Annotated in this window: 100 protein-coding genes and 3 pseudogenes (1 of these 103 running past the window's edge); 44 read left to right on the top strand and 59 right to left on the bottom strand. The window is 47.7% G+C overall.

Annotation, left to right across the window (positions count from 1 at the left end):
* Positions 1-403: 403 nt before the first annotated feature.
* Both DVO77_RS06380 and DVO77_RS06375 read left to right on the top strand, forming a co-directional pair.
* A complete protein-coding gene (locus tag DVO77_RS06380; protein ID WP_110457402.1) occupies positions 404-1,024 on the top strand; it encodes a 5-formyltetrahydrofolate cyclo-ligase in 621 nt (206 codons plus the stop codon).
* A 94-nt stretch (positions 1,025-1,118) separates the two neighbouring features.
* A complete protein-coding gene (locus DVO77_RS06375; RefSeq protein WP_110457401.1) occupies positions 1,119-1,565 on the top strand; it encodes a copper resistance protein NlpE in 447 nt (148 codons plus the stop codon).
* A 175-nt stretch (positions 1,566-1,740) separates the two neighbouring features.
* Here DVO77_RS06375 and DVO77_RS06370 read toward each other — a convergent pair whose 3' ends face one another.
* Both DVO77_RS06370 and ung read right to left on the bottom strand, forming a co-directional pair.
* Positions 1,741-2,328, bottom strand: coding sequence for a cold-shock protein (locus DVO77_RS06370; RefSeq protein ID WP_162599188.1), 588 nt, complete (start codon positions 2,326-2,328; stop codon positions 1,741-1,743).
* Between the two features lie 394 nt (positions 2,329-2,722).
* Positions 2,723-3,391 (bottom strand): uracil-DNA glycosylase, encoded by a 669-nt coding sequence (ung, locus tag DVO77_RS06365; RefSeq protein WP_119977738.1) that lies wholly within the window; start codon positions 3,389-3,391, stop codon positions 2,723-2,725.
* Between the two features lie 136 nt (positions 3,392-3,527).
* On the opposite strand from ung, the gene DVO77_RS06360 reads away from it, so the two are divergent.
* Together DVO77_RS06360 and DVO77_RS06355 are read left to right on the top strand one after the other, a co-directional pair.
* The gene (locus DVO77_RS06360; protein WP_110457398.1) at positions 3,528-4,067 is read left to right on the top strand and encodes a prepilin-type N-terminal cleavage/methylation domain-containing protein; all 540 of its coding nucleotides are present in this window, start codon (positions 3,528-3,530) and stop codon (positions 4,065-4,067) included.
* 156 nt (positions 4,068-4,223) lie between these two features.
* Positions 4,224-4,541 (top strand): DUF3144 domain-containing protein, encoded by a 318-nt coding sequence (locus tag DVO77_RS06355; protein ID WP_119977737.1) that lies wholly within the window; start codon positions 4,224-4,226, stop codon positions 4,539-4,541.
* Positions 4,542-4,735: 194 nt separating this feature from the next.
* Here DVO77_RS06355 and DVO77_RS06350 read toward each other — a convergent pair whose 3' ends face one another.
* A complete protein-coding gene (locus DVO77_RS06350) occupies positions 4,736-5,350 on the bottom strand; it encodes a LysE family translocator (RefSeq protein ID WP_119977736.1) in 615 nt (204 codons plus the stop codon).
* A 217-nt stretch (positions 5,351-5,567) separates the two neighbouring features.
* Between DVO77_RS06350 and DVO77_RS06345 the strand changes: the two genes are divergently transcribed.
* The 4 genes from DVO77_RS06345 (at position 5,568) to DVO77_RS06330 (ending at position 11,119) form a co-directional block, all read left to right on the top strand.
* Positions 5,568-6,104, top strand: a complete 537-nt coding sequence (locus DVO77_RS06345) for a thioredoxin family protein (RefSeq protein ID WP_119977735.1) — start codon at positions 5,568-5,570, stop codon at positions 6,102-6,104.
* A gap of 112 nt (positions 6,105-6,216) precedes the next feature.
* Positions 6,217-7,668, top strand: a complete 1,452-nt coding sequence (locus DVO77_RS06340) for a sigma-54 interaction domain-containing protein (RefSeq protein ID WP_119977758.1) — start codon at positions 6,217-6,219, stop codon at positions 7,666-7,668.
* 178 nt (positions 7,669-7,846) lie between these two features.
* Positions 7,847-9,301: a cytochrome c oxidase accessory protein CcoG gene (gene ccoG, locus DVO77_RS06335; protein WP_119977734.1), complete on the top strand. Its 1,455-nt coding sequence runs from the start codon at positions 7,847-7,849 to the stop codon at positions 9,299-9,301.
* A 219-nt stretch (positions 9,302-9,520) separates the two neighbouring features.
* Positions 9,521-11,119 (top strand): AMP-binding protein, encoded by a 1,599-nt coding sequence (locus DVO77_RS06330; RefSeq protein WP_119977733.1) that lies wholly within the window; start codon positions 9,521-9,523, stop codon positions 11,117-11,119.
* 91 nt (positions 11,120-11,210) lie between these two features.
* Here DVO77_RS06330 and DVO77_RS06325 read toward each other — a convergent pair whose 3' ends face one another.
* The 5 genes from DVO77_RS06325 to DVO77_RS06305 form a co-directional block, all read right to left on the bottom strand.
* Entirely contained in the window at positions 11,211-11,732 is a 522-nt protein-coding gene (locus DVO77_RS06325; RefSeq protein WP_119977732.1) for a lipocalin family protein, read from the bottom strand.
* Positions 11,733-11,810: 78 nt separating this feature from the next.
* Positions 11,811-13,670 (bottom strand): ABC transporter transmembrane domain-containing protein, encoded by a 1,860-nt coding sequence (locus tag DVO77_RS06320; protein WP_119977757.1) that lies wholly within the window; start codon positions 13,668-13,670, stop codon positions 11,811-11,813.
* Positions 13,671-14,000: 330 nt separating this feature from the next.
* Positions 14,001-14,555, bottom strand: coding sequence for a heme utilization protein HutZ (gene hutZ, locus DVO77_RS06315; protein WP_110457390.1), 555 nt, complete (start codon positions 14,553-14,555; stop codon positions 14,001-14,003).
* A gap of 37 nt (positions 14,556-14,592) precedes the next feature.
* A complete protein-coding gene (hutX, locus tag DVO77_RS06310) occupies positions 14,593-15,159 on the bottom strand; it encodes a heme utilization cystosolic carrier protein HutX (protein ID WP_119977756.1) in 567 nt (188 codons plus the stop codon).
* A gap of 116 nt (positions 15,160-15,275) precedes the next feature.
* Entirely contained in the window at positions 15,276-17,285 is a 2,010-nt protein-coding gene (locus tag DVO77_RS06305) for a TonB-dependent hemoglobin/transferrin/lactoferrin family receptor (protein ID WP_373317392.1), read from the bottom strand.
* Positions 17,286-17,624: 339 nt separating this feature from the next.
* Between DVO77_RS06305 and DVO77_RS06300 the strand changes: the two genes are divergently transcribed.
* From DVO77_RS06300 to DVO77_RS06270, 7 genes are all read left to right on the top strand, one after another.
* Positions 17,625-18,362: an energy transducer TonB gene (locus tag DVO77_RS06300; protein ID WP_110457388.1), complete on the top strand. Its 738-nt coding sequence runs from the start codon at positions 17,625-17,627 to the stop codon at positions 18,360-18,362.
* A 140-nt stretch (positions 18,363-18,502) separates the two neighbouring features.
* A complete protein-coding gene (locus tag DVO77_RS06295; RefSeq protein WP_119977730.1) occupies positions 18,503-19,216 on the top strand; it encodes a MotA/TolQ/ExbB proton channel family protein in 714 nt (237 codons plus the stop codon).
* The gene (locus DVO77_RS06290) at positions 19,213-19,626 is read left to right on the top strand and encodes an ExbD/TolR family protein (protein ID WP_110457386.1); all 414 of its coding nucleotides are present in this window, start codon (positions 19,213-19,215) and stop codon (positions 19,624-19,626) included. Before DVO77_RS06295 ends, DVO77_RS06290 begins: the two co-directional genes overlap by 4 nt.
* Before the next feature lie 111 nt (positions 19,627-19,737).
* Positions 19,738-20,634 (top strand): heme/hemin ABC transporter substrate-binding protein, encoded by an 897-nt coding sequence (locus DVO77_RS06285; RefSeq protein WP_119977729.1) that lies wholly within the window; start codon positions 19,738-19,740, stop codon positions 20,632-20,634.
* A gap of 36 nt (positions 20,635-20,670) precedes the next feature.
* Positions 20,671-21,687: a FecCD family ABC transporter permease gene (locus tag DVO77_RS06280; protein WP_119977728.1), complete on the top strand. Its 1,017-nt coding sequence runs from the start codon at positions 20,671-20,673 to the stop codon at positions 21,685-21,687.
* A 2-nt stretch (positions 21,688-21,689) separates the two neighbouring features.
* Positions 21,690-22,499 carry a heme ABC transporter ATP-binding protein gene (locus tag DVO77_RS06275; RefSeq protein WP_211328776.1) on the top strand — a complete coding sequence of 270 codons (810 nt, stop codon included), beginning with the start codon at positions 21,690-21,692 and terminating at the stop codon, positions 22,497-22,499.
* A gap of 99 nt (positions 22,500-22,598) precedes the next feature.
* Complete coding sequence (locus DVO77_RS06270) at positions 22,599-22,919, top strand: DUF2956 domain-containing protein (RefSeq protein ID WP_119977727.1); 321 nt, start codon at positions 22,599-22,601, stop codon at positions 22,917-22,919.
* Positions 22,920-23,015: 96 nt separating this feature from the next.
* Here DVO77_RS06270 and DVO77_RS06265 read toward each other — a convergent pair whose 3' ends face one another.
* Entirely contained in the window at positions 23,016-23,318 is a 303-nt protein-coding gene (locus tag DVO77_RS06265; RefSeq protein ID WP_373317391.1) for a winged helix-turn-helix domain-containing protein, read from the bottom strand.
* A gap of 150 nt (positions 23,319-23,468) precedes the next feature.
* On the opposite strand from DVO77_RS06265, the gene DVO77_RS06260 reads away from it, so the two are divergent.
* The 6 genes from DVO77_RS06260 (at position 23,469) to DVO77_RS06235 (ending at position 30,783) form a co-directional block, all read left to right on the top strand.
* The gene (locus DVO77_RS06260) at positions 23,469-24,128 is read left to right on the top strand and encodes a PH domain-containing protein (protein ID WP_119977725.1); all 660 of its coding nucleotides are present in this window, start codon (positions 23,469-23,471) and stop codon (positions 24,126-24,128) included.
* A complete protein-coding gene (locus DVO77_RS06255; RefSeq protein WP_119977724.1) occupies positions 24,121-25,638 on the top strand; it encodes a PH domain-containing protein in 1,518 nt (505 codons plus the stop codon). Before DVO77_RS06260 ends, DVO77_RS06255 begins: the two co-directional genes overlap by 8 nt.
* Positions 25,639-25,648: 10 nt before the next feature.
* Positions 25,649-26,203, top strand: a complete 555-nt coding sequence (locus tag DVO77_RS06250; RefSeq protein ID WP_119977723.1) for a DUF924 family protein — start codon at positions 25,649-25,651, stop codon at positions 26,201-26,203.
* Between the two features lie 39 nt (positions 26,204-26,242).
* Entirely contained in the window at positions 26,243-27,004 is a 762-nt protein-coding gene (locus tag DVO77_RS06245) for a sulfite exporter TauE/SafE family protein (protein ID WP_119977722.1), read from the top strand.
* Positions 27,005-27,412: 408 nt separating this feature from the next.
* Complete coding sequence (locus DVO77_RS06240; protein ID WP_428842887.1) at positions 27,413-29,587, top strand: TonB-dependent siderophore receptor; 2,175 nt, start codon at positions 27,413-27,415, stop codon at positions 29,585-29,587.
* Positions 29,588-29,673: 86 nt separating this feature from the next.
* Entirely contained in the window at positions 29,674-30,783 is a 1,110-nt protein-coding gene (locus tag DVO77_RS06235; RefSeq protein WP_110457377.1) for a PepSY-associated TM helix domain-containing protein, read from the top strand.
* A 114-nt stretch (positions 30,784-30,897) separates the two neighbouring features.
* Here DVO77_RS06235 and DVO77_RS06230 read toward each other — a convergent pair whose 3' ends face one another.
* The 3 genes from DVO77_RS06230 to DVO77_RS06220 all read right to left on the bottom strand — a co-directional run bounded on the left by DVO77_RS06230 (position 30,898) and on the right by DVO77_RS06220 (position 32,501).
* Entirely contained in the window at positions 30,898-31,341 is a 444-nt protein-coding gene (locus DVO77_RS06230; RefSeq protein ID WP_119977721.1) for a universal stress protein, read from the bottom strand.
* Positions 31,342-31,401: 60 nt separating this feature from the next.
* Positions 31,402-31,833 (bottom strand): universal stress protein, encoded by a 432-nt coding sequence (locus DVO77_RS06225; protein ID WP_119977720.1) that lies wholly within the window; start codon positions 31,831-31,833, stop codon positions 31,402-31,404.
* A 290-nt stretch (positions 31,834-32,123) separates the two neighbouring features.
* Complete coding sequence (locus DVO77_RS06220; RefSeq protein WP_110457374.1) at positions 32,124-32,501, bottom strand: SpoIIAA family protein; 378 nt, start codon at positions 32,499-32,501, stop codon at positions 32,124-32,126.
* A 264-nt stretch (positions 32,502-32,765) separates the two neighbouring features.
* On the opposite strand from DVO77_RS06220, the gene DVO77_RS06215 reads away from it, so the two are divergent.
* From DVO77_RS06215 to tnpC, 3 genes are all read left to right on the top strand, one after another.
* On the top strand, positions 32,766-34,190 hold the full coding sequence (locus DVO77_RS06215; RefSeq protein ID WP_119977719.1) for a coniferyl aldehyde dehydrogenase: 1,425 nt from the start codon (positions 32,766-32,768) through the stop codon (positions 34,188-34,190).
* 91 nt (positions 34,191-34,281) lie between these two features.
* Positions 34,282-34,860, top strand: a complete 579-nt coding sequence (locus DVO77_RS06210; protein ID WP_119977718.1) for a TetR/AcrR family transcriptional regulator — start codon at positions 34,282-34,284, stop codon at positions 34,858-34,860.
* Entirely contained in the window at positions 34,754-35,608 is an 855-nt protein-coding gene (gene tnpC / locus DVO77_RS06205; protein WP_308444043.1) for an IS66 family transposase, read from the top strand. The genes DVO77_RS06210 and tnpC overlap by 107 nt, the downstream gene beginning before the upstream one ends.
* Before the next feature lie 213 nt (positions 35,609-35,821).
* Here tnpC and DVO77_RS06200 read toward each other — a convergent pair whose 3' ends face one another.
* From DVO77_RS06200 to brnQ, 20 genes and pseudogenes are all read right to left on the bottom strand, one after another.
* Positions 35,822-37,075, bottom strand: a complete 1,254-nt coding sequence (locus tag DVO77_RS06200; protein ID WP_119977716.1) for a tetratricopeptide repeat protein — start codon at positions 37,073-37,075, stop codon at positions 35,822-35,824.
* 2 nt (positions 37,076-37,077) lie between these two features.
* Positions 37,078-37,719, bottom strand: coding sequence for an energy transducer TonB (locus tag DVO77_RS06195; protein WP_119977715.1), 642 nt, complete (start codon positions 37,717-37,719; stop codon positions 37,078-37,080).
* Positions 37,719-38,120 (bottom strand): ExbD/TolR family protein, encoded by a 402-nt coding sequence (locus tag DVO77_RS06190; protein ID WP_119977714.1) that lies wholly within the window; start codon positions 38,118-38,120, stop codon positions 37,719-37,721. The genes DVO77_RS06195 and DVO77_RS06190 overlap by 1 nt, the downstream gene beginning before the upstream one ends.
* Positions 38,113-38,628, bottom strand: a complete 516-nt coding sequence (locus DVO77_RS06185; RefSeq protein ID WP_110457367.1) for a MotA/TolQ/ExbB proton channel family protein — start codon at positions 38,626-38,628, stop codon at positions 38,113-38,115. Before DVO77_RS06185 ends, DVO77_RS06190 begins: the two co-directional genes overlap by 8 nt.
* Complete coding sequence (locus tag DVO77_RS06180) at positions 38,615-40,024, bottom strand: MotA/TolQ/ExbB proton channel family protein (RefSeq protein WP_119977713.1); 1,410 nt, start codon at positions 40,022-40,024, stop codon at positions 38,615-38,617. The genes DVO77_RS06185 and DVO77_RS06180 overlap by 14 nt, the downstream gene beginning before the upstream one ends.
* Positions 40,021-40,806: a DUF3450 family protein gene (locus DVO77_RS06175; protein WP_119977712.1), complete on the bottom strand. Its 786-nt coding sequence runs from the start codon at positions 40,804-40,806 to the stop codon at positions 40,021-40,023. Before DVO77_RS06175 ends, DVO77_RS06180 begins: the two co-directional genes overlap by 4 nt.
* Complete coding sequence (locus DVO77_RS06170) at positions 40,800-41,603, bottom strand: hypothetical protein (RefSeq protein ID WP_249038117.1); 804 nt, start codon at positions 41,601-41,603, stop codon at positions 40,800-40,802. The genes DVO77_RS06175 and DVO77_RS06170 overlap by 7 nt, the downstream gene beginning before the upstream one ends.
* 20 nt (positions 41,604-41,623) lie before the next feature.
* Positions 41,624-42,316, bottom strand: a complete 693-nt coding sequence (locus DVO77_RS06165; protein ID WP_119977710.1) for a hypothetical protein — start codon at positions 42,314-42,316, stop codon at positions 41,624-41,626.
* On the bottom strand, positions 42,316-43,647 hold the full coding sequence (locus DVO77_RS06160) for an ATP-binding cassette domain-containing protein (protein WP_119977709.1): 1,332 nt from the start codon (positions 43,645-43,647) through the stop codon (positions 42,316-42,318). Before DVO77_RS06160 ends, DVO77_RS06165 begins: the two co-directional genes overlap by 1 nt.
* Positions 43,647-44,693: a FecCD family ABC transporter permease gene (locus DVO77_RS06155; protein WP_119977708.1), complete on the bottom strand. Its 1,047-nt coding sequence runs from the start codon at positions 44,691-44,693 to the stop codon at positions 43,647-43,649. The genes DVO77_RS06160 and DVO77_RS06155 overlap by 1 nt, the downstream gene beginning before the upstream one ends.
* Positions 44,684-45,682, bottom strand: coding sequence for an ABC transporter substrate-binding protein (locus DVO77_RS06150; RefSeq protein WP_119977707.1), 999 nt, complete (start codon positions 45,680-45,682; stop codon positions 44,684-44,686). Before DVO77_RS06150 ends, DVO77_RS06155 begins: the two co-directional genes overlap by 10 nt.
* A gap of 9 nt (positions 45,683-45,691) precedes the next feature.
* Entirely contained in the window at positions 45,692-47,728 is a 2,037-nt protein-coding gene (locus DVO77_RS06145) for a TonB-dependent receptor plug domain-containing protein (RefSeq protein WP_119977706.1), read from the bottom strand.
* Positions 47,729-48,093: 365 nt separating this feature from the next.
* Positions 48,094-48,730 (bottom strand): annotated as a pseudogene (locus DVO77_RS06140) (transposase); the annotation flags it as partial.
* 70 nt (positions 48,731-48,800) lie between these two features.
* Positions 48,801-49,487, bottom strand: coding sequence for a hypothetical protein (locus tag DVO77_RS06135; RefSeq protein ID WP_119977705.1), 687 nt, complete (start codon positions 49,485-49,487; stop codon positions 48,801-48,803).
* A gap of 275 nt (positions 49,488-49,762) precedes the next feature.
* Positions 49,763-50,980, bottom strand: a pseudogene (locus tag DVO77_RS06130) (IS4 family transposase).
* 564 nt (positions 50,981-51,544) lie between these two features.
* Positions 51,545-52,070: pseudogene (locus tag DVO77_RS06125) on the bottom strand (transposase); the annotation flags it as partial.
* Positions 52,071-53,592: 1,522 nt separating this feature from the next.
* The gene (gene recJ / locus DVO77_RS06115; RefSeq protein WP_119977753.1) at positions 53,593-55,317 is read right to left on the bottom strand and encodes a single-stranded-DNA-specific exonuclease RecJ; all 1,725 of its coding nucleotides are present in this window, start codon (positions 55,315-55,317) and stop codon (positions 53,593-53,595) included.
* A gap of 198 nt (positions 55,318-55,515) precedes the next feature.
* Positions 55,516-56,244 (bottom strand): bifunctional protein-disulfide isomerase/oxidoreductase DsbC, encoded by a 729-nt coding sequence (gene dsbC, locus DVO77_RS06110; protein ID WP_119977703.1) that lies wholly within the window; start codon positions 56,242-56,244, stop codon positions 55,516-55,518.
* A 207-nt stretch (positions 56,245-56,451) separates the two neighbouring features.
* Positions 56,452-57,294 carry a site-specific tyrosine recombinase XerD gene (xerD, locus tag DVO77_RS06105; RefSeq protein WP_249038121.1) on the bottom strand — a complete coding sequence of 281 codons (843 nt, stop codon included), beginning with the start codon at positions 57,292-57,294 and terminating at the stop codon, positions 56,452-56,454.
* Positions 57,295-57,568: 274 nt separating this feature from the next.
* Positions 57,569-58,900: a branched-chain amino acid transport system II carrier protein gene (gene brnQ / locus DVO77_RS06100; protein ID WP_249038116.1), complete on the bottom strand. Its 1,332-nt coding sequence runs from the start codon at positions 58,898-58,900 to the stop codon at positions 57,569-57,571.
* A gap of 449 nt (positions 58,901-59,349) precedes the next feature.
* On the opposite strand from brnQ, the gene DVO77_RS06095 reads away from it, so the two are divergent.
* From DVO77_RS06095 to DVO77_RS06070, 6 genes are all read left to right on the top strand, one after another.
* The gene (locus DVO77_RS06095) at positions 59,350-60,069 is read left to right on the top strand and encodes a tRNA1(Val) (adenine(37)-N6)-methyltransferase (protein ID WP_110457354.1); all 720 of its coding nucleotides are present in this window, start codon (positions 59,350-59,352) and stop codon (positions 60,067-60,069) included.
* 159 nt (positions 60,070-60,228) lie between these two features.
* The gene (gene srmB, locus DVO77_RS06090) at positions 60,229-61,458 is read left to right on the top strand and encodes an ATP-dependent RNA helicase SrmB (protein ID WP_110457353.1); all 1,230 of its coding nucleotides are present in this window, start codon (positions 60,229-60,231) and stop codon (positions 61,456-61,458) included.
* Positions 61,459-61,671: 213 nt separating this feature from the next.
* A complete protein-coding gene (locus DVO77_RS06085) occupies positions 61,672-62,892 on the top strand; it encodes an efflux RND transporter periplasmic adaptor subunit (RefSeq protein ID WP_119977700.1) in 1,221 nt (406 codons plus the stop codon).
* A complete protein-coding gene (locus tag DVO77_RS06080; protein WP_119977699.1) occupies positions 62,892-66,029 on the top strand; it encodes an efflux RND transporter permease subunit in 3,138 nt (1,045 codons plus the stop codon). The genes DVO77_RS06085 and DVO77_RS06080 overlap by 1 nt, the downstream gene beginning before the upstream one ends.
* Before the next feature lie 114 nt (positions 66,030-66,143).
* Entirely contained in the window at positions 66,144-66,746 is a 603-nt protein-coding gene (locus DVO77_RS06075) for a TatD family nuclease-associated radical SAM protein (protein WP_119977698.1), read from the top strand.
* A 177-nt stretch (positions 66,747-66,923) separates the two neighbouring features.
* Positions 66,924-69,155 carry a PAS domain-containing protein gene (locus tag DVO77_RS06070; protein ID WP_119977697.1) on the top strand — a complete coding sequence of 744 codons (2,232 nt, stop codon included), beginning with the start codon at positions 66,924-66,926 and terminating at the stop codon, positions 69,153-69,155.
* A 12-nt stretch (positions 69,156-69,167) separates the two neighbouring features.
* On the opposite strand, the gene DVO77_RS19215 is transcribed toward DVO77_RS06070, so the two are convergent.
* From DVO77_RS19215 to DVO77_RS06060, 3 genes are read right to left on the bottom strand one after another with little or no spacing between them, the layout of a single operon-like run.
* Positions 69,168-69,332, bottom strand: coding sequence for a hypothetical protein (locus DVO77_RS19215; protein ID WP_249038115.1), 165 nt, complete (start codon positions 69,330-69,332; stop codon positions 69,168-69,170).
* On the bottom strand, positions 69,313-70,122 hold the full coding sequence (locus DVO77_RS06065; protein ID WP_249038114.1) for a LysR family transcriptional regulator: 810 nt from the start codon (positions 70,120-70,122) through the stop codon (positions 69,313-69,315). Before DVO77_RS06065 ends, DVO77_RS19215 begins: the two co-directional genes overlap by 20 nt.
* A complete protein-coding gene (locus DVO77_RS06060) occupies positions 70,109-71,086 on the bottom strand; it encodes a LysR family transcriptional regulator (RefSeq protein ID WP_119977696.1) in 978 nt (325 codons plus the stop codon). The genes DVO77_RS06065 and DVO77_RS06060 overlap by 14 nt, the downstream gene beginning before the upstream one ends.
* A 538-nt stretch (positions 71,087-71,624) precedes the next feature.
* On the opposite strand from DVO77_RS06060, the gene DVO77_RS06055 reads away from it, so the two are divergent.
* From DVO77_RS06055 to DVO77_RS06045, 3 genes are all read left to right on the top strand, one after another.
* Complete coding sequence (locus DVO77_RS06055; protein WP_119977695.1) at positions 71,625-73,802, top strand: OmcA/MtrC family decaheme c-type cytochrome; 2,178 nt, start codon at positions 71,625-71,627, stop codon at positions 73,800-73,802.
* 1,164 nt (positions 73,803-74,966) lie between these two features.
* Complete coding sequence (locus DVO77_RS06050) at positions 74,967-75,512, top strand: GNAT family N-acetyltransferase (protein WP_119977694.1); 546 nt, start codon at positions 74,967-74,969, stop codon at positions 75,510-75,512.
* Between the two features lie 89 nt (positions 75,513-75,601).
* Entirely contained in the window at positions 75,602-76,027 is a 426-nt protein-coding gene (locus DVO77_RS06045; RefSeq protein WP_119977693.1) for an N-acetyltransferase, read from the top strand.
* A gap of 311 nt (positions 76,028-76,338) precedes the next feature.
* On the opposite strand, the gene DVO77_RS06040 is transcribed toward DVO77_RS06045, so the two are convergent.
* The 3 genes from DVO77_RS06040 to DVO77_RS06030 form a co-directional block, all read right to left on the bottom strand.
* Complete coding sequence (locus DVO77_RS06040) at positions 76,339-77,745, bottom strand: hypothetical protein (protein WP_110457343.1); 1,407 nt, start codon at positions 77,743-77,745, stop codon at positions 76,339-76,341.
* Positions 77,746-77,811: 66 nt separating this feature from the next.
* The gene (locus DVO77_RS06035; protein WP_119977692.1) at positions 77,812-78,330 is read right to left on the bottom strand and encodes a hypothetical protein; all 519 of its coding nucleotides are present in this window, start codon (positions 78,328-78,330) and stop codon (positions 77,812-77,814) included.
* Positions 78,323-79,102, bottom strand: a complete 780-nt coding sequence (locus DVO77_RS06030; RefSeq protein WP_119977691.1) for a winged helix-turn-helix domain-containing protein — start codon at positions 79,100-79,102, stop codon at positions 78,323-78,325. Before DVO77_RS06030 ends, DVO77_RS06035 begins: the two co-directional genes overlap by 8 nt.
* Before the next feature lie 641 nt (positions 79,103-79,743).
* On the opposite strand from DVO77_RS06030, the gene DVO77_RS06025 reads away from it, so the two are divergent.
* Together DVO77_RS06025 and DVO77_RS06020 are read left to right on the top strand one after the other, a co-directional pair.
* The gene (locus DVO77_RS06025; protein WP_162599186.1) at positions 79,744-80,565 is read left to right on the top strand and encodes a cytochrome c3 family protein; all 822 of its coding nucleotides are present in this window, start codon (positions 79,744-79,746) and stop codon (positions 80,563-80,565) included.
* Between the two features lie 11 nt (positions 80,566-80,576).
* Positions 80,577-81,110, top strand: coding sequence for a hypothetical protein (locus tag DVO77_RS06020; protein ID WP_119977690.1), 534 nt, complete (start codon positions 80,577-80,579; stop codon positions 81,108-81,110).
* A 391-nt stretch (positions 81,111-81,501) separates the two neighbouring features.
* Here the strand turns inward: DVO77_RS06020 and DVO77_RS06015 are convergent, their stop codons facing one another.
* The 6 genes from DVO77_RS06015 to tkt all read right to left on the bottom strand — a co-directional run bounded on the left by DVO77_RS06015 (position 81,502) and on the right by tkt (position 88,834).
* A complete protein-coding gene (locus tag DVO77_RS06015; protein ID WP_119977689.1) occupies positions 81,502-81,933 on the bottom strand; it encodes a winged helix-turn-helix domain-containing protein in 432 nt (143 codons plus the stop codon).
* A gap of 269 nt (positions 81,934-82,202) precedes the next feature.
* Positions 82,203-82,943, bottom strand: a complete 741-nt coding sequence (locus DVO77_RS06010) for a DUF481 domain-containing protein (protein WP_119977688.1) — start codon at positions 82,941-82,943, stop codon at positions 82,203-82,205.
* A gap of 198 nt (positions 82,944-83,141) precedes the next feature.
* Positions 83,142-84,206, bottom strand: coding sequence for a class II fructose-bisphosphate aldolase (gene fba, locus DVO77_RS06005; RefSeq protein ID WP_110457336.1), 1,065 nt, complete (start codon positions 84,204-84,206; stop codon positions 83,142-83,144).
* A 177-nt stretch (positions 84,207-84,383) separates the two neighbouring features.
* Complete coding sequence (locus DVO77_RS06000; RefSeq protein WP_119977687.1) at positions 84,384-85,559, bottom strand: phosphoglycerate kinase; 1,176 nt, start codon at positions 85,557-85,559, stop codon at positions 84,384-84,386.
* A 123-nt stretch (positions 85,560-85,682) separates the two neighbouring features.
* Positions 85,683-86,702 carry an erythrose-4-phosphate dehydrogenase gene (epd, locus tag DVO77_RS05995; protein WP_110457334.1) on the bottom strand — a complete coding sequence of 340 codons (1,020 nt, stop codon included), beginning with the start codon at positions 86,700-86,702 and terminating at the stop codon, positions 85,683-85,685.
* A 137-nt stretch (positions 86,703-86,839) separates the two neighbouring features.
* Complete coding sequence (gene tkt / locus DVO77_RS05990) at positions 86,840-88,834, bottom strand: transketolase (protein WP_119977686.1); 1,995 nt, start codon at positions 88,832-88,834, stop codon at positions 86,840-86,842.
* A gap of 563 nt (positions 88,835-89,397) precedes the next feature.
* On the opposite strand from tkt, the gene metK reads away from it, so the two are divergent.
* Entirely contained in the window at positions 89,398-90,552 is a 1,155-nt protein-coding gene (metK, locus tag DVO77_RS05985; RefSeq protein WP_119977685.1) for a methionine adenosyltransferase, read from the top strand.
* A gap of 100 nt (positions 90,553-90,652) precedes the next feature.
* Here the strand turns inward: metK and DVO77_RS05980 are convergent, their stop codons facing one another.
* The 6 genes from DVO77_RS05980 to DVO77_RS05955 form a co-directional block, all read right to left on the bottom strand.
* Entirely contained in the window at positions 90,653-91,285 is a 633-nt protein-coding gene (locus tag DVO77_RS05980) for a flavin reductase family protein (protein WP_119977684.1), read from the bottom strand.
* Between the two features lie 164 nt (positions 91,286-91,449).
* Positions 91,450-92,292, bottom strand: a complete 843-nt coding sequence (locus tag DVO77_RS05975; RefSeq protein ID WP_249038113.1) for an SDR family NAD(P)-dependent oxidoreductase — start codon at positions 92,290-92,292, stop codon at positions 91,450-91,452.
* Positions 92,289-92,678 carry a thiol-disulfide oxidoreductase DCC family protein gene (locus tag DVO77_RS05970; protein ID WP_119977683.1) on the bottom strand — a complete coding sequence of 130 codons (390 nt, stop codon included), beginning with the start codon at positions 92,676-92,678 and terminating at the stop codon, positions 92,289-92,291. The genes DVO77_RS05975 and DVO77_RS05970 overlap by 4 nt, the downstream gene beginning before the upstream one ends.
* Positions 92,679-93,110, bottom strand: coding sequence for a DUF3429 domain-containing protein (locus DVO77_RS05965; protein ID WP_110457329.1), 432 nt, complete (start codon positions 93,108-93,110; stop codon positions 92,679-92,681).
* Positions 93,111-93,348: 238 nt separating this feature from the next.
* On the bottom strand, positions 93,349-93,714 hold the full coding sequence (locus DVO77_RS05960) for a hypothetical protein (RefSeq protein WP_119977682.1): 366 nt from the start codon (positions 93,712-93,714) through the stop codon (positions 93,349-93,351).
* 68 nt (positions 93,715-93,782) lie between these two features.
* A complete protein-coding gene (locus tag DVO77_RS05955) occupies positions 93,783-94,340 on the bottom strand; it encodes a GNAT family N-acetyltransferase (RefSeq protein WP_119977681.1) in 558 nt (185 codons plus the stop codon).
* Between the two features lie 120 nt (positions 94,341-94,460).
* Between DVO77_RS05955 and DVO77_RS05950 the strand changes: the two genes are divergently transcribed.
* Positions 94,461-95,438, top strand: coding sequence for a GGDEF domain-containing protein (locus DVO77_RS05950; RefSeq protein WP_119977680.1), 978 nt, complete (start codon positions 94,461-94,463; stop codon positions 95,436-95,438).
* A 16-nt stretch (positions 95,439-95,454) separates the two neighbouring features.
* Here DVO77_RS05950 and DVO77_RS05945 read toward each other — a convergent pair whose 3' ends face one another.
* The gene (locus tag DVO77_RS05945; protein ID WP_110457325.1) at positions 95,455-95,661 is read right to left on the bottom strand and encodes a hypothetical protein; all 207 of its coding nucleotides are present in this window, start codon (positions 95,659-95,661) and stop codon (positions 95,455-95,457) included.
* Positions 95,662-95,818: 157 nt separating this feature from the next.
* On the opposite strand from DVO77_RS05945, the gene DVO77_RS05940 reads away from it, so the two are divergent.
* Positions 95,819-96,232 carry an META domain-containing protein gene (locus tag DVO77_RS05940; protein ID WP_119977679.1) on the top strand — a complete coding sequence of 138 codons (414 nt, stop codon included), beginning with the start codon at positions 95,819-95,821 and terminating at the stop codon, positions 96,230-96,232.
* 125 nt (positions 96,233-96,357) lie between these two features.
* Here the strand turns inward: DVO77_RS05940 and DVO77_RS05935 are convergent, their stop codons facing one another.
* Together DVO77_RS05935 and DVO77_RS05930 are read right to left on the bottom strand one after the other, a co-directional pair.
* Positions 96,358-97,677, bottom strand: coding sequence for a dicarboxylate/amino acid:cation symporter (locus tag DVO77_RS05935; protein WP_110457323.1), 1,320 nt, complete (start codon positions 97,675-97,677; stop codon positions 96,358-96,360).
* A 147-nt stretch (positions 97,678-97,824) separates the two neighbouring features.
* Positions 97,825-98,163, bottom strand: a complete 339-nt coding sequence (locus tag DVO77_RS05930) for a hypothetical protein (protein ID WP_249038112.1) — start codon at positions 98,161-98,163, stop codon at positions 97,825-97,827.
* A 143-nt stretch (positions 98,164-98,306) separates the two neighbouring features.
* On the opposite strand from DVO77_RS05930, the gene DVO77_RS05925 reads away from it, so the two are divergent.
* On the top strand, positions 98,307-98,750 hold the full coding sequence (locus DVO77_RS05925) for a GNAT family N-acetyltransferase (RefSeq protein ID WP_110457322.1): 444 nt from the start codon (positions 98,307-98,309) through the stop codon (positions 98,748-98,750).
* Positions 98,751-98,833: 83 nt separating this feature from the next.
* Here the strand turns inward: DVO77_RS05925 and DVO77_RS05920 are convergent, their stop codons facing one another.
* From DVO77_RS05920 to DVO77_RS19005, 3 genes are all read right to left on the bottom strand, one after another.
* On the bottom strand, positions 98,834-100,201 hold the full coding sequence (locus DVO77_RS05920; RefSeq protein WP_119977678.1) for an L-serine ammonia-lyase: 1,368 nt from the start codon (positions 100,199-100,201) through the stop codon (positions 98,834-98,836).
* A 63-nt stretch (positions 100,202-100,264) separates the two neighbouring features.
* Positions 100,265-101,536, bottom strand: a complete 1,272-nt coding sequence (locus DVO77_RS05915; RefSeq protein ID WP_119977677.1) for a serine/threonine transporter — start codon at positions 101,534-101,536, stop codon at positions 100,265-100,267.
* Between the two features lie 31 nt (positions 101,537-101,567).
* Entirely contained in the window at positions 101,568-101,738 is a 171-nt protein-coding gene (locus tag DVO77_RS19005; RefSeq protein WP_162599185.1) for a hypothetical protein, read from the bottom strand.
* Positions 101,739-102,051: 313 nt separating this feature from the next.
* Here DVO77_RS19005 and yjjX point away from each other — a divergent pair, with 313 nt between their 5' ends.
* The 5 genes from yjjX to DVO77_RS05890 all read left to right on the top strand — a co-directional run bounded on the left by yjjX (position 102,052) and on the right by DVO77_RS05890 (position 106,928).
* Positions 102,052-102,621, top strand: coding sequence for an inosine/xanthosine triphosphatase (yjjX, locus tag DVO77_RS05910; protein WP_110457319.1), 570 nt, complete (start codon positions 102,052-102,054; stop codon positions 102,619-102,621).
* 193 nt (positions 102,622-102,814) lie between these two features.
* Entirely contained in the window at positions 102,815-103,783 is a 969-nt protein-coding gene (locus DVO77_RS05905; protein ID WP_119977676.1) for a bifunctional helix-turn-helix transcriptional regulator/GNAT family N-acetyltransferase, read from the top strand.
* Positions 103,784-104,110: 327 nt separating this feature from the next.
* Complete coding sequence (locus tag DVO77_RS05900; RefSeq protein ID WP_119977675.1) at positions 104,111-105,151, top strand: NADP(H)-dependent aldo-keto reductase; 1,041 nt, start codon at positions 104,111-104,113, stop codon at positions 105,149-105,151.
* A gap of 89 nt (positions 105,152-105,240) precedes the next feature.
* Positions 105,241-106,452, top strand: coding sequence for an aminotransferase class V-fold PLP-dependent enzyme (locus DVO77_RS05895; RefSeq protein WP_119977674.1), 1,212 nt, complete (start codon positions 105,241-105,243; stop codon positions 106,450-106,452).
* A gap of 32 nt (positions 106,453-106,484) precedes the next feature.
* Positions 106,485-106,928 carry a SufE family protein gene (locus tag DVO77_RS05890; RefSeq protein ID WP_110457315.1) on the top strand — a complete coding sequence of 148 codons (444 nt, stop codon included), beginning with the start codon at positions 106,485-106,487 and terminating at the stop codon, positions 106,926-106,928.
* Positions 106,929-107,020: 92 nt separating this feature from the next.
* Here DVO77_RS05890 and DVO77_RS05885 read toward each other — a convergent pair whose 3' ends face one another.
* The 3 genes from DVO77_RS05885 to DVO77_RS05875 form a co-directional block, all read right to left on the bottom strand.
* A complete protein-coding gene (locus DVO77_RS05885) occupies positions 107,021-107,362 on the bottom strand; it encodes an FKBP-type peptidyl-prolyl cis-trans isomerase (RefSeq protein ID WP_119977673.1) in 342 nt (113 codons plus the stop codon).
* A 76-nt stretch (positions 107,363-107,438) separates the two neighbouring features.
* Complete coding sequence (locus DVO77_RS05880; RefSeq protein ID WP_119977672.1) at positions 107,439-107,903, bottom strand: YeeE/YedE family protein; 465 nt, start codon at positions 107,901-107,903, stop codon at positions 107,439-107,441.
* A gap of 9 nt (positions 107,904-107,912) precedes the next feature.
* Positions 107,913-108,083 carry the end of a YeeE/YedE family protein gene (locus tag DVO77_RS05875; protein ID WP_119977671.1) on the bottom strand. The gene runs 273 nt beyond the window's last position, so the window shows 171 of its 444 coding nt (coding positions 274-444); its start codon lies off the right edge, out of view; its stop codon occupies positions 107,913-107,915.

Here is a 108,083-nt window from a genome sequence, read left to right as displayed (position 1 = left end):
CCAGCAAATTACCCATCTTGAAACGCTTATGGGTTCAAGGGCTACACAGGTAACAACTCCTTGGGGAGCAATTTAAATAATTAAGCCATCGCCTTAACCTGCGGTGGCTTTTTTACACCTGTTGCATCACAAACTAAGGCACTCAGCAAATTACCCACCTTGAAGCGCTTATGGGTTCAAGGGCTACACAGGTAACAACGCCTTGGGGAGCAATTTAAATAGTTAAGCCATCGCCTTAACCTGCGGTGGCTTTTTTACACCTGCAAGTTACCCACCTTGAAGCGCTTATGGTTTGAGAATACTTTATCCATTGAATCGATAGCCTGCCTGACGCTACACTGAGCGCTCAGCCTAACGGCCACACTTTACAGAGCAGCGGTTAACCAGACATTTTACAGGAAGTATGCCATTGAGACCCCTATTGTCATCCACTACACCTATGCTTATCTCACGCCAAACGCTGCGCGCTCAAGTGCGAGCAGCCCGTAAAGCCCTTTCCATTGAGCAGCAGAACCAGTTTGCCAACCAAGCGTGCCAACGAGCCATACAGTTGATCACCGAGCGCGGCGTAAAAAGGTTGGCACTGTATTTGGCAAATGATGGTGAACTCGATACCCAGCCCTTAATTGACGCCCTGTGGCAACGAGGAATTGAGGTGTATCTACCTAGATTGCATCCCTTTTCGCCAGGCAACCTTATCTTTCTCGCCTATCGAGTCGACTCCCCATTAATCAAAAACCGCCTCGGTATACTCGAACCCAAGCTGGCGATCACTCAGATGCGTCTGCCCCATCAACTGGATATGGTGATCACCCCACTAGTGGCCTTTGATGCCAATGGTAATCGTATGGGCATGGGCGGAGGGTACTATGACCGTACCCTTGCCTATTGGCCGCTCATGGGCAAACCATTACCTGTAGGTTATGCCCATGACTGCCAGCAAGTCAGCCACTTACCTTGTGAGCATTGGGACGTGCCCTTGCCTATGATTATTACCCCAACGCGCATAGTGAATGGTGCGTAACTAGCATTAAAGCAGAGAGCAAGCATCTCTTGAATTTGATAAATACCGAACAAATATAATGTATTACATCGTCATTGACCTTTAAGGAGTTTTTATGAAGCCACAGCTGATCTTATTCGGCGCGCTAACTCTCGCCGCTTGCAACCCAGAATCCCCCGCTCCGGCAGCACCTACAGCGTCAGAGATCACCAGCGAGTCTGCGGTATCCATCGGCGACAATAGCCAAAATGCCTTAGATTGGCCGGGAGAATACTCGGGCGTACTGCCTTGCGCCAGTTGTGGCGGGATAGAGACGCACTTAGTGCTCAATGCCGATCTTAGTTATCGTTTAACGCAGCGTTATCTAGGAGAGTCTGACGAGCCGATTATCGAGGAGGGTAACTTTACTTGGAACGAACGAGGCAGCGCGATTAGCCTAACTAACGATGCAACTCCTATGCAGTTTCAAGTCGGCGAGAACCAATTATTTATGCTAGATCAAGACGGCAAACGGATCACTGGAGCCTTAGCCGAGCATTACCGCCTAGCAAAAAACCAATAATAAGGTAAAGATGGCGAGCGCATACTATGATGGGCACTGAATACGGGTGCTGAAGCGACAGAATGCAATTGTCACAACGTAAGGCGCTAAGGTATTACCTTTGCGCCTTTAATCTTAAATCAAACCTTAACCTATCGAATAAAAGGATGTAATCAAACCAATCGTTCACAGCAACTTACATCTTACACCAGAGTTTTTCACAGGGCATTTCACCAACCATTTTTTCAAAACCTGGGCAGTGCTGCACAAAATATTGTGCTTCTTGGCACGAGGTCATCTGTAAACATTGCTTACGGGTATCACAACTAAAATTGGCGTTGGGCAGTATTTGCTTGCCAATGTAGTGCTCAGAACCTGCCGGAAATAATCCTGCTGGCGGTTGAGTCCCGTCGGCACTAAGCTCGTAATTGATCATCAATAGATAAAGTAAACTGGCTAACACCAGCGCACATACCACCAGTCCAACCTTAAGCTGCCAACTTATGGTATCTATGCCAATCGAGTTAATAGGATTATCGAAAGGTGAGGTGAGTTTGATGGGATGACCTAAGTCTATCTCTCCCTTGATCACCTTGATGCCGCGAAGTCTATCTTTCCACTGGCGATAAACAACGGCCTGCCCTTCTTGAGGTGTATGCTCATAAGGTAGTAAATTAGCGCCGAGTATGCGCAGTTCATCTGACCCATCGTCTGGGGCGATAAAACCCACTCTTTGTTCATTATTCCAACGAACAAGCGTTCCTCGCTTCGTCCTGATATCCATATTCACGCCCATCTAAGCCATCTTAGCTTATTAATAAAACCCTAGGGTTAAACTTATTGGCAGTGGTTAACTTGTCATTACGAGCAAATTAAGTCACTGGCCTATCGATTAATACCCAATGGTGAGTTTTAACAGGTTCATATATTAAGTGAATTAAAGTCGCTACAACATCACAGCCAATAGCGTAGCACAGGCTCCACTGTCACTCACTATTTCCAGCATCAACCATTGATTAACCGCAGTAATTTAACCCGATAATTCGCTACTTGAAATTGATTCAAACCCTCACCAAGCGTTAAACATCCTTTGCCTAACTCATGATGACAATACAGATAAATATAATGACCTATTAGCCTAACGGCAAGTAGGAATTATCTCAGATGAGGTTAACGCGTTAGACTTGCCAGTCGATAACGGGTTGCCCGTGCTGCAAAAGTAACTCATTGATTTTAGAGAAATGAGCACAACCGAAAAAACCACGATACGCCGATAACGGCGAAGGGTGCGGGCCTGTCAGCTTTTGGTGATGTCCTTGAGTGATCCACTTCGCTTTTTTAATCGCATGGGCTCCCCACAACACAAATATGATTGGTTGTGGCTGGGCATTAAGCAGTGCTAAGGCATTATCGGTAAAGGTTTCCCAGCCCGCTTTCGCATGAGAATGCGCTTTACCCTGCTCAACCGTTAATACCGTATTTAACATCAATACGCCTTGGGCAGCCCACTGGCGTAAATCACCATGATTAGGCAGGCTAAATCCGGGAATGTCCGTCGCTAGTTCTTTGTAGATATTAACTAATGAAGGTGGCGTCTTAATGCCTGGCTTTACCGAAAAGCATAAACCGTGGGCTTGCCCTGCACCATGGTAAGGGTCCTGCCCAATCAACACCACGCTCACCTTGTCCAGTGGTGTTAAGTTAAAGGCATTAAATACCTCATCATCACTAGGATAAATGGCTTTACCCGCAGCGCGCTCGGTCGCGACAAAATCTTGCAGCTGAATAAAATAGTCCAATTGTGACTGCTGCTGAATAAAGTCATCCCAGTTTGCGATATGATCCATACTCTTCTCTTTAAGTTAAAAAACGATTAAAATTAATTACTAATGTATCATTTGCCATAACGCACTATAGCTGCAAACGTTTAAAGCGCTATGAATGGCCCGCCTGCAACTTTATTTTTATTAGGACGTATCCACCATGAAATCTCAAAAGCAACAGCCTGGTTTTACCTTAATTGAGCTCGTCGTGGTGATTATCGTGTTAGGGGTACTGGCGATCACCGCCCTACCTAAATTTTTAAATGTCTCTCAAGACGCTCAAATTGCCAGCGTAAAAGCCACAGGCGGTGCATTTAAAGCGGGAATTAACCTTGCTCATGCCGTTTGGGCCACCCGTGTAGGCTCAGGCCCAGCTGAAAACCTGCCCACTTTTGGAGAGGCTGAATCGGGCCAGATGGATTTTAATGCCGCGGGATGGCCTGCTCAACACTATTTCACCGATAACGAGTCCTCTCCCTCACTCGATAATGTCGAAGATTGTATTTCCGTATGGCAAACCCTTTACCAAGGCGATGAGCCTAGCGTGTCGAGCTTCGATAGCAGTGAGAAGACAGATTACAAAGCCAATTATATTGCCATTAATCAGTGCCGTTATGAGTTTAATAACAATAAAGACTTAAGCATCTATTACGACTCTCGCAATGGCCAAGTGGTCGTCGACAGCGATCCGAACAACTAATACACCTTAACTTGGAGGAATAGTGAAGAATTGAGACAAGCGATCAATCACGGCAATTTGCCAATTTGATCTCATAAAGCCACATTCAATGATTCACTGTTGGCTAATTTAAGTTAATATCCGCCTATTACATTCACTCAATCGTGAGCCAACAGCATGTCAGAACAGCAAAAAGAAACCACTATTTTTGAATTAGCCGATCAATTTATTGCCCTTGCTAACGAGCTTAGCGGCCAAGAGCAAGATGTCGGTAAAGTCGGCACGGCGCTGCGTTTCGCGGCCGCTCGTTTTAATGCATTTGAAGCATCAATCAAATCATCTGATTTAGCAGCTGAAAAAAACAATGCGCTAGAGTGGTTTAGCAAAGAATACCGCGATATGTTAAATGACAATCTCGATGACCACATTAATACTCAGTCACCCGCCCAGAGCGAGCCTGTGAAAGATGAAGCGGTGCAAGTCTTTAAAGGCTAATCACCCGATGTAACCTTGTATGCCATCGCCTTGCTGCTCAGGTAAGCGGTGGCATAGTTAATCGGGTTAAGTTAACTCATGATTAAGTTTACGGCTTCTCCGCCATAACCCCCACAACGATATCCCCCTAGCACTTTGCCCATTTCTCACTATTTATACAATGTGCGCTTGCAAAGCAAACGGTTTCAGGGAGCTTAAATCGTAACGAGTACCCTGATAGCCAATAAAATCAGCACGACACCAGAGAGCCTATCTATGGTGCGCGCATTCGCCCGTAACTTGGGTAACACTGACCGATGCGACAGCAGTAATGCAATTAAGGTATACCAGAGCCCATCGACCACCAATGGCGTTAACACGATTAAAGATTGCCCCCAGAGGTTATCGGCCGCTAACACAAATTGACTAAACAGCGCCAAAAAAAACAGCATAATCTTAGGGTTAAACAGTGAAATAGCCAGCCCGTCACGCGCGGCGGTAAGGGTGCTAGTGGCTTTGCCTGCCGCGAGCTTGTCCGACATCCCCCCTTTAGAACGCAACGCCTGCACGCCGATATAGGCTAAATAGAGCGCGCCTAAAATGGCAATGCCATTAAACACCAGCGGCGCTTGCTTAAGTAACACCCCAAGGCCAAGCAAAGTGACCAAGGCATACACCCCAATGCCAATAGAGTGCGCCCACGCGCAGACAATCCCCTTAGTACGGCCGCCACCTAAGGTATGCCGCACCACCATAGCTAAACTTGGCCCGGGCGACATGGCGCCCAAACAACAGATGGCCAGCAAACCTAGCCAAGCACTCACACTCATCCCGCTTCCTCTATTAAAGCTCGATTATTGATTTAATATCATTTGGTTAATTCGATAGCCCTTAGTAACACTTACCAGTTTATCTGCCTTGGCATCGCAAGCTGGCAGCTTACAAACATTCAGCCATAGGTGCAAAAGATCTGTGATGTACTGATTATTTCAATTCAGGCGTTGATGTTTGCTAGACTAGCCTCATCAATCACTTTCACTGGTTATCATGCACACCATCCTCACTATCAGCGCGCTCACACTAAGCTTGCTTATTGGCTTGATTATTTTTCTTAGCGTTAAAAAAGCACGCGGCACCCAGATCCCAACAGCGGTACTGCTATTACTGCTATGTTTTACCGCGATCAACGCCGCCGTGACCTATTTTATTTACCCACGCGAAGACATTAACGCCTATAAACAATTGATATGGCAACCCTTAGTCGCAAAAGAGATACCCGCGCTGGTTAAGCAGGGCAATTCGGTATTTGTCGATGTCAGCGCCGATTGGTGCATCATCTGCAAAGGCAATAAAGACCGCGTGCTGCATCGTGAGGCAGTGGTCAAGTTACTCAAGCGCGATAATATGGTATTGATGCTGGGCGACTTAACCCGAAGCAACCCCGTGATTGAGGCTTTTTTAGCTCAGCATAATGCCTATGGTATCCCCTTTACGATACTCTTTAGCCCTCAATATCCCCAAGGCATAGCGTTATCGCGCGTACTCGATTACCACGAGGTACTGAGCCTATTACGGGCGCATTGATACGGGGCGACTAATTAATGGTAAAATAACAGTCTTGCAAGATAAAAAGTCGCGATATGTCGTGAGCTAAAGTACACTGTTGTTCAAGTTGATTTCTGCTGCGAGTATCTTTATGTGTTCATCCCCTTTAGCGCCCACTAGCGAAGCTCATGTGGACTTTCTACCCGAAAACAAATTATTGCTAAATGCCGTGGGCGAAGGGATCTACGGCTTTGATTTAGCAGGCAATGCGGTATTTATCAATCCTGCAGCCGAGCGCATGACCGGCTGGACAGCACAAGAGCTGCTGGGTAAAAATATTCACAACCACCATCATCACAGCCATGCCGATGGTAGCCATTATCCTCAAGAAGATTGCCCCATCTACAACACCATGCACGACGGTATTGCACGGGAGATCAGTCATGAACTGTTTTGGCGTAAAGATGGCAGCAGTTTTCCGGTGCATTACACCACAACCCCAGTGTATAAGCAGCAACAGCTGATCGGTGTAGTCGCGATATTTCGCGACATTAGCATGCAGAAACAAACCGAAGACTCACTGCGCCAAGCATTAGAGCAGGTGCAGGCCTTATCGGAAAAGTTGGCCAACGAAAACGATTACCTGCAAATGGAATTGGCTAGCCACACGGGCGATGTGAGTATCTCTGGTGAAAGCGAACCGATTTTACGCCTTATTCAACAAATTAAGCTGGTCGCCAATACCAATAGTACAGTGCTAATCAGCGGCGAAAATGGCACAGGTAAAGAGCTGGTCGCACGCAATATTCATAAACTCAGCGAACGCAGTGATAAGCCTCTGGTGAGCGTCAACTGCGCCGCATTTTCACCCACCTTGCTGGAAAGTGAACTGTTTGGCCATGAAAAAGGCGCGTTTACCGGGGCAACGACTCGGCGTAAGGGGCGATTCGAATTGGCTCACCAAGGCACCTTGTTTCTCGATGAGGTTGCCGAATTGTCCCTCGAGGCCCAATCTAAGCTGTTAAGAGTATTGCAAGAGCAAGAGTTTGAGCGAGTCGGCAGTAGCACGACCATTAAGGTGGATATTCGCCTAGTGACTGCGACCCACCACGACTTACTTAAACGTGTGCAGCAGGGGCTATTTCGGATGGATCTCTATTATCGCCTTAATGTGTTTCCGCTGCATGTGCCGCCATTGCGTGAGCGTTTACAGGATATCCCCACCTTAGTGAGCCATATCGTCGCCAACCTCAATAAAAAACTCGGCAAAAAAATTAAAGGGGTCAGTAATAAAGGCTTGAGCCACCTGATGACCTACAGTTGGCCGGGGAATGTAAGGGAGCTGCAAAATGTGATAGAGCGCCAGAGTATTTTGTCTCAGGGACAGGTATTACAAATTCCCGCCCTGCAAGTCGATACCGCCAATGCGGTGTCGACACACGGACAAACCTTAGAGCAAGTGGAAGCCGCCCATATTCGCCGCACCCTACAACAGTTAGGTTGGCGTATTTCCGGGGCGCAGGGTGCCGCTCAAGTGCTGGGATTACCGGCCAGTACCCTACGCTCGCGTATGAAAAAGCTCAATATTCACCGACCAAGTTAAGGTTAACGCCTGCCTCTTTTTTCGCGATATATCGACAAAGCGCGATATATCGCAACGTGAGTCAATTCAAATTAAAAAAAACAATTTACTATCAATATGTTAAATAATGTGTAAATTGGTGCTGAACTTGCAAATACCGCGATACTTTTTCCAATATGTATAGCGCGGAACCTTAATCATGACACAAAGTGTGAACTCACGGTCCACCTCAACCCCGGCCAATTCGGCCACTGCATCAAATGGCGAACCGATAGCGGTGACCTTTATCCCCAGCGAAAAGGGCAAGATCCATATCAAAGAGCAAAAAGGTGACTTTCAACGACTGCGAACCGGCCTTAACAGCCTGCTGATCTTATGTTTCTTCTTAGTGCCTTTCATTCGTTACCAAGGCCAGCAAGCTATTTTATTTGATGTAGAAAACCAGCAGTTTAATTTTTTTGGCACGACACTATGGCCACAAGATTTTACCCTAATGGCGTGGGTATTTATTATTGCCGCATTTTTACTGTTTTTTATTACCGTATTTTGGGGGCGGGTATGGTGTGGCTATTTGTGCCCGCAAACCAGTTGGAGCTTTATGTTTGTCTGGGTGGAAAAGCAGATAGAGGGCAACAGCAATAAACGTTACGCCTTAGATAAAGCCCCCTGGAGTCTCAATAAGCTCACCAAGCGGGTTAGCAAACACCTAATATGGGGCTTAATGGCACTGCTTACTGGCTGTGGATTTATCGCCTATTTCGTGCCCGCAAGCAGCTTATATCCACAAATTTTTACTCTCAATGGCAGTTTTTGGGTAACGGCCTGGGTATGGTTTTTTGCCCTGTGTACCTATATCAACGCCGGTTTTATGCGCGAATTGATGTGCTTACATTGTTGCCCCTACTCACGCTTTCAATCGGCCATGTTCGACAGTAATACCTTGACTGTGACCTATAATGCCCAACGTGGTGAGTCTCGCGGCCCCAGAAAACGCAAACAAACCACCCAACTTGGCGATTGTGTCGATTGCAATTTATGCGTCGATGTGTGCCCAACGGGAATCGATATTCGTAATGGCTTACAGTATGAATGCATTAACTGCGGTGCCTGTGTTGACGCCTGCAATCAAACCATGGATAAGTTCGGCTATGAGCGTAACTTGATAAGCTATAGCAGTGAAAATGAGCTAAAAGGCTTGCCCGTACAGCGTCTCAACTCTTGGCGGTTTATTGGTTATGGTACGGCGGTGGCGATTATGTTGAGCGTATTTGCCTTTGATCTGTACCAGCGCGACGCGATCCAACTCAATGTGATAAGAGACAGACAAAATCTGTATCGCATCGCCCCCGATAACCGTATCGAAAATAGCTATACACTCAAGATACGTAATAAAACTCAGCACTCACAACAATACTTAATTTATCTAGAAAGCAAACAAGGTCACTTTATCAATAAAGAGGTCGAGGTAGAAATTACCGTTCAACCCGGAGAACAGCTCAGTTACCCGTTGACTGTGTATCAACAACGCAGCAAAGATGCCCCAATCGATGGCGCATTACGTCAGCAGCCCATTACCTTTAAAGTGATGAATCTGGCCGATCCGCTCGACAGTGTGACTCAACAAAGCCAGTTTTTTACCCTGACTTCAGCGTAATCACTCCCCCAGACTTTATCGCGTCTGCCTGCAACAGTCGCGATAAAGGTCTGACCAGCATTACATCCCCACTTAATCGTAAAACACTATATATACATCAACTTAAAAAGTTTAAGTCTCAAAGTTCATCGGCTATTTCCGGTTGACCTTAGCGCGCTTTTAGCACAATCTAAACACCTGTTTAATTTTTAGCAAACTAATAACAATTAGAGGCTCGCTATGGCATATGATGTTGATACCCACGTCAACCTTACCCAGTACCAATCGTTAAGTGATCTGATTGAAAAATCGGCCCAGCGCTATAGCGATAACACCGCCTACGTCTGTTTAGGTAAGTCGAGTAGCTTTGCCGATATCGAACGTGACTCACGCTACTTTGCCGCCTACCTGCAACACCATACCTCGCTCAATGTTGGCGATCGTGTCGCTATTCAGCTGCCTAACATTACCCAATTTGTTATTGCTGCCTATGGGGCATTGCGTGCAGGTTTAGTGTTAGTCAATACCAATCCGCTATACACAGAGCGTGAACTCATTCATCAGTATAATGATTCGGGTGCTAAGGCCTTAGTCGTGCTGAGCGACCTACTACCTACACTGTCCAACGTCATCGCTAACACCGCCATTGAAACGGTTATCGCAACCCACGCATTAGATTTAATTGCCGAGCAGCCACAACCTGCCGCCCCCTTTGCCACCACCTCCTTTAATGATGTGTTGGCCCAAGGCAGTCAGCTTAGTTTCACCCCAGTGAAGACCACATTAAGCGACCTAGCCGCGCTGCAATACACTGGCGGCACGACTGGGCTTTCTAAAGGCGCCATGTTGAGCCACGGCAACCTTATCGCCAATGCGATGCAGGTTAAATCTCGCCTTGGCAGTAAACTCATTGCAGGCGAAGAGATATTTGTCGCACCGCTGCCTATCTATCATATCTACGCCTTTATGGTGAATCTGGTGGTCTATTTTGAGCGCGGTGGTTGCTCGGTGCTTATCCCAAACCCTAGAGATATTTCATCGTTAATCAAAACCTTGAGTGAACATTCTTTTACTGGATTTGCCGGGATCAACACCTTATTTGTCGGCCTTTGCCACCAGCCTGAGTTTAAAGCCCTCGATTTTAGCCACCTAAAAGTCACTATCTCCGGCGGCACGGCGCTCACCCAAGCCGCCGCCGCGGCTTGGCAATCCACCACGGGCTGCACCATATCAGAAGGCTATGGCCTGTCAGAAACCTCACCGGTTGTCTCACTTAACGCACCAGGATTGGAGCAACTAGGCAGCATAGGTAAGCCGGTTATCGACACCCAAGTGAAGATCCTCGACCTCAATGATAACGAGGTGCCCTTGGGTGCCACTGGGGAGCTGGCGGTAAAAGGCCCACAAGTGATGAGCGGCTATTGGCAGATGCCAGCGGAAACCGCCAAGGTGATGACAAGTGACGGCTTCTTTAAGACGGGGGATATTGCCCTTGCGATTGACTTAGGAATGCATAAAATTGTCGACCGTAAAAAAGATATGATCATCGTCTCAGGCTTTAACGTTTACCCCAATGAGGTTGAAGAGGTGCTGAGCGCCCATGAAGCCGTACTCGAATGCGCCGTGATTGGCGTAGAGGATGCGCGCAGTGGTGAGGCGGTAAAGGCAGCAATTGTGCTAAGTACCCCAAGCGATGATATCACGGCGACCCAAGCGAGTATCCTTGCCCATTGCCGCGAACAACTGACGGCTTATAAAGTGCCTAAAATCGTTGAGTTTATGAGCGCGCTGCCAAAGTCCACCGTAGGGAAAATATTGCGCCGCGAGCTGCGTAAATAACCAAGGGCTGCGATTCATAAAAAGGGGGGCTCATGGCCTCCCCAGCTTGCTTGTATGCATTTGGCAGTGAAGCACAAATATTGTCATGCCATTATTGCTGCACCCAAATAATCTCATCGACCGCAAATCCCAGCTGCTTGGCCTGCGTCACAAACTGCTGTTTTAACGCATCGCTCACCTTGGGTGTACGCGATAAAAACCATAAATAGTCGCGCTTATAGCTGGTGATAAAGGCATATTGATAATCGGTTTTATCCAGTTCATAAACCACATAAGCGCCGTAGAAGGGGCCAAAAAAGGAGACCTTAAGGTGGCCAATATCGGGGCTTTCGACAAAATAGGCTTTACCTTCGGCGTCATCCCAGCTTTGCTCCGCCACTGAAAAACCACGATTAATCACTCGAACTCCACCATCGGCTTGCATACTGTAGGTGGCAGTGACTTGCGTTAAGCCGCGCTCAAAGCTGTGATCTAATCTGGCGACCTCATACCAGGTTCCTAAATAACGTGGCAGTTCAAACTGCTCAACAGGCTTAATACCACTGGGCACACTGGTGCAAGCAGATAGAAACAGCACACTGATTAACGTACTTAATAATAGATAAAATCGCATCGACTTAGCTCCGTCATGGGTTATCACACTCATATTCCATTCTTGCTCTACTATGTGCCTAATACGCTGACTTTACGATTAAGGTTCATCTGTTAATAACTGCAAACTGGCAAATTCTCGATACAGCTCGCAGCTTTGCATCAATTGTGAATGGGTGCCACTGGCTACTAACTCCCCTTTTTGCATCACTAAGATGCGATCGGCATTAAGCACTGTGGCTAATCGATGGGCAATGATCAATGTGGTGCGCCCCTGCATTAAGGTATCTAATGCCAGCTTAACCTTATGTTCGCTAACGGCATCCAGCGCACTGGTGGCCTCATCGAGCAGCAAAATGGGCCGCTCGGCTAATATGGCACGCGCAATGGCGATGCGCTGCTTTTGTCCGCCAGAGAGTCGCACCCCGCGCTCACCTAAATAGGTGTGATATCCCATAGGGAAATCGACAATAAACTCATTGGCATGGGCGGCAATGCAGGCATCAATCACTTGCTGCTCGCTAGCATCGGGCCGGCCATAGCGCACATTTTCTAGCACGCTGGTGGCAAAGATCACCGACTCTTGCGGCACCAGCGCAAACTGCTGCCTAAGGGCTTGCGGCATCAGGTTAGCGATATCGATACCGTCTAATAGGATACTGCCGCTGTTAAGGGGATAAAAGCGCTGTAATAATTCAAATAAAGTACTCTTGCCGGCACCACTTTCGCCCACCAGCGCCACCCGTTCACCGCTGTGGATCTGCAGGCTAAGGTTACGGATAACCCATTGATTATCTTGCGGGTCATCGCACTGGGCATCGCTACCATTTTCGCTACTATTATCGGTGTTCGGATACGCAAAACAGACCTGGTTGAGTTGCAGGTCGCCGCGCACCTTAGTCGGCAGCATTTGTGGATGCTGAGGTAGCGGAATATCGATGGGGGTTTCTGCCAACTCGATAAGGCGCTCGGTGGCGCCAGCGGCGCGCTGGATCTCACCAATCACCTCACTAATGGTTGCCACCGAGCCTGCCACCATCACCGCATAAAACATAAAGGCCGACAGTTCACCGGCGGTGATAACCCCCTGCATCACATCATGGGCGCCGACCCAAGTGACCAGCGCGATGGCTAAAATACTTAAAAACATCACCAGCGAAATTAATATCGAGCGATATTTTATCCGCCCCTTGGCAGCATCCATGACCGCTTCGACACGCTCATTAAATAGCTCGCGATCTCTGTTCTCATGACAATAGGCTTGCACCGTATGGATTTCGTGAAGAGTTTCATCCACATAGGCACCAAGATCGCCGACTCTGTCTTGGCTCTTGCGTGATAAATCGCGCACCTTACGACCAAAGAAAAAGATAGGTCCTAGCACCATAGGCACGGCAAGCAGCACTAAAGCGGTCATCTTCAGGCTAGTGATCGTCATCATCACTATGCCGCCAATCACGGTAACACTGGCCCTAAGGGCCATAGAGAGGCTCGAACCCACCACAGATTGCAACAGGGTCGAGTCGGCGGTAAAACGCGAGATCACTTCACCGGTTCTGAGTTTGGCGTAAAAGCCCGGCGACAGCTTAAGCAGATGATCGTACACCTTAAGGCGAATATCGGCGCTGACTCGCTCGCCGAGCCAAGTCATTAGGTAAAAACGACAAAAAATCGCCGAGCTACTGAGCGCGGTAATGCCAATCACCAAGAGGATGATCTCGTTGAGTCGCTCGCTGTTATCTTGCAAAAACCCTTCATCCACCATCAGGCGAACGCCTTGTCCTAATGACAGCCAGGCCAAGGAGCCAATAAACAAAAATACGATAGCGGCGATGACTCGAGCGCGATAAGGTTTTAAAAAGGCACCAATCCAGGGCAATACCGCCCGGCGATGGGCCGAAGAGCGACCTGATGAGTCCACCGGGGGAATACGATTTTCTCTCGATTCATCTACAGGCATTTGACTCGCTTCCTTAGACGCTAAGCGCACATCTTGACTCAAAGTAATGTCCTTAATCTATGATGGTTAAATGTCATTCCCCCTCAACTTAACCTTGGCTCGGTTTATTGATGAACAAGAGTGGCTTAACTGCAGGCAAAAAGTTGAGATAACCATTTATATTAATTATACGTTATCCTGCCATTGCAGCGTATTACTCAGCAGAGAATAACCCAGTAATCAATACGATAAAGATAGTAGCATGAACACAACAAAACCCGCTCGAGAGCGGGCCATGCTGCGTCACTAACCGCCTTGCAAAGGCTTAGCTAATTGGCGATTGAGAAAAACCTAACCGACCACTTCCGTTAGTGCGACTCCCGCATTAGGTTGACCGTGATGGCCATCGCGTTTCCAGTCAACATCCAATAGTTCAGCTCCCGAGAGGCTAAACGCCTGACCGAACCCTTTCACGTATAGTCCTTGGTGTGGCGTTAATTTATACAGATTAAAATCGTTAAGCTCAGCCAAATTGTCAATCATCTCACCGAAACGGGCAGACAGAGCAGCGACCCCTTTGCTAAAGCTGTCGCTACCCCTCGCCACAGATTCTGCCGTGGCATCGAAGGTTAGCCGTTTACGGGCAAAGACACTTTTGGCTTCGGCTTCATCCTCAAGTAACATCACAGATAATAACTTAGAGGCTTTAAGGTTAGTACCGTGGCGCGCTAGCTCACTGACCAAAATATAAAAACCATCGTCGGCTAACGCAAATGGAGCATAACTGGCGTTGGGCACTCCGTGTTGATCTTGCGTGGCTAATTGCAATGTTGAACGCTCGGCTTTGAAGGCTTCGATTTCGGGTAATAGTTTGTCACGCAGCCTTTGTTCTTTATCGATTGTCATCGGGTATCTCTCTACTCGTTACTCACTAAATGGTTCACTACAGCTCAGCCGCCATTCGCGAACTTTTTAAGGCTGTAAAACGCTCAAGCTGTGATGCGTTCAACACTCGCTGCTTATCCCGCCCCAAGTACACTTTAAAAATCACTTCACCTTGAGCCCCAAAAAAATTGATGGAGTGACTCTCACTGCCTCTAAACGGTTTACTCACCAGAGCTATTGCACTGATATTATTTAGTTTTAAATGACCATGCAATCCCTCACCTTTAGTGATGAGGTTATAGTAACCGTGGGCATATTTGCCACGTGGGAAGTGGCCTTTAAACTCAAAAATACTGCCCGATACCGCTATGATGGTGGTCATTGGCCCCCAGTCGGGCAGTGAAGCAAGCAACGCATCTTGTTGTGATAATGCCAATAACGTCACCTGCTCTGATGGTAACGTGGAGACCACATCAAACTCGCTGACATTGAGATCGGCTGCCACCTGACTCGGCATGGCGCTAGGGTTGTTTTGTAAATAGGTGCGAATAAGCGCGGTGGTTTTGATATCCCTGTCGCTTGGTGTGCTGGTGTTGTTAGTGCTCATATCGATAATCGCTGACATGCTCTGCTCTCCCCCATAAATCATAAAAACTCTCGAGTTGACTCAATAGCGAAGCGCCTCATTGAGTCAACTCGAGGATAAAGCATGAGATTAACGCTCACTCTTTATCGTGAACCTTAGAAGTTATAACGTGCCGACAACTTAACATTGCGCCCTTGGTCATACAGGGTTTGCCAGGCTTGGCGATATTCTTCATCGCCAATATTCTCAATGGCAAAATCCACTCTTAGCCCCTCTAAGTTGGCACGAGTTGGCTCCCATGCAAGGTATACATCCCATAACTTATATGCGTCATATTGATTGTTATTGTTGGCTGGAAGCTGATCTTGATCGGCAACATAAGTAAAGCGAGTACCTAGTTTTATATCGCCTTGCATAATGGCTTGCGACAGATCGATAGCGAGCTTCTTAGCAGGAATGTTCGCTAAATAGTCGCCATTATCTTTATCCTTACCTTCTGTCTGCCCATAGTTTATGCTGACTCGAGCCTGCTTATAACGATAGCGTGTCGACAGTTCAAAACCCGTGAGTTTAGCGGCATCGACATTATTCCACGACGTGGTTTGCTCGAAACCAGGGATCCCCATCAGAGGGTTAGAAACGCTTTGCTCGATAAAGTCATCGACATCGTTTCTAAACACGTTGAAGGTGATGGCTAGCTCATCATCCCCTGCTAGCTGCGCAAAACGAAGATCGGCCTTGATCTCTTTATTCTTCGCTTCCTCAGCTTTTAGATCGGGGTTAATTTCGAAGGTGTTACATAAGCCATTGGGTAAGAAGTTACCTAAAGGCGGGATACAATAGTGGCTTCCCGTTGAAAACATCTCCTCAACACTTGGTGCACGAAATGCGTGGTCGTAGCGCATGCTGAGGGTTAACCAATCAGTGGTATTCCATACCACGCCTAAAGAGGGCGAAAACGCGCTATTATCGGCTGAGGTATTGAGGTTATTACTCTGATTGTTAAAGCTGTCATAACGCACTGCGGCATCGACAGCCCAGCGTTCATTGATAGCAACATCGACGCGGGTAAAGGCGCCCCATACGCTGGTTTCACCATCGATATTTTCGGGACGCTGCCCCTGTTGCCCGTTGTCATCACGCACAGTTTTAATTGAATCTTTATAGCCATCAACACCATAAAGCAAGGTGGTATTGCCAAGCTGGGAACTATTATTGATACTAAAACCCAGCGTTTGATATTCGGTACTGTCGATCTGCTGCTTAGTCACCCTATCTTCATCGTAATCTGTGTCATTCCAATAAAGGGTGGCATTTAGGTCGAGTAAAGGGTTATCCGTTGGATTTAAGCTGTAATCTAATGTGACATTACTGTCTTGGGTTTTACGCTTAACTAAGGGAACAGAGTTCCCTACGGCAACAGCCGGATTACTCGGAACCCGCTCATCGATTTTCGACTGTCGAGCCGATACCTGTATACGTTGACCATCGCTTGGCTCCCAGCCCAATTTTGCTAAACCACTACCACCATCGGATGCGCTATTGGCTAAGATTTGATCGTTACCAATCTTAATATTGTTACTATCAAAAACGCTGCCATTGAATAACCAATCGACACGGCCTAGCTCCGCTAACTCACCTATGCCATAAAGCGCTCCACTGGTCTTAGTTCTATCACCATTAGTTTCATAACCCTGCTTAACATAACCCCCGAAGGTGTCACCTGTTGCTAAGAAGTCAGCCGCAGATTTAGTATTTTGTGCCACTACACCACCGATGGCACCGCTGCCCCACAAGCTACTCGAAGGGCCACGAAGTACTTCGGCAGAATGGAGTAACTCGGGATCCATAAAATAGGTTCCACGATGCCCAGAGCTGGTGTTTTGTCTCGCACCATCAATAGTTTGCAGGACTCGCGGACCGCTTAGTCCACGTATTTCGACCCCTTGCGAGGACGCGCGCGGTCCATTGGTGACACTGATGTTGGCTTGATTTTTTAACGCTTGAGCGACAGAAGCAGGTTGCGACTCTTGTAGTTTTTGCTCATCAACCACGGCAACGCTTCGGCTAGTTTGTGACACTTTCTCGTTGACTCGGGTCGCGGTAACCACAACTTCGTCAAATTCGGTTACTTGCTGAGCATGAGCACTCGATCCCATCACCATAGCTATGGCGATGACGACTGGCTTCTTCGTCATTATTCAATCCTTTAGGTAAGTATGAAACGCTTTTCTTCCAAGGCGTACGGTTTAACCAAGGCATGAGTTAGTTCCTCTGCTTGGTGATTTTAGGCACTCTACCCGAGACAGAAAAATAAATCAAATGAGAATCATTATCATTTGCATTCTCATGTGCGTCACGTTATCTTATGCCGTAACATCAAAACACTTTACGGCTAAGCAACTGTAAACAATCTAAATTACAAGTTTTTTTGCAGAGTGATTGGTTGCATTAAATAAATGCACTCGTGCCTTATGCCTCTAATTTGAGTAAGAGTTTTAGCCATGACACCTAGACGCTATTTTGCTTTCGGTTGTTTAACCTTGTTAATCCAAGGAGGCGTGCTGGCCTCACAAAACCGTCCCCCCCCTAGCCAACTCAATGCAGGAAGTGCGATGGGAACCACTCAATCGATCAACCTTTCGCTTGCGATGCAGGCGAGCCGTGCACAAGCCAGCTCGCCCCAGATAACAAACAGCGCATCTAAACAGCAAATGACGCCACCGGCCACTAAGCCTGCTGCGCGCACGCGTTCCCCCTTGGCACCTGCGAAAAAGCCCAAAAAAGCAGTACGGACTAAGGCTGTCGAAGCGCAAATATCCCCCAAGCAAGCAGCCAGTTCACCCGCACCTAACCATCAACCAACGCCAGAGCACGATAGCGCTAAACCCGATACTCGTCAGGCCGAACAAACACATCAACAGCCGCAGATGACAGCCAAGCAAGGAATCACTCATGTAAGCGAAAACCTCAGTCAGCCAACATTTTCGACACCGCCCCAGCCACCGAATTACCCTAAAATAGCGCGTAAACGCGGCCAACAGGGAAGCGCCATGATTGAGGTAAAATTTAATCAGTTAGGTGAGCAGCTGCAGTTAACCCTGATTGAAAGCTCGGGTTACCACCTATTAGATAAGGCCGCCCTCAGTGCCGTTAAGCAGTGGCAATTTGCCGCGCCAATACCACACACCGCACAGGCCTATACGGTGAGAGTCCCGGTGACCTTTGCACTTAATAACTGATGCAGCCCGAAATAAGCCACGAGCTCGTCGCCCACTATGGCTTGTCGTCAGCGACCCGAGGCGATAAGCCGTTTCTTATAACACAGGTATTAGTCCTGCTATCGTCACATGAGTAAGCGGTTTATCGCTGAGGAAAATGAATGTCACACCCCCTATATCACCAACTGTCGGAACAACTGGGATACTTAACTTGGCCATTATTTATCTGTGCTTTTTTGAGTTCGCTCATCGTAGTAGAACGCTTGGCGCTATTGCTGTTCGAACTGCCTAAACGCGACACTTGGCTGACTCAATTACGTCGCCAACCCAAGAGTGCAACCCCGCAAGAGAAACAGCAGTTAATGACCCAAATAAGTCGGGGCAGTAGCATGCTATCGAAAGGAACGGCGCTGCTGTTGGCTCATAGCGATCACCCCCGCGCCATGCGCGAAGAAATAGCGACACTCTGGCTCGTAAAACAAAAGCGTCAGCTGTTATCTGGCTTAAAAATTTTGCAAGTCATCGGCATCATCACTCCGCTACTGGGCTTGTTAGGGACAGTGTTAGGCTTAATTGAGATGTTTAATCAGCTCGGAGTGTCAGAAGGCCCAGTCACCCCCGCGCAACTAGCCTCAGGTCTAGGGTTAGCCATGAACACCACAGCTGCCGGACTTATCATTGCAGTGCCCGCCATCACATTCGCTCACCTGTTGACCCTGTGGGCCGAGCAGCGTTGCAATAAAATGAGCCACATTTTGAATCTCCTCAATCTGTGGCTAGAGGGATTCGACAAGGCATTAAGCCTAGATAATGATACTAGCGCACCACAGGGGACAACTCTGGCGCATTCGACCGCAACGAGCAGCAGCCCATGATAGCCTTACCGCATAATGAGGACCCGCAAGCGCTGGGACTCGATCTAACCCCGCTTATCGACATCATCTTTATTGTGCTGGTGTTTTTATTATTAACTGCCAATACCCAGCTATTGAGTTTACCGATTGAGGTTCCGACAGCGACCGATGCCAAGTTAAGTGAGTTATCTCAAGAAAAACACATCACAGTCAATGTGCTGGTCACTGCGCCCTATTGGGCATTAGATGGCAAAACCTTTAGCCAATTTAGTGACTTTGAAGCCGCATTTATTGCGGCCTTTAATGCCAACCCATCTGCCAAGGTGGTAATTGCCGCAGATAAGAGCGCACCGGTACAACCTTTAATGACGTTACTGGCCGCCTTGCAGCGACAACAAATCACCAATACCCAGATCATCATGGAACCCTGATCTTTAGCCCAGCGCCTGACCGCTCATGCTCAATACGGCAGGCGTAATGCAATACATACTGCAGAACGATTAACCCGTTCGGCCAACAATATCGATTAATGTGGAGTTTTTATGTTTAAGTTTATACCTGCCATTAACGGCGCAGCGATCGCCGCGCTCTTGTCCACGCTGACATTCAGCCCGCTGGCGTCGGCCAATGCCCCCTCACACCAAACCAGCGCTAACCGGGTGATCAGCGCAGGCGCTGGCATCACCGAACTCTTATTGGCACTTGAAGCCGGTGATGAGTTAGTGGGTGTCGATGCCACCAGCCAAATTCCACCTCACTATACTGGCGTGGCGCAGCTAGGTTATCACCGTATGTTGAGCGCCGAAGGGATATTGGCACTGTCACCTAGCCTAGTGCTAGGGTCTGAAGCCATGGGCCCCCAAACCACCCTCGATCTGTTACGCAAGGCCAATGTCGATGTTGTGCAGCTACCCAATGCCCACACCCAGCAGCAGCTACTGGCCAATATTGACGCGATGGGAAAACACCTCAACCGGCAGAAACAGGCCAGTAAGCTGCAAATCGATGTCCAACACTCACTAGCCAACATAGTAGAAAAAAAGCAAAAAATTAACGCACTCGGCGTCGCTCCTAGGGTGGTGTTTTTGCTCCTACAAGCGGATCGCCCCGCCCGTGTTGGCGGCGATGATACCGCTGCCGATATCATCATAACCTTGGCTGGAGGCAACAATATTGCCGGGTTTAGTGGCTATAAGAGTCTCTCGCAAGAGGGCATTTTATCGCTGCAACCTGATGTTATCTTACTCGCCAGCCGCTCAGAAGCAGGCACCAACCTCGACGAATTTCTGCAACGCATGCCGCTACTCATCCATACTCCAGCTGGAAAACATAAGCAGTTATATGTACTTGAACCACAAGCACTAATAGGGGGCTTGGGCCTAAGTGCCATCGCCAGCGCCGACACTTTGGCAGACCGTTTTATCACCATTAGCCGCTAACAGTCACTGGCTTGATAATAATAGCAAGGAAATACAATGGATAAGCATCGTTGGCTTTGGCCCAGCCTACTGGCCACCTTAGTGGTAACGGCACTGATGTCAGTCAGCATAGGGCCGTTACACATCAGCCCATCGGTGAGCTTTAACGCCGTGATGCATTGGGCGACCAGCATAGAGCTGGGCATTGTGGCGCCACACGAACAACTGGTGATCGACAACGTTCGCTTACCACGCACCTTATTGGCGCTTTCGGTGGGGGCTATCTTGGCCCAGTGCGGCGCTGTCATGCAGGGGTTATTTCGTAATCCCTTGGCCGATCCTGGCATCATCGGCGTATCATCGGGGGCAGCGCTGGGTGCCGCATGTTGTATCGTGCTACTCCCCCAAGGCGGTGAATATAGCGTGGCCTTGTGCGCCTTTATCGGCGGACTGCTCACCACCCTGACAGTATATCGCCTTGCCAGTAGCCCAACGGGCACCTCTATCGTATTACTGCTACTTTCAGGGGTGGCGATTGCCGCCTTAGCCGGTGCAGGGATAGGCTTACTAACTTATATGGCAGATGATCTCGCATTACGCGATTTAACCCTGTGGCAAATGGGCTCGATAGCTGGCGCGCAGTGGCACTATGTCTTGCTCAGTTTACTGACATTAGCCCTGCTCGGCTGGCAGTTTAATCGCAGTACTAAAGCCCTTAACGCCTTACTGTTAGGCGAGGCCGAAGCGCGCCACTTAGGGTTAGATGTCGATAAACTGAAAGTGAAACTTATTCTACTGTGCGCCATCGGAGTCGGCATCGCCGTTGCCGCCACTGGCATCATAGGGTTTATTGGGTTAGTCGTCCCTCATTTAGTGCGCATGATGGTGGGTCCCGACCATAAACAACTACTGCCCTTGAGCGCCATGCTAGGGGCAGCCTTACTTGCCCTTGCCGACATCGGCGCTCGTTCAATGGTGGCACCATCTGAGTTGCCCGTCGGGTTAGTGACCGCCCTATTAGGCGCTCCCTTCTTTATTATTTTACTTTTAAAACAACGCAGCAGGTTAATATAGCCATGTTCAAGCAACTCATGCCCCCAAAGGCCGCTCACCAAGATGATCTTCTCGAAGTGCGCCAACTTTCCGTGCAGATTGACCAGCAAACCGTTTTATCTGATATTAATTTAACGATTCGCTCCGGCGAGGTCACCGCACTGCTAGGGCCAAATGGCGCGGGGAAATCGACCTTGTTAAAAAGCCTATGTCACGAGGTGACACCCACCTGTGGTGACATTCAAATTTATGGCAAACCATTAACACTGTGGGATCGACAACAATTGGCTCAGTCCCTTGGGGTATTGCCGCAACACGCCTCACTGACCTTCCCCTTCACCGCTGAGGAAGTGGTAGCCATGGGACTTTACCCCTTAAGCCTAAGTCACCAGCAGGGACAAGCCATAGTCGAGCAGCAATTAAACCATCTGGCACTGCAACACCTGAAGCAGCGTCGCTACCCGAGCCTTTCTGGCGGCGAAAAGCAACGAGTGCAATTGGCTAGAGTATTAACCCAGCTGGCACAATCCCCTAGGCCGCCCATTTTATTGCTCGATGAACCCACATCGGCACTCGATTTAGCACAGCAACATCGAGTGTTATCGATCGCAAAAGCGTTGGCCCACCAACAAGGCTACGCAGTGATAGTGGTATTGCATGATCTTAACCAAGCGTCGCGTTATGCCGACCGACTCGTGATATTAGAACAAGGCCACATTGTCCGCGATGGTGCGCCTCGTGACACCTTAACCGCAGCAACCGTGAGGCAAGTCTGGCATTATGATCCGCTCATAGTGCAATCGCCCGACCATTCCACTACGTTGCTGTTTTAAACAATTAATATTCAAAGTTATCAGGCCAAGCGCCCTTGCTGCAGCCGAGCTTAAGAGCTGATATAGTGCGCTTAATGTTAATAATGGATACCATGACTGATGTCGAATCCTATCTCAAATGAAACCAAAAATGAGGCGCTAAGAGTCGCTAAAGCAACCCAAAAACCGGGGCAAACCAAAGAACAAACCAAACTGATTGCGCTGGGGATTGAGAAAGGCATTGCTGAATATAAAAAGCAGCAAAAGAGTAAGGCGCGTGAGAAAGATAAAGCCCGCAAGCAGGCACTAAAAACGAAAAAAACCTCTGCAGAGCAAACCGATGAGGTTCAAGCCAGCGACTCAAACAACGCCGCTAAGTTGCCTTGGGCGCTACTACTGCTCAGCTGGATCGGATTTGCCGCTTACCTGTTAACACGTTAACGGCTTCAAACTGCGCATCGAGGACTAGGTCTTTAATCTGAAGTCTCGGTTCAAGACACGAAGCGAGGCCGAGAATGTGTTGCAGTGAATAACTCATTATGATTGCAACTGAGCTAGCAAACCATTGAGGTGCTCCTTAATCCATAACGGATTAATCGGTCCCCAACAACGCAGTTGGTAATAACCCGCATTATGGCGCGCACCATCTTGCACAAACTCACACTCGATACCCACATCGCCCATTGAAACGATGGCATCTTGCAAGGTCCGCCGAGGCATGGCCGTAAGCTTACTCAGCGACAACAAGTTATGACGTTCGTTATCGATAAGATGGGCTAAATAGAGTTTTCTAATAAAGGCCTTTTTCTGTTTTGATATTTGATTGTCGGTTACGCCCACAGCGCACTCCATGATGAGGTTAATTTTAGCTCTTTTGTAACCATAACAGATAATGACAAATTAGTGCTATGGCGCACTCTGGTTAAATTGGGCATGATGCTGATATAGTCTAAATAAACCACAACACGACAACCTTGCTTAGGATATCCAATGGCAGACGATCTGAAGGGCCCAACACTTAGCCTAGGCGCACGACAGCGGCAGCCCCCCCATGAGTGGCTCAGCTTCGACCAAGAGCCCCTCACTCAGGTGGAAGCCACTTATATTCAGCAAGTTAAGCTCGAAAACCTACTGCTGTTTGTGCCGCTCATTATTGTCATTGCGGTTATCGGCATATTGGTCAATCTGCCCAGCTTAGGGCTATTAGGCATGGTGACGACAGCACTATTGCTTGCAGGGCTCATCAGTTACGGCCGACATAAGGTTGCCCAGTCGCTAGCTTATGGGGTATTTGACCATGAGTTTGTTATGCAACAAGGAGTTATTTGGCAGCAAAAAATCGCCTTGCCCTACAGCCGCTTGCAACATGTTAGCTTGTCGCAGGGACCGCTAGAGCGCCGTTTTGGTCAGCATACCTTAAAGTGTTTTAGCGCTGGCAGTGGCAGCGCCGAAATAACCCTACCAGGGCTGAGTAGTTCGGTCGCTGAATCCCTTAGGCAACACTTGTTGGCCAAAGCGGCGCTCGTTCGCCAAGCCAGCTCGGCGCCATCCGACATCGAAGCGCACGATAATCTCACCGACACGACAGAACTCGCCTCTCAACCTAACGCGCCCAGTGATCCCGCAACGTCGAGCGATAAACATGAGTAGTCGCTTTACTCAATGGGCGAGCCTATCGCCATGGTCTATCATCAGTTTTAGCTTACATGCGCTCAAAATGATGCTCAGTAGCGGTTATGCGCTGATACCTGTGATCTACACCGGCTGGCAACAGGGTTTTAGCTCGCCTTGGGTGATATTGGTCATTGGCGCGATAATCTTAGCCATCACCACCTTCGCCATTGTGCAGTGGAGCCAATATCGCTTTCGCGTACAAGACCATAAGTTGGGCATCAAACAGGGATTGTTATTTAAACGCACTCACGAAATTCCACTGAATAAAATTCAAAATGTGCGCCTCGAACAGCCGCTCTATTTCCGCCCATTGGGGCTATTTAGTTTAGTGGTGGAAACGGCGGGTTCTAAGCAAGATGAAGCTGTGCTGTCGGCGGTCAACTACCGCCAAGCCATGCAGCTTAAACAGCGATTATTTATCCATGCGCCCACTCAAGCGGTAAGCGAGCAAACGGAAACGGCGCCTGTCGATGGCGCGGCAACAGCCCCTTCAGCAAGCAGCATTGTGGTGCAAAAACAGCTTAAGGATCTGCTCATCTTTGGTTTATATCAAAATAACCTCTTTTGGTTATCCATCATCTTTGGCTCGATATTGGGGCAACTCAATTGGGACAAAATAGGTGATAACGTGTTTGCCCAAGCGTTGTGGCAATGGTATCAAACCACTATCGCCACCAGTTTGATGAGTGAACTACTATTTGCACTGTCGGTGTTACTCTTACTGTCCCTGTTATTGGCACTTATCTCTATCGCATCGGCTGTCTTAAAATACCACCCTTATAAGTTGAGTCTACGGAATAACACCTTGCACCGCACCGGCGGTTTACTGGCCAAGCAACACGATGTATTGGCATTAAGCAGAGTGCAATTAATTCGCTTTAATCAGCCTATTTTAGGTCGGCTGTTTAAGCGTTGGACCGCAAACTTCAAGCAAGTAAAGGGGACTGAGATCGAACAGCACGCCAAACGTCATATGCTGATCCCAAGCATGACACCTGCCGAGATAACGTCCGTATTCTTTAAGCTTACCGGACTCAAGAGCCGCGCCACCGAGCTGCCCAGTCATTACCAAGGGATTGATATTGGCTGGTTTTGGCGCCGAGCTTATTGGCCACCGTTAGTGCCTTTACTCGCTGTCGCTCTCCAGGGGCTGAACGGCTTCACCCAGCTAATGTGGCTCGCTGCGACCCTTGTGGTGATCGCGCTCTACCTAAGATATCGCCAATGGGGTTATCGACTGCAAGGCCATGATCTGTGGATCCATACCGGAATGCTTGGACACAGCTGGCAGTTGCTGTCGCTAACCAAGGTGCAGCATGTCTGCATAAGCCAAACGTCTGGGCAGCGACGCAAACACTTAGCCACATTGCATTTAGGCATGGCCAGCGGCGAGCAAACTATACCTTACCTTAGTATCACTGACGCCAGACTGATAGCCGAAACGGCGCTAAGCTTAACCAAGTATGACCATAATAACTGGATATAAGGAGCCCTAGATGCCAAACACCCAGCATAGCCCAGATGATATTATCCATTTCTGGTTTAACGAGATTGACCCCAAAGCTTGGTTCGATAACGACAGCGAATTTGACGCGCTGATTAAGCAGCGTTTTGAGCCGTTATTGATCCAGGCTAAACAGGGCGAACTTTATCATTGGCGCATTACGCCACAAGGGCGCTTGGCAGAAATCATCATCCTCGACCAATTTAGCCGCAACATTTATCGTGATACTCCGCAGGCCTTTGCCGCCGATCCCATGGCGCTAGCCTTAGCCCAAGAAGCTGTTGCGGCGGGGGCCGATCAGCAGCTGAATGTTAGCTATGTGTCCTTCCTCTACATGCCTTACATGCACAGCGAGTCGCGTGCTATCCATGAGGTGGCACTGATCCTCTTTAGCCGTGAGGCCGTGACGGCCAACTTACCGTTCGAGCAGCGTCATAAGGCGATCATCGACCGATTTGGCCGCTACCCTCATCGCAATCACATCTTAGGCCGCCGGTCGACGCCCGAAGAGGTCGCCTTTTTACAACAGCCGGGATCGCGGTTCTAACGCCCTACTTCATTCAACAACATCGACCAAGGACAAAAAATGGATGTCACCCTTACCCACGGCCTATTGCTATTATTCACCGGATTTCTTGCAGGGATCATTAACACCTTAGCCGGTGGCGGATCTAATTTAACTTTACCGGCCTTAATGGTGATGGGGATGCCTGCAGAAGTCGCTAATGCCACCAATCGCGTAGGCGTAGTGGTCCAGTCCTTAACGGCTGTAGTGGGATTTAAACGGCACGGTAAATTAGACGGCGGTGATACAGGCCCCATTTTATTGCCCACCATTATCGGCGGATTCATTGGCGCGGCAGGTGCAGCCTACGCGCCATCGGATATCATTAAACCCTTGCTGTTAGGCACCATGTTGACGATGGCACTGATCATCTTAGTGAAACCGGCCATGATTTCACCCGCACTGGGCACAGAAGTGAAGAAAGTCAGCCAAACGCCGAGCTCCTGGGTATGGTTAACGATCGCCGGTATTTATGGCGGCTTTGTTCAGGCAGGGGTTGGCTTTGTCCTATTGGCGGCACTGGCTGGCAGCTTACGTTATGACTTAGTCAGAGCTAACGCCTTAAAAGTGTTATGCTCTTTAGTCTTTACCTTAGCCTCGTTAATTGTGTTTATCGCCGAAGATCTGATCCTCTGGCTGCCCGGTGTCATCTTAGCCGCCGGAACCGTGGTCGGCGCTCATATCGCCGTCAAAATGGCGATAAAAGTCAGCCCTAACGCATTAAAGTGGTTCCTGTTTATCATGACATTGTGTGGCAGCGCCGCAGCGATGCTCAGCGAATAAAGCACCATCCTCGATTGACGCCGCATCGCGTGCGGTGTCAACCAACAATGCACCAGCTCACATATCTGCACACTGACATATGGCTCCCATAACACTGGTTCCTATGGCTTATCTGAACATACCAGTATTGACCCCTGTCATACTGTGAATGTTAATTTTCATTAAATAACATATGGTTAACCCATAGCGCATAAAGAGTTATCACTTTTGTGACTTAGCCAACTCAAGCCTAATATCCTTTTATTTGCGTAAATTTACAAATACCCAAACTGTAAACGATAATAATTATCATTTATATTTTACCGGTTTTTCGATAGCCTTAGCCCAATAATCACGCGGCTGCGGCGCAAATATAGCCTAACAATGATAAGTCCAGCCTATAATTTTCCATACAGTTAAGATGAATCAATGATGAAACAAACACCCATTAGTCTCGCCGTTTATTGTGCTCTTTGTATTATTCCAACCACCCTCAGTGCAACGCCTCTTGCCGATGAGCAAGCACAGCAAAACACCGAACAATCAAGCATTCAAAATATTGAGAAAATTGAGGTTACTGGTCGGTATATCGAGGGCTACAATGCCCACTCGGTCAGTGGTGCCTCTCGCCTCGACTTAGCCATTAGCGATATTCCACAGTCAGTTTCTGTGATAACCGATGCCCAATTGCGCGACTTTCAACTCAACGACATTAACGCCGCACTCGATAGTGCCACCGGCATCAATGTCGAACGTATCGAAACCGACCGCACCTACTACACCGCCCGTGGTTTCGATGTGACTAACTTTCAGGTCGATGGTGTCGGTTTACCCCTCACCAATGGCAATAACCACTCCGATGAAGACACCGCAATTTATGATCGTATCGAAGTGATCCGCGGCGCCAACGGCTTAATGACAGGTGTAGGTAATCCCTCTGCCACGGTCAACTTTATTCGTAAACGCCCGACAGCGAATAACCAACTCAATTTAAGTGCCAGCTATGGCAGTTGGAACAATATCCGACTCGAGGCCGACGGCAGCGCACGACTCAACGACACTTTTTCTGGCCGTATCGTGGCGGTAAATCAGACCAAGGACTCCTACTTAGACCGTTATCAGAGTGATAAGAGTGTGCTTTATGCCTTTATCGAGGCCAATCTCAGCGATGACACTAGCCTCTCGGTGAGCCACAGCTATATTCACAACGATGCTAGCGGCAATAACTGGGGGGCCTTACCACTATTTTACACCGACGGCAGCGCAACCGATTATGCCCGCTCGACCAATACCTCGGCCAACTGGTCAAACTGGCTGGTAGAAAAGCAGAACACTGTGGTCGAACTCAGTCATTACTTCAGTAACGATTGGCGTTTACGTGCGACCTACTCTTATAAAACCAGAGACGAAGATACCGAACTATTTTATGTGTATGGCACGCCAGATAAAAACACCGAGCTTGGGCTTACAGGTTACGGTAGCGAGTACGATCTGGATGAGAAACATCACCTGTTCGATCTCTACGTCAATGGCGATATCGAACTGTTTGGCCGCGAGCATCAACTGGTCGCGGGGATAAACTATGCCAAGGCCGACTACACCGATATCTCGCTCTATGACTACTCGACAGGCAATGGCTTTCCTGACATGCCCGATCTCAATACATGGGATGGTAATACTCCCAAGCCCATCTTCAAAGACAAGCCCAGTGGCAGCGATGTTAGCGCCGAGCAGCGAGCCGCCTATTTTACCGGGCGCTTTAATCTATTTGAAGATTTTCACTTAATCGCTGGGGGGCGCTTTAACCAATGGCAGTCTGAGGGCATCTCTTATGGCAAGGTACAAGATGCCGATGATAGTCAGTTTATTCCCTATTTAGGCATGGTGTATCGCCTGATACCTGAAGTCGTCGCCTATGCCAGTTATACCGAAACCTTTGTGGCGCAGACCGAGCTAGACATCAATGATCAAACCTTGGCACCCGTGACTGGCGAAAGTAAAGAGCTGGGTATTAAGGGGGAGTTCTTTAATGGACGCCTTCTAACCAGCATCGCCTACTTCGATATTCAGCAGGTCAACCTAGCAGTAGCAGACCCCAACACAGCGGACTTGCCGCCAACGCTGCCGCTGCAACGCTATATTGGCGCCGATGGCATCGACAGCCAAGGCTATGAACTTGAGGTCGCAGGTGAGGTGTTTGATGGCTTCAATGTCAGCTTAGGCTATACCGACTTCGATATTGATGGCAATGAACAAGTCGCCGCGTACACCCCAAGCAAATTGCTCAAACTGGCCGCCACTTATGATGTTAGTGCTATCGATGGCTTAACTATCGGCATGAATATGCGCTGGCAAGACGATATTCATCGTAACCAAGGCGAGGTAGGCAGTGGATTTGCTAATGCAGGCCAAACCATTATTACCCGCCAAGACGCATACGCGATTGTTGATCTTATGGCGCGTTACCAAATTACCGATCGCCTAGGGTTGAGCCTTAACGCCAACAATGTGACCGATGAGAAATACCTCACCAGTCTTTATTGGGCACAAGGCTATTACGGCGCACCGGCGAACTACAGCGCCACCCTAAGTTGGGCAATGTAGCTCACAACATCAAGTATCAAGTTAAACCGTCATGAATAACTTCATGGCGGTTTAGTTGTTTAACTCACTAATGGTAACCCTAAGCGATGAGAAAAAATCTGTTTAAGTGGCACTCTCTAGCGGCGCTGATCGCGATGCTACCTCTGCTTATTATATCGGTGACTGGCAGTATTTTAGTCTTCAAAGTCGAGATAGATAGTTGGCTGAGGCCAGCACATATGCAGGTAGATGCCACGCCAGACACCCAGCGCGTCAGTTTAGATAACTTAATGCACACAGTGTTGAGCAACAATCCAGAATATGAGTTAGGTGGCTGGGAAATATTCGATGATAAACAACGCTCTGATACCAGCTATCTGATTAAACGCCACACCGACGAGTGGGCAAAGGTGTATGTCGACCAATATCACGATAAGGTGTTATCGACGCCACAATCGATGACGCATTACATCACCGACTGGTTGCTTGAACTGCATTACGCCTTCCTATTGCATGAGACTGGCGCCGTTATCGGCTTTGTTATCGCCTTAGTTATGCTATTTCTGGGGATCAGCGGCATAGTGCTGTATCGCCGCTTTTGGGCCAAATTTTTTACCTTACGCCTTAGCGCCGCCAAACGTATCTTCTTTAGCGATCTGCATAAAATGATTGGCATTAGCAGCTCGCCAGTATTGATAGTGCTGGCGATCACTGGCGGATATTGGAACCTTACAGGTCTACTGCATGAGCTTATCGAGCATGCTGGCGACGAACACGTCTACATCAGTGGCCCACGCCATAGCCCAGATATCTCCTTCGAAGCGCTGCGCTTACAAGCGCGTACTGAAATTGACAGCTTTAATGGCGGATACCTCGCCATGCCACACGAGCCCGGACGTAACATCACTTTTTACGGTGAGGTCGATAGCGATAACCCCTTGACGAGCGAATATGCTAGCCAAGTCAGTTTCGACAAAACCAGCGGCGAGCTACTATCAAAGAGTGATATTCGCCAAGCGAGTGGCTTAGCGGTGTTTGTCGACAGTTTTCGCAAACTGCACTTTGGTTATTTTGGCGGCCTGACTACCCGTATACTGTGGGCGGTGTTAGGCCTGAGCCCTTTATGGCTAGGGATAACTGGGCTATACCTCTATTGGCAACGACGCGGTTATCGGCGTAAACCCAAGCGAACGCCGCAGCAATTAAACCCAGCATAACTATCGAGCACGGCAGTCATGGCGATAAACGGTCGGCATAGCATCCCCCGTCGCCTTGCTGCCGAAAGGCTATTTGACCACTACTTATAAGCAACCACTATTTATAAGCAACCATTATTTGACCACTAACACTGGGCATTTGGCTTTATTGACCAATGACTCGGCAATATTGGGGTTAAGCAGATGTGATAACCCTTGATGACCGTGACTGGCAATCACCAACATGCCAATGTCGTGTTCTTCCACTTCCGCCAGCAGTTGCCCCAGTACATCACCGGCCCTAATGTTACTGTAAACCGTGAGTCCCTCGGGCATCTCTAGCTGAGCTTCTCGCACTATTTGCCCTAATTTGCCACTGGCATAGGCATGCAAATGCTGCTCTAGCTCTTCATTACTGCCGATCATAATACCGTAATTATGGGCACCATAAGGCTGACTTACTACGTGCACTATTCGTAAATCCACACCGTAAAGTGATGCCATTTCAATAGCATAACCCAAAGCATGAGACGCCGTATCAGAAAAGTCGGTTGGGCATAGAATCTGATGAGTACGCATCACTCACCTCCTCAATAATGGTGTCAGCGAGGAGCATCCCTGTCTCTGCAACTCACACCTTTATTTAACCACCAATACCGGACACTTAGCCCCATTGGCTACGGCCTCGGCGACATTGGTGTGTAAAAAATGGGAGAAACCCGTGCGGCCATGACTGGCTATCACGATCATACCTGCAGCACTCTCCTCGGCTTCGGCTAAGATCTCGGTCACCGCATCACCACGACGGATCATGGTTTCAACCGCTAAATTACTGTCCAGCTTGGCTAATAATGATTTCATTTTTTCAGCGGCAGCATCTTCCATCGACTTAGCTAATTCGTCGGGAGTGATAGCCAAGATCTGGTAATTTTCATCACCAACAGGCTGCTCAACAACATGCAATAATCGAAAGCCCACCTGATATAGGTTGGCCATTTCAATAGCATAAGACAGCGCATGAGACGCCGTTTCGGAAAAGTCGGTTGGGCATAAAATTTGACCTTTTCTCATCGTGAACTCCTTAGCGGTAATGCGAGATGTGAGCGGTAGTATCATTGAGCCGTTTAGCGCAAGACTTGATATACCATTCACAGGTTACAGTAATTAAGCTTAGCGGATAACCCAACAACCGTTAAGCTTAGATGACTAGACTCCACGGCCTAATCGCACGCCAAATGGCATTGCTAAGTGTGACGACCATAGCCTCTATTCGTGCTCGACACTTAAGGTTCATCAACTTAAGGTTCATCAACTTAAGGCGCATTAAGCATTAACCAGCTGAAGCTCTATGACCACTGACATCACAGCAACCATGCTCTTGCCTTAGCTCGACTATCAAAAAATTTAAATTCACCTGGGCTAAACCAGCCGGCAATGCGACTCATCCACTGCTGGAAATCGCCACGCCCGACAATCGCCACCTTGTGAAACGCTTTACCGTGTTTAAGCCCCAGTTGCAGATCGTCCCACGCAGCATGCAGTGAGATCCCCTCTAATTGGGTAATATCCACCAACGCGACAATTTCAGGCTGATCGAGTCCCGCCAACGCCGACTCTAAAATAGGGGTCATCAACTCATAATCGGCGTGGGTTAAAGTGCCGATGGCCGTCAGCATTAAATAGATATTGTCGCCACTTCGTTCGATACCGATAGAAATACCATGCTGTAAATCACTCATATGCCCTCCAATGACTCAAAAAAACCTACACATCCAGCTTTAAGTGTAGTTTTTGATACCATAAACACAGTTGATCTAGATCACACTTTATTGTGAATCATGATGCTTATTTGACCGCAGAGTCAATGTCGCCTACTATCAGACCGACTAATCAGTCGGTTATTTTTTGAATGATATCGCCATGCAAGATACATGGCTTACTTTAAGGCGAATAAGTTCGAGCGGTAACCACTCATCACGCGCTAGCGAATAAGGACAGGTGTAATGAATATGCCACTGCAAACCGATATTGCCACTCAACTGTTACAGCAATTAAACGCGCAAAAATCCGCTTATCAGCGCCAACCGGCTCCGGATCTCGATGCGCGAAAAGCACAGCTCAAGGCCTTAAAAAAAGCCTTACTCACGCAGCAAAACAGCATTATTGAGGCTCTGTCGCAAGACTATGGCCACCGCTCGGCTGACGATAGCCTTATTTCCGACATCATGCCCTGCATTAACAATATCAATTACACCCTCAAACATTTAAAAAGTTGGATGAAGCCCAGCCGCCGCCATGCCGGTATGCTGCTGGCCCCAGCAAACATTACCGTACATTATCAACCTGTTGGCGTGGTTGGCATCATAGTGCCGTGGAACTTCCCGGTGATGTTATCTGTCGGGCCATTAATTACCGCACTGGCTGCGGGTAACCGCGCCATGATCAAGCTGTCTGAATTCACCCCGCACACCAATACCGTATTAAAAAAGATGCTCGCTGAGCTATTTGATGACACTGTGGTCGCCGTCGTTGAAGGAGAGGCCGATGTCGCGGCCGCTTTTTCGGCGCAGCCTTTCGATCATCTATTGTTTACTGGCTCAACCACAGTCGGGCGTCACGTGATGCGCGCCGCCGCCGACAATCTCACTCCGGTCACCTTAGAGCTAGGGGGTAAATCGCCGGTGATCATTGCCGATGATATGCCACTTGAGACAGCGGTCGAGAGGATGATCTACGGTAAATGCTTAAATGCCGGACAAATCTGTGTCGCCCCCGATTATGTGTTACTGCCCAAGGGAAAAACCGACGCCTTTAAGCAAGCGTTCGCGCACAAGTTTAATGCCATGTATGGTCAAATCGCCAACAACCCAGATTATGGCGCCATCATTAATCAACGTCAGTTTGACAGGATAGTCGCCGTGCTCGACGATGCGCGCAGTAAAGGCGCACTCATCACCTCGGCCAATGGTGAAGCTATCGACAGCAAGACGCGTAAGATCCCCACCCAGCTGCTAAGCCAAGTCAATGATGAGATGCTGGTGATGCAAGAGGAGATCTTTGGCCCGCTGCTGCCTATCATAGAATATGATGATCTAGCTCAAGCCATAAACTACATCAATGATCGCCCACGACCGTTAGCCTTATATATCATGAGTTTCGATAGCGCAGCACAGCAACGTATTTTAAGCCACACCCACTCTGGCGGTGTGTGTATTAACGAAACCGTATTTCATGTAGCGGCCGATGACGCGCCCTTTGGCGGAATTGGCCCCTCGGGCATGGGGCATTATCATGGTAAAGAGGGCTTTTTAACCATGAGCCACGCTAAAACTGTGCTCAGTCGCGGCAAATTGAATACCGGTAAGTTAGTCCATCCCCCTTATGGTGGCCTAATACAAAAGCTACTGATGAAAGTGTTTTTACGCTAACGGCCACGACGAGGTTGCACGCGATAAATTGCAGTTATCGCACGCCGCGGCGGGCCTGTGTCCGCAGCCATATGATGCAGTAAGGAACACCATGAGCATTACCGACAAAAAACAAGCCATCTTGGACACAGCCCTCCGCCTGTTTGTCGCCCAGGGCTTTCATGCCACCACTACCGCAGCGATAGCCCGCCAAGCTGGCGTGGCCACAGGCACCTTGTTTCACCACTTCCCCTCTAAAGATGCGCTAATGCAGCACCTTTTTTTATCGATTAAGCAAGAGTTTGCCGATGCGATTATCGCTAGCGCTCAGCCCTCGGGGGAGCTTAAGCAAGATGCTAAACACCTCTGGTTTAGCGCACTCGATTGGGCGATCGACAATCCGCTCAAGCAGGCCTTTTTTCAGCAATACTCTATGTCACCAACGGTTGAGCAAGCGGTACGTATGCAGGCGATGAACACCATTTTAGGCTTTATTGGTGACTTAATTGAACAAGGCCAAACGCTAGGTGTTATCGCCCCCTATCCGGTGGCACTGATGCAAGACAATTGCCACGGCCAATTCCTTGCCGCCACCCGCTATTTTATTGATAACCCTGACACATGGCAGCAGGCCAGCCACAAAGAAGCCAGCTTCAACCTGTTTTGGCAGGCCATGGCAAGCCCAAGGTGAGTTGTTTAATGAAGCAGAAACGCTGGCTGAAGACGACACTTTAGCCGTCGATACCACACCAGAGTCAGAAACCACTCCGCCAAAGAAAAAAGAAAAAACTAAGCGAAAACCGTTACCGGAGCACTTGCCACAAGCTCAAGTGTTCCATGACATTGGTGAAGCGGACAAGGAGTGTGATTGTTGCGGTCATCAGCTTCAAAAGATGGGCGAAGGTATCAGTGAAAAACTGGCGTTCATTCCCGCTAAAGTCAGAGTCATAGAAAATATTCGCTTGAAGTACAGCTGCCAGCATTGTGAAAAGCACGGTACCCAGAGCATCATCAAACAAGCGCCGGTGCCGAGTAGCCCCATACCAAAGGACTACGCCACTCCCAGCTTGCTCAGCCAAATCATCACCAGTAAATATCAGTACGCCTTACCGCTTTATCGACAAGACCCCCTATTCAAGCAACACGGTATTGAAATTAATCGGCGAACCCTGTCGGACTGGATGATGAAGTGCGGCACCTTGTTTAAGCCCTTGGATCAACGGTTGAGAGAAATATTGCTCTCACAACCCGTCATACAGGCAGATGAAACAACAATCAAAGTCATCAATGATGAACGAGCGGAATCGTATATTTGGGTGTACTGCTCAGGTGCAGACTCGCCAGCGTTAACAGCAAAAGACATTAATGATAAAGCATTGATGTATAATGTGGTGCTGTTTGACTATCATGTACTAGTTCAGCGGACGTTTACCGCTTAACCACAATATCTTGTCCAAGCTGCTGAAAATACTGCACCAAATTGAAGATGAAAAAGTCGTAATTGTCGATCATTAAGATCCGAGAAGCTATGTTGCTGGTTTTATTTTTTCTACCTAAGAGACCAATTGCCATAGTAGAGCAATAAAACTAAATATGGATGATTTGGGCGCAGATGCTGCTACCACAGCCACCCGCTTTGACCATCTGAGTTTCTATTCAAACAATACTAAGGCAGTTAACCTTTGACTAAAAGCTGCCGCTATCGTTTCAAATCCCGGTGTTTGCGCAAGCTTCCTGTAACTCGCCTCAGCCTCAGGCCATAGTCCCTCTAGCCAGTAACTTTGCCCTATTAATAATAGAGCCTGCCCTTGTAATTCATTGCGGCGTTGTCGAGCATGTTTTATTTCAGACGCACTGCCGGTAGGCAATGATTGTAAACCGACTTTAATCCATGCATTGCGCGCCTTATCGCCTTGCTTTAGCGCTGCAAATAGTTGGCCTTGCAGTACATAAAAGTCATCATGCAGCTGATTTTGTTTGCTCATATCAAACTGCATTAATATATTTAATGCAGTTTGATAGCGCCCCGATATCCACGCATATTGCGCGCAGCTAAAATCCGCAGATGCAAACGCTGCGCTATCAGTTTTGGAATTAATAAACTGCGTGCAACTAGCTGCCAAATTATAGGCTTTAATCTGACCAAACAGCCCAATACTGTCGCGAGCTACGCCCTTGTTTCTATCGGTGTGTAAGTTAGCAGCAATATCGCTTGCGACCGCGGCCTCAACAGGATGATCTAGCCCGAGCTCACTGCGGGTTAAGACCTGCCATGCGCTGCGGTTAATTGGCTCAAGTGCTAGCCAACTCTCAGCGCTATCTTTTGCTGCTTGCCATTGCTCTAACGCCAGCTGGCTGTAACTAATCAATGGCCACCAATGCAGCTTCACATCATGGCTAAGCAGCTCAGTTAACACCGCTTGATATTGCCCCTGTTGGTAGTGCGCGTAGCCGCGCATATAACGAACTTGAGCTGAAATGGGCTCATCTAAAGTTGAAAAATCCAAGCCGCTTAAGCTAGCAAGCGCCGCCTTATAATGTTCAAACTGAAGCTGAGCATGAGCTAAGTTAATCGCAATATTCGCCTTCTGAGGATATAGCTTATAACCTCGCTGCCAACAACTTAACGCCTTAATTTCATCACCTGTATCGGCAATGGTCTTACATGCATATTGAAATACCGTTGGATGTGGAGCATTTTGCTCAAGTAATGGCTGCATCATGACTAGCGCTGCATCAAAATCGTTGCGTTCTATCAAAGAGCTAGCTTTATTAAGCAGGTTAGACTCAAACCGATTTAACGAGTGTCCTTGGTCTGTCTTTTCCCCTTGCTGCCCATGGCTGTAAAAACTGATCAAAGACCCACTAAATACAAATGAAAATGCAAGTTGTTGAATACGCTTCATCACTAACTCACCTTAAAATTAATCGGTACATCAACAAACACCTTAACCGCTTCGCCCGATAACACCGCAGGCTTAAAACGCCATTTACGCGCTGCTTCAATCGCTGATTGGTCAAACACTTGTTTGGGCTCTGCTTCTAATACCTCTGCGTGACTCACTATGCCATCAGCCTCCACAATAAGCCGCAGCAGAACTTTGCCACCTTGCTTAAACTTACGACCTGCGATCGGCATTTTAGGCTGAATAAAGCGTAATAATTCAGGCGCTTTATCAACATCTTTTATACCCGCAATCACAGGAGCAATGCTGGGTAACCCCAAGCCATTCAATGTCGGTGTAGCCATGATAGGAACTTGCAACGGCATATCTGCAACAGCAGGCATAATCGGCATACTGGTTGATATCGGCGTTACCACGCTCGCCGTTATCGGTTTAGATTGAACTTTTTTGGGCTCCACTTGGCGCGGCTTCTCAACAGGTAATAATGGCAGTTCTTGCAGCTTAACTTGCTGGGTTAATGGCCCTTTATCCTGGCTTTGATTGAGACTATTTGGCAAATAGTAACAAAGCAAAATAGTTACCATTACCGATAAGATAAACCTGACACTATTGACCCAAAAGGCTTTAACTTGCTGTTTGATCATTAATGGATCTCTGACGCGACAGAACTAAAGCTGATCCCAGCCTGTTTGGCGATATCTAACACTTTAATCGTGACCCCGGTTGGGCAGTTAGTGTCGGCCACCACCAGCAATTTTGCTTTCGGCGTTTGACTAGCAATCTGCTGTAATTTTCCCGGCAGATAGTAAATATCGATCTCTTTCGACTCAAAGTAGACCCGACCAGTTGTGTCGAGCGTTATCACAATTGGGCTGCCGTCAACACTGGTCGCAGTGCTGGCTTGCGGGCGCTTGATCTCAACAGATGATTGCTGCACAAAGTTGGTCGACACAATAAAGAAGATCAGCAAAATAAAAACCACATCTAGCATCGGTGTCATATTGATCTCGGGATCTTTATCTTGCCTAAAACGATCGCTAAGCATGTGCGCCTCCAACGAATAAATCGGTATCTAAACGATTAAGCTTTCGCTGCCAAAAAAAGGCCAATATCACCCCTGTTAAGCCGACAAACAAACCTGTTTGCGTGGTCACCATCGCCATAGAAATCCCTGCAGAAATTACAGCTGGATCATGAAAGCCATAATTGGCTCCCGCATCAAACATGGCGATCATTCCGCTCACTGTGCCGAGCAAGCCTAATAACGGCGCAACCATAGCAAGTAACCTAACCCCTTGAAGATCGCCATACTGCTGAGCCTGTGCCTGCCTTAATGCCAACAAGCGCAAACGTTGATTAAGCCAGTCACACTCGGTTGTTACACCACTCAGTGCTTCTAAGCTTTGCTCTTTAAATAAGGCACGACTGACTAACCACAACATCCATAAACAACAGATAAATAGCGGCCACATCACTATGCCGCCTAGCTCAATAAAGCCTAAAACAGCATGAACAAATTGCTCTAATGACTGCATCGAACTACTTGGAGCCATGGCCTTCCCCTTGCTCAAGGTTGAGCGCTAGTAACAAGGCTGATTGCTGCTCCATATTCAAACTTAGAGCTTGGGCGCGGCGCTTTAACGGGTAATGCAGCAGTAGCAATGGCAATGCTACCAGTAAGCCAGCTTGAGTGGTGATCAGTGCCTTACTGATCCCTTGCGACAACAACTTAGGGTCACTATTGCCAAACTCTGTGAGTGATTGGAAAGTTTCAATCATGCCGGAAACCGTTCCCAGCAAACCTAGCATTGGCGCCATGGCAGCGAGTAACGCAATAAAGCCAAGACCTCGTTCAAACTGCGCTATCTGTTTCAGCATTAACTGCTTAAGCCGCTGATCCATTGCTTCAACACCGCTCCCTTCAACAATGGCATTAGCTAGCACTTTCGCTGCCGGCACTCGAGACATACTCTGTAGCTGCTGCTTAATCGTTAGCAGATCTGCTTTAGCGCTATCATCGTTTTGAAGCTGGGCTAATGGACGCCAATATAGCAAGAATACCGCGCGCCAAAGGGCGATCAGTAAGCCAAGTGCAGCTAAAATAAGAATTGGCCACAACACTTCACCACCATCTTTGACCCATTGGCCAACGCTTTGCTTTTGCGCCAAGCTTGGCAGCATTCTGCCTTGACTCAAATCCATTGCCAACAGCTGACTTTCACCATCTAACCATGCTCTTAGCCGCTGACTGACATCGATATCAACAGGCCTAATTGCGGTAGGTAGTTTGTCAGTAAAGGCAATAAAATTAGGTAAATCCGTATCGGTTACAGCCATTAGCCCACCAAATACTCGTAGCTCTTGTGTGCTAACACTGCCATCAGCTTGGCTTATTGGCGCAGAAGTACTAGCGACTTGAGCCGTCATCTGCATATCGTCGATGACGTAAGTCATCAACTCATTGAGTTGTGACAAACGTGGAAAACCAGAGCTAGCCTTAGCAGCCGTTAAACTTAGCTCTCGCTGCGGCTCAATTAAGCTGGTAGGACTTTGCTGCCATTGCTGCGATAAGCTACTCAACGCTTTTTGATAGGCGCCTTGCACCAGCTGCATATCATCAACAGCGAGTTGATATCTGCTAGTCAATTGCTGCTTTTGCAGATTAAGCGCGACAAGTTGCTCGTTTAATACAGCGAGTTGTGCGCGTTTACTGACTAACCTTGCGCTTAACGCTTGTTGGTTAGATTTAACCTCATCGATCTCTTGCTTTAATTGATGCTCCCAAGCACTATTTTCCTGACGGATATCAGCCACTCTCTTATCGATTTGCGCCTTTTGCTGCTGATAATTACCAGCAGTTTTATTCACTGTAGTGTTTGCAACAACTGGGCCTTGAGCAAAAACCTGAGCAGAAGCACTAAAAAGTAAAATGGCAATCACAGCTCTCATTGTTCTTGCCCTCCTAGTGGAAGATTCACTATCTGTGCCACCTGCTTATTAGCAGTAATTGCCATGGCTACTTTAATGTCACCTTGTTGATCAACAGGTAAGGGCCGCCACTGGCGAGACTGATTATCAAACCAACCTAAATGCTGCTCGTCAGGGGTGATATAAAACCAAGATAAACGCCCTAAACGCAGTAAGTTCACCTGCACTGGCTGTTCATCAATAGCGATAATCTCCTGAGTCAGCTTTTGACCATAGCCATAAGCAACCTCTATGGTCATCACATCGAGTAAACGCCTAAAACGCTCGGCTAATGGTAGATCATTGCTATCCATAGCTTTACGTAAAAATGCTAAGCGACGCTTACGCTCATCAAAGTCAAACGGAAGATCGCTGCTCACTTGACGCTCTAACATGGCATACCAGATCTCAAGCTGCGGCTCTAACTCCTGTTTTAATGCGGTTATTGTGGCAATGTCTTGCTGCAACTGGGTAACCTCAGCTTGCAATGATGCTAAGTACCTTTGCTGCTTCTGCAGCTGATACTCAGTCCAATAAAGCTCACCTAAGTCTTGTTGTTGCTGCGACAGCGACTGCGCTTTTTGCTGTTGCCATGCTGCTGCCTCTTCGCCCAGCTGCACAGATTGCATCACAGGTTGTTGTATTTGCTCGCGCCAGCGTTCAGCTAACTGACTGCTTGAGTCAGTCGCTGCAGCAGTCGCATTAACTGCAAGTGGCAATACACTTAAAGCGACCAATAAACTGATGTAAACTCGAGCTAGCATTTTCGGCTCCCTTTTTTGATTGAGCGACGCCAAAACACCAGCCCTTGCAACAGTAAACTCACCAGTAATAGGCAATAACAGATAAAAAAGTAGTTAATCAGTGGGTTATGTACAGCTAACAGCTTAACTTGCACGCCTTTGGCTTCTTGTTGATAAGGCACACGAAAATCTGTCACTGTGATATACAAGTCCCCCCAGTTAAATGGACGCAGGAAACCGGCATGACCACTGACAGTCTGCTCGCCATTGCTTACCTCAAAGTAAGCATTATTAATGCGCGGATCGAATACTTCGACACTGCGACGAGTAATACGTCCGGCGGGGCTAAAACCTTTTTCATCTTCAATGATTTGGCTGACATCGTTGCGATAATCAACTTTGACTAACTCAATTTGGTAACGCCCATTGTTAAAACGTTCACCTTGATGCAGCACAACGCTGTCGTGGCCATGAATAAACACTAAATCGACACCGTGGAAGATAAACACCAATAAGGTCAGGATATGAATCGGTAGCATCATGATCCGTGGGCTACGCCAGCGCTTATGTCGCCAAGTCGGTAGCAGATCGCGCCAAGAACAAAGTGCAGTGTTTAATCCAAGTAAAAACATCAAACCAAATAGGCCCGCAAGCCAACTTGCCACTAGAGGCGCTGCGGCTAAGCTTTGCATCCATTGCAACATAGGTAAATCATTCAGTGAGCGCAGCACTTGGCGGTAAACATCTTGCTCACTCATCGCAACGCCAAGCGCAAACCACACTGACAACAACAATAGCAGCACAAAAGCTAGCCGCATTGAAAACAACCAGTTCATAGTCATAACAGACGATACCCCAACATCAATACGCAAATAAAGCCAAGCACCGCGGCCTTACCTAACGCCAAAGCTTTGCCATTCGCAAACCAAGCTTTAGGTAAGTGAAACACTAAGATAAATAACAGGTATGTCAGGGCTGAGAAAAAGAAGTGCCCACTCCAGCTCCAACTACGCCCCCAGCCGATAAATGCCCAATAGCTACCCGCGATTTCTCCACCAAGAAACGCTGTACCAGCAAGAAGACTCAATAGGTGGCTATGACTCTCTAATCGCGCATCACGACCAAATGCATGCAACAAGTAACCGACACAAGCTGCAATAGCTAAGCCCAGCGCAATAGGTCGAGAAAGGAAGAAAAGCTGCGCCCAAAGTGAAGTTAGCATGGCACTATCACCCATTGGTGGCTCAAGTGTTTTACTGTAGATAAGTAACAATAGCCCCAAGCCACTCACTATCCATGCATAGCGAGCCTGTATACCACTACGGATAGGTAAGACACAAACCGAAAGCGAGCTGGCAATGGCAGTTACCACTAAGTATGTTGTCACGCTACTGCCTGGAAACAACAGGCTATTAGCATTGAACAAGATAAGCGCCATAACGGATAAAGCTAGCACGACCAAACCGGCTAGGCGGGCAATAATAAAATTTTGTTCAAGCAAGCTCGTTTGATTTAAACTGACATCGTTCATTAGCCTTGCTCACCTACAAGGGCAAGATTATCAGCGCTGATAAACTGCATTAGTTTTCGGGATAAATCGCTATCTTCAATACCGATAACCTCTGGGTTATGCAGGGACCAATGGCGACAAACTTGCTCAATCAAGTTTGGACGCACCACCCAAATATGACGGCTATTTGCCACTGCGAGTAGTGGCGCGATTTGCTTACCAAAACCTTGTCCACCAAGCTCCATCGGCCCAATTTCATCGACAATACAGATATCACCTTGGTTAAAGTTATTATGATCAAGGGCCTGTAAACCTAGGGCCAATCCGGCTTCAGTAAAACTAAAACGTGTGCCGGTTTTCTTATCTAGCACACCAGTACGATGACCAAATAGACAACGTTCTCCCGTCGCTATATCGACAATATCACTACTAAAACGACGACCATTTTTCATCACACCAGGGCAAAGCATGCCTTTTAATGGCAGCTGTTTTTGTTGGCACTGCTCAATGAGTGCTGCTAAAGCGGTGGTTTTACCACTACCGCTTTCACCGGTAACAATTAGCACTTTGCTGAGACTCAACCCCAATACATTTTGCGGCATAAAAAACTCCTGCGAGGCGACTTGATAACTGGCCGTTGCCAAGCCATAGAGTCGACTGATATTTTTACTGGTCATCACGGCGCTACGCTCGCCATAATCCAATACCTTGCCGTGCTCCAATAGCAGTACTTTATCGGCGTATAGCTGGGCTAAATTTGGATCGTGTAAGATGGCAATCACAGCGGTATTAGATTCAACGCAGCAGCGCTTTACCTGAGAAAGGATTTGAAATTTATTACGATAGTCAAGGTGATTAGTCGGTTCATCGAGTAGCAACAATTGCTCACTCTGAAACAGTGCTCTGGCTAACAGTACTAGCTGACGCTCGCCACCAGATAGGCGGTTGTAGTCCGCCTTGGCTAAGCCGCCAACATCGAGTAACTGCATGACTCTTTTAGCGTCGTGGATATCTTGCTCTGACGGGGACTCAAAAGTTGATAGAAACGGCGTGCGCCCCATCACTACCATCTCGAGCGCAGTAAATGCAAAGGCGGTTTCTTGCTGTTGTGGCACCAAGGCCATCAATTGCGCGATCTCTGCGCGGTTCATATTATTTAAAGGACGCGAATTAAGACTGACCTGACCTTGGCTCGGTTGGTTTAAACCACATAGGCAGTTAATTAAGGTCGTCTTGCCTGCACCGTTAGCGCCTAAAATCGCCAAAAACTCACCCGCAGCTAGTTCAAAACTGACATCTTGTAATAGTTGCTTGTCAGCAACAGAAAAACTCACATTTTCAACAGATAGCATTAATAAGCGCCTCCCTGACGAAAACGAAACAGCAAAAAGGCGAACAAAGGTGCACCAACCAGCGAGGTCACAATGCCAATCGGGATCTCCATGCTAAAACTCGCCCTTGCAACGCTATCTGCTAGCAGCAAAAAGATGGCGCCAACCGCAGTCGATAGCGGAATCAATCGCATATTGTTAGCGCCTGTGAAGGTACGCACCATATGTGGCACCACTAGGCCAATCCAAGCGACGGAACCAACAGTTGCGACACATGAGGCCACAATGAAAGAGCTAATCACTATCAGCACCATACGCAGTCTTGCTGGTTCTACCCCAAGGCTGCGGCATTGATGATCGCCTAAGCAAAGCACGTTGAGGCGATATCGCAATGTATGAATAAGTCCATAACCTAAGGCCACAGGCACTATCAGCTGCGCAACCGTGCTCCAACTGCTTACCGATAGTGATCCCATTAGCCAAAATACAATCGCTGGCAGCTCTCCATAGGGATCAGCTAAGGCTTTTAACATGGTCAACCCTGCGCCAAATATCGAGCCGACAATAATCCCGGTCATAATCATCAATAGCAGACTGTTGCTACCAAAGCGCTTGGCCATGAACATCGCCGCACAAGCGGCTGCTAAGCCACAAACAAATGCCAATAACTGCACCATCAACCAACTGCTGCCCGGTAAAATAAGTCCCATCGCTGCGCCAAACATACAGCCCGATGCGACGCCTAAAATATCAGGTGACACCAGCGGGTTACGAAACACCCCCTGATACACGGCGCCTGATACAGCAAGACCAGCACCAACAATCAGAGCGGTTAGTAAACGTGGAAAACGAATAAGCAGAATGACCCTTTCTTCTTGGGTTAAGTTATCCGGCACTTGCCCTGCAAGTATTAAGCTGCTTAGTACAGAGGGCAGTTTTTGAATCGCACTGAATAAGTCGCTTGAGTTAATCGAAAAGCGTCCCGCGCAAAGGCCTACCAAGCCTACAACAATGGCAATGCCCAGCCACTTAACCGGCTGAAAAGTGCGTCCTTTAGCTATAAACATTGACTCGTCTCTTGCAGAGGCGAGAGGCAAGCATCACCAAAAGCGACTTGATAGTAATGGGCTATTTCGGCATCTAAATCGATGTTTTTAAATCGTTCAGGGTAAGCGTTAGCAGCAATATAGAGTGCACCAGCCATTGCCATTGGTGACGGCATATCCCAGAAGCTACCATTAGGTATTTTGATCTGCGGTAACTCAGCGATTTGTGTCATCAATGATTTTTTAAGTTGTTCATCAACTTTGGTTGAATCATTAGATTCACGCACTAATAGTTGCGGTTGCCAAAGTAGTAGCTGCTCCGCATTCACTTTAGGGTAAAAACCCGGTACACCTGTAGCGACATTATTGATGCCAGCAACAGCCATTAACTGATGTTGAAACATCTGCTCACTCGCGGTGCGGTATAGATCTGAACTATTGGCGTAATATGCACGTAAGTATTGATCGTCACTAAGCCCTTTAAGTCCAGTTTGGATAATCTCGGCTAAGCGCTGGTTTTCAGCTGCTATCTTAGCCGCCTTGTCTTCGGTGCCGGTGGCTTTTGCTAATAGCGATAGCACAAGCTCACTGTCTTTAAAGCTTTCAGGTTGAATAACCAAGCTAGCTATACCTAATGAGCTAAGACGATCTGCCAGTCGGTAGCCATCTTTTTTGCCAAAAACTAAAACCAAATCAGGCTTTAAAGCGACGATGGTTTCTAAACTGGTTCCAGCCGAACGACTGCCGATCACCAAAGGATCGCGCTCGCCTAAAATACGATTAATGAATGGCGAGTACTTGGTGCTACCGCCAATTCCTACAAGTTGGTCTTCAAGACCAAGACTAAGAGCAAACAGGTTTGCGGGGGTAAAGGTCGTCACAATGCGTGAGGCAGGCTGTTGCAGCACCACCTCACGGCCTTGTTGATCGACCAAGTGTATCGGCGTTGCCGATACACTTGAAAGACCACAAAGGAGAATGACAACAGCACTAAATAGTCTGTTTAACATTCCTATTCCTTAGAAGCGGTACTTTACGCCAACTTCATAAGAACGACCTTCATTTGGCTGGCCGTATCCTTCGTAGTGTGACTCATCGAGTAAGTTGTTAAGATTCATGTAAGCAGAAAACTGTGGTGTAATCGCCTTTTTAATTCCCATATCGATAGTTAATGTATCTGACTCCCACTCTTGTGAGCGTTCATCGATCAGGATATCAGTACGATAGCGTACGCGTAGATTACTATCGATATCTAACCTAGGCTGATACCAGTTAACAATCGCTGTGACAGAGTCTTTTGGAATATCACGGAAGTAATCTGAGTCGCGGTTTTCGCTCTTGTTACGTGCGTGAGTATAGGTGTAATCCAGTGACAGACTGATATTTTCCGTTAGCTGGCTTAGCGTCGTGATCTCAATACCGTAAAACTCTGACTTACCGATGTTTTGGTAAACTTCTAGATCCCAATTCGGATCATTTGGATCCGGCAGATAAGTTTCAACAATCTTGTCAGTAATATCGTGATAGAACAGACCCACGTCAATGCTATTTAACAACTGATGGCTAAAGTCATTTTTCCAGCCTAAGGTGTAACTAGTGTTGCGTTCAGGCTTAAGATCGTGACGGGCGCCAGTATCGTCAAACATCTCAGTGAAGGTAGCAAAACGGGTCTTTTGCGCGATAGAACCATAAACTAGACCCGCATTGTCGAAGGTATAACTCATACCAAGCATTGGATCTAAGGTATCTGAACCATCTTCACCCGGCGTAGCATCATTACCGCGATCTTCAACAATCGTTTGTTTATGCCAAGCAATACCAGCGACCACATTTAGCGCGCCAAAGGTCATGGTATCTTCTGCTGCAACACTGATAGTATCTAATTGAGAGCGTTCATATCCATGAGAGCGACCTACATCAACGTAAGCAACATTCTTCTTTTTGTGTACATCATTTTTATAGTTAACTGACAGGCTTAAGCTATTCCAATCCGCTAATGCCATATCAGTAAACAGAGCGCCACCTGCGGTGTAATCGCTGTAGCTACTTGTCGCTAACTTAAGGTCTTTATCTGGATTATCGTATGAATCATAGCTGTCGTTATGCATGTGGTAATAACCTAATGCACGCACTGTTAGCCAGTCATTTACGCGGTGTAAACCGCTTAAATCCATACCAGTATCTTTATATTCAGAGATATCGGCAAAACTACTAAAATCACTAAATACTTTGTTATAACGGGTGTTATAAGGAAGCTCACGATCAGAATCTAAGCTGAATACACTAGCAAAAAGCTCTGTGCTTTCATTGGCGTAACCACCACGTACCCAGATATTAGTCGATTCATAAGCAGAGTTTTCGCGCTTACCGCCGTCTTCAACAACCATCCGCTTTGGTAAATCACCAAATTTATTTTTAATGTCTGAAAGTACAGGCTCAAAGTCATTAGACATACGCATTGCATCACGACCACGGTGATCGACTGATGCAAATAAGCTAAAACCATCTTTGCCTAAGCTGATAGAACCTGCTTGATGGTTTTGTCCCATTTGCCCAAATGATGCATTAAGATCACCACTGATACCTTCTTGGCCTTTCTTAGTGATAATATTGACCACACCGCCCATTCCATTTGGGCCATAAAGCACTGAAGAGGCGCCTTTCACTACATCAATTTTGGCAATGATATTGGCAGGGATTTGATTAAGATCTAACTGGCCATAGTTAGTTTCATAATATGGCACACCATCAAGCAGAATAAGCACTTTATCTTGCTCAAAGCCCTGAATAGTTAAAAATTTCTCACCTTTACTCGACTGAGCAACGTGTACACCAGGAACATAGTCCAGTGCATCCGCAGCCGTTTTGGCGCCAATAAGTTCAATTTGCTCTGCTGTCATTGTGTTATTGATAGCAATATCTTTTACACCTGTCTGCTCTGAAACAACAATTTCACCAAGTGAAAAAACGTCATTAGCTTCATTAGCTAGTACAGCTTGGCTTGATAGTAGGCTACTGATGATAATCGCGATTTTAGTATTTCTTGTTTTGATCACTTAAGACTCCAATCTGCTCGTGATAATGGCTTGCAGATCTTCAACATCGTTAAGAACTGCCCAGTCGTAAATTCGCGCACATCTTATTCTTTATAACCAGATTTAACAATTCGTAAAGCAGAACTCTAGACAGACATCACCCAATAAAGGACCAATTACGACGTAATAGCACATACTTACAGATGCGAAGGGACAATTAGTCACACAAGGACAAGTTGACCAGTCTAATTTGTCTCCCCCTAAATTAACCATGTAAAAAACGCTCGTTCAGCGTCAAGGTTTGATACCAGGAAGTAATCTCTGATTATTTTGACAAATAGCGCCCACAAAGCCAGTCAATAGAGTTAATGCTATTCGGTTAAGCATTATTGCTTATATTTTAGTGGGTAACGGCTAGGTATATAGAGCACTGAACGTGGATACGTTCGGTGCTTTCTTTTATCTGGAAGGATAAAGTGTTTTATATCGGCTCACATTTGCTTCAGCTTAGCCGGCAGTTTCCCATCCGGCGATAAAGCAAGCCACATCAATTGTGTGTCTATCAAGCTTATTGCTGCGCTAAAACTGATACGCGTTGGAGCAACTTCTGCTTCCTTTGCTATCGCTACCATCTCTAAACGAACCAGATTGTAAGCGATAAGTACGCCCCATAGTTCTTGTCTGACCCCTTCAGTAAATTGACTTCGTAACGTCACCTTACTTTGCAGTTGAGCTTGCTTAAGCTCGCCATATCCTTCTTCAATTTCCCAGCGTTGCCAGTAGATATTAAGTAGCTTATCCAGTGGATACCGAGTGGGGTCAACCAGCGAGGTAACGAAGCCTTTAATCTCACCCTTTGGCTTTTGATAAGCAATAAAACGCGCGCGCCATGTTTCAGGTAAATTTGGGGGTCTTCTTTCTCGCTTGCGGTGATACAGGCATATCAATAAGCAAATCATTATCAGAAAACGCTTCGACGACTTCATAACGCATTTTCGATTTGACTGGCGTTAACCAGTGTCGCTGCTTTCCTGAGCCTTCCCATCTAAAAAATTAGGGGCTTACCACAGCCTATAGCTATGCAACTTTCATTTTACTTATGTTGTATCGGCATATTTCCAATGGCACCAAATAAAACCCCATAATATTCGCCATTATCCTCCACAATTTTCAAGCTCCCCCCTTTTAACTTTTCTTTTACAATGGGCTTAGATGTAATTAAATCTAAGAAAGAATCAACATTAGAACGATTTCCAGAGGAAATGACAATGCCACAAAGTTTGTCTGAACAAGATATCGTCTTGAGATTCATATCTTCATATTCCACTATATCTTTTCCAATTCCCTCATTAATGTTTTCCATAATAATTAGTGACTCGGGGTTGGTGATAGTAAGTGGTAAACTAGCTATAAAATCGAAAGTTTCGTTTAAGGATAGCTCTTTTAGGTAATGTTCATCGAATACTAATTTCCCATTTTCTTCAAAAACAACATTATTATCTTGAAGCTCAGTCGAAATTACATCTTCATTTTTTTTATCATCTCCATTAGTCAAACTATCATGACTGATTAGTTTATCTGCATTGTTAACTGTCAAATCAGAATGCACCAAAATAGCCGCGTCATCTGGACTTAAGCCATCCGAGTTTATTATATTGGAAACGGTATTGCCCTCATTTTGATTAAATTCATTTTCTTTTTCGTCATTAATAAACTCTATGCATCCCCATGTGGCGATTGATATTGCCAGAATAGAAAAAATATACGGTTGTAGTTTCATAACATTCCTTGATAAAAGTCCTTGAGTAAAAAGGTATCTTTTCAGCTAAACTTTAAAACAATCGTAAAAAGTTGAGCGCACTTCAGCTCGACTATCAGTTAATATATTATACATCTGAAAAATTTTGCCTTAGACGGGATCTTCGGTTTCTTTTCTCCAGACCGATCCTCCGCAGCAATCCGTAACATTTCCGTGACTGTCGACAACACAAACATTATCACATTTATATGTACCTTTAGGTGTTACAACAATACTATCAGCCCTGGGGGATCCCCTCATAATTCAGGTCTCCCAGCAGTGTGAACCAACTTTATGTATTCATGCATTGCCCAGCGTAAATGCTGCGCTGTTATTTGATAGTTTTCCCTCCGCCGAACCTCTTTCCCCAATCTGACAATCGACAGCACAGGCCGGTGCCGAATGGTGTTGGCCTGAAAGTGTTTTTGCCAGCCTAGATGTAAGGCAACGATACCAATTTAGCCATAAGGCAATTTCTGCCAGCATAGCGATGAGCAGCAACACATCTAACCGCTTCGGACAACGACTTTTGCAGTGCCTCAGCCCCATGCCGTATTGTGGACTCTTCAAGTCTCGAAAGGTCTCTTCAATCTGCATTCGCTTAGCGTAGAGCTTTGTCACTTGGACCGAGTTAAAGTGATTAGGTGGTAAGTTGGTTGCCAATAGCCACGGCTCTTTGCTGCTTCTTCCGTAGCTTGCTTGGGCGGTATGGTTTCTTCCTGCATTTGAGGAACGGCGGTCTTTACGACCTTTTTCTTTCGCTTTGTAGAGGTGTAAATGACAGGGCAATGGGCTTTTTCGGGCAAGGTTAACACGGCCGATGTATTTGGCTTTGTTCGTTGCTGTTGGGTAAAGCGACTTATTGGAGTGCCATTGATGTGTTCCAACATGCTGATAACTGACGTCACCACGAACACGCCCTAACCAAAACCAGCCGTGACTTGCTACTTGAGCGAACCAAGTATTGCGATAGCCAGCATCGGTGACGATTAGCGGACAACAGCCATTCGGAAGCACCTTTGCCAACTCAGTCAGAAAAACATTGTGGCTGCGAGGTGCGTTGTAATCTTTGAATTCAAAAGTACGCTCATAAAGGGTCACGCTGCGCCCTTGAACACTGATGGAGGCGCGCAATGTCATCAAGCGGAGTTGTTCTCTTACATCGGCCCAATCGACAAGCACGATAGGCATTGCTCATGGTTTTAAAAGAGTGCACCGCAAAGATGCATTGCATGCCAGCGATATATCGCCATTCGGTCATTATTGAGGTGGTGATTACCGAGCAAGCGGTCAATGCGTTTGATACTGTGCTTAGGTGCCACATTACCAGAGATGTTACGGCCTAGCTGGGTCAAAGAGAGTTGATCACCATCTAGTAATGATTTAGTGGCAACCATAAGAGAATTAAGACGTTTTTTGTGGATGGAAGAGCATTGATTGCTAAGAGAGTCATGTAGTATTGTAATGTCACGCATGGTGTTGTTCTAGTTTGTTTTTGGCGAAATTGATTAGATCAAACAGCACCATGCGTGTCTACTAATTGATTGTAAAAGGAATTATCTGGGGATTCCCTAGCTATCAGCCAGAACGCCAAATGTTGCGACGACTAACAATGAAGAAAATAGTACCAGATTAGTTTTCTTAATATTAAATGTCATTAAAATTCCTTTTATATTACATGTTGACTTTAAAATTACTAAAGCCTTGTTATGCCATAACAAAGCTTCAATTAAAATCTGACACACTTTTTTAAAATTACAAGAGTTTAACAACCCCTAGGTTTCAGCCTAGAGAATCCCCAGATAATTTCTTTAAATAAGCCGAAAAGAAAATACCACCCATTATAAAACAATAACATAATACGCTTTCGGTTCATGTTCAATCACCGTGATGTGATTTGGCTATTCTAGGTCGAAACAATATGGCCGGAATATCGATGTATGACGACATTAAGCCTGCTGACTTGAAAATGACGTATTTCAGCTGCACTAAACCAACCTGTTGCACCAGAAAAACAGGTTTTGTTATGCAATAAAGCGTTAATACCAGTCTATTTTGAAATGCCGGCAGCTCGTTACAAAGTGCCGTCGCCGCTTCTCTAAGTGTTCACAGTAATGGGTGAGTGCTTGTAATGTGCCCACTGGGCCATGAAACAATTGACCAAATTCGCTAGCGAGCTTAACCCAATTTTCATGGGGGATATTCAATCTTGTTAGGACGTTGACACTGTTTTCGTTGATAGCGCCACGTTTATCGTCACGAATAATACGTCCAGTATCATCAACCAGTTCGAGGTAGTCTGTTAAGGAGAAAGCAATACCATTCGGTTGATTGTCGCGTTCATTGCCGATAAAAGGGAGTAGCTTTTGGGGCTGCTCACCCTTATAAGGCAGCCTGAATGCGTAGTTGAACACTGGTATGGTCTGAGCGCTCAGGTGTCGTGGCCATCTTGGCTCGAATGGGATTCAAATCAACGTAGGCCATGCAGGCTAAAACCGCGGCTTCATCTAACAAAGCTTGGGATTTAAAGCGTCCTTCCCAGAATCGACCCGAGCAGCCATCATCACCACATAAAAAGGCGCGCCTCACTAGGTAATCCCCCCATTTTTAATGGAGTTCAGAAGTAGACTTGTTAATTTGGGTACGGCGAGGGCCTAGCATAACAACCTCCTTGTCTAATGCTTCCTCAAAGCTTAGTAAAAGGTCGTTTCTGATGCACATTAACTATAAGTGGCTATATATTTTGCCATATATTTCATTCTTGTTAGTGTATTTACTTCAATAAAAAATGATGATAGCTTATTTTTAAACAGGATGTTTAACTCAGGAAATATGGAAATAATCATGAGAAATCACATTTATGCTTTAGCCCTTTTTTTTACTTACTCATTAACCCAGCATTTGCAGCTGAAACACCTTCCGTAACCAATATTAATAATATTCAGTTTCATAATGATAATACTGAAAACCTATTAATAAGCAGTAATCCAAATAATCCAATAAGCTACACGCCAGCCAACACAGCCGATATAGCTAGTATGTTTCGTAATATCAGTAAGATCTCAGACCAACGACAACGCATAAAAAAAACGGCAGACTTGTTAGCTTCGCTGTCACAGAAATACCATTTATCCACCCAACCAAACTGGCAAGATCACGTAATCAATATACAGTACACAACAGAAACTAGCGGCTCGCTGCACAGATTATCAAAAGGATTAAATAGCAAAGAATTCGATATTTTGCTCAAGCAATTTTTAAAAGGCAAAGCAGCTTCAAATCGTAATCGCGCAGTGAGAATTTAATCAAGCCACCCACCATAAAAATGGTTATGTCACGACATGCCTATTCTGACGTAAGAAAAGTTAAACTAGCAGTAGGTTACTGTTTATTCGAAATATGAAAGTATCAATATGCTGATATTTATGCAACTAGGATAAGTGGACACCCATAGGATTTTGGCACTTTAATTCAATCGACACTTATTGCTGATATCTAGAACCCACGCTAGAGGCGGTGCTTAAGCCGTACAAAAATACGTAACGATAATTACGTGTTACTTGATGCTTTTTTCAATAGATTTCTTATGGGAAATTCTGATAATTACAAAATGACGGAGTAATTGTACTAACGAGGAAAGGGGCAAAAGTACGTTAGCCTTTAACTCACTAGTCGTATCAAATGAAGTCCAATCGAAGAGGCGTTAGAGATAGGTGTAAGCACGCTTTTGGCCTTCGAAATCATGGCCAAAAATGTTCCCTACATTTTTTGACATTCCCTCCGTCCTTGGAGGTCAGATGATTTCGCAGAGCCCACAGGGGTGTGCTCGCAACGATATCCCTATCTAAAAGCCAGTTCGACATCCCTGTCTCTCGTTCACGAGTATATGGCTATCGCCAAGCTCACCCTGTCTCTCGCTCATAAGCAGGAAGCTACGCTTCATTCACCGTGTCGCAGAAGTGTTTGCACATAAGCTCACCGCAGGTGATAGGTAACCATGAAGTAACGACCTTCATTAACACCTTAAAAAATTCGCCCCCAAGCGCTACTCAACCCAAAAATGCCAAGCCTTCATTCGAAGGCCTAATCACTTAGGCTCTATCTGCTCCACCATAAACTGCAGACTCTCATTGCCCCTAAACTCATTGATGTCGAGCTTATAAGCTACCTGCGCAAATTGAATGGTCGCATCGGGCCACGTTTTTAAATCGACATTAAAGGCAATGGCATCGACCATGGTTTGGCCGCATTCGGTTTCCAGTACGAGCTTAAGGTGACGTTCGCCAACAATGCGCTGCTGCACCACTCTGAAGTAACCGTCAAATAACGGCTCGGGGAAATTCTGTCCCCAAGGGCCGGCATTACGCAATTCTTGGGCTAATGCCATCGTCATTTGATGGGGCAATAGCTCACCATCACTGACAATTTCACCGGTCAGTTGCGCGGGGGCCAGTAACTCTCGCACCGCTTCATCATACGCCTTGGCAAAACGGTCAAATTGGCCAGCGTTAAGCGATAAGCCTGCCGCCATGGCATGGCCACCAAATTTGATGATCATGCCTGGATGTCTGCTATTGATTAACTCGAGTAAGTCGCGCATATGCAGGCCTTTAATCGAGCGCGCCGAGCCTTTGATCTCGCCTTCATTAGCCTCGGCAAAGGCGATCACCGGGCGATGATATTTATCTTTAATGCGCGAAGCCAAGATACCTATCACCCCTTGGTGCCAATCGCTCTGGTAAAGCGCGATTCCCCAAGGTAAGTCTGCTTCATCTAAACTCAGCGCCTCAAGGCTTTTTAGCGCCTCTTGCTGCATATCGGCTTCAAGATCGCGCCGCTCGGCGTTTAAGCTATCGAGCTCACTGGCCATACGCCGAGCTTGCATGATGTCATCACACAGTAAGGTTTCAACCCCTAGAGCCATCTCGTCGAGCCGCCCGGCGGCGTTGAGTCTGGGGCCAACCGCAAAACCAAAATCAGAGGCCACAATACGTGAAGTATTGCGTTTAGCGACTTCTAATAAGGCGGTGATACCGGGGCGACAACGGCCGGCTCTGACTCGCTTTAAACCGGCATCGACTAAGATACGGTTATTGGTATCGAGCGAGACCACATCGGCAACCGTGCCCAGCGCCACAATATCCAGTAAGCTGGCTAAATTTGGCTCGGCAATGGCGCGCTGTTGATACCAGCCACGGGTTCTTAATTCGGCTCTTAATGCCGACATTAAATAAAAGGCGACGCCAACGCCCGCAATCGACTTGCTGGCAAATGGGCAATCGAGTTGGTTAGGGTTCACTATGGCATCGGCAGCCGGCACCGTTTGACCCGGCAGATGATGGTCGGTGATCACCACCGTCATGCCTAGCGCCTTGGCGGCGGCAACGCCCTCGATAGATGAGATGCCATTGTCGACAGTGATCAGCAGCTGCGCCTCTTTACGGTAAGCCACTGCAACAATCTCAGGGCTAAGGCCGTAGCCATAATCAAAGCGGTTTGGAATGAGGTAATCCACCTGCTGCGCGCCCATCATCTTCAGCGCTAACAAACAGACACTGGTAGAGGTGGCGCCATCGGCATCAAAGTCGCCCATGATAAGGATTTTACGATTATTTGCCATGGCATCGGCAATCAGCCGCGCGGCCACATCGAGTCCTTTCATGGTATTAGGGCGCAGCAAGTTAGCAAGCGCCAACTCACAGTCGGCATCACTGCAACCTCGGCTGGCGTAAACTTGCTTTAAAATAGGCGAGAGATGGGCAGGAAGATGATTATCATCCACCTTAGGGCGACGAACTATCTTATGGATCACAGCGTAAATAACCTCAACAAACAATGGCGCTAGCATAACAAAGGCGGCGGCAGAACACACAGCAAAAGTATCGATTGCTGCTATCTATGAGCACTAGAGATAAGCCAATCACTACCTGCACGGCGGGAGCCATTGCGACTAGACACAAAAAAGGTGAGCCTAAGCTCACCTTTTAGTCACTCGATTTACCATTTAAGCTTATTGAACGCGCTCTAGCGCTTGCAATAACTGCTCTGGAGGCTGATAACCTGGGATCATAGTACCATCTTCTAATACGATGGCCGGCGTCCCATTTACGCCCAGTGTTTGGCCTAAATTGTATTGCTGCGAGATGTTGGCATCGCAGTTTTTAGCCGTATCGACCAACTTACCGCCCTTGGCATCGGTCATCGCTTTTAACGGATCGGCCGAGCACCAAATGGCCGCCATATCGTTAGCGTTTTTCGATGGCACGCCTTGGCGTGGGAAGGCTAAATAGCGCACGGTAATGCCTAAGTCGTTGTATTCCCCCATTTGATTATGCAGCTTACGGCAGTAACCACAGGTGATGTCGGTAAAGACGGTCACGACGTGCTTTTCATCTTTAGCCTTATAGACCAACATATTAGGCTCAAACTGCTTGATCATTTCGACACGAGGGCCAGCCAGTGCCGCTTCGGTGAGGTTTTTCATGCCGTTATCAAGATCGTATAAGTTACCGTGGAATAACTTACTGCCATCTTGACTAATATAAAGCACGCCACGATCTGTGATGGCTTCGTAAAGGCCTGGAATTTGCGATACATTAAGGCTTTGCACTTCCACACTCAAGGTGCTAGCCAGTTTTTGCTTTAATTGCTCACTGTTATCAATACTGTTGTTAGCCGCCATTGTAAACGGCGTGACCACAAGGGCACATAACAAAGTTAGAGCGCGGGTAAAGTTCATTAGATATCCTGTATTGTATTTGGACTACAACCATTAAACCAAAACAAGGTCGTGTTTATATCACTTAACACCACCCACACTTGCGGCTACATCGACAGCGAATTAAGCAGCGATTGCATCAAATTGCATAAGTGGTCTGCTATATAGACCCGACTAAAGGCTGAAAAGTTACATGTTCAAAGCACGGAAAGCAAATTATTCCACCGCCTACCCTCTTGGATGGTGCGCTTGATGCAATTTAGCTAATCTGGCCTTGGCCACATGGGTATAAATTTGGGTGGTCGATAGGTCGCTATGGCCAAGCAACAACTGCACAACTCGCAAGTCGGCGCCATGATTAAGCAGATGGGTAGCAAAAGCATGGCGAAGTGTATGGGGTGATAGGTGCACCGCAATGCCAGCCCGTAATGCATAGAGTTTAATGCGATGCCAAAAGGTTTGCCGCGTCATCATGGTGCCCCGTTTCGAGGGAAATACCACATCGCTGCTGTTGCCTTTTAACAGCTCAAAACGTGCCGATGCCAGATACTGCTCAATCTCTGTCACCGCCATCTCCCCCAGTGGCACCAATCGCTCTTTACTGCCCTTACCGACAATACGCACCACCCCTTGACGCAGGCTGAGTTGATCCATCGTCAGCCCAACCAATTCCGACACCCGCAAGCCGCTGGCATACAGCAGCTCTAACATCGCCCGATCGCGGCACTCGATAGGCTCATCGACATTGGGCTCACTCAGTAATCGGTCGACATCGGCTTCGCTGAGCGAATCGGGTAAGGTGCGCGCCAATTTAGGCGGTTTGATCATGGCCATGGGGTCGATAGCGATGCGCTTTTTAGCCACCAAATACTGATAAAATCGTCGTAAGCTACTGATGAGTCGAGCGCTGCTGGATTTAGCAAACCCAGTATCGAAGCGTTGACTGAGATATTCTCTCACCAATACAGCGTCAACCTCGATTAGCGCTGCATGCTGGCTTTGAACAAAACGATCAAAATGGCACAAATCACTTCGATACGCTTGCAGTGTGTTATCGCTTAGCCCTTTCATTGACCATAAATCATCGAGAAATGGCTCGATTAAGGGGTCAATTTGATACTCTTGTTGGCTTGAAGTCACGCGCTTTCCTTATAAAAAAACGGTGTTAATTCAACTGAATTAACACCGTTATCTTAAGCGATTAGCCAAGATTGTCGCAAACAACAAACGCACAACCTGACCTATTATTTATCTACTGTACGAACCAGATGAGCCGCCGTGTAAACGACCAAAGGTTAGCTCGCAGGGCATAACGCTAGTTAATCGATGGTGGCCGCGGTTCACATTAATTGAGAACCGCCTGCGCCTTTGGGCGCTTTATCATTAAACAGGCAATAATCACCAGCCCTGTGGGCAACAACCAGGCCATACCTTCGCTGTGCATCGGCATCACATCAAACACGCTCATGTCCAGTCCCGCCGCCTTTAGACCATCGATGATACCGAAGATCAACGCCACGCTTAACACTAAGCGGTGAGCCAATGCTGGACGATCGAAATGTTCTGTCAGGTAGGTCACAGCCACCAGCGCAATCGCCACAGGATAGACAGTCACAAGCACTGGAATACTGATATTGATTAATTGCGCTAAGCCAACGTTGGCCACAGTGACACAGGCTAGGCTCATGATCACGACCAACAACTTATAAGACAAGCTAGGCATCAACTCATTAAAGTATTCGGCACAAGCCGATACCAGTCCCACCACAGTGGTTAAACAGGCCAAGCTAACAACCGCAGCTAACAAGAGCTGCCCCATGGCACCAAATTGAACGTTGACATAATTGGTTAAAATCACGCCACCGTTATCCGCACCGGCCGCCAAACTGCCTGCACTAGCACCAAGGTAAAACAAAGAGATATACACAAAAGCCAAGCCTGCAGCAGCGATAAATGCGGCGCGCACTAAATACTTAGTTTGCTCTTTAGGTGCTTCAATCCCCTTCTTGCGCAAAATATCGATAATCAACATACCGAAAATAAGCGATGCTAGGGTATCCATGGTGTTGTAGCCTTCTAAAATCCCCTTCGATAATGGGCTATGTTGGTACTCGCCCACCGCTTGACCTATGTCGCCGCTGGGCAGCACTATGACAGAAACCGCTAAGCCCAGTAACAATAGTAACATTATGGGGGTCAGTACCTTGCCGACACTATCGAGTAATTTACCCGGAAACAGTGACAGCAACATAGCGATACCAAAGAAGATCAGGGTATACAGCAGCTGTGAACTATTGAGTACTAAGCCCAACAACGTAAAGGTGTCATCGCCAAAATCAATAAAGGGCTTAAATCCCATCTCATAGGCCACTAAGCCAGCGCGGGGCGCGGCAAATGCGGGGCCAATGATGATATAAATAGCCACAGCCAACATCATCGCCGCCACTGGAGGTAATAACCCCATGATTTTGCCGTTGGCTTTAGCCACTGCAATCAAGGTAATAAGGGGTAAGGTTACCGCTGTCAGCAAAAAACCAACCATGGCTAACGACATGTTTTCACCGGCTAAAAAGCCAGCCAATGGCGGGAAGATTAAGTTTCCCGCACCAAGAAAAAAGGCAAAGGTCATAAAACCTAAGCTTAATGTATCGGTCATACTCATTTTATTATTCTGCACACAACGCCCCGTTAAACTGCTTTTATAATGATCTCAATCACTTGTGGAAAATCAGTCGATAATTTTCACGACATTCATTGCGTGTAAACATTTAATTACACGACCTTACGGTAAATCTAGCCGCATCACGACTACTTTTTGAACAACAGCAGAATCAACTAACGCTAACAATGCATTCAAACTGGATTACCTAAGCCAATTTACGGGCTTTCGCCGCAGACTGGGGGACTACTATTAGCAAAATACCTATCAATTAACAAGAAAACAGCGAGCACAGATGGCGATTAACACCAAAAAATTAACAAACTAAAAACAGGCAGGTCCCACTCATTACATCAAGCTACATTTCATCATAGTTAGATCCACTGTGTTTACGCGATTCGCCCCGGCTTTGTCCGCTATTCACTATGCAGTACAATGGCGCCACAGTTTGCATTACCGATATTCTTATGCCTTTTAGTTTTAAACAGTTTCACATAGATGATAGCCATTGCGGCATGCCTGTGAGTACCGACGGCGTGCTCTTAGGCGCTTGGGCGCCCTTAACAGAGGCAAGCAAGATTCTCGATATCGGCGCGGGCAGTGGGCTCTTATCTTTGATGGCCGCCCAGCGCAGCAAGGGAATTATCACCGCTATCGAACTGGATCATGATGCCGCTATCGATTGTAGCAACAACATCGATACCAGCCCGTGGGCCAGCAGAATCACCTTAGTGCCGCAATGTATTAATCAATGGCTGAGCCAGCCTACGCAGCCAAGCTTATTTGATCATATTGTGTGTAATCCGCCCTATTTTGATAACGGACCTCAAGCTGCCACTGAGCGCCGAGCCCTGGCTCGCCACACCCAAAGCTTAAGTTTTCAGCAACTGTTAGAGGCGATAAAAACCCTACTGCACCCCGAGGGACGCGCCAGTCTCATTTTGCCCACCCAAAGCCTTAAGGCGTTTTTATCCCAGCTTAGTGCGCATCAGTTGACGCTAATCAAACGTGTCGATGTAGCCAGTATTGAAGGTAAAATCCCTCATCGCCACCTGCTTTTGCTCGGCCATCAAGAGCCAATAGCCCCCCACTCAGATAAACCTGAGTCACTGTGTATTCGAGATCGCAGCGGTAAGTACACCCAAGAGATGGTGGCACTGACCAAGGCGTTTTACCTCAAGCTCTAGAGGCGCTATCCGTAACCGGAGCTTAATCGGCAATTGATGGCTATCGATAAAGGGCAAAAAGTGGCTTATTGATTATCCAACAGTCACTGATGACTATCCTCGCACTTGAATCTAATTTCGGTATATAATGCCGCGCTATTATTCACTGAGACGCAGCGCATGCAATTTGAAGATTTCCACCTTGACGAGACTTTACTAAGGTCTCTCAAGGCGATGGGCCATAATACGCCCACCACCATCCAGCAACAGACCATCCCACTCGGGCTTGAGCAGCGAGACATTCTTGCACGCGCCCCAACCGGAACCGGTAAAACGGCGAGTTTTTTGCTGCCCGCGCTGCAGCATCTTATCGATTTTCCACGCCGTTTTTCTGGCCAAGCTCGGGTACTTATTTTAACCCCGACTCGTGAACTTGCGAGCCAGATCCACCGCTATGCGTCTCACCTGGCTACCGACTTAGATTTAGATATCGCCATTATTACTGGCGGCGTACCGTACGCACCGCAAGAAAAGGCGCTGAGTGAGAATGTCGACATTCTTGTTGCCACGCCTGGGCGTTTGATGGAATACCTCGACAAGGGGCAGTTTGATGCTCAAGAAGTTGAGATTTTAGTCATAGATGAAGCCGACCGCATGCTGGACATGGGCTTTACCTCTATCGTACAGGCCATCGCTATCGAAGCGCAGGGCCGCAAACAGAACATGCTATTCTCGGCCACACTCGAGGGCGGTGGTGTTAGCCGTTTCGCTCAAGAGCTACTGACCGATCCTGTCACTATCGAAACAAAGCCGCCGCGCAGCGAAAAAGCCAAAATCCATCAGTGGATCCATTTGGCCGACGATAAAGAACATAAATTCGCCTTGCTGTGCAACATCTTGCAACGTGAAGATGTGACCCGCGCCATCGTATTCGTTAAAACCCGTGAAGTGGTTGCCAGCCTCGAAGGCCAGCTTAAGCGCGTAGGCATTGATTGCGCCTTTATGCGCGGTGATATGGAGCAAAAAGCACGCTTTCAAGCCCTAGGGCGTTTCACCAAAGGTGAAGTCAGAGTGCTACTGGCTACCGATGTTGCCGCTCGCGGTATTGATGTTGACGATATTAGCCACGTGATTAACTTCGATATGCCACGTTCGGCCGATACCTATGTGCACCGTATCGGACGCACAGGCCGCGCCGGTAACAAAGGCACCGCCATTTCACTGGCCGAAGCCCATGATATGCGCATTGTCGCTAAGATTGAGCGCTATATTGAACAACCTTTAAAACGCCGCGTTATTGAAGGCTTACGCCCAAAACATAAAGAGGCCCGTCCACCGTCGAAGAAAAAAGGCAAAGCGGTCGATAAAAAGGTCAGTAAAAAATTTAAAGCCGGCAAAAAGAAAAAGTAACTCACTCGGTTACTCTTTGCTGACAACTTAAGAAGCGCCCATCATGGGCGCTTTTTTTGTATCGTTAATTGAGCGTTTAGCGGTTGCGCAATCACAAAATCAACACGTTAACGCTAGCTTGATACATTTAAGTTACAAAAAGACGTTTGCCCTAGGTGCAGACTCTGGTAATTTAACAACCAACGCAATGCAGCATGGAACCGCATCAAGGCAATGATAAAAATAATTCTTCGTAGAACGCTTCCGCCGATTCTTATTCTGGCCCTTTTTAGTGGATTAGCAGCGCTGCTCATAAGCACCAAAGAGGCGCCCGAGCAAAAGCCCGATGAGATCCCCATTCCGATTGTCGATGTAATGACGGTGACCCAACAAACGGTGTCGTTAAACCTACCCTCTTATGGCGTGGTCAATCCCAAGAACCATACCCAGCTGGTGACCGAAGTTCAGGGGCGTATGCTGACCATTTCCGACAAATTTGTTGCCGGTGGCATAGTTAAAAGCGGCGATATACTGGCCGAGATTGAACCCTCAGACTACCAAGCCGACCTGATCCAAGCTCAAGCGACTCTTGCCCAAGCCAAAGCCCTACTCGATGAAGAGATCGCCCGCGGTCAAGTGGCTAAAAAGGACTGGGAAGATTATGACAACGGCGCCGCCCCCGAATTGGGCCTGCGGTTACCGCAACTGAAAAAAGAGCAAGCTAACGTCAAATTTGCCGAGGCCGCTTTAGCCCGCGCCCAGCGAAATTTAGCCCGAACCATCATTCGTGCCCCCTTCGATGGCATCATCAAGGTGAGAAATGTCGACCTTGGCCAATATGTCACCTTAGGCACTAATCTTGGTGAACTTTACGATACCCGCACCGCCGAAATACGCCTGCCACTGGCCAATAATGAACTGGCCTACCTAGAGTCGGTAGACAACCCAGATACTGAAGTGACCTTAAGCGCCGAACTGGCTGGGCGCACTGTCTATTGGACAGGCAAAATTGTGCGTAGCGAGGGAGTGATCGACGCCGATAATCGCATGGTGTATTTGGTCGCCGAAATTAAAGATCCCTACCTGAGAGACAACAAACAAGCTGGGCAACTGCCGTTAAAATTTGGCAGTTTCGTCACCGCCGTGATTAAAGGCCGCACCGTTGATGGCATAGTCAAACTGCCGCGCCACATAGTGCGCAACTCTCAGGTGGCAATCGTGCGAGATGACAATACCCTAGAGATGCGCAGCGTCAATGTGGTTCGTAGCGATATCGACAATGTCTATATCAAAGACAGCCTAGTGGATGGCGAGCGCATTTCACTGACCACCATCAATAATATGGCTACTGGCCAACTGGTTAAGGTGATAGGCGAGCAAACTGATGACAACTCGAAGCACGACAGCGAGCCAACGCCAGCCCCCACCACATTAATGGCAGCAGGTGAACAGTAATGGATACCCAAAAAGGCATTATCGCCTGGTTTGCCCGTAACAGTGTTGCCGCCAACTTATTGATGATTATTTTATTGATTGGCGGACTCTTTAGTACCGTGTTGATCAATAAAGAGGTGTTCCCCTCGTTCGAACTCAACTACTTGCAGATCTCGGTCGCCTACCCCGGCGCCGCGCCGCAAGAGATTGAAGAAGGGATAAACATTAAAATTGAAGAAGCAATTCAAGATATTAGCGGCATTAAAAAAGTCACCTCAGTGGCCAGCGAAGGCTTTGGTAATGTGACCATAGAGGTTGCCGATGGTTTCGATCCGCAAGATATTCTCGATGAAGCCAAGTTGAATATCGATGCTATCTCCACCTTCCCCGACAATATCGAAAAACCCAATATTTTTCGCATTAAGCCAGAGAACAATGTGATTTGGGTGTCTGTGTATGGCGATATGGATCTGCACCAGATGAAAGAACTGGCAAAGGGCATTCGTGACGAGCTGACCATGCTGCCTGCCGTCACCCGTGCTCAGGTCACTGGCGTACGTGAATATGAGATCAGTATCGAACTGTCGGAAGACAAACTGCGAGAATACAATTTAAGTTTTGCCCAAGTCGCTCAAGCGGTGCGTAACTCCTCTATCGATCTGCCCGGCGGCTCTATTCGCGCCGAAGATGGTGACATACTCCTGCGCACCAAAGGCCAAGCCTATACCGGTGATGATTTTGCCCAAATCGTGGTGACCACTCGCCCCGACGGCAGCCGTGTCATGCTCCCCCAAGTGGCGACCATTCGTGATGGCTTCGAAGACCGTTTGGAATACACCCGCTTTAATGGCAAACCGGCGGCCATTATCGAAGTGCTGAGTGTCGATGATCAAAATGCACTGGATATCTCATCGCAGGTCAAAGAGTACATAGAGCAGCGCCGCGCCAGTTTGCCAGCCAATGCCCAATTAGATACTTGGGGCGACCTGACCCATTACCTCAAGGGTCGCTTAAACATGATGATATCAAACATGTTTTATGGCGCCCTCTTAGTCTTTATCATTTTAGCCCTGTTCCTAGAGTTGAAATTGGCCTTCTGGGTGATGATGGGCTTACCTGTGTGTTTTCTGGGGGCGATGTTTATTATGCCGCTAGAGCCCTTCTCTTTATCCATCAACATGTTGACCCTATTTGCCTTTATCTTGGTGCTGGGGATAGTGGTCGATGATGCCATTGTCATCGGCGAGAGCGCCTATACCGAAATTGAGCGCCATGGTCACTCGCTGGACAATGTGGTTAAAGGCGCACAAAAAGTGGCCATGCCCGCCACCTTTGGGGTACTGACCACCATCGCCGCTTTTATGCCAATGGTGATGGTATCTGGCCCGATGGCCATTATTTGGAAGTCGATAGGCTTGGTAGTGATCCTCTGTTTAGCCTTCTCCTTGGTGGAGTCAAAACTGATTTTACCCGCCCATTTAGCGCACATGAAACCGAGTCGCCCCAACCCTAACCCCAATGCATTTGTGCGCTTTAAGCTGGCACTAAACAATCAGGTGCAATACTTTATTCACCATAAATATCGGAATTTTATCGAGCGTTGTATCAAACATAGATACAATGTGGTCGCTACCTTTGTTGGGGTGTTGGTCCTCTCTATCGCCTTGGTGGAAAGTGGTAAAGTGCGCTGGGTATTCTTTCCCGATATTCCCTCTGATTTTATTCAGGTACGACTGGAAATGGATGTGGGCAGCTCCGAAGCCAACACCTTAAAAGTGGTTAAAGAGATTGAAAGCGCTCTGTATCGCATGAACGATGATATGGAAGCCGAATATGGCAAGCCCGTGGTTAAACATAGCTTTATCAATATGAGCTCGCGTACTTCGGCCTTTGTGTTTGCCGAACTGACCAAAGGAGAAGACAGAGAGGTTGATGGCGTATCCATTGCGTCCGCTTGGCGTGAGGCATTGCCTGAGCTGATTTCGGTTAAAAAGCTCAACATTAACGCCAGCACCAACGACGCCGGCGGTGATATCTCCTTTAGGCTAACCTCTAGCGATCTTGAACAACTCGCCTTGGCCGCCAATGACTTAAAACAGAAGCTGCGCACCTATGAAGGGGTGTATGACATTTCGGATAACTACTCGTCGGGCAGCCATGAAATTCGTTTGTCGATAAAACCGGCCGCCGAGGCACTAGGCTTAACCCTTGCCGATCTAGCCAGCCAAGTGCGTTACGGCTTCTACGGCTTTGAGGCGCAGCGGATCTTGCGCAATAAAGAAGAAGTCAAAGTGATGGTGCGCTACCCGCTTGAGCAGCGCCGCACCGTGGGCCATCTTGAAAATATGATGATCCGCACACCTCAAGGCACCTCGGTGCCCTTCTCTAGCGTGGCCGATATTGAGCTAGGTGATTCCTACTCCTCCATCACCCGGGTAGACGGACGCCGGGCCATTACCGTGAGCGCCAACGCCAATACCACGATTGTCGAACCCGCTAAAGTGGTGGCCGAGATCCAAAAAGATTTTTTACCGCAACTGCAAAATAAATACCCACATATTTCCAGCACCTTAGATGGCGGTAGCGCCGACGAACAAAGTGCCATGGTGGGTTTGATCCAAGGCTTCTTCTTTGCCATGTTTACCATCTATGCCTTGATGGCGATTCCGCTTAAATCCTACAGCCAACCTTTGATCATCATGTCGGTTATCCCCTTTGGGATAATTGGGGCGCTGTTTGGCCACTTTATTTTGGGCTTGTCCATGAGCGTGCTCAGCCTTTGTGGCATCGTCGCGTTGGCGGGCGTGGTGGTGAATGACTCGCTGATATTGGTCGATTTTGTTAATCGCTCACGCCAGCAAGGCTTATCTTTGGTGCAATCGGCCATCGATGCCGGTTGCTATCGCTTTAGGGCGATTATCTTAACCTCGCTGACCACCTTTGTCGGCTTAGTGCCCATCATCATGGAAAAGAGCTTACAAGCCAAGATAGTGATCCCTATGGCAACCTCATTGGCCTTTGGTATTTTATTCTCGACCGTGGTGACGCTAATTTTAGTCCCAGTGCTCTATATTATTCTCGATGATATTAAGCGCACAACACGCCGCTTCTTCCAGTGGTGGTGGCAACCTAAAACCGATGAGGTGATTGAGCCTTAAATGCTAGCAAAAAGGGAGGCATTGCCTCTCTTTTTGATCTCATCGCCATTTTAAATCGCTCAAAGTCGCTACACTGTCCTCTTTACCCCATCAGCTCGGGCAACGTCACCTATCATGAGTCAATCAACCTTAGTCTACGATATTCGTAACAGCCGCTACCTTAACATTACAGGGCGTTGCACCTTACGTTGCCAATTTTGCCCAAAACACAATGGTAGCAAGCAGGTCCACGACTATCAGTTAGCCTTAGACCATCAACCTAAGGCACAGGAGCTTATCCCTCTGCTAGGGGATGTCAGTAGCTTCGGTGAATATGTGTTTTGCGGCTATGGCGAGCCCACCTTAAATCTTGCGACCCTGCTCGAGGTTGCCGGCGCAATCAAAAGCCAAGGCGGCAGAGTCAGAGTCAATACCGATGGCTTAGGCAATCTGTTTCACCGGCGTAATATTTTGCCTGAGTTAGCCCCTGTCGTTGACGCGCTATCGATTTCACTCAATGCCGATACTGAAGCGGCGTACCTTCGCCACTGCCAACCCAAGTTAAAAGGCGCATATCACGCCGTAAATGAGTTTATTAAACTGGCGCCGCAGTATATCGCCAAGGTGCAAGTGTCGGCCATTGATGGCTTAGAAGGCGTCGATATTGCGCGCTGTAAACAGATAGTGTTGGCCGCCAATGCCGAATTTAAACACCGACATTTAGGCGTGGTCGGCTAGCGACCTTAAGCTGACAATAAAGCATTAGCAAGGCGCATTTGCGCCGAAAAGGTACCCCAATCTAACATCGCCTAATCCATGAATATCGTCACGAGTGTTAGTCAATTGTAAGTCACTGTGTTAAGCCGAGAGAATCTGCTAATATAGCCGCTAAAATAATTAGACAATGAACACTCAATGCTGACGCAAAAACTTCCACTTCTGATCACAGGGCAAGGACTTCACTGGTCACCGCAACGTATTTTTTCTGTGGCAACACAGATCATTATTTTGCTGATCAGCTCAATTCTGTTGACCAATGTGATCGTTACGCTCGGTGAACGCCGTTTGCAGGAAGATTGGGCAGCCCAACGATATAGTGAGCTGCAATCGGTTGGCAGTTTAATTGCGGACAGAGTGACGTTTCAAAAGTTTAGAACCCAAATGTTTGCCAACTCTGAACTGCTTAAAAACTACCTTATGATCCCGAGTGAGGCACGGCAGGAACAGCTACAACAAAACTGGCAATTAATGACAGGTAATATTCCTGAACTATTTGATATCGCTCTATTTGGTCCTCAAGGAGAATTTAAATTCTCAGCGTCCAATGAGATGAATTATGGAGCGCTGCCCCCCTCATTATTAGGCGGTGCTAGTAGCATGGGGGGCACCGAGGTTTATACCTCACCACTGGATTTTACTCAGGTCGATGGCAAGATAGAACCCTACCTGTACCAACTGGCGTGGCTCGAAAACCCCGACTTGAGTGTGCGGGGGTACTTAGTCACCTATCAGTCTATGACCCGTATGCTCAAAAGCATTAAACCCGCTTATTCTAGTGAACAGTCGCCACTGTTAATGGTTGATACCCAAGGTTTACTTTACGCCGGCGTTAAAAATAAGCCGACCATCAATCGCATCCCTGAGACATTGGGCAGCAGTTTACGCCTAAGTTATCCGGCGCTATGGCGTAAAATGGCCACCAGTAATTTTGGCCAGTTTCATGGTGATGACGCTACTTTTGTTTACTTAAAAATAGGGCTAACGACCCAATATGAAACGCGCCGAGAATATTACTTAGTCTCCTATGTGCGTAACGATGCGATTGCCGCCGATTTTTATGAGTGGCGTAATATCGTCATTATTGGCTCGGTAGTATTGACCTTGTTGTCGCTGGGATTGATCTTGCTGGTGCATGCCTACCGCATTGCACAGCGCTCACGAGAATTTAGTATCGATCTTGCCAATCGCCTGTTTCATCAAGACACGGGCTGCATCATAGTCAATGATCACAACCGGGTTGTGACGGCCAACGAACAGGCAGCTAAGTTACTAAATATTGAGCTAGATGAGCTATCAGATCGTAATTTACAACGCATACTGCAACTAGAAGATGATGCCTACGCCGCTATCTTAACCCAGCTCAATGAGCGCAAAAAATGGCACGATGTTATCGATTTTGAAGAGCAGTGTGGTCACTTCCTCGCCGTTACCATTAGCAGCGCCCCGCGCCCAGCCAAAAAAGGCAACTACCTGTTAGTCATCTTTAACGACGTTACTGAGTTAAAGCAGGCCCAAAAGCAAGCTAACCTTAATCGCCTGCTTAATGATAATGCGGTTGCTAGCGCCTTAGTGTCAGTTAATGGCTCACTTGAATTAGCCAATGAAGCATTTATGCAGTTGGTGTCGATTCATGACATCACTAATCAGAACCTCACCGAGCTACTCAATAACGACTTGAGTTCGCAGTGGCCGCGGATTACTCAGCAAATTTTGCTGCAAGGTAGCTGGAAGGGGCAAATCTTATGTGATCCCAATAGCCAAGAGAACACTTGCCTGCAAGCCACCTTAAAAGGGCATCTAGACGCCGCTGGCGAGATAGAATATATCGTCTGCACCTTAGAGCAGGCCCAAAAGCGGGCGTTACTGCAAGACCGAGGCGATTTAATCCCCCATCGCAGCACCATCTTAGTTAACCTGCGGGATTTAGACGATTACTTTAAATCGCTGACACCTAAGAGTCGCGATAACTCCAGCCTACTGTTAATCGATATTACCGCCGAAAGCATGCTCAGCCATATGAGTGATATTGGTCAATTAGAAAGCCGCCAGCGCGAAGTGGAGATCCACATATTAAAGTCGCTGCCTGTGGGCTATCAAATGTCGCATTGGCAACTTGGAAAAGTGATTATTATCTTGCCAGACACTAGCTCAGATGCGGCGCATCATTTTGCCGTTAAGTCACTCAATAGCCTCAATGACATCGGCCTTGGTACGGGTATTTGCATGGGGATAGCCAGCTATCAAGCAGGGCAAAACCTAGAGCAATACTTAAGTAATGCCGAGGTCGCCCTGCAGCGCGCAAAACAGATTGGCGAGCAAAGTATTTGCCAAGCCTATACGCGTCACGGCGCTACAGATAAAAAATAGCGCGGATAACGGCTATTGATGTGCCTTGATGATGTAATCCTCTAAACAGCGCTGTAACCAAAACGGCGTGGTCACTTTGCCACTGGCATCCAACTTCAGCCATAGATAAACCGTCGGATGGCTGAAGTTTTCTAACAGCAACTTATCTTGCTGATAATCAATTTTTTGTGCATGCAATCCATTGATGTTTTTTTAAAAAATCAACCGCGCCCTGCACCCCAATAATAATGATGGCATCTGAGTTTAACAGGCTGTTTGCCGCGCTGCCCAGATCGGGCGCCGTGGCATATAACTGCAGTTGTTTGCCTACGCGTTTGGCATAACAGCCAAGGGGCGACCTATTGGCAGGAAAAGGCATAGTGATTAACTTCACTAGCGGATAGTCAATCATGTTATCGATATTAGGCGCTTGCCAAATAGGGTGATCTTTACGAGCCACCAGATGGCCACCACGATGTTGAATAATCGACTTTGACAAGATAGCGCGATTATCTGCTCGCTCGAAACTGATGGCCGCATCAAGCTCATCATTTAATAATTGCTGCGCCGTGCCCTCACCCCATGGCGTGGTAGCCACCATCATCTCAGCCTCACTCACCGCTAACGCTGCCTGCTTGATACTTTGGGTTAAATTGATCTCCAGTTGCGGCACGGTTGCCACCTCGACATTAGCCGCCATCACCCCTTTGCCGCCTCTCACCAGATACTCGACCTCTTGGCTACAGGCCATCATTTGGCAAAAAATGGGGTAGAGATTATGCGCCGTTTCGGTCGCCTGAAATTGACTCTCGCGGCGAATAAACAAGGGATCATCAAATACCGCCCTAAGGGCCGCCAATGCTCGGCTCACTTTGGGCTGCGACAGATCTAGATGATTTGCCACCTCGATAGCATTTTTTCTCACATAGACTAGGCAAAAAATCTCTAAGGTAGCTAACGAGATATCGAGTAATTTATCTTTTGCCATCAATGGCTCCATCACAATGTAGGATCACATTGCCTTGAATGTAAGACGCTATCTCAGCCTCAACCCACAGGTTCGCTTGATTGCCCTGCCTCAGTTTGGTCAGGTAATGACGATGGCCGTCTGCGCGTAAATTAAGGAGGCGATTTTGATCTTCAGGCAAGGCGACCGCATGCAGCTTGGCTTTGGCACATAAAAACGCCACCGCATCGCGATAACAGATCAAGGCTAAGGCATCGCTACGCTCAAGCTGGATCATCAAATCTGCCAATAGACACACCTTGGCCACCATGTTAATTGACCGCCCTTTATCTAAGGCATACATCGCCAGCGGATCGTGCCCTTGCTCAAACTCATGGCCATTAAAACTGATATAAGGGTACTTGAGCATAGTATCGACATCGATACGGCTGTCGCCCTTAAAAATAGGATGTTGCTGATTACCCACCACCACATAGGCATTGGCTTTAGCGACAAATTCTGACGACAAACGCTCGGAATTATGGGCTTCAAAGGTCACCGCTAAATCCACCTCTAAGCGGTTTAATAGCTTATCGATATCATTGCTACAGGGCTTAATATTAAAGCAGTATTGCAGCTTTAATTGCGACGCTTTATCTTGCAGATAACTGAGTAAATTAAGCGATAATGGCGGCGGACAGGTAATGGTCATCTGCTGGGTCACCTGTGTATTTACCGGTTGCGACAAGGCCAAACTGGTCTCTGATAGGGTGAGCAACTGTTTTAAGTGAGGATAAATCGTCTTTGCGAATGGGGTATGCTCAAAACCATGTTGCTTACGAATAAACAAAGGCTCATCGAACGAGTGGCGTAAGGCTTTTAAACTGCGACTAATTTTTGATGTCGCCACACCTAATTGCTGCGCGACTTCGGTAGAGCTTAATGTTTCAAACAATAATACGAAGACTTTAATATTAAATAGACTATTGGTATTAACTCGACTCATGCCTCTCCTTTTTCAGGATCCATGTCACCTATATTGACTAATCGCTTAATTTACTAACCGCTTAGATGACTAATCGCCTAGCTGCTAATCGCTTAGTTTACTGAGCGCTAATTTAAGGTAAATTGCCTCGCAATACGATTACGCAGAGTAAAGAGTGATACCCAATGCAAATATTTTGTTAAATATGTGACACAGATAAACCCCATCTCAACTCATCAGCTTCTAATTATCCCCCTAGGTCTCACTCCCGCCCTTAACCCCCCTACCAAGCAAGATTCACAATTGTGATTTGCGCAATATGAATATTAGAGTTCCCCGGCGTAAAACTTGAACTAAAACGCCGTTAACTATAAAAACCCCAGTGCATTACGCCAACTTTAACGCTACAAACAGGTCATTAAATCCAATTTGTAACGCAATAAGCAGCATATTCACCATTTAGCGCTACAGTCGTTAAAGTGATGCGCTTCATATCGGATATCGCTACCAATCTTTAACATTTCAAGCGGCTACACCCAGTGGTTAATCTTGGAGATAAATGATGATAAAAACAAAAACAACCACACTGGCGCTACTCATTGCTTCGTCAATGATGTTGGCAGCTTGTGGAGATGGAAATGATGGTAAAGATGGTGTTGATGGCGAAAACGGCCAGCCAGGCGTGCCAGGACAACCCGGCGGTAACGGCCTCAATATCGACATGGCTGACGAAGCCATCGCCAATATCAGCAGTGCGCGTTACGAAAATGGTATTATTACCGTTGACTTTAGCCTTGAAAATAGCCAAGGCGTTGGGCTAATCGGATTAAATGGCACGAATCCCTTTCACGATTTTCGCTTTTCATTAGCCCAGTTACAGATCAAAGATGGCACCGAGCTCAAGCAGTGGTTTTCACTTCTCAATGAAACCACCAATGATGCTGGCACCACCTTTGAGCAGGGCTTTGAAAAGATAAACGACTGTCCAGAGTGCTTAACCGATCATCAAGACGGTACTTACACCTATACCTTTAACACTAATCTCACCACGGCTGACGATCCTGCGGGCGTCACCTTCGACCCACAACTGACCCAACGCATCGCCATTGAGATGCAGTTTGAATATGACTCAGGCCATGAACTGGCAGAGAATGCTCACTTCGATTGGATCCCATCGACCAATGCCAGCGAAGGCATAGAGACCCGCGATCTAGTCACCATGCAAACCTGTTACACCTGTCACCAGCCAGACAGCCTAAAAGCCCATGGTGGCCGTCGACTCGATATGGAAAATTGCCAGTCTTGTCACAATGGTATTGTCACCGATCCTAACGCTATTTCTGTCGAGTTAGGCCATATGGTGCACGCTATTCATATGGGGCCACACCGTGAAGGTAAAGACAGCGAAGGTAATGTGGTCCCCATGCCCTACACCATCGCCGGTTATGGCGGCGCTCACGCCTTTGACTACCCCGCCTTCCCAACCAAACCCTTTATGGATTGCGCCGCCTGTCACGTTGAAGATGACACGTTGGCTGATAAAGATCTCTGGCTCGCTAATGCCAATGCCAACGCTTGTACCGGTTGTCATACCGACAAACCTGCGCAGCATAAGTCAGATAAAAACCCAGAGCTGACCTGTACAGATTGTCACAGCGCTGCGGTGCATAACGACCATGCTAAGCCTTACCAAGCGGCAAAAGCCTATGACGCCGTTGTCACTAATGTTGCCATCAGCGTCGCCAATGAAATTAGCTTCGACATGAAGATAATGGATGAAGCCGGTAACCTAGTAAGCCAAGCTGAAGTCTATAAACAGGGTTACAGCAAGCCTTATGTCGTGGTCAGCTGGGATGTTGAGAAAGATTATCCCGATTTTGATCAATCCCCCTACAGCCAGCGCCGTATCGACATTAAAGATCCTGCTAAAGCAACTTGGAATAGCGACAACAGTGTTAGCGTTAAGGTCGCGATGAACTTCCCAAGCGATATCGCTTCACGCTCACTAGAAGTACTGCCAGTGCTTAAAGTATGTTTCGAAGAGGACAGCGCTAACCGTGTGAGCTGTGATGCGACCAATGCATATCCTGCCTATGTCCAAACAGAGGCTTATCGCACCATCCTTAACGACACCGCTACGGTTGTTGCCAAGCGCCGCGCGATTATTGATGAGCAAACCTGTTACGACTGTCATAGCTATGAGTTTTACCATGACTCAAATGGCGTCAATTGTATCGCTTGCCACACCAACGATAAGAAACTCGGTGCGGTAGAAGATGCCAATGGCGACGCGCTTGCTTCGGGCGAAATGAAGTCCACCAGCTTTATGTATAAAGCCCATAAAGCACAAGGCCATGATAATGGCCATGGTGGTAGCGGCACCATTTTGAAGACTGACTGCACCACTTGCCATGCTGAAGTTGAAGGTTGGGGCGGCAAAGCCTACGGTTTCGAGCTCGGTCGTAATGCAGGCCAAGCCCATGCTGTACCTAGCTTTATTCCAGGTAAAAATAACGATCCCGCGCTAACGCCCGTTGCCACTTGGTATGCTTCATCTGATGCGGCTTCGTGCATTAGTTGTCACCAGAAGTATCTGTCAGATGCCGCTATGGCACACATGCAAAATAACGGCGCCTACTTTGGCCCAGATAAACAAGAAGCCAAAGACGCTAAAGAAGCCTGTGCGACTTGTCATAGCCCAGAGAAAATTATGGAGCACCACGGACACCAGCTATAACCCACAAGTGATACCCCATTAGGTGCTTGGTGATACCAAGCACCTACACTAACCCTGCAAAGTTAGTCCCTGCAACTGTTTTACCCTGCAAAGTCAAAGGCGCCCTCGGGCGCTTTTTTATTCGCTCAACATTAGCAATTTAGCGTCTAGCAGTTGGATAAGCTGTGCGGCTGTGCGGCTGTGCGGCTGTGCGGCTGTGCGGCTGAACCGTGTTCGAGACGTTCGGATAACTAATCGAGATCTAAAAAGCATTAGCGCCTGACGAAGTGGATATTGGGACAGAGGCTTGAAGGTCGAACCTTCACTGTTATTAATCGCCTGTCCGGCGGGGAATGTGCAAGCGCTCTTTTGGCTCGCCGCAAGCACGTCCGTGTGGGCTCTGCGAAATCATCCATGATTTCGAAGGCCAAAACCGCGCTTACACCTCTACCTAACGCCTCTTCGATTGGACTTCATTTGATACGACTAGTGAGTTAAAGGCTAACGTACTTTTGCCCCAAAGTTTGGTGGCCTTGAAGTGAAGGTATGGCATTTTTTTACTTTGTTTGGGTAGTGATTAGCGGAGTCTTTTTTGGAACGGGTGTTTGAAGGTGTACCTTCATGGCAATCTATCACCTGCAGTGAGCTTATGTGCAAACACTTCTGCGACACGGTGAGTGAAGCGTAGCTTCGCGCTAACGAACGAGAGGCATGGACGCCGAACTGGCTTTTAGACATGGACGTTGTTCAAGCACATCCTTGTCGGCTCTACGCCAGCATCCCTGCTGGCAAAGGCCGCAGCCGCGTTTACACTTGGGTTCTAACGTTTCTTCGATTAAGCTGCATTTGGGGTGAGTGGCGAGTAGAAAGCTAACTCAGTTTTGCCCCGAATCTTCTTAGGAGTATTACTCATAAGACTTCAAGTAATTTCAGTTTGTGAATCGCCACTACATCACTGGCCATATGGTCACGGCATTGCAGCGTCTATGCACTAGACCCACTTTAAGCAATTCATCACCTAGTGCGGCTTTAACGAAACCCTAAACAAGATTATATTATTGTTTTATAAACACTGATAAGATTTATTTAGCCCAAAATAACATGCTCTAAAAGTGAATATCAACACAGTGGTAACCCTTTGTAGGCATTATGCACCAATAGCAAATTTAAGAGGTTAGTCTTTAAATGTTAACAACAAAAATTGAAACTGAGCGGCTAATGCTGAAGGCTTTAGTTGAAGATGATGCAACAGAGCTGTTTGAGATATTTTCCGATCATGAAGTGATGAGATATTGGAACACGGCACCTTGGCGCTCTATCGATGAGGCTAAAACTTTTATCAGCGATAGTACGGCATCAATGAGTAGCAATACCGATATGATTTTAGGCATCTATTTAAAGGATAACGGGCAGCTCTTAGGTAAAGTTATGTTGTTTAACTATGCAAAAGAGTCTAGGCGTGCAGAAATCGGTTTCGGTTTAAGCCGTAACGCTTGGGGAAAAGGCATTATATTCGAGGCTGGAAACGCACTTATAGATCATGCATTTAATACCTTACAGCTACGACGAATCGAAGCAGAGATCGATCCTGAAAACACGGCTTCAGGTAACACATTGGAGCGACTAGGCTTTGAAAAGGAAGGCTTGTTGCGACAGCGCTGGGAAGTAAATGGCATTGTGTCAGACTCCGCACTTTATGGCTTGCTCGCCGAAGGCTTAAACAAGGTATAACAATTACTCAAAAGTGGTGAGGTTAAGAGCGCATTTTTAGAACTTAAGACGCCATGCATCTAATAAAATTGACGATTTAGAGTTAGAAAATGATTAGAAAATACCACGATAATGACCTCAATTCAGTGCTTACAATCTGGCTGAATGCGTCAGTTAAAGCCCATGACTTTGTACCGGCTGAGTTCTGGGAGTCGCAAGTCGACAAGATGCGCGATATTTATATTCCAGCTTCAGAGGCTTATATATTTGAAATGGGATCTGAGATTGTTGGATTTTATGCGCTATATGAAAATAGTTTAGCGGCCATCTTTATCGCACCTGAATGGCAAGGTCAGGGAATAGGTAAACAGTTGCTCAATCATGCTAAAACCCAAAGAACGGCGCTAACACTTTGCGTATATCAGGAAAATAAGGCCAGTTATCAGTTTTACTTGTCTCAAGGTTTCCAAGTCGTCGGTGAACAACTGGACGAGCATACCGGACACCCTGAGTACACCATGAGTTCGGGCGCATAAGCAAGCGCTCGAGGATTCATAGACTAACGCTTACATGTAGTAACTCAGACTCAATCTAACAGTTACCCGTTTTTTGCAAGTATCTGTAGATAAAGGGGTTGGAGCTACGCTTCACTCACTCTCCCTAAGCAATATCGACACGAAAGGCCTGCTGCAAGCAATTCAAAACAATGAAGCTTAAAACTGGCAATGACAAAGTGACAATAATGCCGATTTAAGTTGAGAAGTTATATATTTTTCAAACAATTAACACCAACCGCAGGCAATTGATACTCCATCAAGCTAAGTTCCGCTGCCAGCGAAGTGCCACCTTAGTCTTCGCTGTCTTGCTCTCCACCTATTAGCGTCATCCCATCGGGTAACTGGCTTTCGGTCACCTCGACTATGGTCGAACGGTTCATGGTGATCTTATAACGCGCATATTGCGGCGGATTACGCCCTTCTCGCAGCATCAAGATAAGATTAACTTGGTAGCGCCGCTCCACAGAGTCATAACTCACTTGGCCTGCGGACTCTTTATAAATTTTGGCTCTGCCGCGCTCTAAATAACGCGCAAACGGCACCAAACTAAAGTTCACTTGCTCTTGAATGGTCGAGTAACCGGCTAAAAAGTCTTTCTGGGCGATGCGGGAGTAAATACCATAATGTAATATCTCCGAATCGACCTTATTTTGGCTATGGCGACGCTTTAAGATCTCTTCAATCTGTTCTGGCAGATCTTTGGACTTAATAAAGTCTAACCAGACCAACTGACGCCCAATGACCGCTTGAGTGGTGGTGTCGCGCAAAATGCGGCTCCAGCGCGGTCGCCCCTTTTGAATAACGCGCCATAAGGCGTTGCGAATATCTTCTTTAAAGATTTCACGAAAGCCGTAGATCACCGCCAAGGTCAACACCAATGACAGGGTCAGGCCGTTAAACACACCTTGGGCCTTAATAATCAAGGCCGACACGACCAGCATCACTCCGCCCGTCGCCACCCCAGTGGTGAGTTTTTTTAACCCCACCCCTAAGGTTTTAAGCTCCTCTTTGAGTACTACCCCTTGCTGGATCAAACGTCTTAATAACAGCATCTTATTCGAGATGCGGTTAGGATCATCCTTGGTTTGCGCAGAATTATAATTTTTGGCTTCACGATAGGCTCGCTCACTGCGACACAGCGACAACACCTCTTCAGTCAACTCGTTATAATCGCTGCTACGCGGGGCGTGAGAGATCAGTTGTAATAGCCGCTGCTCACAAAACCATGACAGATAATTATCGGAGTTTTCGAAATAGTGCTTCCATTTAGGGTCACTCGGTTCATTACGGCGAAACTTTTTCAATAGCTGTGCGACAATATCACTGAGTTCTTTCAGTGAGGTGTAAAACTGCTCAACATCTTCCACCTGCGCCAACTCTTTACTGTCGGTCTCAATCGCCACCGCAAACTGATAAGCAAACAGGTTTAAGTAGAGTCTAAACTCTTCGACCGTACGTTTATTCTGGCTAATAAAGCGCCCTTGCACTAAGGGGAGATGTAGGCCGGATGAGTAATAGGAGCGACGCCCAGCAATGGCGGCGAAGTAATACTCTTCTGCATCTAAGCTCTGAGAGTTGATACCCATCTCTTTGGGTAAAAAGAAATAAAGGTCTAACCGCCTTTGATCACCCACTTTCATCTGGTGGGTAAACTTTATCGACAGTGACTCTTCCTGCTTAACATAAATCTTAGACACACGACCTCGAAATAGTAAAAATATATCATAAACTTACGGGGTAATATTAGTATAACCCAAGATAGGTTAATGAACTAAGCGACAACCACATACGGTATTGCTGGGTTGAAATAACACCACAGCGTAATCGCGATGCGAGTCTAAGTCTAATGATTCAATAGACAGATTGTGCATACCTTTACTGTCTAAATTAAACGAGCTGACATAGGAAAGATACTGCATATGTTGCGGACGACTGTCGAGGCGCTCATCTAGGCTTTCTTCTTTGGTATACACCGAAAAATCAAACCGATTAGCCGCCTCATCATAATCGTTAAGTTGGCCCTGCATACGTATGGTGCCAGCCGAAGTACCGTCTAGATTAAAATAACGATAATTGATCTGGGCTTGCTGCGCTTTGGCCATAATGTCGACCAACAGATAATGACGGGCGCCGTTTAAGGGGTCACTACTGTCATACAGTTCGGAGCTGCAGCTAAGCATAATGCTCTTAGCCGGATACAGATAGCGATAACTGATAGTGACGCTTACCGCAAGCAGCAGCAAGATAGTGAGGTTAATGGCCCAAAGTAGTTTTCTATTCACACAAAGACACCTCTGCCAGCCAGGCGTCGGTAAGAAACGCTTTGCTCTGCCTAAAGTCGGTTAATTTAAGGTTGCGCACCACTGACTGACCCAGTTTTTCTCCTCTAAGGGTGATATTAAACACCTGCTTATCGTGTGATAGCGATAAAAACACTTTTCTCCAAGGAGTGGATTCGCAATGCTTAATATCGTCAGCCAGCCGCTCAGCTAGCGCTATCAGTAAGGTATTATTGGTTTTTGAGGTCGCAAAACTACTCAGAGTGACTTGCTGGCCTGACTCCAGAGTCAGTGTTTGCTGGGCAAAGGGGGCTGTGGTTTGCGTCTCAAGATTGACCGTACTTAGCCATTGTCCCAAGACTAAGACCATAATGAGTGTGACCACTAGTGCGATGAGCATTTTCATCCATGTACTGACATCAATACGCTGCCATTTAATCCAGTTATAACGAGCGCTTAAACCTCGCTTTTTCGCCGATGATGAAGCTAGTTTTAGTCGATAACCTTTGCCTTTGACAGTTTCAATCAAATGCTCATCTACAGGCCCCAAAAAAGAGCGCAGCATAAAGATGGCACGGGTTACCGACGAGTCGCTCAGCGGCGGGTGCTCAGCATCCGCCGCGCCAAGCACTTGCTTGGGTACCACTTGATCATGGTGCTCAAGTAAAATACGTAGCACTTGCCACTCAGCCCGTGGCAATTGCCATTGCTCTTGTGTGACTTGGTGGGTCAATAGCCCTTTTTGAACATCAAACAGGCAGTCACCTAGTTGCATTGCTTGCTTTACCCTCACTTTACGATTCAATGTTTGCCATAGCCATTGTCGGTGACTGAGCCATCAATTAAACGCACTGCTATTACCAACCCAAAACCGATGGGATTTAGCCACTACTATCAGCTAAATGCTAATACTGACCGTGAGTCAGTTAATGCCGATAACCCAACAGGCTTAGCATAAGCAATACGCTCAACTATTTCTGTGATCGCCATTATCTCATTACAATCTATATGGAAGTCATCGGTAAATCGATGGGTAAGCTTGTCGTTACGCGAAGCCTGTCACACTCTTCACGCCATAAATATCGACGATGGCGAAGGCTTCACTGGGGATAAATTAACATGAAGCTCACAAATAAAAGGTTACAGATCACACGTTAATCTTCAACGCTAATCAATGCAGACATTAATTAAGCCTAAAACCGATTAATCCACGGCCAAACAATACTCTTCAACCCTGCACATTTATATGCATCGATAGAGCAGTATTCATCCATCAGTCATCACACTATTTACAAGATTCTCACGCCAAACTGGCTTCAAGTTCAGCGGGATAGCCAACGCTTCCCCGCAACAATCATTGCAGTAACAACCCACTATTTTACTAATAACGAATGCTACCTAAGTGAGGATATTATTATGACCATTAATAGACGCCAAGCACTGACCAAAATCATTGGCATCAGCACCGCCGCCGCAGGAGCCACCTTAATGGGCACCTCTGCCTTCGCAGCTACAGATGACCAGGGCAATTTTCATTTAGCCTTAGGGGATAAACTCAAATACGTCCCACTCGATGCGATGGCGACGGCTAAGCTTGCCTATGAAACAGGTGGCGGATGTATGCACCAAGTGTTTCATTCATTGGTTACCATGTTAGCTAACTCATCCAGTGCCGATGCGGCAAAGTTTGCCACTATCCCAACAGCATTAGCGGCTTATGGTGGAGCGGGTATAGGTGGACAAGGCACAGTATGCGGCAACATGAATGCCACAGGCATGTTGGTCAACATCTTAGATGATATCAATGGTCAAAACAGTGCTGTGATTGGCGCGGCCTTTAGGTATTACGAGACGACTGAGTTACCGCTATCGAGCCCAGAGTTTATTGCGGGCATCGGCTCAACCGATGAGAAAACGGCAAAAGTCGGTAAATCATCAGTCGCTAACAGTGTGCTATGCCACTCATCTATCAGCAACTGGTCTAAGGCATCGGGCTTTGCCTTTAGCCAAAAAGGCGAGCGTTGCTACCGTTTATCAGCCTCTATCGCTTATCACTTAGTAGAGCTACTCAACCGCGCTTATGCAGGCGAAGATCTAGCTTCATTGCCAGAGTCTAAGCCATCGAGCGAGGCACAAGGCTGTCAAAGCTGTCACGGCGTGACCGACACTATGGGCAGCGCTGCCAGTGTTAAAACCGATATGGAATGCACCACTTGCCATACTGGTCACTTCAATTAAGGGAGGCTGATATGAATGATAAATTAATAACAGGCCTACTGGCGACACTGTTACTGTGCGGCGGTTGTGGCAGTGATGATGCAGATACCACAGAGCCACCGATTGTTGTCCCGCCGCCAGTGGCGGACAGTATCGATATTAATGAGGCGGCGGCAATTAACCTCACATTAGCGCAGTTCGATGGTGACAGCGGGGCATTAAGCTTCTCCTTGGCAGATGATAGCGCGCTGGCCATCACTAATGTCAAAGACTATCGCATCACCTATTTTGGCTTTCCCGATGATGAATCGCCATCACGTAAGGCTAAAGCATGGAAACGCTGGCACGTTACCCACACCTACGCCTGTGACAGTGCAGCGGCGCAATGTGATGGTGTGTTAGTCGAGTCAGATAAGGGCCAATACAGCTTCGAAGCAATCGGGCTCAATTGGGATGACAATAGTGCACCCGGTGCGGTGAAACGCTATAAAGTGGCCATCGAAATTAACGGCACGCTCGCCAGTAACGAGCTAACCTTACAACCTGCTACACCGCCTGCCACCTAAAGGTCGGTAGCCAACATAGGGCATAGGCAATGATTGACTATGCCCTTTTTCTCGCCTCACCCAGCTAAGCTGCTCAATAAAAGCGCGCCACCTAAGCCCTAACAAGCAGCCTTCACACCACGACGCCCATAAGCAAGATCATGCTGAGTGTTAAGCTGTAAGTGTTAAATGCTGACGGAGAGACCACTTCGCCAAAGTAGTATCTCCATCCTTAGCACATCATTCACGCTTGGCTAGCCGACAAGCGATAACCTGAGTAGATAAGTGAAGAGAGCACTAGTGTTATGCCTGATCACATAAGAGAAGGTGGTAACAGGTGGGCTTATCATTAATAGTTAATGGCTCATGGCTAACAGCCAATAACGGCTCAGGCTTTGCAACACAGCATCCGTTAGGGGAAAAATATCTTAGCGGTGGGTTCAAATAGCGAATAAATCAGCAGCAGTAACAACACTAGCTGAGCTATCAATAACGAATACTGTTTCAGCGACATGCTTTTACCCGGACGCAAGGCCCAAAAACCTGTGGCACGCGTCGATTTACTGTGCAAGATATATCCTTGCCCATCAACGGCTTCAATAAATAGCGCCGACTGACCTAAAAAGAAGCGTACACGCTTAATCGCCGCCTCTAAGCTGGCGAGCGAACGAGTCTGTTCGGGAAGAGACGCCAACAGCTGCTCATTTGACAGCACCTTATCTCGATGCTCTACCAAGGTGTTAAGCACAGCGAACTCGGCTGGCGGCATTTTCCAACTGGTATCATTATCCTGATTTGACAGCTGTGCTTGAGCAATATCAAACCAGCATCGACCGATTTGCATAGGCGTGCTCGCATCAAAAACTATGAGTAATTGTACTCACAACCCCACTTAACTGCTGCGATTATAAAGCTATCAGCTAAAGGAATGTTGATTTCCGTGATATCTGCCACAAAATACTCTTTCAAGGAGGAAAAAATGACTCAACACCGGCCTCAAATACAAAAAAAGCGCCTTATCGGCGCTTTAAAAAACCACTGTTCTCAATACATTACAACATTAACTTAATCGAGAAGCACTGTGGTTTACTTAACCTAAACCCTTACCTTCTATTAAAATGAGTACAGTAAGGTCATATTGGTTTCAGTGTCGGTACTCTTTTTATTGTCCAACGGCTCGCTGTTATAACGCACAACCACGGCAAACTTCATCGCCAGAGCGCCAGCAATATTAGCAGTAACCGAAGTTTCAGAGCGACCTTCTAAACTCTCACCGTAATCGGCAGTAAACAACTGCTTAAACGTCGAGTTGTCTGAAATTTCTGTCTCGAAATTCATCACGCCGTGGGCAACCCAGCTTTGTTCACTGTCATAGCCAGCGGCTAAGCGGCTCTCCTCATCCAGACGCTTATATTGGTAACCTGGACCCACTTCGACAGCAAATATGGTCTTAGGATTGTCGATAAACTTATGACCATAACCGACAGAAACGGTTGATTTTGAATCGAAACCTGTAAAAGGGTCTATCTCGTGATTGGCATTGGCAAACATATAGTTGACATCATCAAACTGATAGTTGCCCTGCACTAAACCGTAATAACGCTTACCCGTCTCTTCGCCGGTATCTTCTTTATACAGCGCCTCAAGCAGGTATTGGTTTTCCCAATTACCAAGCTCATGCTTCATGTCTAGACGCCCTTTTAAAGACGTGGTTTCCGTGTTCCCTGTGGTCACTGTCGCACCCAGCTCAGCATCGGCAGCAAAGGTTCTATCACCCTTAACAAAATCCGCACCTGCGTGAGCGACAAACGGTGTTGCTAACAAAATAGCGGTGGCAGTCAGCAGTTTTTTCATCTTCACGTTACCTATGTTATCGAAGTCCCTTAAAATTGGCGCAATATTAACATTCAGCGCAAAGAAATGAAAATAAGGCTGGTATCATCTGATTTATCGACGAGTAAATCGCCATTATGACTAGCCTTCTAGCGCTCTCACTTATTGTTAGGCCATAAAAAAACCACCTTGCGGTGGTTTTTCAAAGGCAAACTTAACTTAGTTTATTTTTGGATCTAATTCGCCTGATTGATACGCCTTGTACATAGCTTGTAATGACTTAGGCTTAATCTTAGAGCCCATACCCGCACAGCCAAAGGCTTCATAGCGCGTGGTACAGATATCGGCCATGGCTTCCATCGACGCTTTAAGGAATTTACGCGGGTCAAACTCGCTTGGGTTTTCAGCCAAGAACTTACGTACCGCGCCAGTCGATGCCAAACGTAAATCGGTATCGATATTCACTTTACGTACGCCATGCTTGATACCTTCAACGATCTCCTCAAGCGGTACGCCGTAAGTTTCCGGAATAGCACCGCCATACTGGTTGATGATCTCAAGCCACTCTTGCGGTACTGAAGATGAACCGTGCATCACTAAGTGAGTGTTAGGAATACGCGCGTGGATCTCTTTGATGCGATCAATACGTAGCACGTCACCGGTAGGCTTGCGGCTGAACTTGTACGCACCATGGCTGGTACCAATCGCGATGGCAAGTGCATCGACGTGGGTATCACGCACAAAACGCGCAGCTTCTTCTGGCGTCGTCAGCAGTTGATCGTGGCTAAGTACGCCTTCGGCACCCACACCATCTTCTTCACCGGCCATGCCGGTTTCTAGGCTACCTAAACAACCAATTTCACCTTCAACCGACACACCACAGGCGTGAGCAAAGGCAACGGTTTTACGGGTCACATCGACGTTGTACTCATAGGATGCAGGCGTCTTACCGTCGGCCATCAATGAGCCATCCATCATCACAGATGACATACCAAGCTGAATTGAGCGCTGACAGATATCAGGATCAGTACCGTGATCTTGGTGAATACACACAGGGATATCTGGGTACTGCTCAAGCGCCGCTGCCATCAAGTACTTAAGGAATTGAGGACGGGCGTACTTACGCGCACCTGCCGATGCTTGTACGATAACCGGGCTGTCGGTTGCTTCAGCAGCCTGCATAATGGCACGCATCTGCTCAAGGTTGTTAACGTTAAACGCAGGCACACCGTAGTTATGTTCAGCGGCATGGTCTAGCAGTTGACGTAGGGAAATTAAGGCCATTTTTTTACTCCAATAATAGGGTGTAAGTTAATGTTTTAATAAGTCATTAACTGAGTCACCGAGGTCACTATCGTTTGGACAGATTTTTATACTAACGATGGCAGCCACATCCTGCAGCTGCACATCGTCAGCGGTTTTTTATAATATTAATGATTCGTGTTGCTTGTTCTGTAACCCTTATTCGCTGCGGCTTTCTAACATCGCCACTGCTGGCAGCTCTTTACCTTCGAGAAACTCTAAGAAGGCGCCGCCACCGGTTGAAATATAAGATACTTTATCGGCAATACCGTACTTGTCGACCGCAGCAAGCGTGTCACCACCGCCCGCAATAGAAAAAGCAGCCGACTCGGCAATGGCCTGGGCAATTCGCTTAGTGCCTTCGCCAAATTGGTCAAACTCAAATACGCCTACCGGGCCATTCCAGACAATGGTACCGGCATTTTTTAGGATCTCAGCCAGTGCTTCGGCGCTGTCGGGGCCGATATCAAAGATCATGTCATCACTGGTGACCGCATCCACCGCTTTGAGTGTGGCCGTCGCTGTTGGGCTAAACTCGCTAGCCACCACCACATCGGTGGGCACAGGAATAGCAGCACCGCGACTTTGTGCATTGGCAACAAGGCGCTTGGCTTCATCGATAAGGTCAGCTTCATACAGCGACTTACCCACTTCGTGACCGGCCGCTGCAATAAAGGTATTGGCAATACCGCCACCCACAACCAGTTGATCAACTATGCCTGATAGGCTTTCAAGCACAGTCAGCTTGGTTGACACTTTAGAGCCACCGACAATCGCCACCAATGGACGCGCAGGGTTGTCCATCGCCTTGCCTAATGCTTCTAACTCTCCCGCTAATAGCGGACCTGCACAGGCGATAGGCGCATAAAGACCGACACCATGGGTAGACGCTTGGGCGCGATGAGCAGTACCAAAAGCATCCATCACATAGACGTCACACAGGGCGGCAAGCTTTTTAGAGAGCGCTGCATCATTTTTCTTTTCGCCAAGGTTAAAGCGCACGTTTTCAAAAACGACCACTTCACCCACGTTAGCTTCTACACCGTCAAGGTAGTCGGTCGCTAGGCGCACAGGGCAATCGAGTGCTTTTGCAAGGTAATCGACCACAGGCTGCAGAGAGAACTCGCTGTTGTACTCGCCTTCTGTTGGACGACCTAGGTGAGACATCACCATGACCGCCGCACCTTTTTCTAATGCCAGCTTGATGGTCGGCAGTGAAGCACGCAAACGCGCATCACTGGTCACCACGCCATTACTGACCGGAACATTTAAATCTTCACGGATCAGCACACGCTTCCCTTGCAGATCCAACGATGACATATTGATAATCGCCATTTTACGTTTCCTTAAGTTCAAAAGTTAAAAGATAAAAGTTAATACAAAACCGGTTCATGCTGAGCTAATTAGGGACACTCCACCTAGATTAACACTCAGCGGATAAGCCTGCGGTAGGCTTATTTACTGCGCCCTGACGGCGTTAATCATCTCTAAACTGGTGTCGAGCATACGGTTGGCAAAGCCCCACTCGTTATCACACCACAATAATAGTTTCACTAAATGGCCATCGCTCACTCGAGTTTGGGTACCATCGACAATCGATGAGCGCGGATCATGGTTAAAATCACATGACACCAATGGCGCATTAGTATAGCCCACCACCCCTTGATAGGAGCCATTAGCCGCTTGCGCCAGCACTTGGTTGACTGTGTCGATATCGACGCGCTTGTCTATGGTCACCGATAAATCGATGGCGGTGACATTGATAGTGGGCACGCGCACCGATATGGCCTCAAACTTATCTTTCATTTTTGGCAAGATGCGCTCGATACCCCGTGCCAGTTTAGTATCGACCGGGATTATCGACTGCCCCGCCGCACGGGTTCGTCTTAAGTCGTCGTGATAGGCGTCGATCACCTGCTGATCGTTCATCGCCGAATGGATAGTGGTTATCGCGCCACTTTTAACCTTAAAGGCTCTATCGAGTACCTCAATAATGGGCACTAGGCAGTTGGTGGTACAAGACGCATTAGAGATGATGGTGTGGTGTGCCTTAAGTGTATCGTGATTAACACCATAAACTATGGTGGCATCGACATCACTCGATGATGGATGGCTAATCAGCACTTGTTTGGCCCCTGCTTGCAGGTGCGCCTCACAGGCTTGCCTATCGATTAAGGCACCAGTGGCCTCATACACTATATCGATATCCAGCTCAGCCCATGGCAATTGGCTGGCATCGCGTTGATGCAATAACTGAATACGGTCATCGCCCACCGTCATAATATTATCGACCAATGACGTCGGGGTTTGAAAGCGACCATGGGTGGTATCGTATTGGGTTAAGTGAAGCATGGCTTCAGGTTTAGCCAGTTCATTAATGGCGACTATTTGAATGCGGTCACGCTTGCCCGACTCGTACAGGGCACGAAGAATTGAACGACCAATACGGCCATATCCATTGATAGCAACTTTGATCATTAAGCGCCTTGACTCCTCACTCTATCCCTGCTCGCATACTGTTGATGCGACAACGGCTTACCTGATATTAACACCAGATAAGCCGTCCCATCTGGCGTGAGCCATTAAAATGCTCACGCCTCGACTCACACTAACGCTTAAAACAAGGCATTAACGGTCGACACTACGTTATCGACGGTGAAGCCGAAGTATTTCATGAGCTCGCCGCCTGGCGCTGACTCACCGAAGGTGGTCATGCCCACTACTGCGCCGTCGAAACCAACATACTTATGCCAGAAATCAACGTGAGCCGCTTCGATAGCAACCCGCTTAGTTACAGCGCGTGGCAATACTGACTCTTTGTACTCCGCATCTTGTGCATCAAACGCATTGGTCGATGGCATAGAAACCACACGTACCTGCTTACCTTGCTCAGTTAATGCAGCGGCAGAATCCAGTGCCAATTGCACTTCGCTACCTGTGGCAATCAAAATGACATCGGGTGTACCAGCACAATCACGCAGTACATAACCACCTTTAACCACGTTAGCTAACTGCTCATCGGTACGGGCTTGAGCAGGTAGGTTTTGACGGCTAAAGATAAGCGATGTTGGTGCATCACGGCGCTCGATAGCATTCTTCCATGAGACTGCCGTTTCGGCCGCATCACATGGACGCCATACCATCATGTTAGGGGTCATACGCAGGTTAGCGAGCTGCTCAACAGGTTGGTGAGTCGGGCCATCTTCACCTTGACCGATAGAGTCATGGGTATAAACGAAGATGTTTTGAATGCCCATCAGCGCCGACATACGTACCGCATTACGGGCGTATTCCATAAACATCATGAAGGTCGCACCGTAGTTGATGAAACCACCGTGCAACGAGATACCGTTCATGATGCCGCTCATACCAAATTCACGTACGCCATAATAGATGTAGTTACCAGCAGCATCGTCTTGAATGCCTTTAGAACCAGACCAAAGCGTCAAGTTAGAACCCGCAAGGTCAGCTGAGCCACCAAGTAGCTCTGGCAACATAGCGCCAAAGGCACCAATGGCATTTTGTGACGCTTTACGGCTAGCAATGCCTTCGCCTTTCTCTTGGCACTCTTTAATGAAGGCTTGTGCTTTCGCTTCGAAATCGGCTGGCAATTCACCATCGATCACGCGGCGCTTATATTCTGCCGCCAATTCAGGGAATGCAGCTTCATACGCGGCCAGTTTTTCATTCCAAGCCGATTCGTTGCTGGCGCCCACGTCTTTAGCATCCCAACCCGCATAGACGTTATCTGGGATATCAAATGGCGCGTGTTCCCAACCAAGGAACTCACGTGCAGCGGCGATTTCAGCATCGCCTAGTGGCGCGCCGTGACAGTCGTGGCTGCCAGATTTGTTTGGAGAACCAAAACCAATAATCGTTTTGCAGCAGATCATGGTTGGCTTGTCAGTGACAGACTTAGCTTCTTCTATTGCGCTGCGAATCGCTTCGCTGTCATGGCCGTCCACATCGGCAATCACATGCCAGCCATAGGCTTCAAAACGCTTAGGTGTATCGTCGGTGAACCAGCCTTCAACATGGCCGTCGATAGAGATACCGTTGTCATCCCAAAATGCAATCAGCTTGCCTAGACCTAAGGTGCCCGCTAATGAACAAGCTTCGTGTGAGATGCCTTCCATCAAACAACCATCCCCTAAGAAACAGTAGGTGAAGTGGTCGACAATGTCGTGACCTGGACGGTTAAACTGCGCCGCCAAGGTTTTTTCCGCAATCGCCATACCAACCGCGTTACTGATACCCGCGCCTAGCGGCCCTGTGGTGGTTTCAACACCTGGGGTGTATCCGTATTCTGGGTGACCTGGGGTTTTAGAGTGAAGCTGGCGGAAGTTTTGCAGTTCTTCGATGGGAAGTGCGTAACCAGTAAGGTGCAGCAAAGAGTAAATCAGCATCGAGCCATGACCGTTAGATAAGATGAAGCGGTCGCGGTCAACCCAGTTTGGGTTAGTCGGGTTGTGCTTAAGGAAGTCATTCCAAAGCACTTCAGCGATATCCGCCATTCCCATTGGGGCACCAGGGTGACCTGAGTTAGCTTTTTGAACGGCATCCATACTTAACACACGGATAGCGTTTGCGAGTTCTTTACGAGATGACATGCTCTCTCCTGCTTATTATTGGGGATTTTGCGGGCAATTGTGGACGCATATTTTCCCCTACTAGGCGATGGGACGCAAATAAAATTCGCCAAATTACCCAGATTAACCCGATCTAAGCTGTAGAACCCGTAAATGCAGGCCCAAGGAGTAGAGGCGATGTGTCAATCTGGGCATATCCGTTAACGTGACATTTAGCGCTTGCACGTTTTTTACTCCATTTTGCAAACCCATTGTTAACACTTAGTAAGCATCTTTACGCAAAACACCTAACACTACGTCATGACTCGCAGCGTCTCATGCAATAACTGCGCGGCGATAGCGCAAAAAATCACGCCCTGTAAGTCGCGGGTAAAACCATAAAAAAACGATAAATAGATGATGAATTACAGATTGTTACCTGCAGGCATATCTTTACTGCCGGCCTGAGTAAGTGATAGTTTACTGGGCTTTACCCCACAATTTTTATCGAAGGGGGTGTTATCTAGCGTATTTTCCACTAAAATGGCCGTCTAGATGTAGATACTTCTACATAATCAAATTGTTTACAGACGAGATTTTCCACTATGGCAAAGCACTTGTTTACCTCTGAGTCGGTCTCAGAAGGTCATCCAGATAAAATCGCCGATCAAATTTCTGATGCGGTACTCGACGCGATCTTAGAGCAAGATCCTAAGGCGCGCGTGGCGTGTGAAACATACGTCAAAACCGGCATGGTCTTGGTGGGCGGTGAAGTGACCACCTCGGCTTGGGTTGATATCGAAGAGATCACCCGTAAGACCGTCCGTGAAATCGGCTATACCCACTCAGATATGGGCTTTGACGCCGATTCTTGTGCCGTATTAAATGCCATAGGTAAGCAGTCTCCTGATATCAACCAAGGTGTTGATCGCGCCGATCCTAAAGAGCAAGGCGCTGGCGACCAAGGGTTAATGTTTGGCTATGCCAACAACGAAACCGACGTATTGATGCCAGCTCCGATCACTTACTCGCATAAGTTGGTTAAGCGTCAATCTGAAGTGCGTAAAGACAACACCCTACCCTGGTTACGTCCAGATGCGAAAAGTCAGGTCACTTTTGCTTATAACAGCGATGGCAGCATTGCTGGCATCGACGCGGTTGTCCTGTCTACTCAGCACCGTGAAGATGTAAGCCAGTCAGACTTAATTGAAGGTGTGATGGAAACCATCATTAAGCCGGTATTACCTGCTAAATGGTTATCTAAAGAGACTAAGTACTTCATCAACCCGACTGGCCGTTTCGTTATCGGTGGTCCTGTTGGTGATTGTGGTCTAACGGGTCGTAAAATTATCGTCGATACTTACGGCGGTATGGCGCGTCATGGTGGTGGTGCTTTCTCTGGTAAAGATCCATCGAAAGTTGACCGTAGTGCAGCATACGCGGCGCGCTATGTGGCTAAGAACATCGTTGCTGCAGGCCTTGCCGATCGCTGTGAGATCCAAGTGTCTTACGCTATCGGTGTCGCTGAGCCGACCTCTATCAGTGTTGAGACCTTCGGTACCGGTAAAGTGTCTGAAGATCTCTTGATCAAGCTGGTTCGTCAGCATTTCGACCTGCGCCCATACGGCCTAACCGAAATGTTAGATCTGGCTCGTCCAATCTATCAAGCCACTGCGGCTTACGGTCACTTTGGTCGTAACGAGTTCCCTTGGGAGCGCACCGATAAAGCTGAAGCCCTTCGCGCCGACGCTAAGCTATAATCGCAGCAAGCTCATTAAAAAACCGCCAATATGGCGGTTTTTTTGTGGCTGTTTTTTGTAGCAGAGTGTTGTGACTGGATCTTGCCACAGGCTGCGCACATTAATCGATGATAACCGATGGCTTATCTGGCTTAGCATAGCTCAGCCGCCCCAACCGCTCGGTCGTATGGTAGCAATCGAGGCCCGATACGCAGACGGTATTTAAGCTTTCAATGTCAATATTGCCGTCGGGGTTAAGCGCCACATCATCGAGCCAAATATCGGTGATTCGGCCTATCACTAACAGGGTTTGGTTAAGTTCGATAGTTTGATAACTTTCTAACTTCACAGCATATTTTAATCGACTCTCGGCCACAAAGGGCGCCACCACTTGTGGTTGATGCAACGGGGTCAGCCCCACCTCATTAAATTCACACTGGCCGCTGTCGTAGCGCGCCGAAGTTTGATGCGCTTGCTGCCAAATATCGCTATTCACCTGATTAATGGTGTAACTGCCGGTGGCAATAATGTTAGCTAAGGTATCTCGCTGCACCGTATCTGGACGGCTAATAAACCCCACCAGCGCAGGATCGGCGCCTAAATGAAATACTGAGCTAATGATGGCCAAATTAGTGCGCCCAAAAGTGTCTTGGGTACCGATAAGGTTAGCGCTTTTAAACCCAGACAAACTATTGATTAACTGCGCGCGGTAACGGCGCTCTAATTGGCTTAATGAATCATGACTAATATGCATTACAGAATATTTTCCTTGTTTACTTAGACTTGTTTACTTAAATTAGTTACCTAGATTAGTTATTTAAATTAGTTACCTAGATTGGTTATTTAGATTGGCGATAGACAACAATGGCTCAATAAAACCCTCACGCGATAAAACCCTAACGCTAAGTAATAACGGCCTTACCACGAAATAGTCGCCCCATTCCAATCGATAAAATAAGCTTGGGGTGATGGTGTAAGACCGGAGCTAACCTTAAGCAGACGCTGGCTGACAAATTCGGTGGTAAAGAGTTTCTCTTTAGCGACATTTTGTTGAAATGGCTTGGATAGTTCGGTGTCGGTGGTCCCAGGGTGAAACGCCAACAAGGCGACATTCTTAGCCCGTCTGGCGTACTCCACAGCCGCCGTTTGCAACAACATATTCAGCGCAGCTTTTGAGGCGCGGTAGCTATACCAACCGCCTAAACGATTGTCGCTAATACTCGCGATGCGGGCGCTCAGCACAGTCACCACGCAGGGCGTTTGACCTTTCACCAACGGCAATAGATGCTTGAGCCAAAGCATGGGGATAACACTATTAATATGAAACAGGGTTTGCATCGACTCGGCGCTTATCTCCTCTAGACGTTTCTCAGGTCTCAGACCAGCTTGATGCAGCACGCCGTTAAAAATGTACACCCGTGTGACCCGCAGCTGACGGCTCATCAGCGCTGCAATTATCCCAGCGATGGCGCTATCGCTATTGTCACAGCGGTAATACTCAAGGCTATGATGACCGCTGTGGTGACGGCTTGGAGCGTGAATCGCCTCGCCACTGCCATGATAATGACCAATGTTATTATGGTCGGTGTTGGCATCATGCCCATGGCGGCGACTGATAGCGATAACCGGACATTCTTGGCGCAACTGGGTTATTAGCGCTTTGGCAATACCACTGCTGGCACCGATCACTAATGCACAGTCTTTGATTAATTCGCTCTGTGTCATTAACGCATTGCCTTTCGCTTGATCCGCGCCACTCATGATATGCCGCAGCGGCCACTGTCGCAGCGTTTTTTGCCTGTCAGCAGATAAGACACCTTATGCCTGTGCTTGGCAAATTTAAGGTAGAGAAAATCGGCCACTGGCCTAACCATCGGCCAGTGTAACGGTGCCACATAATGCTTTTTTCCCACCAGCGACCAGGCCAAATAAGTCACATCCAGCCCTTGCAATATTTCGCCCTTGTCGGTTTCCCCCTGTAATATCTGATTGGCATATTGCGCGTCGATGTGTGGGTATTGCTCGGCAAAATTAACGTCGGCTAAATCGGCAAGTTCAATTACCCCCGCCTTGTCGCAGCGACTCAGTTTGGCCATTTCGGCGGCGCACAGCGGACATTGGCTATCATAGAAAATACGCAGTTTCATCTACTCCCCCAGCACAATAATAATCAAATGGCACGCCAGTGCGACCGCCGTTAATCGCGCCCTTAGCGCCATATAGTCATCGGCAATCACCTTCTGCTCACATTGACGCTTATCTTTTAGGTACATCACCACATAGCCGTACATTAAGATCAGCAAGGAGACATATAACTGATTAATGATGATCGCCAGCCAAGCCAACACGCTTATCACATTACTGGTGATCAGCTGCCTATCATCGCTGATACCGTTGGCTTGATGGGTTTGTCGCCCCCATAAGCTGCCCGCCAAAAAAGAGAGGATAACCGCACTGTAACTGACAAACAGCATAAAGGGGTTTAGGGACAATAACGGCATCCCCATCAAGATAAAAACGGTGCAGATGATAAAAGGCAATAATCCCGCGTAGCCCAACATCGAATAGGTGGTAGACATAGATACGCTCTGCTGACAGTAAATAGAGGTATTACGTGCAAGGTGGGTGCAGCGATCACCATTGCAGCGTCAGTATCAATGGCAGCGGCACAATAGACGGTGGAGCGGGCCTTAATTCTACGGGTTAACGAGGACTATTAGCGATAAGTCGCTGACGACGATATTGAGGGTGGAGAGTACGCTAGCGAGCCAAGTGATGAGCTAAGCGCAGGGGGAAGCTAGATAACCCAGCACACACTTAACAATGGTCAAAGTGGCTGTATTGCATACACATAAAAGAGACCTGTTGCAGCGTTAAGGTGGGCGCAGACACTGTCTTGGCTAAAGCCAATTGCGCGGCGCTTGGTGTCTCGGCGACGGCAATTGCGGCGCTGTAATCGTTACTCCAACCGCAATCGAGCCAATGCTGCTGATAACACACCAAATAACGCTCACGAGCCTGTTGATTCTCCCATGTAAAGGGCACTAGCCAACAGTCACACTCCTTACCTTGCTCGGCTAACAGGGCGCGAATGAGCTTCACATTATCATAAGCGCTCAACCGTAACTGGGCGTAGGGCTGCAATAAGCCTTGCACAAAAGGGGGCAGGGATACGGGTGCCATGGTCATTTCCTCGAACAATGGATCATGCAACTAGGGGGAGTCATCTTAGCATATGGGTTGCCAAACATTCACTTGGGTGATGTGTGGCTGGCACAGGCAAGTAAGTAATAGTCTCGACCATCAAAACCAAAAAAGTCGACCACATGCATCGCCGCCTTGTGGGTATGGGCATTAAATGAGTGTTCATTCTCTTCGGCAATAAAGGTCAACATAAAGGGGTAATGGGAGCTCACTTCTTGCTTTAACTGCGTCACCAAAGCGCTAAACAGGCCTTGGCCACGATGGTGGGGATTGATCCAAATGGGGCCATACTGGCAACAATTGTGTTTACTCAAGCGAGTGTTGCCCATGCTATGCTCACCTAAGTGGCTTAGTAAGCGGCGATAAATAGGCCACGACTCAAAGAACGACCAACTACCGGCAATCACATAACCTATCAGTACACCTTGTTGCTCGGCGACCACAATCCAATGCTGCTCGATTAACACCTTAATGTCGGCCGCCGAAAAGGCTTGCCCCGTCATGACGCCACCGCGCTGGCTAGGATCTAATTCGGCTTCTATTTGCTCACGTTCTAATAATGCAATCGCCGCAGCGTCGGCCAGTTGAGCCCGTCTTACTAACATGGATTTCTCGTTAACTTATCGACTAAAAAAGTACCCTCTGCGCTCTTGGCGGAGGATTTGCTAAATACCGCTTCCGCGACCACAATTAAGCTACTTTTACCTTGATGGTTCAGTTGCCCCATGTTGCCAGAAAATATCGATACCGGCGCCAGTATACTTGAAAACGATAACACCCAGATAAACTTAGTCCGCTGGATGCATCAATGTGAACTGATGAAACGTTACTATCAAGCTGAAGTGGCTTTTGTGGTACAGCAAACCGCTCTGGGTTTTGAGGTGATTGTCAGCTCAATTAACGATTCCCGTAAATACCTCGCAGGTACCGTTTACCCAGCAGATTTAAGCCTATTCAATCGCTTATCGAACAACCAACCCGACGGTACTAATATAGACTTTAGCGGTCAAAATATTCCACTCCCAAACGATTTCGCCTCGGCGCGTAACATATTATCTCGGCCGTTACATTGGCCTGACGGCACCGTTTTTGGCTGCCTGTGCGTGCTCAATACCCAAGGCGATGAATCGATTAATATCAATGCATTTATGCTCGAGCCGTTTCAGATATTATTGCAGCAAGATTTGGCTTTATTGTGTCAAAGCCAGCGAATTGAGTCTTTATCGATGCGCGACCGTGAAACCGGCATGCTAAATCATTATGGCTTTATTATGATGGCGCCTAGGCAGCTAAATTTGGGCAGACGCTTTGGCGCCCATGCAGGAATATTACTGTTTGAGCTAACTCCAACACCACCAGCGCTGAGTGTGATTGAACATAAACATACTCGATTGCTGGGCAACATTATTCAAGACACCATTCGTACCGCAGATATCGCCGCTCACTATAATCAATCGCAATTTGTGGTGTTGATATTTATCGATTCCGAGCGCGATCTCAACCACATCGTCATGCGGGTCAAAAAAAGCCTTAAACAACAAAATGGATTATTGCAGCTCGATTCAGGCAGCGCCTTTTTTGCGCCCGAGTCCTCGGCCAAACTCGCGCCCATGTTAGCTCTGGCCAAAAGCCAACTGCGCTCGCAGCAAGCCCACACACAAGATGACCCAAACTCGATAAATTTTAACCATGGGCTAAGCTAAGCAGCAGTGCTCAACATTAGTCTTGTTTTTCTTGTTTTTGACCCCATTGAATAAACAGCACAATGGGGAATGGTGACATTAACACTAGGCCAAGACCAATCAGGCTCGACACCAGTAACATGCCGCCGATCTGCTGTGTCAGGGAGGTAAAACCGTAAATCGCCAGCCCGACCAACAGCATTAAGACACCAACCCAATGGGCTATTTTGAGTGCAGTCATCATCTTTTTGTATTCCTTATGCCATCGGAGGATAATTAAATTTGGCTATCGTCAAGTAAAATCTGTATAAATAAAAAATCATCTTAAAAACCGTTAATCACCCTTTTTTAATCTGATTAACATTGTCAGAATAGTCGGTTCAATTTTTATGGATTCTATCATGTCAAAGAAGATTTTATTTATTGCCAGTGCCTTACTTGGCTTATCCGCTTGTCAAACAAGCACATCCGTCGACACGCCCACTATCGCTATTGAAGGGACGTGGCATATTGAAGCCGCCCAAGGTCAAAGCGTTATCGATTATAGCCCGGCGCAGCTGATCTTTGCCGCCGATGGCACCTTGAGTGGTAACAACAGTTGTAATCAGTTTTTTGGCCAATATAAGCTTGAAGGCACGCAGCTCACCTTATCGCCAGCGGGCAGCACCATGAAAGCGTGTATCGAAGCCTTAATGAGCCAAGAGCAGCGCGTGATGCAAGCGATGAGCAAAATCACCACCGCTGAGTCTGCAAATGGCAAGTTGCTCCTTAAAGATGCCGAAGGTGAAGCTCAACTGGTGCTAAGCAAGCAATAACTACTCGCTACACCTATTGCGTTATTACCCCATAAAAAACCGCCATCCCGGCGGTTTTTTTATGCAGCAGTTTTTGATGCATGAGTGCTAGATTAAGAACATCTACACATAGCGAAGCACAGCGTCTAACTGGCTTTTTCCAGTGCCGTCTGCTCAACCTTATCGGCCATGATCTGGCTTTGCTCGGCATCGGCATTGTAATGCTCAATATCCAGCTCATTTTCAGACTTAGCGATAACGGTCGTGGCCACTAAGTCACCCGAGACATTAACAACCGTACGCGCCATATCCAACACACGATCGATACCGGCAATGATCGCAACGCCCTCTAGTGGTAAGCCAACAGTGGTTAACACTAAGGTCAGCATCACCAGCCCGGCTCCAGGCACACCCGCGGTGCCAATGGAGGCTAATGTCGCGGTTAAAATAATGGTGATGTAATCCACCCACGTTAAATCAATGCCAAAGGCCTGAGCCACAAATAGCGCTGTCACCCCTTGATATAAGGCGGTGCCATCCATATTAATGGTGGTCCCCAGTGGCAAGACAAAGCTGGAGATCTTCTTATTAATACCTAAAGAGTCACTGGCACACTTCATACTGGCAGGTAAGGTGCCCGCCGAGCTAGATGTGGTATAGGCAACGGCTAAAGCGCTACGAATGCCTTTAAAGAACTGTAATGGATTAAGTTTAGCCACCGTCGTCAGCACTAGGCTGTAAAAACCGATAATATGCAGCGCACAACCTAGGTAAACAGCCACAATCACCTTGATTAGCGGCATCAACATATCGACACCGTATTGGCCAGCAACCCACGCCATTAAGCCAAATACCCCATAAGGTGCCAGCTTCATGATCATATCGGTAAGCTTGTACATGGCCTCGGCCAATGACTCAAACACCTTAATCGCAGGTTTGCCATGATCGCCAATCAATACCAAGGCGATCCCCAGCGCCACCGCAAACACGATCACCTGTAAAATTTGACCATTTGCTAACGCCGCCACGGGATTAGTCGGCACGATATTGATCAAGGTTTGCATCACAGACGGCACCTCTTTCGCGACCGCGACGCCAGCATCGGGCGTCATATTTAGGCCCGCACCCGGCTGCAAAATATAGCCCACCGCCAGACCAACAGTGATCGCAATCGATGTGGTACCTAAATAGAAAGCGAACGACTTAAAGCCAATGCGCCCCATCTTGGCGGTATCTTGCATCGAGGTGACGCCGACAATTAACGAGCAAAAGACTAACGGCACGATAAGCATTTTAATGGTGTTAACAAACAAAGTACCTATGGGCTTTAACACCACAGCCTGTTCACCTAAACCGATACCGACGGTGATCCCAAGTAGCATACCAATAAGAATTTGCAGCCACAAAGGCACAGACATCCAGCCAGACCAAGCGCGGCCTAGCCAAGATGAGGATTTTCGAGACATGTTATCAACCTTGAGTATAGAGAGAGTAAGCCTGGGACTAAGCCTCTGCTAGCGCGATACGCCGAGGTGGTTAGCCGTCAAAGCACAATTAGGCCGGCGATATTAGCACATAATACTTTGGTTGTACCCTATCCACATCACAGTCAGTTAAGCGTCGAATTGCCCCCGTGGGCCCTGTTGGTCAAAGTGTAATTGATGCAGCGCGGCGGGCGGTTGCTCACGCTCGATTAAATGGCTCCAATAGGCATCGTCAAAGCCATGAAAAAACTGCCCTTGCCGACCTTGTGACTTCAATATCAGTTGCCACCATACTATGCCCCACAAGCCGAAACTTAACAGGGTTAGCATAAAATGCAGCCGATGACGAACCCTGTCACCTTGATAGTTTTTATTGATTAACAGCCTGATTTTATGATGGTTACTAGTACAATATCTCGCCGACTTAACACCATAGTAATACCCCCTATTGGGTTTACGTTGCCGCATGTTTTCACCTTTCACAAGAGGATTTATCATGTCATTAAAGTTTAGCAGAATGAGACTTTAGTCGTAGACGGGGTCGACAATATTGCACTCAATTTCGCTACCAAAGCATGCTAAAGTAGCGGCCTTATTGAAAGGAGAGAAGTATGCAAATTAGACAAGGCCAATTATCAGATCTGAATGCCTTAGTGCAGTTTAATCAGGCGATGGCCTATGAAACCGAAGGGTTAACTCTCGATGAACAGGTACTGTCAATGGGCGTTAACACCCTACTTGAAACACCAGAAAAAGGTTTTTATCTGGTGGCCGAAGCAGAGGGTGAGATTTTAGGGTCGCTGATGGTCACTTTTGAGTGGAGTGATTGGCGCGCCAAAGATTACTACTGGATCCAGAGCGTCTATATTCGCCCGCAGAATCGCCGTCAAGGGATTTACGCCAAACTCTATCAAGCGGTGAAGGATATTGCCGAGCAAAATGGCGGCGCCGCCAGCTTTAGGTTGTATGTCGAACAGGAAAACACTCAGGCACAACTGACCTATCAGGCCTTGGGGATGCAGCAAAGCTACTATCTGATGTACGAAGAGAAATAGCCTAACTGCAGCAACAAAAAACGCCCCAATCACTTTATCGTCATTGGGGCGTTTTCTCTCCAGCGTTAGCCATTATCTAACGACTAGGCACAAATACTGGTGACCTTAATCGCCAAGCCACCTTGGCTGGTTTCCCGGTATTTAACATTCATATCTTTGCCAGTTTCGTACATGGTGGCAATCACCTTATCTAAACTGACTCTGGGTTCGCTGTTACGGCGCATCGCCATGCGAGTAGCGTTAATCGCCTTAACCGCAGCAATCGCATTACGCTCGATACAAGGTACCTGCACTTGGCCTGCAACCGGATCACAAGTTAACCCTAAGTTGTGCTCCATACCTATCTCGGCAGCAATACACACCTGAGAAGGATTAGCGCCCATCAACTCCGCAAGCCCAGCGGCCGCCATCGAGCAAGCAACCCCCACTTCCCCCTGACAACCAACTTCGGCACCCGAAATCGAGGCGTTACGCTTATACAAGCCACCAATGGCTCCAGCAGCAAGATAGAAGCGGCTATACTCTTGCTCGCCAACCGGTTGAATAAACTTATCGTAATAGGCCAGCACCGCCGGAATGATCCCCGCCGCACCATTGGTTGGCGATGTGACTACGCGGCCACCAGCGGCATTTTCTTCGCTCACCGCTAAGGCAAACATGTTGATCCAATCAACAATCACCATAGGATCCGATGATAAACGCTCGTTAGTCACTAACTGGCGAAACAGCGCCGGCGCACGACGTGGCACGCGCAGTGGCCCAGCCAACACCCCTTCGTTCTGACAACCGCGCTCAATACCTTCTTTCATGGTGCGCCAAATCGCGCCAAATCCGTCGAGTATGCTCTGCTCACTGCGCAGCACCTTCTCGTTGGCCATCATAATGGCACTGATGCTCATGCCCGTCTCATCGCACAATTTCAGCAGGTCGCTGGCATACGCAAAGGGATAAGGCACGACAACCTCATTGGCCGCGGCTAAACCAAAATGGGCTTCATCGACAATAAAGCCGCCACCTATCGAATAATAGGTTTGGCTGTAGGTGCAGGTGTCACCTATCCAAGCACTGAGCGTCATGCCGTTTTCATGCAGGGGTAAGGCGTGTTGATGAAACACCACCGCATCCTTAGGAAAGTCGACTCGGTGACCTTCTGCCCCCAGTGGTAATGCTGATGTCAGCTCCACTTGGCGAATAAACTCTGGCATTAAATCAATATCGACCGTTTCAGGTAAGTTACCTGCCAGCCCCATGATAATGGCACTGTCGGTATGGTGCCCCTTACCCGTTAACGATAAGGAACCGTAAATATCTACGGTAACTCGTGTGAGTTGAGTCAGCTCGCCTCGTTGACGTAAGTCGTCAATAAACCCTTTAGCGGCCTTCATCGGCCCGACAGTGTGTGAGCTCGAGGGGCCCACGCCTATCTTAAAAATATCAAATGCGCTAACCATAATAGACCTTACACTTAGTGAAGCCACCCAGCCATCACTTGACTGGAGGCCTCAATCTACATCTTAAGACAGCATGCCAAAGATAATTGCCGTCATTGCTAGCAAGCCTGCAATGATCACAAACACATTGCTAATACGGCCACGGTAGGCTTTCAAACTTGGCACCTTGTACACGGCATACATAGGCATTAGGTATAAGATTGCCGCAATAATTGGCCCGCCTAACGCTTCAATCATGCCCAGAATACTTGGGTTAACAATGGCCACTCCCCAGATGGTTAGGAACATAAATGCCAAGACAAACTTATCAATCTTACTGTCGCTCACCTTCTTATCTGCACTTCGAAGCTGTTGAGTGATGATGCCACGCATCCCCTCTGTCGCTCCCAAATAGTGACCAAAGAATGAAGAAACAATCGCGATAACCGCAATGATAGGGCCAAAGTAGCTCACAAAACCGCTCGCATGCACGTTAGCTAAATACGATAGGATAGGTAAATTTTGCGCTTTCGCTTCGCCAAGTTGTTCAGGGCTGAGTGACAACACACAAGAGAACACAAATAACATCACAAATCCCACCAACATCATGCTGGTGTTACGCAAAATTACATCGGCTTTTTTCGCCGCGTTCTGACCATGATCGCGCTTAAGAGAGACAGAGAACTGTGAAATAGCTGGTGAATGGTTAAAGGCAAACACTAATACCGGAATGGTTAACCACACAGTGCCTAAGAAATCAGCGGTTGCAGGCACTTGCATCAAGGCGTCGGTTTTCCAGCTTGGGATGAGGTACAAGGACATAAAAGCCAAGATGCCCACTAATGGATACACCAATAGCTGAGTCACTTTAAGCATAAACTTTTCACCAGACACCATCACCGCCATCATGGCTAAGATCAACACACCTGACAAAATGAAGCGTGGTGGCGATGCCATCCCCAACTGATTGACAATAAAGCTATCAACGGTATTGGTAATACCAACGCCGTAAATCAAAACTATGGGATAAATCGCAAAAAAGTACAGCACAGTGATCGCTTTACCCGCGCCCACCCCAAAATACTCCTCAACTACATGAGTAATGTCGCTGCCCTGTTTTTGTGACGAACACACAAAGCGGGACAAGCCACGATGGGCTAAATAGGTCATGGGACCAATGATCAACGCCATCATCACGAGAGGCCAAAAACCGCCCATACCGGCATTAATCGGTAAGAACAAAATACCAGCACCAACCGCGGTGCCAAACAGGCTTAACATCCAAGTTGTATCGGTACGGGTCCACTTCGACGGAGCCGGGGTTAACACTTGAGATACTGTCGCTTCATTTTGCATAAATGTGACCTTTATTGATGCTCAAAGCACCTTATGTATTGCTACGACTGACTAGGATCTTCCCAGCAGTACGACTAAATTCGGTCACAGAATATAGGAGAAAGCGCACTAAAAATTGATCTGACACGGTATTTCGTAATGAAATTTCAGAATTCACTAATATTGTGATCGACATCCAAATAATGCCGTTGCAATTTTTCATATTGGTAATCCGTAAGCAACCAAAATACACTTACCATTAACAGCCCTGTCACCACAACGTCAGGCTGGCTGGGCAATCCAGAAATTCCCTCAAGCACGAAAAGTGACAAAGATCACGCCAGCCAGCAAAAACAAGATCGAGCCCGGCACAACCAACACCAAACCCGATCGAGATCACACTCATTTGACAGTCTAACTTGCTCTACACAACAACTAAGGATGTTGCAATCGTAACAAAATCAAAGCTTGCTCATGCACTATGGTGGCCGCTATGGCAAAATAACGCCCTAAATACCGTTACTCGAGATTATTTCATGCATAAGCTTGCGGCATTAACCCCTATTCGCATTACCGTCGGTTCAACTAATCCAGTAAAAATTGCCGCGGCGCACAATGCCATCGCCCAGCTTTTTCCGGCAGCGCAGATCATCAGTCAAGGCATACACGCCCCCTCTGGCGTGGCGGCGCAACCCATGACAGATAGTGAGACTCGCACAGGTGCCATCAATCGAGCGCGTTACTGTAAGCAGCAAGCAGAGTTACAGCCACACTTAAGCGCCGAACTCTACATAGCGATGGAAGGCGGTGTTGACTGTTTCGATCATGGCGCAGCCACTTATGCCTATATGGCCATTATCCATCAAGGCAAACTGTCTATCGGACGCAGCGCCCAATTGCCGCTTCCCCCAGCTGTGTATCAAGCCTTAGTCGCCGGCGAAGAGTTAGGTGATGTTATGGATAGGTTGTTTAACACAGTCAACATTAAGCAAAAAGGCGGTGCCATAGGCCTACTCACGGACGGCAAAGCCAGTCGCGAAAGCGTTTACACCCAAGCGATTGTGTTGGCAATGGCCCCCATTTTAAACCCACAGGTTTATGCTTAAGGCTCAGGCTCAGCCGCCTCTATTGCGATGCCAGCTACATTAGCAAATACTTGCATTTGAAAATCAAGCCGTCTAGATTAGGTATCTCTTGCAACTAATTTGATACCCAAGTTATCGATTTGATGACATCGTTGCGACACCTGTTAGCGAGAGCTCATGCTATCGCTAACCGATAAACAACACCGGATCGCCAATGACTGACAACAGCATCTCTACTTTGGATAATATCTCTCAGGCAACAGAGACTACATTGCCGCAAACCTGCTCCTCGTTACGTACAATATCGCGACGCTTAGTCAGGCAGTTGGGAATGCTCAACGCCGATGGTATGCCGTTACACTTATCGCCAGTGCAAGCCCATGCATTAATCGAGATCAGTAACCAAGAGTTATCGGTCAATCAACTGGCACAACAGCTTAATATTAACAAGTCCAATGCCAGCCGAGCGGTCAGCCAACTGTGCGAAAAAGGGCTAGCCCAGAGTCGCACTAATCCCAGAGACAGCCGCAGTTCATTATGCAAGCTGACTCCCCAGGGAAAACGCCAACTCAAAAACCTAAATCAGCAACAAAATACCTTATATCAGCAGATCCTCGCCCAGCTCTCTGCCGAGCAGGTAAGTCAACTCACCGACTCGTTAAACCAGTATTCACGGGCTATCGCCTATGCCGAGCAGCAACAAGACTTTGAGATCCGCAGCATTACGCCCAGTGACAACCCACAAATAGCCCAAGTGATCCGCAGTGTGTCGGCCGAATATGGGCTCACACCCGATAAGGGTTATGGCGTTGCCGATCCCACTCTCGACAGCTTGTATCAGGTATATGAGATGAGTGATGCCCACTACTGGGTCATCACCCACAACGGTAAAGTGTTGGGCGGTGCTGGGATCGCACCATTAGCGGGTCATGATGGGGTTTGTGAACTGCAAAAAATGTATTTTTCGCCCAGTTTACGCGGCAAAGGCTTTGCGCGGCGCTTAGCCCTGCAAGCCTTAACATTTGCCCGCAACCGTGGTTATCAAGCCTGTTATTTAGAAACCACCGCCTGCCTTAAAGAAGCCTTGGTATTATATGAAAAACTGGGCTTCGAACACTTGAATCAGCCGCTAGGTGACACAGGTCATGATGCTTGTGAAATCGCCATGTTGCTTAAGCTTTGAGCAAGGTATTCACGTAGAGATCATTGCGTTAAATTATTGCGTTGTGAAGTAACAAATTAGCTAGTGTTTTATAACAAAGATTGTTAGGGTTCAAGCAGAGTTGTTATGCAGGTTCAATGGGATTTAAACCACAGGATTTATAGACAGATTTAAAGGATCACGCCTCTTAGCTATGTGGGTGTGTGGCGGTTTAAGTCTGTACAAAAGGGGACGTTAGGATACCACTCAATGTCATCGTCCTTAGCAAAATAACCCATAAATTGTATTAAAACGTAAAAATCAAAGACCCTAGTTCAAACATTATTGTTGCGCATTCCGGAGACTTTCATGGACTATAGACGACTCCCGCATTCTAACCTCGACGTCAGCCAACTTTGTCTGGGCACCATGACGTGGGGCGAGCAAAATACCCAAAGCGAGGCGTTTGCTCAGCTCGATTACGCCATTGGCGAAGGCATTAACTTTATCGATACCGCCGAGATGTACCCTGTGCCGCCCAAGGCTGAAACCCAAGGAGAGACCGAGCGTATATTAGGTCAATACCTCAAGGCTCGCGGTAATCGCGACAACCTAGTGATCGCCACTAAAGTGTCGGCCCCCGGTGGCAAGAGCGATTATATCCGCCCCAATATGGCGCTAGACTGGCGTAATATTCACCAAGCGGTCGATGACTCTTTGAGTCGCTTACAGATTGAGACCATAGATCTGTACCAACTGCATTGGCCTGACAGAAATACCAATTTCTTTGGCGAACTGTGTTACGAGCAGCAAGAGCAAGAAAAACTCACGCCGATCATCGATACCTTAGAAGCCTTAGCCTCGCTGATCAGCGCCGGTAAAATTCGCTATATTGGCGTCTCTAACGAAACCCCTTGGGGCTTGATGAAATACCTGCAGTTAGCAGAAAAACATGGCTTACCACGTATCATTAGCGTGCAAAACCCCTATAACTTACTCAACCGTAGCTTTGAAGTGGGCATGGCCGAAATCGCCCACCGCGAAGAGTTGCCGCTGCTGGCCTATTCACCACTGGCCTTTGGCGCCCTAAGTGGCAAATACCTTGACGGCCAATGGCCCGAAGGCGCGCGCATGACGCTGTTTAAGCGCTTTGCCCGTTATAACGGCACCCCATTAGCGCTCGAAGCGACGCAAGCCTATGTGGAATTGGCACGCGAATTTAACCTAAGCCCAGCGCAAATGGCCTTGGCCTTCGTCAACAGCCGAAAATTTGTCGGCTCTAACATCATTGGCGCCACCAATCTTGAGCAGCTCAAAGAGAATATCGACAGTCTCAATGTCACCCTGAGCGAGCCGTTACTGGCCAGACTCAACGAACTGGCCGATCGCTATCGCCTACCCTGCCCCTAACGGGCAAGGGATGTGACAAAAGCTTGCAATAGGCGCTAAGATCTCCCAAGATCCTAGCGCCTGTTTATTTATTGCTGCCGGAACCACCAATGGACTTAACTCAACTGCGCGCGCAGTTTCCCGCCCTTGCTCAAACCTTAGGGGATTACCCGCTGTGTTACCTCGATACCGCGGCCACCAGCCAAAAGCCATTAGCGGTGATAGAGGCGATGACTCAGTATTATCAACACGATAATGCCAATGTACACCGCGCTGCGCACCAGTTATCGAGCCGAGCCACTACCCACTATGAGTCCGTGCGCGATAGCGTGCAGCGCTTTATTCATGCCAAGCGCCGTGAAGAGATCATCATTACCCATGGCACCACCGAAGGCATCAATATGGTGGCCCACGGATTGAGCGAGCAGGTGCGCAAAGGCGATACCATTTTAATCGACAGCGCCGCCCATCACGCCAACATAGTGCCATGGCAGATGCTCGCTCAGCGCACAGGCGCAACGATAGTCCCTATCCCGCTCAATGCACAGCAGCGTCTCGACCAAGACGCCTACGCGCGGCTACTGGCCAACAAGCCAGCCATCGTCGCCCTTGGACATGTGTCTAATGTGCTTGGTACGGTCAATCCTGTGCAGCAGATGGTTAAACAAGCAAAACAAGCGGGGGCGATCACTGTGATCGACGGCGCGCAGGCCATTGCGCATCTACCGGTGGATGTACAGGCGCTCGACTGCGATTTTTACCTGTTTTCGGCGCATAAAATGTATGGCCCAACTGGCGTTGGCATTCTCTATGGCCGCTTTGAACGCCTCGACAGCCTCAGCCCTCTGCTCACGGGCGGTGAGATGATTAAACAGGTTAGCTTTGAAAGCACTCAATTTAACGCCTTACCTAACCGACTCGAAGCCGGCACGCCACCGATCAGCGCCGTTATCGGTCTGGGAGCTGCGGTAAGCTTTATTGATAACTTAGATAAGGCACAGACGCAACAACGTGAAACCGAGCTGCTGCAGTACCTGCAACGCAGGCTTAGCGATGTCGGCGATATCACCTTATACGGTGCCCATGAGGATAATATTGGCGCTGTGGCCTTTAACCTTGCTGGCGAGCACCATCAAGATGTGGGGATTTTACTGGATCAACAAGGCATTGCGGTGCGCTGCGGCCACCACTGCGCCATGCCGCTGATGCACGCCTTACAGCTTAACGGCTGCTGCCGCGCCTCTATTGGGGTATATACCAGCAAGCAAGATATCGACCGTTTTATCGAGGCGCTTGCCTCAGTCAAAGACCTGCTGCTGTAAAGCGCGGCCCATTGCATAATTTAAGGACTTCCATGACGCAAGCCACTCCACAACCGGCCGAGGCCCTCTTTTTAGCCCAGCATTTCGATAGCGAGGCCATCATCAAGCGTTTTAACGCCGCCGCCAACTGGCAAGAGCGTTATCGTGAGATCATGTTACTGGGCAAAACCTTACCGCCACTCGATGAGAGCCTGCGCACCGATATGGCTAAGGTTGAAGGCTGCGAAAGTAACGCGTGGCTGTATCACACCTCTATCGACAACAAACACTATTATGTGGCCGACAGCGATGCCCGTATCGTAAAAGGCTTAGTCGCCTTACTGCTTGCCGTCACCCATGGCCAAGACAGTGCAACCATCGCGGCGCTGGATATTAACGCCTATTTTGACCAGTTAGGCCTAACCGGTCAGCTAAGCCCATCTCGTACTAACGGCCTGTATGCACTGGCGTTAGCCATAAAAGCCGCCGCCAAATAAGGGCTAGGCCAGATGCGGCGCATCTGCCCTAGCATGTACAAAGCGGCAAGGGGCAACTTCCCCTTGAGCCTTGAGCCTTAAGCCAGATGCGATTAATCATCGCGGGTCAGCACTTCTAGCAACTCAACGGTGAAATAGAGATCAGAATTGGGTTTAATTAACGCGCCAATTTGACGCTCGCCATAGGCTAAATGTGCCGGCACAGCTAACTTACGCGTACCGCCAACACGCATGCCCATCATCCCCTGATCCCAGCCTTTTATCACTCGTCCTGTGCCAATCACACATTGAAATGGACGGCCCTTATCATAAGAGGAATCAAACTTAGTGCCATCGGCTAACAGGCCCTCATATTGCACCGTAATTAACGCGCCTTTGACCGCTGCCTTCCCCTCGCCCACCTTAACATCAATAATCTCTAATTCCTGACTCATTGCGTGACCTCAAATAGACAAAAGAAAGCCCCCTAAACGGAGGCTTATTCTGCGGCTTATCATACCATAAGCAGGGTTACTGGCGACTGCTGGCCGTCAGCGGCAGGGTTCGATTCATCTGCCGGCCAATATAGGCACCGGCGATCATCGCCACGACAAATAGCACCATAGGCAGATCCAGATGGGCTAAATTAACAATCGATGGCCCAGGACAGATACCTATCATGCCCCAGCCTAAACCAAACAAGGCAGACCCAATGACTAAGGGCGCATCAATAGCGCGCTTGCTGGGCAGGTGGTAACACTTATCGAATACCGGCCCAAGCTTGGCCTGCGCGCGAGGCTTAACCACCAGCAAATACAAGGGTAAATAAACCGCCAAACCACCAGACATCACAAACAGCAAGGTCGGGTCCCACTCGCCGCTCAGCATGAGACTTACATTTAAGAAGCCAATCACTTTAGCGGGATCGGCCAGCCCAGATAGCATTAAACCTGTCCCAAATAATACACCACAAAAAAGTGCAACAATCTTTTTCATCTCAACACCTTAGTGGAAAACTACCGCAGAAATAATACCCATCACCATAAACACCAGAGTCGCCACAATTGAACGGGGCGATAAGCGGCCTACGCCACAAATGCCGTGGCCACTCGTGCAGCCACTGCCAATCGCGCAGCCTAATCCCACTAAAACACCCGAGATAAGCAGTAACGGAGT

The organism is Shewanella algidipiscicola, assembly GCF_003605125.1.
Lineage (GTDB): Bacteria > Pseudomonadota > Gammaproteobacteria > Enterobacterales > Shewanellaceae > Shewanella > Shewanella algidipiscicola.
The sequence above is the reverse complement of the archived record's forward strand: the minus strand, read 5'-3'. Positions and strand labels throughout refer to the sequence as shown.

What these genes read in the sequence shown, in the direction of transcription:
- DVO77_RS06380 (WP_110457402.1), top strand. Translation starts at nt 404, where the DNA reads ATGCCATTGAGACCCCTATTGTCATCCACTACACCTATGCTTATCTCA.
- DVO77_RS06375 (WP_110457401.1), top strand. Translation starts at nt 1,119, where the DNA reads ATGAAGCCACAGCTGATCTTATTCGGCGCGCTAACTCTCGCCGCTTGC.
- DVO77_RS06370 (WP_162599188.1), bottom strand. Translation starts at nt 2,328, where the DNA reads ATGGATATCAGGACGAAGCGAGGAACGCTTGTTCGTTGGAATAATGAA.
- ung (WP_119977738.1), bottom strand. Translation starts at nt 3,391, where the DNA reads ATGGATCATATCGCAAACTGGGATGACTTTATTCAGCAGCAGTCACAA.
- DVO77_RS06360 (WP_110457398.1), top strand. Translation starts at nt 3,528, where the DNA reads ATGAAATCTCAAAAGCAACAGCCTGGTTTTACCTTAATTGAGCTCGTC.
- DVO77_RS06355 (WP_119977737.1), top strand. Translation starts at nt 4,224, where the DNA reads ATGTCAGAACAGCAAAAAGAAACCACTATTTTTGAATTAGCCGATCAA.
- DVO77_RS06350 (WP_119977736.1), bottom strand. Translation starts at nt 5,350, where the DNA reads ATGAGTGTGAGTGCTTGGCTAGGTTTGCTGGCCATCTGTTGTTTGGGC.
- DVO77_RS06345 (WP_119977735.1), top strand. Translation starts at nt 5,568, where the DNA reads ATGCACACCATCCTCACTATCAGCGCGCTCACACTAAGCTTGCTTATT.
- DVO77_RS06340 (WP_119977758.1), top strand. Translation starts at nt 6,217, where the DNA reads ATGTGTTCATCCCCTTTAGCGCCCACTAGCGAAGCTCATGTGGACTTT.
- ccoG (WP_119977734.1), top strand. Translation starts at nt 7,847, where the DNA reads ATGACACAAAGTGTGAACTCACGGTCCACCTCAACCCCGGCCAATTCG.
- DVO77_RS06330 (WP_119977733.1), top strand. Translation starts at nt 9,521, where the DNA reads ATGGCATATGATGTTGATACCCACGTCAACCTTACCCAGTACCAATCG.
- DVO77_RS06325 (WP_119977732.1), bottom strand. Translation starts at nt 11,732, where the DNA reads ATGCGATTTTATCTATTATTAAGTACGTTAATCAGTGTGCTGTTTCTA.
- DVO77_RS06320 (WP_119977757.1), bottom strand. Translation starts at nt 13,670, where the DNA reads ATGCCTGTAGATGAATCGAGAGAAAATCGTATTCCCCCGGTGGACTCA.
- hutZ (WP_110457390.1), bottom strand. Translation starts at nt 14,555, where the DNA reads ATGACAATCGATAAAGAACAAAGGCTGCGTGACAAACTATTACCCGAA.
- hutX (WP_119977756.1), bottom strand. Translation starts at nt 15,159, where the DNA reads ATGTCAGCGATTATCGATATGAGCACTAACAACACCAGCACACCAAGC.
- DVO77_RS06305 (WP_373317392.1), bottom strand. Translation starts at nt 17,285, where the DNA reads ATGGTGATGGGATCGAGTGCTCATGCTCAGCAAGTAACCGAATTTGAC.
- DVO77_RS06300 (WP_110457388.1), top strand. Translation starts at nt 17,625, where the DNA reads ATGACACCTAGACGCTATTTTGCTTTCGGTTGTTTAACCTTGTTAATC.
- DVO77_RS06295 (WP_119977730.1), top strand. Translation starts at nt 18,503, where the DNA reads ATGTCACACCCCCTATATCACCAACTGTCGGAACAACTGGGATACTTA.
- DVO77_RS06290 (WP_110457386.1), top strand. Translation starts at nt 19,213, where the DNA reads ATGATAGCCTTACCGCATAATGAGGACCCGCAAGCGCTGGGACTCGAT.
- DVO77_RS06285 (WP_119977729.1), top strand. Translation starts at nt 19,738, where the DNA reads ATGTTTAAGTTTATACCTGCCATTAACGGCGCAGCGATCGCCGCGCTC.
- DVO77_RS06280 (WP_119977728.1), top strand. Translation starts at nt 20,671, where the DNA reads ATGGATAAGCATCGTTGGCTTTGGCCCAGCCTACTGGCCACCTTAGTG.
- DVO77_RS06275 (WP_211328776.1), top strand. Translation starts at nt 21,690, where the DNA reads ATGTTCAAGCAACTCATGCCCCCAAAGGCCGCTCACCAAGATGATCTT.
- DVO77_RS06270 (WP_119977727.1), top strand. Translation starts at nt 22,599, where the DNA reads ATGTCGAATCCTATCTCAAATGAAACCAAAAATGAGGCGCTAAGAGTC.
- DVO77_RS06260 (WP_119977725.1), top strand. Translation starts at nt 23,469, where the DNA reads ATGGCAGACGATCTGAAGGGCCCAACACTTAGCCTAGGCGCACGACAG.
- DVO77_RS06255 (WP_119977724.1), top strand. Translation starts at nt 24,121, where the DNA reads ATGAGTAGTCGCTTTACTCAATGGGCGAGCCTATCGCCATGGTCTATC.
- DVO77_RS06250 (WP_119977723.1), top strand. Translation starts at nt 25,649, where the DNA reads ATGCCAAACACCCAGCATAGCCCAGATGATATTATCCATTTCTGGTTT.
- DVO77_RS06245 (WP_119977722.1), top strand. Translation starts at nt 26,243, where the DNA reads ATGGATGTCACCCTTACCCACGGCCTATTGCTATTATTCACCGGATTT.
- DVO77_RS06240 (WP_428842887.1), top strand. Translation starts at nt 27,413, where the DNA reads ATGATGAAACAAACACCCATTAGTCTCGCCGTTTATTGTGCTCTTTGT.
- DVO77_RS06235 (WP_110457377.1), top strand. Translation starts at nt 29,674, where the DNA reads ATGAGAAAAAATCTGTTTAAGTGGCACTCTCTAGCGGCGCTGATCGCG.
- DVO77_RS06230 (WP_119977721.1), bottom strand. Translation starts at nt 31,341, where the DNA reads ATGCGTACTCATCAGATTCTATGCCCAACCGACTTTTCTGATACGGCG.
- DVO77_RS06225 (WP_119977720.1), bottom strand. Translation starts at nt 31,833, where the DNA reads ATGAGAAAAGGTCAAATTTTATGCCCAACCGACTTTTCCGAAACGGCG.
- DVO77_RS06220 (WP_110457374.1), bottom strand. Translation starts at nt 32,501, where the DNA reads ATGAGTGATTTACAGCATGGTATTTCTATCGGTATCGAACGAAGTGGC.
- DVO77_RS06215 (WP_119977719.1), top strand. Translation starts at nt 32,766, where the DNA reads ATGAATATGCCACTGCAAACCGATATTGCCACTCAACTGTTACAGCAA.
- DVO77_RS06210 (WP_119977718.1), top strand. Translation starts at nt 34,282, where the DNA reads ATGAGCATTACCGACAAAAAACAAGCCATCTTGGACACAGCCCTCCGC.
- DVO77_RS06200 (WP_119977716.1), bottom strand. Translation starts at nt 37,075, where the DNA reads ATGAAGCGTATTCAACAACTTGCATTTTCATTTGTATTTAGTGGGTCT.
- DVO77_RS06195 (WP_119977715.1), bottom strand. Translation starts at nt 37,719, where the DNA reads ATGATCAAACAGCAAGTTAAAGCCTTTTGGGTCAATAGTGTCAGGTTT.
- DVO77_RS06190 (WP_119977714.1), bottom strand. Translation starts at nt 38,120, where the DNA reads ATGCTTAGCGATCGTTTTAGGCAAGATAAAGATCCCGAGATCAATATG.
- DVO77_RS06185 (WP_110457367.1), bottom strand. Translation starts at nt 38,628, where the DNA reads ATGGCTCCAAGTAGTTCGATGCAGTCATTAGAGCAATTTGTTCATGCT.
- DVO77_RS06180 (WP_119977713.1), bottom strand. Translation starts at nt 40,024, where the DNA reads ATGAGAGCTGTGATTGCCATTTTACTTTTTAGTGCTTCTGCTCAGGTT.
- DVO77_RS06175 (WP_119977712.1), bottom strand. Translation starts at nt 40,806, where the DNA reads ATGCTAGCTCGAGTTTACATCAGTTTATTGGTCGCTTTAAGTGTATTG.
- DVO77_RS06170 (WP_249038117.1), bottom strand. Translation starts at nt 41,603, where the DNA reads ATGCGGCTAGCTTTTGTGCTGCTATTGTTGTTGTCAGTGTGGTTTGCG.
- DVO77_RS06165 (WP_119977710.1), bottom strand. Translation starts at nt 42,316, where the DNA reads ATGAACGATGTCAGTTTAAATCAAACGAGCTTGCTTGAACAAAATTTT.
- DVO77_RS06160 (WP_119977709.1), bottom strand. Translation starts at nt 43,647, where the DNA reads ATGCTATCTGTTGAAAATGTGAGTTTTTCTGTTGCTGACAAGCAACTA.
- DVO77_RS06155 (WP_119977708.1), bottom strand. Translation starts at nt 44,693, where the DNA reads ATGTTTATAGCTAAAGGACGCACTTTTCAGCCGGTTAAGTGGCTGGGC.
- DVO77_RS06150 (WP_119977707.1), bottom strand. Translation starts at nt 45,682, where the DNA reads ATGTTAAACAGACTATTTAGTGCTGTTGTCATTCTCCTTTGTGGTCTT.
- DVO77_RS06135 (WP_119977705.1), bottom strand. Translation starts at nt 49,487, where the DNA reads ATGAAACTACAACCGTATATTTTTTCTATTCTGGCAATATCAATCGCC.
- dsbC (WP_119977703.1), bottom strand. Translation starts at nt 56,244, where the DNA reads ATGAACTTTACCCGCGCTCTAACTTTGTTATGTGCCCTTGTGGTCACG.
- xerD (WP_249038121.1), bottom strand. Translation starts at nt 57,294, where the DNA reads ATGAAAGGGCTAAGCGATAACACACTGCAAGCGTATCGAAGTGATTTG.
- DVO77_RS06095 (WP_110457354.1), top strand. Translation starts at nt 59,350, where the DNA reads ATGCCTTTTAGTTTTAAACAGTTTCACATAGATGATAGCCATTGCGGC.
- srmB (WP_110457353.1), top strand. Translation starts at nt 60,229, where the DNA reads ATGCAATTTGAAGATTTCCACCTTGACGAGACTTTACTAAGGTCTCTC.
- DVO77_RS06085 (WP_119977700.1), top strand. Translation starts at nt 61,672, where the DNA reads ATGATAAAAATAATTCTTCGTAGAACGCTTCCGCCGATTCTTATTCTG.
- DVO77_RS06080 (WP_119977699.1), top strand. Translation starts at nt 62,892, where the DNA reads ATGGATACCCAAAAAGGCATTATCGCCTGGTTTGCCCGTAACAGTGTT.
- DVO77_RS06075 (WP_119977698.1), top strand. Translation starts at nt 66,144, where the DNA reads ATGAGTCAATCAACCTTAGTCTACGATATTCGTAACAGCCGCTACCTT.
- DVO77_RS06070 (WP_119977697.1), top strand. Translation starts at nt 66,924, where the DNA reads ATGCTGACGCAAAAACTTCCACTTCTGATCACAGGGCAAGGACTTCAC.
- DVO77_RS06065 (WP_249038114.1), bottom strand. Translation starts at nt 70,122, where the DNA reads ATGGCAAAAGATAAATTACTCGATATCTCGTTAGCTACCTTAGAGATT.
- DVO77_RS06060 (WP_119977696.1), bottom strand. Translation starts at nt 71,086, where the DNA reads ATGAGTCGAGTTAATACCAATAGTCTATTTAATATTAAAGTCTTCGTA.
- DVO77_RS06055 (WP_119977695.1), top strand. Translation starts at nt 71,625, where the DNA reads ATGATGATAAAAACAAAAACAACCACACTGGCGCTACTCATTGCTTCG.
- DVO77_RS06050 (WP_119977694.1), top strand. Translation starts at nt 74,967, where the DNA reads ATGTTAACAACAAAAATTGAAACTGAGCGGCTAATGCTGAAGGCTTTA.
- DVO77_RS06045 (WP_119977693.1), top strand. Translation starts at nt 75,602, where the DNA reads ATGATTAGAAAATACCACGATAATGACCTCAATTCAGTGCTTACAATC.
- DVO77_RS06030 (WP_119977691.1), bottom strand. Translation starts at nt 79,102, where the DNA reads ATGCAACTAGGTGACTGCCTGTTTGATGTTCAAAAAGGGCTATTGACC.
- DVO77_RS06025 (WP_162599186.1), top strand. Translation starts at nt 79,744, where the DNA reads ATGACCATTAATAGACGCCAAGCACTGACCAAAATCATTGGCATCAGC.
- DVO77_RS06020 (WP_119977690.1), top strand. Translation starts at nt 80,577, where the DNA reads ATGAATGATAAATTAATAACAGGCCTACTGGCGACACTGTTACTGTGC.
- DVO77_RS06015 (WP_119977689.1), bottom strand. Translation starts at nt 81,933, where the DNA reads ATGCAAATCGGTCGATGCTGGTTTGATATTGCTCAAGCACAGCTGTCA.
- DVO77_RS06010 (WP_119977688.1), bottom strand. Translation starts at nt 82,943, where the DNA reads ATGAAAAAACTGCTGACTGCCACCGCTATTTTGTTAGCAACACCGTTT.
- fba (WP_110457336.1), bottom strand. Translation starts at nt 84,206, where the DNA reads ATGGCCTTAATTTCCCTACGTCAACTGCTAGACCATGCCGCTGAACAT.
- DVO77_RS06000 (WP_119977687.1), bottom strand. Translation starts at nt 85,559, where the DNA reads ATGGCGATTATCAATATGTCATCGTTGGATCTGCAAGGGAAGCGTGTG.
- epd (WP_110457334.1), bottom strand. Translation starts at nt 86,702, where the DNA reads ATGATCAAAGTTGCTATCAATGGATATGGCCGTATTGGTCGTTCAATT.
- tkt (WP_119977686.1), bottom strand. Translation starts at nt 88,834, where the DNA reads ATGTCATCTCGTAAAGAACTCGCAAACGCTATCCGTGTGTTAAGTATG.
- metK (WP_119977685.1), top strand. Translation starts at nt 89,398, where the DNA reads ATGGCAAAGCACTTGTTTACCTCTGAGTCGGTCTCAGAAGGTCATCCA.
- DVO77_RS05980 (WP_119977684.1), bottom strand. Translation starts at nt 91,285, where the DNA reads ATGCATATTAGTCATGATTCATTAAGCCAATTAGAGCGCCGTTACCGC.
- DVO77_RS05975 (WP_249038113.1), bottom strand. Translation starts at nt 92,292, where the DNA reads ATGAGTGGCGCGGATCAAGCGAAAGGCAATGCGTTAATGACACAGAGC.
- DVO77_RS05970 (WP_119977683.1), bottom strand. Translation starts at nt 92,678, where the DNA reads ATGAAACTGCGTATTTTCTATGATAGCCAATGTCCGCTGTGCGCCGCC.
- DVO77_RS05965 (WP_110457329.1), bottom strand. Translation starts at nt 93,110, where the DNA reads ATGTCTACCACCTATTCGATGTTGGGCTACGCGGGATTATTGCCTTTT.
- DVO77_RS05960 (WP_119977682.1), bottom strand. Translation starts at nt 93,714, where the DNA reads ATGGCACCCGTATCCCTGCCCCCTTTTGTGCAAGGCTTATTGCAGCCC.
- DVO77_RS05955 (WP_119977681.1), bottom strand. Translation starts at nt 94,340, where the DNA reads ATGTTAGTAAGACGGGCTCAACTGGCCGACGCTGCGGCGATTGCATTA.
- DVO77_RS05950 (WP_119977680.1), top strand. Translation starts at nt 94,461, where the DNA reads ATGTTGCCAGAAAATATCGATACCGGCGCCAGTATACTTGAAAACGAT.
- DVO77_RS05945 (WP_110457325.1), bottom strand. Translation starts at nt 95,661, where the DNA reads ATGATGACTGCACTCAAAATAGCCCATTGGGTTGGTGTCTTAATGCTG.
- DVO77_RS05940 (WP_119977679.1), top strand. Translation starts at nt 95,819, where the DNA reads ATGTCAAAGAAGATTTTATTTATTGCCAGTGCCTTACTTGGCTTATCC.
- DVO77_RS05935 (WP_110457323.1), bottom strand. Translation starts at nt 97,677, where the DNA reads ATGTCTCGAAAATCCTCATCTTGGCTAGGCCGCGCTTGGTCTGGCTGG.
- DVO77_RS05930 (WP_249038112.1), bottom strand. Translation starts at nt 98,163, where the DNA reads ATGCGGCAACGTAAACCCAATAGGGGGTATTACTATGGTGTTAAGTCG.
- DVO77_RS05925 (WP_110457322.1), top strand. Translation starts at nt 98,307, where the DNA reads ATGCAAATTAGACAAGGCCAATTATCAGATCTGAATGCCTTAGTGCAG.
- DVO77_RS05920 (WP_119977678.1), bottom strand. Translation starts at nt 100,201, where the DNA reads ATGGTTAGCGCATTTGATATTTTTAAGATAGGCGTGGGCCCCTCGAGC.
- DVO77_RS05915 (WP_119977677.1), bottom strand. Translation starts at nt 101,536, where the DNA reads ATGCAAAATGAAGCGACAGTATCTCAAGTGTTAACCCCGGCTCCGTCG.
- DVO77_RS19005 (WP_162599185.1), bottom strand. Translation starts at nt 101,738, where the DNA reads ATGAAAAATTGCAACGGCATTATTTGGATGTCGATCACAATATTAGTG.
- yjjX (WP_110457319.1), top strand. Translation starts at nt 102,052, where the DNA reads ATGCATAAGCTTGCGGCATTAACCCCTATTCGCATTACCGTCGGTTCA.
- DVO77_RS05905 (WP_119977676.1), top strand. Translation starts at nt 102,815, where the DNA reads ATGACTGACAACAGCATCTCTACTTTGGATAATATCTCTCAGGCAACA.
- DVO77_RS05900 (WP_119977675.1), top strand. Translation starts at nt 104,111, where the DNA reads ATGGACTATAGACGACTCCCGCATTCTAACCTCGACGTCAGCCAACTT.
- DVO77_RS05895 (WP_119977674.1), top strand. Translation starts at nt 105,241, where the DNA reads ATGGACTTAACTCAACTGCGCGCGCAGTTTCCCGCCCTTGCTCAAACC.
- DVO77_RS05890 (WP_110457315.1), top strand. Translation starts at nt 106,485, where the DNA reads ATGACGCAAGCCACTCCACAACCGGCCGAGGCCCTCTTTTTAGCCCAG.
- DVO77_RS05885 (WP_119977673.1), bottom strand. Translation starts at nt 107,362, where the DNA reads ATGAGTCAGGAATTAGAGATTATTGATGTTAAGGTGGGCGAGGGGAAG.
- DVO77_RS05880 (WP_119977672.1), bottom strand. Translation starts at nt 107,903, where the DNA reads ATGAAAAAGATTGTTGCACTTTTTTGTGGTGTATTATTTGGGACAGGT.